Origin of the sequence: Microbacterium sp. PM5 (genome assembly GCF_003293595.1) — a bacterium.
Lineage (GTDB): Bacteria > Actinomycetota > Actinomycetes > Actinomycetales > Microbacteriaceae > Microbacterium.
Map to the genome: position 1 here is coordinate 1277705 of NZ_CP022162.1, position 112223 is coordinate 1389927.

General features: G+C 68.9%; 115 protein-coding genes and 1 tRNA gene (2 of these 116 running past the window's edge). 45 read left to right on the plus strand and 71 right to left on the minus strand.

The window, feature by feature from the left end; all coding sequences use genetic code 11:
- On the minus strand, positions 1-580 hold the 5' portion of the coding sequence (trpD, locus tag CEP17_RS06300) for an anthranilate phosphoribosyltransferase (protein WP_112931645.1). The gene continues 482 nt to the left of window position 1, outside the view; 580 of the gene's 1062 nt are visible here — the first part of the coding sequence; its start codon is at positions 578-580; its stop codon lies off the left edge, out of view.
- A gap of 121 nt (positions 581-701) precedes the next feature.
- Between trpD and CEP17_RS06305 the strand changes: the two genes are divergently transcribed.
- The 5 genes from CEP17_RS06305 (at position 702) to CEP17_RS06325 (ending at position 5612) form a co-directional block, all read left to right on the plus strand.
- The gene (locus CEP17_RS06305; RefSeq protein WP_005049205.1) at positions 702-1346 is read left to right on the plus strand and encodes a heme-copper oxidase subunit III; all 645 of its coding nucleotides are present in this window, start codon (positions 702-704) and stop codon (positions 1344-1346) included.
- A 21-nt stretch (positions 1347-1367) separates the two neighbouring features.
- Positions 1368-2171: a cytochrome c gene (locus CEP17_RS06310; protein ID WP_005049203.1), complete on the plus strand. Its 804-nt coding sequence runs from the start codon at positions 1368-1370 to the stop codon at positions 2169-2171.
- A gap of 46 nt (positions 2172-2217) precedes the next feature.
- Positions 2218-3297, plus strand: coding sequence for a ubiquinol-cytochrome c reductase iron-sulfur subunit (locus CEP17_RS06315; RefSeq protein ID WP_036287972.1), 1080 nt, complete (start codon positions 2218-2220; stop codon positions 3295-3297).
- On the plus strand, positions 3294-5120 hold the full coding sequence (locus tag CEP17_RS06320; RefSeq protein WP_039416124.1) for a cytochrome bc complex cytochrome b subunit: 1827 nt from the start codon (positions 3294-3296) through the stop codon (positions 5118-5120). The genes CEP17_RS06315 and CEP17_RS06320 overlap by 4 nt, the downstream gene beginning before the upstream one ends.
- Positions 5121-5204: 84 nt before the next feature.
- Complete coding sequence (locus CEP17_RS06325) at positions 5205-5612, plus strand: rhodanese-like domain-containing protein (RefSeq protein WP_005049195.1); 408 nt, start codon at positions 5205-5207, stop codon at positions 5610-5612.
- 35 nt (positions 5613-5647) lie between these two features.
- Here the strand turns inward: CEP17_RS06325 and CEP17_RS06330 are convergent, their stop codons facing one another.
- The 6 genes from CEP17_RS06330 to CEP17_RS06355 form a co-directional block, all read right to left on the minus strand.
- Positions 5648-6442: a serine/threonine-protein phosphatase gene (locus CEP17_RS06330; protein ID WP_112931646.1), complete on the minus strand. Its 795-nt coding sequence runs from the start codon at positions 6440-6442 to the stop codon at positions 5648-5650.
- A 20-nt stretch (positions 6443-6462) separates the two neighbouring features.
- Positions 6463-6897: a cytochrome c oxidase subunit 4 gene (locus CEP17_RS06335; RefSeq protein WP_005049192.1), complete on the minus strand. Its 435-nt coding sequence runs from the start codon at positions 6895-6897 to the stop codon at positions 6463-6465.
- The gene (ctaD, locus tag CEP17_RS06340) at positions 6898-8661 is read right to left on the minus strand and encodes a cytochrome c oxidase subunit I (protein WP_061681646.1); all 1764 of its coding nucleotides are present in this window, start codon (positions 8659-8661) and stop codon (positions 6898-6900) included.
- Positions 8661-9566, minus strand: a complete 906-nt coding sequence (coxB, locus tag CEP17_RS06345) for a cytochrome c oxidase subunit II (protein WP_039416190.1) — start codon at positions 9564-9566, stop codon at positions 8661-8663. The genes ctaD and coxB overlap by 1 nt, the downstream gene beginning before the upstream one ends.
- Positions 9567-9699: 133 nt before the next feature.
- Positions 9700-10071 (minus strand): iron-sulfur cluster insertion protein ErpA, encoded by a 372-nt coding sequence (erpA, locus tag CEP17_RS06350; protein ID WP_036287992.1) that lies wholly within the window; start codon positions 10069-10071, stop codon positions 9700-9702.
- Between the two features lie 123 nt (positions 10072-10194).
- A complete protein-coding gene (locus CEP17_RS06355; protein WP_112931647.1) occupies positions 10195-11583 on the minus strand; it encodes a dipeptidase in 1389 nt (462 codons plus the stop codon).
- Positions 11584-11660: 77 nt separating this feature from the next.
- On the opposite strand from CEP17_RS06355, the gene CEP17_RS06360 reads away from it, so the two are divergent.
- Positions 11661-12221 (plus strand): DUF3043 domain-containing protein, encoded by a 561-nt coding sequence (locus tag CEP17_RS06360; RefSeq protein ID WP_112931648.1) that lies wholly within the window; start codon positions 11661-11663, stop codon positions 12219-12221.
- Between the two features lie 13 nt (positions 12222-12234).
- A complete protein-coding gene (locus CEP17_RS06365) occupies positions 12235-13320 on the plus strand; it encodes a hypothetical protein (protein ID WP_112931649.1) in 1086 nt (361 codons plus the stop codon).
- On the opposite strand, the gene CEP17_RS06370 is transcribed toward CEP17_RS06365, so the two are convergent.
- Genes CEP17_RS06370 through dnaE form a run of 5 tightly spaced genes read right to left on the minus strand, consistent with a single transcriptional unit; the run spans position 13283 to position 20834 of the window.
- Complete coding sequence (locus tag CEP17_RS06370; protein ID WP_112931650.1) at positions 13283-14317, minus strand: quinone-dependent dihydroorotate dehydrogenase; 1035 nt, start codon at positions 14315-14317, stop codon at positions 13283-13285. The two genes, CEP17_RS06365 and CEP17_RS06370, sit on opposite strands and share 38 nt — an antisense overlap.
- Positions 14318-14369: 52 nt before the next feature.
- Positions 14370-14834, minus strand: coding sequence for a transcriptional regulator NrdR (gene nrdR / locus CEP17_RS06375; protein ID WP_036288013.1), 465 nt, complete (start codon positions 14832-14834; stop codon positions 14370-14372).
- A 3-nt stretch (positions 14835-14837) separates the two neighbouring features.
- The gene (hisD, locus tag CEP17_RS06380; RefSeq protein WP_112931651.1) at positions 14838-16154 is read right to left on the minus strand and encodes a histidinol dehydrogenase; all 1317 of its coding nucleotides are present in this window, start codon (positions 16152-16154) and stop codon (positions 14838-14840) included.
- A gap of 9 nt (positions 16155-16163) precedes the next feature.
- Positions 16164-17258, minus strand: coding sequence for a hypothetical protein (locus CEP17_RS06385; protein WP_112932886.1), 1095 nt, complete (start codon positions 17256-17258; stop codon positions 16164-16166).
- A gap of 57 nt (positions 17259-17315) precedes the next feature.
- A complete protein-coding gene (dnaE, locus tag CEP17_RS06390) occupies positions 17316-20834 on the minus strand; it encodes a DNA polymerase III subunit alpha (RefSeq protein ID WP_112931652.1) in 3519 nt (1172 codons plus the stop codon).
- Positions 20835-20939: 105 nt separating this feature from the next.
- Between dnaE and CEP17_RS06395 the strand changes: the two genes are divergently transcribed.
- A complete protein-coding gene (locus CEP17_RS06395) occupies positions 20940-21413 on the plus strand; it encodes an NUDIX domain-containing protein (protein ID WP_112931653.1) in 474 nt (157 codons plus the stop codon).
- A gap of 4 nt (positions 21414-21417) precedes the next feature.
- On the opposite strand, the gene CEP17_RS06400 is transcribed toward CEP17_RS06395, so the two are convergent.
- The 10 genes from CEP17_RS06400 to murC all read right to left on the minus strand — a co-directional run bounded on the left by CEP17_RS06400 (position 21418) and on the right by murC (position 30641).
- Positions 21418-23115 carry a long-chain-fatty-acid--CoA ligase gene (locus tag CEP17_RS06400; protein ID WP_112931654.1) on the minus strand — a complete coding sequence of 566 codons (1698 nt, stop codon included), beginning with the start codon at positions 23113-23115 and terminating at the stop codon, positions 21418-21420.
- Between the two features lie 49 nt (positions 23116-23164).
- A complete protein-coding gene (locus CEP17_RS06405) occupies positions 23165-24082 on the minus strand; it encodes an RluA family pseudouridine synthase (RefSeq protein WP_112931655.1) in 918 nt (305 codons plus the stop codon).
- Positions 24082-24711, minus strand: a complete 630-nt coding sequence (locus tag CEP17_RS06410; RefSeq protein WP_039416136.1) for a signal peptidase II — start codon at positions 24709-24711, stop codon at positions 24082-24084. The genes CEP17_RS06405 and CEP17_RS06410 overlap by 1 nt, the downstream gene beginning before the upstream one ends.
- 5 nt (positions 24712-24716) lie before the next feature.
- Positions 24717-25319, minus strand: coding sequence for a DivIVA domain-containing protein (locus CEP17_RS06415; protein ID WP_036318276.1), 603 nt, complete (start codon positions 25317-25319; stop codon positions 24717-24719).
- 108 nt (positions 25320-25427) lie between these two features.
- Positions 25428-25730 (minus strand): YggT family protein, encoded by a 303-nt coding sequence (locus CEP17_RS06420; RefSeq protein WP_112931656.1) that lies wholly within the window; start codon positions 25728-25730, stop codon positions 25428-25430.
- 2 nt (positions 25731-25732) lie between these two features.
- Complete coding sequence (sepF, locus tag CEP17_RS06425) at positions 25733-26200, minus strand: cell division protein SepF (RefSeq protein ID WP_036318274.1); 468 nt, start codon at positions 26198-26200, stop codon at positions 25733-25735.
- 32 nt (positions 26201-26232) lie between these two features.
- Entirely contained in the window at positions 26233-26922 is a 690-nt protein-coding gene (locus CEP17_RS06430) for a YggS family pyridoxal phosphate-dependent enzyme (RefSeq protein WP_112931657.1), read from the minus strand.
- A complete protein-coding gene (gene ftsZ, locus CEP17_RS06435; protein ID WP_036288033.1) occupies positions 26919-28064 on the minus strand; it encodes a cell division protein FtsZ in 1146 nt (381 codons plus the stop codon). Before ftsZ ends, CEP17_RS06430 begins: the two co-directional genes overlap by 4 nt.
- Positions 28065-28226: 162 nt before the next feature.
- Positions 28227-29231 (minus strand): FtsQ-type POTRA domain-containing protein, encoded by a 1005-nt coding sequence (locus CEP17_RS06440; protein WP_112931658.1) that lies wholly within the window; start codon positions 29229-29231, stop codon positions 28227-28229.
- Between the two features lie 3 nt (positions 29232-29234).
- Positions 29235-30641 carry a UDP-N-acetylmuramate--L-alanine ligase gene (murC, locus tag CEP17_RS06445; protein ID WP_112931659.1) on the minus strand — a complete coding sequence of 469 codons (1407 nt, stop codon included), beginning with the start codon at positions 30639-30641 and terminating at the stop codon, positions 29235-29237.
- A 128-nt stretch (positions 30642-30769) separates the two neighbouring features.
- On the opposite strand from murC, the gene CEP17_RS06450 reads away from it, so the two are divergent.
- Positions 30770-31672, plus strand: a complete 903-nt coding sequence (locus CEP17_RS06450; protein WP_112931660.1) for a hypothetical protein — start codon at positions 30770-30772, stop codon at positions 31670-31672.
- Positions 31669-32037 carry a GntR family transcriptional regulator gene (locus CEP17_RS06455; RefSeq protein ID WP_039416142.1) on the plus strand — a complete coding sequence of 123 codons (369 nt, stop codon included), beginning with the start codon at positions 31669-31671 and terminating at the stop codon, positions 32035-32037. Before CEP17_RS06450 ends, CEP17_RS06455 begins: the two co-directional genes overlap by 4 nt.
- 89 nt (positions 32038-32126) lie before the next feature.
- Here CEP17_RS06455 and CEP17_RS06460 read toward each other — a convergent pair whose 3' ends face one another.
- The 10 genes from CEP17_RS06460 to CEP17_RS06505 form a co-directional block, all read right to left on the minus strand.
- Positions 32127-33224, minus strand: coding sequence for a UDP-N-acetylglucosamine--N-acetylmuramyl-(pentapeptide) pyrophosphoryl-undecaprenol N-acetylglucosamine transferase (locus CEP17_RS06460; protein WP_112931661.1), 1098 nt, complete (start codon positions 33222-33224; stop codon positions 32127-32129).
- A 10-nt stretch (positions 33225-33234) separates the two neighbouring features.
- Entirely contained in the window at positions 33235-34497 is a 1263-nt protein-coding gene (gene ftsW, locus CEP17_RS06465) for a putative lipid II flippase FtsW (protein ID WP_039416144.1), read from the minus strand.
- Positions 34460-36061: a UDP-N-acetylmuramoyl-L-alanine--D-glutamate ligase gene (murD, locus tag CEP17_RS06470; RefSeq protein ID WP_112931662.1), complete on the minus strand. Its 1602-nt coding sequence runs from the start codon at positions 36059-36061 to the stop codon at positions 34460-34462. The genes ftsW and murD overlap by 38 nt, the downstream gene beginning before the upstream one ends.
- Complete coding sequence (mraY, locus tag CEP17_RS06475) at positions 36043-37152, minus strand: phospho-N-acetylmuramoyl-pentapeptide-transferase (protein ID WP_036315383.1); 1110 nt, start codon at positions 37150-37152, stop codon at positions 36043-36045. The genes murD and mraY overlap by 19 nt, the downstream gene beginning before the upstream one ends.
- Positions 37149-38561: a UDP-N-acetylmuramoyl-tripeptide--D-alanyl-D-alanine ligase gene (gene murF, locus CEP17_RS06480; protein WP_112931663.1), complete on the minus strand. Its 1413-nt coding sequence runs from the start codon at positions 38559-38561 to the stop codon at positions 37149-37151. Before murF ends, mraY begins: the two co-directional genes overlap by 4 nt.
- A gap of 40 nt (positions 38562-38601) precedes the next feature.
- Positions 38602-40413, minus strand: a complete 1812-nt coding sequence (locus CEP17_RS06485; protein WP_112931664.1) for a penicillin-binding protein 2 — start codon at positions 40411-40413, stop codon at positions 38602-38604.
- Positions 40414-40417: 4 nt separating this feature from the next.
- Positions 40418-41023 carry a hypothetical protein gene (locus CEP17_RS06490; protein WP_039416149.1) on the minus strand — a complete coding sequence of 202 codons (606 nt, stop codon included), beginning with the start codon at positions 41021-41023 and terminating at the stop codon, positions 40418-40420.
- Positions 41020-41979: a 16S rRNA (cytosine(1402)-N(4))-methyltransferase RsmH gene (gene rsmH, locus CEP17_RS06495; protein WP_036316620.1), complete on the minus strand. Its 960-nt coding sequence runs from the start codon at positions 41977-41979 to the stop codon at positions 41020-41022. The genes CEP17_RS06490 and rsmH overlap by 4 nt, the downstream gene beginning before the upstream one ends.
- 96 nt (positions 41980-42075) lie before the next feature.
- Positions 42076-42507 carry a division/cell wall cluster transcriptional repressor MraZ gene (gene mraZ / locus CEP17_RS06500; protein WP_112931665.1) on the minus strand — a complete coding sequence of 144 codons (432 nt, stop codon included), beginning with the start codon at positions 42505-42507 and terminating at the stop codon, positions 42076-42078.
- A gap of 214 nt (positions 42508-42721) precedes the next feature.
- Positions 42722-43099 (minus strand): DUF3040 domain-containing protein, encoded by a 378-nt coding sequence (locus tag CEP17_RS06505; RefSeq protein WP_036316616.1) that lies wholly within the window; start codon positions 43097-43099, stop codon positions 42722-42724.
- 79 nt (positions 43100-43178) lie between these two features.
- Between CEP17_RS06505 and CEP17_RS06510 the strand changes: the two genes are divergently transcribed.
- The gene (locus tag CEP17_RS06510; protein WP_112931666.1) at positions 43179-44267 is read left to right on the plus strand and encodes a polyprenyl synthetase family protein; all 1089 of its coding nucleotides are present in this window, start codon (positions 43179-43181) and stop codon (positions 44265-44267) included.
- Positions 44268-44285: 18 nt separating this feature from the next.
- On the opposite strand, the gene CEP17_RS06515 is transcribed toward CEP17_RS06510, so the two are convergent.
- On the minus strand, positions 44286-44633 hold the full coding sequence (locus CEP17_RS06515) for an Rv2175c family DNA-binding protein (RefSeq protein ID WP_005049107.1): 348 nt from the start codon (positions 44631-44633) through the stop codon (positions 44286-44288).
- Positions 44634-44799: 166 nt separating this feature from the next.
- On the opposite strand from CEP17_RS06515, the gene CEP17_RS06520 reads away from it, so the two are divergent.
- Together CEP17_RS06520 and pknB are read left to right on the plus strand one after the other, a co-directional pair.
- Positions 44800-45822 (plus strand): LysM peptidoglycan-binding domain-containing protein, encoded by a 1023-nt coding sequence (locus CEP17_RS06520; protein ID WP_112931667.1) that lies wholly within the window; start codon positions 44800-44802, stop codon positions 45820-45822.
- Between the two features lie 90 nt (positions 45823-45912).
- On the plus strand, positions 45913-47838 hold the full coding sequence (gene pknB, locus CEP17_RS06525) for a Stk1 family PASTA domain-containing Ser/Thr kinase (protein ID WP_112931668.1): 1926 nt from the start codon (positions 45913-45915) through the stop codon (positions 47836-47838).
- 29 nt (positions 47839-47867) lie between these two features.
- On the opposite strand, the gene CEP17_RS06530 is transcribed toward pknB, so the two are convergent.
- From CEP17_RS06530 to CEP17_RS06540, 3 genes are all read right to left on the minus strand, one after another.
- Complete coding sequence (locus CEP17_RS06530) at positions 47868-49205, minus strand: 3-deoxy-7-phosphoheptulonate synthase class II (protein WP_036286495.1); 1338 nt, start codon at positions 49203-49205, stop codon at positions 47868-47870.
- Between the two features lie 51 nt (positions 49206-49256).
- Positions 49257-49940, minus strand: a complete 684-nt coding sequence (locus CEP17_RS06535; protein ID WP_005049096.1) for a lysophospholipid acyltransferase family protein — start codon at positions 49938-49940, stop codon at positions 49257-49259.
- A 66-nt stretch (positions 49941-50006) separates the two neighbouring features.
- Positions 50007-50945, minus strand: coding sequence for an ROK family glucokinase (locus CEP17_RS06540; RefSeq protein ID WP_036286497.1), 939 nt, complete (start codon positions 50943-50945; stop codon positions 50007-50009).
- Between the two features lie 191 nt (positions 50946-51136).
- Here CEP17_RS06540 and CEP17_RS06545 point away from each other — a divergent pair, with 191 nt between their 5' ends.
- Positions 51137-52972: an AMP-dependent synthetase/ligase gene (locus tag CEP17_RS06545; protein ID WP_112931669.1), complete on the plus strand. Its 1836-nt coding sequence runs from the start codon at positions 51137-51139 to the stop codon at positions 52970-52972.
- A 60-nt stretch (positions 52973-53032) separates the two neighbouring features.
- Here CEP17_RS06545 and CEP17_RS06550 read toward each other — a convergent pair whose 3' ends face one another.
- Genes CEP17_RS06550 through CEP17_RS06560 form a run of 3 tightly spaced genes read right to left on the minus strand, consistent with a single transcriptional unit; the run spans position 53033 to position 58431 of the window.
- Positions 53033-53524 carry a peptide deformylase gene (locus CEP17_RS06550; protein WP_036286501.1) on the minus strand — a complete coding sequence of 164 codons (492 nt, stop codon included), beginning with the start codon at positions 53522-53524 and terminating at the stop codon, positions 53033-53035.
- Complete coding sequence (locus CEP17_RS06555) at positions 53524-54990, minus strand: MinD/ParA family protein (RefSeq protein ID WP_204359866.1); 1467 nt, start codon at positions 54988-54990, stop codon at positions 53524-53526. Before CEP17_RS06555 ends, CEP17_RS06550 begins: the two co-directional genes overlap by 1 nt.
- 33 nt (positions 54991-55023) lie before the next feature.
- Entirely contained in the window at positions 55024-58431 is a 3408-nt protein-coding gene (locus CEP17_RS06560; RefSeq protein WP_112931671.1) for a pyruvate carboxylase, read from the minus strand.
- Between the two features lie 116 nt (positions 58432-58547).
- Between CEP17_RS06560 and CEP17_RS06565 the strand changes: the two genes are divergently transcribed.
- Complete coding sequence (locus tag CEP17_RS06565; RefSeq protein ID WP_036286515.1) at positions 58548-59354, plus strand: ParA family protein; 807 nt, start codon at positions 58548-58550, stop codon at positions 59352-59354.
- 90 nt (positions 59355-59444) lie between these two features.
- Here the strand turns inward: CEP17_RS06565 and CEP17_RS06570 are convergent, their stop codons facing one another.
- The 3 genes from CEP17_RS06570 to CEP17_RS06580 all read right to left on the minus strand — a co-directional run bounded on the left by CEP17_RS06570 (position 59445) and on the right by CEP17_RS06580 (position 61268).
- The gene (locus tag CEP17_RS06570) at positions 59445-59990 is read right to left on the minus strand and encodes a MerR family transcriptional regulator (RefSeq protein WP_036286573.1); all 546 of its coding nucleotides are present in this window, start codon (positions 59988-59990) and stop codon (positions 59445-59447) included.
- Positions 59991-60093: 103 nt separating this feature from the next.
- Positions 60094-60777 (minus strand): MerR family transcriptional regulator, encoded by a 684-nt coding sequence (locus CEP17_RS06575; RefSeq protein WP_112931672.1) that lies wholly within the window; start codon positions 60775-60777, stop codon positions 60094-60096.
- Positions 60774-61268, minus strand: coding sequence for an FHA domain-containing protein (locus CEP17_RS06580; protein ID WP_187289962.1), 495 nt, complete (start codon positions 61266-61268; stop codon positions 60774-60776). The genes CEP17_RS06575 and CEP17_RS06580 overlap by 4 nt, the downstream gene beginning before the upstream one ends.
- A 208-nt stretch (positions 61269-61476) precedes the next feature.
- On the opposite strand from CEP17_RS06580, the gene CEP17_RS06585 reads away from it, so the two are divergent.
- On the plus strand, positions 61477-61821 hold the full coding sequence (locus tag CEP17_RS06585) for a hypothetical protein (RefSeq protein WP_036286519.1): 345 nt from the start codon (positions 61477-61479) through the stop codon (positions 61819-61821).
- A gap of 21 nt (positions 61822-61842) precedes the next feature.
- On the opposite strand, the gene CEP17_RS06590 is transcribed toward CEP17_RS06585, so the two are convergent.
- Positions 61843-62241 (minus strand): hypothetical protein, encoded by a 399-nt coding sequence (locus CEP17_RS06590; protein ID WP_036320872.1) that lies wholly within the window; start codon positions 62239-62241, stop codon positions 61843-61845.
- A 101-nt stretch (positions 62242-62342) separates the two neighbouring features.
- Between CEP17_RS06590 and CEP17_RS06595 the strand changes: the two genes are divergently transcribed.
- Both CEP17_RS06595 and lpdA read left to right on the plus strand, forming a co-directional pair.
- On the plus strand, positions 62343-62921 hold the full coding sequence (locus CEP17_RS06595; protein WP_112931673.1) for a copper resistance CopC family protein: 579 nt from the start codon (positions 62343-62345) through the stop codon (positions 62919-62921).
- 9 nt (positions 62922-62930) lie between these two features.
- Positions 62931-64331 carry a dihydrolipoyl dehydrogenase gene (gene lpdA, locus CEP17_RS06600; protein ID WP_036286532.1) on the plus strand — a complete coding sequence of 467 codons (1401 nt, stop codon included), beginning with the start codon at positions 62931-62933 and terminating at the stop codon, positions 64329-64331.
- A 101-nt stretch (positions 64332-64432) separates the two neighbouring features.
- On the opposite strand, the gene CEP17_RS06605 is transcribed toward lpdA, so the two are convergent.
- Genes CEP17_RS06605 through CEP17_RS06620 form a run of 4 tightly spaced genes read right to left on the minus strand, consistent with a single transcriptional unit; the run spans position 64433 to position 67861 of the window.
- A complete protein-coding gene (locus tag CEP17_RS06605) occupies positions 64433-65077 on the minus strand; it encodes a CYTH domain-containing protein (RefSeq protein ID WP_036319989.1) in 645 nt (214 codons plus the stop codon).
- Positions 65074-65301, minus strand: coding sequence for a hypothetical protein (locus CEP17_RS06610; RefSeq protein WP_039416402.1), 228 nt, complete (start codon positions 65299-65301; stop codon positions 65074-65076). The genes CEP17_RS06605 and CEP17_RS06610 overlap by 4 nt, the downstream gene beginning before the upstream one ends.
- Before the next feature lie 54 nt (positions 65302-65355).
- On the minus strand, positions 65356-66885 hold the full coding sequence (locus CEP17_RS06615; RefSeq protein ID WP_112931674.1) for a CoA-acylating methylmalonate-semialdehyde dehydrogenase: 1530 nt from the start codon (positions 66883-66885) through the stop codon (positions 65356-65358).
- A gap of 40 nt (positions 66886-66925) precedes the next feature.
- The gene (locus CEP17_RS06620; RefSeq protein ID WP_112931675.1) at positions 66926-67861 is read right to left on the minus strand and encodes an NAD(P)-binding domain-containing protein; all 936 of its coding nucleotides are present in this window, start codon (positions 67859-67861) and stop codon (positions 66926-66928) included.
- A 200-nt stretch (positions 67862-68061) separates the two neighbouring features.
- Between CEP17_RS06620 and CEP17_RS06625 the strand changes: the two genes are divergently transcribed.
- Both CEP17_RS06625 and CEP17_RS06630 read left to right on the plus strand, forming a co-directional pair.
- Positions 68062-68913, plus strand: a complete 852-nt coding sequence (locus tag CEP17_RS06625) for a LysR family transcriptional regulator (RefSeq protein ID WP_112932887.1) — start codon at positions 68062-68064, stop codon at positions 68911-68913.
- Positions 68910-69641 (plus strand): glutamine amidotransferase, encoded by a 732-nt coding sequence (locus CEP17_RS06630; protein WP_112931676.1) that lies wholly within the window; start codon positions 68910-68912, stop codon positions 69639-69641. Before CEP17_RS06625 ends, CEP17_RS06630 begins: the two co-directional genes overlap by 4 nt.
- A gap of 59 nt (positions 69642-69700) precedes the next feature.
- Here CEP17_RS06630 and CEP17_RS06635 read toward each other — a convergent pair whose 3' ends face one another.
- From CEP17_RS06635 to adhE, 5 genes are all read right to left on the minus strand, one after another.
- Positions 69701-72223: a glycogen/starch/alpha-glucan phosphorylase gene (locus tag CEP17_RS06635; protein ID WP_239498602.1), complete on the minus strand. Its 2523-nt coding sequence runs from the start codon at positions 72221-72223 to the stop codon at positions 69701-69703.
- Between the two features lie 64 nt (positions 72224-72287).
- A complete protein-coding gene (locus tag CEP17_RS06640; RefSeq protein WP_112931678.1) occupies positions 72288-73316 on the minus strand; it encodes a YihY/virulence factor BrkB family protein in 1029 nt (342 codons plus the stop codon).
- Positions 73317-73376: 60 nt separating this feature from the next.
- Positions 73377-73856, minus strand: a complete 480-nt coding sequence (locus CEP17_RS06645; protein ID WP_112931679.1) for an A24 family peptidase — start codon at positions 73854-73856, stop codon at positions 73377-73379.
- Positions 73849-74145: a DUF1905 domain-containing protein gene (locus tag CEP17_RS06650; RefSeq protein WP_112931680.1), complete on the minus strand. Its 297-nt coding sequence runs from the start codon at positions 74143-74145 to the stop codon at positions 73849-73851. Before CEP17_RS06650 ends, CEP17_RS06645 begins: the two co-directional genes overlap by 8 nt.
- A 124-nt stretch (positions 74146-74269) precedes the next feature.
- The gene (adhE, locus tag CEP17_RS06655; protein ID WP_112931681.1) at positions 74270-76990 is read right to left on the minus strand and encodes a bifunctional acetaldehyde-CoA/alcohol dehydrogenase; all 2721 of its coding nucleotides are present in this window, start codon (positions 76988-76990) and stop codon (positions 74270-74272) included.
- A 144-nt stretch (positions 76991-77134) separates the two neighbouring features.
- Between adhE and CEP17_RS06660 the strand changes: the two genes are divergently transcribed.
- The gene (locus tag CEP17_RS06660) at positions 77135-78340 is read left to right on the plus strand and encodes a lipase family protein (RefSeq protein ID WP_112931682.1); all 1206 of its coding nucleotides are present in this window, start codon (positions 77135-77137) and stop codon (positions 78338-78340) included.
- A gap of 34 nt (positions 78341-78374) precedes the next feature.
- Here CEP17_RS06660 and CEP17_RS06665 read toward each other — a convergent pair whose 3' ends face one another.
- The gene (locus tag CEP17_RS06665) at positions 78375-79253 is read right to left on the minus strand and encodes a hypothetical protein (protein WP_112931683.1); all 879 of its coding nucleotides are present in this window, start codon (positions 79251-79253) and stop codon (positions 78375-78377) included.
- Between the two features lie 94 nt (positions 79254-79347).
- Between CEP17_RS06665 and nrdI the strand changes: the two genes are divergently transcribed.
- The 3 genes from nrdI (at position 79348) to CEP17_RS06680 (ending at position 81635) form a co-directional block, all read left to right on the plus strand.
- The gene (nrdI, locus tag CEP17_RS06670; RefSeq protein ID WP_039416393.1) at positions 79348-79788 is read left to right on the plus strand and encodes a class Ib ribonucleoside-diphosphate reductase assembly flavoprotein NrdI; all 441 of its coding nucleotides are present in this window, start codon (positions 79348-79350) and stop codon (positions 79786-79788) included.
- Positions 79789-79869: 81 nt separating this feature from the next.
- Entirely contained in the window at positions 79870-81219 is a 1350-nt protein-coding gene (locus CEP17_RS06675) for an NAD(P)/FAD-dependent oxidoreductase (RefSeq protein WP_112931684.1), read from the plus strand.
- Between the two features lie 23 nt (positions 81220-81242).
- Positions 81243-81635 (plus strand): HsmA family protein, encoded by a 393-nt coding sequence (locus tag CEP17_RS06680; protein WP_112931685.1) that lies wholly within the window; start codon positions 81243-81245, stop codon positions 81633-81635.
- Here the strand turns inward: CEP17_RS06680 and CEP17_RS06685 are convergent.
- The 6 genes from CEP17_RS06685 to msrB form a co-directional block, all read right to left on the minus strand.
- Positions 81616-82812: a cation:proton antiporter gene (locus tag CEP17_RS06685; protein WP_112931686.1), complete on the minus strand. Its 1197-nt coding sequence runs from the start codon at positions 82810-82812 to the stop codon at positions 81616-81618. The genes CEP17_RS06680 and CEP17_RS06685 overlap by 20 nt on opposite strands.
- A gap of 4 nt (positions 82813-82816) precedes the next feature.
- A complete protein-coding gene (locus CEP17_RS06690; protein ID WP_112931687.1) occupies positions 82817-83206 on the minus strand; it encodes a hypothetical protein in 390 nt (129 codons plus the stop codon).
- A 45-nt stretch (positions 83207-83251) separates the two neighbouring features.
- A complete protein-coding gene (locus CEP17_RS06695) occupies positions 83252-83674 on the minus strand; it encodes a hypothetical protein (RefSeq protein ID WP_036321705.1) in 423 nt (140 codons plus the stop codon).
- A 131-nt stretch (positions 83675-83805) separates the two neighbouring features.
- On the minus strand, positions 83806-84270 hold the full coding sequence (locus CEP17_RS06700; protein WP_036321690.1) for a hypothetical protein: 465 nt from the start codon (positions 84268-84270) through the stop codon (positions 83806-83808).
- A 63-nt stretch (positions 84271-84333) separates the two neighbouring features.
- Positions 84334-84882, minus strand: a complete 549-nt coding sequence (gene msrA, locus CEP17_RS06705; RefSeq protein WP_112931688.1) for a peptide-methionine (S)-S-oxide reductase MsrA — start codon at positions 84880-84882, stop codon at positions 84334-84336.
- Positions 84879-85367, minus strand: a complete 489-nt coding sequence (gene msrB / locus CEP17_RS06710; protein WP_112931689.1) for a peptide-methionine (R)-S-oxide reductase MsrB — start codon at positions 85365-85367, stop codon at positions 84879-84881. Before msrB ends, msrA begins: the two co-directional genes overlap by 4 nt.
- Positions 85368-85589: 222 nt before the next feature.
- Between msrB and CEP17_RS06715 the strand changes: the two genes are divergently transcribed.
- From CEP17_RS06715 to CEP17_RS06735, 5 genes are all read left to right on the plus strand, one after another.
- The gene (locus CEP17_RS06715) at positions 85590-86558 is read left to right on the plus strand and encodes an intradiol ring-cleavage dioxygenase (RefSeq protein ID WP_112931690.1); all 969 of its coding nucleotides are present in this window, start codon (positions 85590-85592) and stop codon (positions 86556-86558) included.
- A gap of 28 nt (positions 86559-86586) precedes the next feature.
- On the plus strand, positions 86587-86850 hold the full coding sequence (locus CEP17_RS06720; protein ID WP_112931691.1) for a twin-arginine translocase TatA/TatE family subunit: 264 nt from the start codon (positions 86587-86589) through the stop codon (positions 86848-86850).
- Complete coding sequence (gene tatC, locus CEP17_RS06725) at positions 86847-87644, plus strand: twin-arginine translocase subunit TatC (RefSeq protein ID WP_343234082.1); 798 nt, start codon at positions 86847-86849, stop codon at positions 87642-87644. The genes CEP17_RS06720 and tatC overlap by 4 nt, the downstream gene beginning before the upstream one ends.
- On the plus strand, positions 87632-88219 hold the full coding sequence (locus tag CEP17_RS06730; RefSeq protein WP_204359867.1) for a hypothetical protein: 588 nt from the start codon (positions 87632-87634) through the stop codon (positions 88217-88219). Before tatC ends, CEP17_RS06730 begins: the two co-directional genes overlap by 13 nt.
- Before the next feature lie 93 nt (positions 88220-88312).
- Positions 88313-88921 (plus strand): HD domain-containing protein, encoded by a 609-nt coding sequence (locus CEP17_RS06735; protein ID WP_112931692.1) that lies wholly within the window; start codon positions 88313-88315, stop codon positions 88919-88921.
- A 31-nt stretch (positions 88922-88952) separates the two neighbouring features.
- Here the strand turns inward: CEP17_RS06735 and CEP17_RS06740 are convergent, their stop codons facing one another.
- Complete coding sequence (locus CEP17_RS06740) at positions 88953-89435, minus strand: GNAT family N-acetyltransferase (RefSeq protein WP_112931693.1); 483 nt, start codon at positions 89433-89435, stop codon at positions 88953-88955.
- 91 nt (positions 89436-89526) lie between these two features.
- Positions 89527-90363, minus strand: a complete 837-nt coding sequence (locus tag CEP17_RS06745; protein WP_112931694.1) for an NAD(P)H-binding protein — start codon at positions 90361-90363, stop codon at positions 89527-89529.
- Positions 90364-90461: 98 nt separating this feature from the next.
- On the opposite strand from CEP17_RS06745, the gene CEP17_RS06750 reads away from it, so the two are divergent.
- The gene (locus CEP17_RS06750; protein WP_204359868.1) at positions 90462-91172 is read left to right on the plus strand and encodes a TetR/AcrR family transcriptional regulator; all 711 of its coding nucleotides are present in this window, start codon (positions 90462-90464) and stop codon (positions 91170-91172) included.
- Here the strand turns inward: CEP17_RS06750 and CEP17_RS06755 are convergent.
- Both CEP17_RS06755 and CEP17_RS06760 read right to left on the minus strand, forming a co-directional pair.
- Complete coding sequence (locus tag CEP17_RS06755; protein ID WP_112931695.1) at positions 91161-92096, minus strand: NAD(P)-dependent oxidoreductase; 936 nt, start codon at positions 92094-92096, stop codon at positions 91161-91163. The two genes, CEP17_RS06750 and CEP17_RS06755, sit on opposite strands and share 12 nt — an antisense overlap.
- On the minus strand, positions 92093-92641 hold the full coding sequence (locus CEP17_RS06760) for a MarR family transcriptional regulator (protein ID WP_112931696.1): 549 nt from the start codon (positions 92639-92641) through the stop codon (positions 92093-92095). The genes CEP17_RS06755 and CEP17_RS06760 overlap by 4 nt, the downstream gene beginning before the upstream one ends.
- A gap of 81 nt (positions 92642-92722) precedes the next feature.
- On the opposite strand from CEP17_RS06760, the gene CEP17_RS06765 reads away from it, so the two are divergent.
- Together CEP17_RS06765 and CEP17_RS06770 are read left to right on the plus strand one after the other, a co-directional pair.
- Positions 92723-93301: an NADPH-dependent F420 reductase gene (locus CEP17_RS06765; RefSeq protein ID WP_112931697.1), complete on the plus strand. Its 579-nt coding sequence runs from the start codon at positions 92723-92725 to the stop codon at positions 93299-93301.
- Positions 93302-93332: 31 nt separating this feature from the next.
- A complete protein-coding gene (locus CEP17_RS06770; protein ID WP_112931698.1) occupies positions 93333-94226 on the plus strand; it encodes a VOC family protein in 894 nt (297 codons plus the stop codon).
- A 28-nt stretch (positions 94227-94254) separates the two neighbouring features.
- Here the strand turns inward: CEP17_RS06770 and CEP17_RS06775 are convergent, their stop codons facing one another.
- From CEP17_RS06775 to CEP17_RS06785, 3 genes are all read right to left on the minus strand, one after another.
- On the minus strand, positions 94255-96063 hold the full coding sequence (locus tag CEP17_RS06775) for an alpha/beta fold hydrolase (RefSeq protein ID WP_112931699.1): 1809 nt from the start codon (positions 96061-96063) through the stop codon (positions 94255-94257).
- Positions 96060-96659, minus strand: coding sequence for a TetR/AcrR family transcriptional regulator (locus CEP17_RS06780; protein ID WP_112931700.1), 600 nt, complete (start codon positions 96657-96659; stop codon positions 96060-96062). Before CEP17_RS06780 ends, CEP17_RS06775 begins: the two co-directional genes overlap by 4 nt.
- Positions 96660-96774: 115 nt before the next feature.
- Positions 96775-97548 (minus strand): dienelactone hydrolase family protein, encoded by a 774-nt coding sequence (locus tag CEP17_RS06785; RefSeq protein ID WP_112931701.1) that lies wholly within the window; start codon positions 97546-97548, stop codon positions 96775-96777.
- Positions 97549-97805: 257 nt separating this feature from the next.
- Here CEP17_RS06785 and CEP17_RS06790 point away from each other — a divergent pair, with 257 nt between their 5' ends.
- Together CEP17_RS06790 and CEP17_RS06795 are read left to right on the plus strand one after the other, a co-directional pair.
- Positions 97806-98324, plus strand: a complete 519-nt coding sequence (locus CEP17_RS06790) for an XRE family transcriptional regulator (protein ID WP_112931702.1) — start codon at positions 97806-97808, stop codon at positions 98322-98324.
- Positions 98325-98343: 19 nt separating this feature from the next.
- A complete protein-coding gene (locus tag CEP17_RS06795; protein WP_112931703.1) occupies positions 98344-98832 on the plus strand; it encodes a YbaK/EbsC family protein in 489 nt (162 codons plus the stop codon).
- Positions 98833-98882: 50 nt separating this feature from the next.
- Here CEP17_RS06795 and CEP17_RS06800 read toward each other — a convergent pair whose 3' ends face one another.
- Entirely contained in the window at positions 98883-99551 is a 669-nt protein-coding gene (locus CEP17_RS06800; protein ID WP_112931704.1) for a FadR/GntR family transcriptional regulator, read from the minus strand.
- Positions 99552-99716: 165 nt separating this feature from the next.
- Here CEP17_RS06800 and CEP17_RS06805 point away from each other — a divergent pair, with 165 nt between their 5' ends.
- Genes CEP17_RS06805 through CEP17_RS06810 form a run of 3 tightly spaced genes read left to right on the plus strand, consistent with a single transcriptional unit; the run spans position 99717 to position 102465 of the window.
- Complete coding sequence (locus tag CEP17_RS06805; RefSeq protein WP_204359869.1) at positions 99717-101465, plus strand: 2-isopropylmalate synthase; 1749 nt, start codon at positions 99717-99719, stop codon at positions 101463-101465.
- Between the two features lie 23 nt (positions 101466-101488).
- Complete coding sequence (locus CEP17_RS15090) at positions 101489-101626, plus strand: hypothetical protein (protein WP_162722412.1); 138 nt, start codon at positions 101489-101491, stop codon at positions 101624-101626.
- Complete coding sequence (locus CEP17_RS06810) at positions 101623-102465, plus strand: NAD(P)-dependent oxidoreductase (protein ID WP_112931705.1); 843 nt, start codon at positions 101623-101625, stop codon at positions 102463-102465. Before CEP17_RS15090 ends, CEP17_RS06810 begins: the two co-directional genes overlap by 4 nt.
- Before the next feature lie 257 nt (positions 102466-102722).
- On the opposite strand, the gene CEP17_RS06815 is transcribed toward CEP17_RS06810, so the two are convergent.
- Positions 102723-103403 (minus strand): TetR/AcrR family transcriptional regulator, encoded by a 681-nt coding sequence (locus CEP17_RS06815; protein ID WP_162722413.1) that lies wholly within the window; start codon positions 103401-103403, stop codon positions 102723-102725.
- A 55-nt stretch (positions 103404-103458) separates the two neighbouring features.
- Here CEP17_RS06815 and CEP17_RS06820 point away from each other — a divergent pair, with 55 nt between their 5' ends.
- Together CEP17_RS06820 and CEP17_RS06825 are read left to right on the plus strand one after the other, a co-directional pair.
- On the plus strand, positions 103459-104238 hold the full coding sequence (locus CEP17_RS06820; protein WP_204359870.1) for an SDR family oxidoreductase: 780 nt from the start codon (positions 103459-103461) through the stop codon (positions 104236-104238).
- A gap of 59 nt (positions 104239-104297) precedes the next feature.
- Positions 104298-104696, plus strand: coding sequence for an ester cyclase (locus CEP17_RS06825; protein ID WP_112931706.1), 399 nt, complete (start codon positions 104298-104300; stop codon positions 104694-104696).
- Positions 104697-104723: 27 nt separating this feature from the next.
- Here CEP17_RS06825 and CEP17_RS06830 read toward each other — a convergent pair whose 3' ends face one another.
- Positions 104724-105302, minus strand: a complete 579-nt coding sequence (locus tag CEP17_RS06830) for an XRE family transcriptional regulator (RefSeq protein ID WP_239498603.1) — start codon at positions 105300-105302, stop codon at positions 104724-104726.
- Between the two features lie 78 nt (positions 105303-105380).
- Here CEP17_RS06830 and CEP17_RS06835 point away from each other — a divergent pair, with 78 nt between their 5' ends.
- Both CEP17_RS06835 and CEP17_RS06840 read left to right on the plus strand, forming a co-directional pair.
- A complete protein-coding gene (locus CEP17_RS06835; protein WP_112931708.1) occupies positions 105381-106772 on the plus strand; it encodes an MFS transporter in 1392 nt (463 codons plus the stop codon).
- The gene (locus CEP17_RS06840; RefSeq protein WP_112931709.1) at positions 106769-107185 is read left to right on the plus strand and encodes an organic hydroperoxide resistance protein; all 417 of its coding nucleotides are present in this window, start codon (positions 106769-106771) and stop codon (positions 107183-107185) included. The genes CEP17_RS06835 and CEP17_RS06840 overlap by 4 nt, the downstream gene beginning before the upstream one ends.
- 246 nt (positions 107186-107431) lie before the next feature.
- Here the strand turns inward: CEP17_RS06840 and CEP17_RS06845 are convergent.
- A tRNA-Pro gene (locus tag CEP17_RS06845) sits at positions 107432-107505 on the minus strand.
- 92 nt (positions 107506-107597) lie between these two features.
- On the opposite strand from CEP17_RS06845, the gene CEP17_RS06850 reads away from it, so the two are divergent.
- Positions 107598-108176 carry a GNAT family N-acetyltransferase gene (locus CEP17_RS06850; RefSeq protein WP_112931710.1) on the plus strand — a complete coding sequence of 193 codons (579 nt, stop codon included), beginning with the start codon at positions 107598-107600 and terminating at the stop codon, positions 108174-108176.
- Between the two features lie 46 nt (positions 108177-108222).
- Positions 108223-108615, plus strand: a complete 393-nt coding sequence (locus CEP17_RS06855) for an RNA-binding S4 domain-containing protein (protein ID WP_039416363.1) — start codon at positions 108223-108225, stop codon at positions 108613-108615.
- A gap of 13 nt (positions 108616-108628) precedes the next feature.
- On the opposite strand, the gene CEP17_RS06860 is transcribed toward CEP17_RS06855, so the two are convergent.
- Complete coding sequence (locus CEP17_RS06860; RefSeq protein WP_112931711.1) at positions 108629-109522, minus strand: NUDIX domain-containing protein; 894 nt, start codon at positions 109520-109522, stop codon at positions 108629-108631.
- A 166-nt stretch (positions 109523-109688) separates the two neighbouring features.
- On the opposite strand from CEP17_RS06860, the gene CEP17_RS06865 reads away from it, so the two are divergent.
- Together CEP17_RS06865 and CEP17_RS06870 are read left to right on the plus strand one after the other, a co-directional pair.
- A complete protein-coding gene (locus CEP17_RS06865) occupies positions 109689-111518 on the plus strand; it encodes a ribonucleoside triphosphate reductase (protein WP_112931712.1) in 1830 nt (609 codons plus the stop codon).
- Positions 111488-112223, plus strand: the 5' portion of a protein-coding gene (locus CEP17_RS06870) for an anaerobic ribonucleoside-triphosphate reductase activating protein (RefSeq protein ID WP_112931713.1). It continues 5 nt past the right edge of the window; only the first 736 of its 741 coding nucleotides appear in the window; the start codon lies at positions 111488-111490; the stop codon falls past the right edge of the window. The genes CEP17_RS06865 and CEP17_RS06870 overlap by 31 nt, the downstream gene beginning before the upstream one ends.

The window sequence follows — 112223 nt, forward strand, 5'->3', positions numbered from 1 at the left end:
TGGCTTCTGCGCGAGCAGGATTGCAGAGCGGCCCGAGGAAGTTGAAGACGGTGGGCACACCCAGTTCCGCTCGCGTCGGCCCCGCATGACGGAAGCCCGGATGGAACGCGGACGCGAAGGCGAAGGTGATGCCGGCCTCGGCGAGCACCTCGGCGACCCGCTCCGGCGGCAGCGCCAGATCGATGCCGAGCGCACCGAGCACGTCGGAGGATCCTGAGGCGGAGCTGGCGGCGCGGTTGCCGTGCTTGACGACCGGGATTCCGGTCGCCGCGGCCACGATCGCCGACATCGTCGAGATATTGACGGTGCCGAAGCGGTCTCCCCCGGTGCCGACGATGTCGAGCACATCGGCGGACACGGGCAGCGGCAGCGCGGCCTCGAGGATCGCGTCGCGGAAGCCCACGATCTCGTCGACGGTCTCGCCTTTCGCGCGCAGTGCGAGGAGGAATCCGCCGAGCTGCGACGGCGTTGCCGTGCCCCGCATCACCTGCCGCATGGCCCAGGTCGACTCGGACACGCTGAGGTCGCGCCGCTCGAGCACCGCAGTGAGGATTTCGGGCCAGGAATAGAGCTCCGCCATGAGCCCCGATCCTATCGGCACTCTGCCAGCCAACTCCCGGCGCGCCCGAAGGGCCCTCCAATCCCCCCGAAAGTCGAACGCACCTTCAGTGATGCGAAAACCGGCTGTGAAATCAGCCATAATGGGGAGCGTGACGACCACTCCAGCGACCTATTCCCAAGCCTTGCGTTCCGTCAAGCGGCCGGATCCGGTCGCCGTCGGCACCATCGTGTGGCTCGGCAGCGAGGTCATGTTCTTCGCGGGTCTCTTCGCGATCTACTTCACGCTGCGCAACGCCTCCCCCGACCTGTGGGCTGCCAGCACCGGCGACCTGAACGTGCCGTTCGCGGCCGTGAACACCGGCATCCTGGTGCTCTCCTCGTTCACCGCCCAGGCCGGTGTGTTCGCCGCCGAGCGCTTCCAGCCGTATCGTCGCGGCTCCATCTGGCAGTTCCGTCAGTGGGGAATGGTGGAGTGGTTCTTCCTCACGTTCGTGATGGGCGCCGTCTTCGTCTCCGGCCAGGTGTGGGAGTACGCGACGCTCGTCGCAGAGGGCATGCCGATCAGCGCGAGCTCGTACGCGTCGGCCTTCTACATCACCACCGGTTTCCACGCGCTGCACGTGACGGGCGGCCTCCTGGCCTTCCTTCTCGTGATCGGCCGCGCCTACGCCGTCAAGAACTTCGGACGCAAGGAGATGACGTCCGCGATCGTCGTCTCGTACTACTGGCACTTCGTCGACGTGGTGTGGATCGTCCTGTTCTTCGTCATCTACGTCGTCAAGTAAGAAGCGGAGCTGAGTTCCTCCATGGCAACCAAGACCACCCGGCAGAAGACCGGTCGTCGCAGCAAGTGGGCTGCCGCCGCGCTCATCGGCATCGGCCTTCTCGTCACCGGCGGCGTCTACGCCGGCGCGTCGGCGGCAATGGCCGCGACGGAGCCCGCGTCCGCGTCGTCCACCACGCTCACCGTCGAAGACGGCAAGAAGCTCTTCCAGGCCAACTGCGCCACGTGCCACGGCCTCAACATGGAGGGCACCGCTGACGGGCCCTCGCTCTACGGGGTCGGAGAGCTGGCCGTCGAGTTCCAGATGTCGACGGGACGCATGCCACTGCAGATGCAGGGGCCGCAGGCACCTCAGAAGCCGGTGCAGTTCACCGAGGACCAGATCCGTGCGATCGCGGCCTGGGCACAGTCGGTCGCGCCCGGCCCGACCTACCCGGATGCGCGCATCCTCGACGGCAAGGGCGATGTCGCCAACGGCGCCGAGCTCTTCCGCGTCAACTGCGCCATGTGCCACAACGTCGCCGCCGCCGGTGGTGCACTCACCGAGGGCAAGTACGCCCCGGCACTGACCAAGACCAGCCCGCTGCACATCTACGCGGCGATGGTCACCGGCCCGCAGAACATGCCGGTCTTCAACAACATGACCATCACTCCGGACGAGAAGCGCGACATCATCTCGTCGCTGATGTACCTGCAGGAGAACGAGTCCGCCGGCGGTTTCAACCTCGGCTCGCTCGGCCCGGTCTCGGAGGGTCTGTTCATCTGGATCTTCGGCATCGGCGCGCTCATCGGCATCACCGTGTGGATCACGGCGAAGTCGAACTGATCGGGCACACGTGGACAACGGCACTGACGTAGGGAACGGACGAGACATGGCACACGAGGAAGACGCACTCGAGCACGAGAGGGCTTCATGGAAGCCCTCCCCCGGGCTCGCCGTCGCCGTCCCCGACCCCGTGCAGAACCCGGGCCTCCCGCCCCACCGGGAGCGCATCACCGACAAGGACCCGGCGGCCATGCAGCGCGCCGTTCGCACGGTCTACACGCTGTTCTACCTCTCCCTCGCGGGCAGCATCTGGGCCGTCGCCGCCTACATGCTCTTCCCGATCGAGAGCGGTCAGATCGTCGACATCCGCCACAACAACCTGTTCATCGGGTTGGGCATCGCGCTCGCGCTCCTCGCAATCGGCATCGGTGCGATCCACTGGTCCAAGGCCGTGATGAGCGACAAGGAGCACATCGAGCCGCGTCACGCCACGCGCGGACGCGACGTGACGCGAGAGGGCGCCGTCGCCGTCTTCCGCGAGGCGAACGAGGAGTCCGGGTTCGGACGCCGCACCGCCATCCGCGGATCGCTGATCGCCGCTCTTGTCGCCTCGGTGCTTCCCGGCATCACCCTGTTCCGCGGTCTGGCGCCCGAGTCCAGCCCCGAGAACCCGATCGCCGGCGACCCGGTCGCCCTCCTCAGCCACACGATGTGGAAGAAGGGTGAGCGTCTCGCGCACGACCCCACCGGCGAGCCGATCCGTGCCGCCGACCTCACTCTGGGCTCCGCGGTGCACGTGATCCCCCAGTCTCTCGCCGAGCTCAGCCACAGCGATGGCTACCTCGAGGAGAAGGCGAAGGCGATCGTCCTGCTGATGAGGATGCTGCCCGAGCAGATCGTCGAAGCCGAAGACCGCAAGAGCTGGTCGTACAACGGCATCGTGGCGTACTCGAAGGTCTGCACGCACGTCGGCTGCCCGGTCGCGCTGTACGAGCAGCAGACCCACCACCTGCTCTGCCCCTGCCACCAGTCGCAGTTCGACGTGACCCACGGTGCCGCGGTGATCTTCGGACCGGCCGCTCGTCCGCTGCCGCAGCTGCCGATCACCGTTGACTCCGAGGGGTACCTCATCGCGCAGAGCGACTTCACCGAACCCGTCGGCCCGAGCTTCTGGGAGCGCCATTGAGCACCGCGACTGTCACCGAGACAGGCCCTGACACCACGCCTCAGACCTCCCGCGACGAGAAGCCGCTGGGCGGCCGCTTCGTCGCCGGCGCGGCGAACTACCTCGACGAGCGCACCAGCATCTCCGGTCTGGTCAAGGAGCTCGGTCGCAAGATCTTCCCGGACCACTGGTCCTTCATGCTCGGCGAGATCGCGCTGTGGAGTTTCGTCGTCGTCCTGCTGTCGGGAACGTTCCTGACGTTCTTCTTCCAGGCATCCATGGTCGAAACGCACTACGACGGGGCGTTCGTCCCGCTGCGCGGCGTCGAGATGTCTGCGGCTCTCGACTCGGCGCTGCGCCTGTCGTTCGACATCCGCGGCGGCCTGCTGGTGCGTCAGATCCACCACTGGGCTGCGCTGGTGTTCGTTGCCGGCATCGGCGTGCACATGCTCCGCGTGTTCTTCACGGGTGCGTTCCGCAAGCCGCGCGAGCTCAACTGGGTGATCGGCTTCATCCTCTTCATCCTCGCCATGGCCGAAGGCTTCACCGGCTACTCGCTGCCGGACGACCTGCTCTCGGGCAATGGCCTGCGCATCATCGACGGCATGGTCAAGGGCATTCCGGTGATCGGAACGTGGACCTCCTTCCTGCTGTTCGGCGGCGAGTTCCCGGGGACTCAGATCGTCGGGCGCCTCTACACGCTGCACATCCTGCTGCTGCCGGCCATCCTGGTGGCGCTGCTCGCCGTGCACCTCATGCTCATGATCGTGAACAAGCACACCCAGTTCGCCGGTCCCGGCCGCACGAACAGCAATGTCGTGGGCTTCCCCATGGTCCCGGTCTACATGTCGAAGATGGGCGGCTTCTTCTTCATCACGTTCGGCGTGATCGTCCTGATCGCCTCCCTGTTCACGATCAACCCGATCTGGAACTACGGTCCGTACGACCCGTCGCCGGTCTCGGCCGGTACGCAGCCCGACTGGTACATCGGGTTCGCCGACGGCGCGCTGCGTCTCGTGCCGCCGCACCTCGAGTTCGTTCTGTGGGACCGCACGTGGTCGTTCAACATCCTCATCCCGCTGACGGCTCTGGGCCTGTTCATCGTGATCGTGATGCTGTACCCGTTCATCGAGGCCTGGATCACGGGCGACAAGCGCGAGCACCACATCGCCCAGCGTCCGCGCAACGCCGCGACGCGCACCGCGATCGGTGCCGCCGGTGTGACGTTCTACGCGGTGCTGTGGGCCGCGGCATCCTCGGACATCATCGCCACCCACTTCTGGCTCACGATGGAAGGCGTCATCCACACGCTGCAGGCGCTGTTGTTCGTCGGACCGGTTCTCGCGTACTTCATCACGAAGCGTCTGTGCATCGCGCTCCAGAAGAAGGACCGCGAGATCGCGCTGCACGGCTACGAGTCCGGCCGCATCGTCCGCCTTCCGGGCGGGGAGTACATCGAGGTCCACCAGCCGGTCGACCAGTACGAGATCGTCAAGCTCGTCGACTTCGAGACGAACCAGCCGCTCGTGGTGCGTCCGAACGATCAGGGTCGCATCCCCTGGCACGAGAACTTCCGCGCCTCGCTGTCGCGCTGGTTCTTCGAGGACCGCCTCGCTCCGGTCACTCAGGCGGAGCTCGAGGAAGCGCGTGCCCACCAGCATCACACGCTGGATCACATCGCCGCTGAGGAGGATGCCGAGATCCAGGGCATGCACGAGCGGGCGGGAGTCGGCGACGCGCCGCACCACCCGATCGACGATGGTCGCCAGAGCGAGACCGCCGTCCGCCCGTCGAATGTGATCGTCCCGGATGGCGACACGAAGGACGCGAAAGACAAGGACTGACACCCGCTCAGGCTGGCAGTCAAGCGGCGAGGAGTGACCGTCCCGGTCCTCCTCGCCGCTTCGTCGTTCGCGTAGCGTCGAGCCATGACTGACGCCCTCTCCTACTTCACCGGCAAACTCGCACACGAGACCGACGCCTCGGACGTCTACGCGGCTCAGCGCGACGGACAAGCCTTCGTACTCGTCGACGTGCGCGGCGCCGACGCCTGGGCCCAGGGCCATCCGGTGGGCGCCGTCCACATTCCCTACCGCGAGATCGCTGAGCGGGCTCCGACGGAGATCCCCCTGACGACGCCGGTGGTCGTGTACTGCTGGAGCCCCGGCTGCAATGCCGGCGCGAAGGGCGCCGTCGAGTTCGCTCGCCTGGGCTACTCCGTGAAGGAGATGATAGGAGGATACGAGTACTGGGTGCGCGAAGGGCTGCCCACCGAGAACGCTCAGGGTGCGCTCCCCCGCGTGTTCGACCCTCAGGTCATGTATGTGCGCCCGTGATCACTCCGCCTGCGCGGCAGCGTGACACCGGGGCTTCAGCCGGCGATCGGTTGCGCGTCTTCGCTGAAGCGCTCGGTGGCCGCTCCCGCGAAGACAACCCCACCGGCCGACGGAACCCCCGCGGCGACGTCTGCGACGACGGCGGTCACATTGTCGCGTGAGCCGGCCTGCAGGGCCGCCGCGACGATGATCTCCGCGGCATCCTGTTGCCCGTCGACGTCTCGCAGGATCTCACCGATCGCGTCGTCCGGCAGGTAGTCGCTGACACCGTCGCTGCACAGCAGCCAGCGGTCCCCGGCCACCGGCGTGTGCGCGGTCACGCTGACCGTATCGGACGGCTCGCCGCGAAGCGAGGCGGTGATGATGTTGCGGCGCGGATGCGTCATCGCGTCGGATTCCGTCACCAGCCCCTGATCGACGAGCACCTGGACGAACGAGTCGTCACGGGTCTGACGCAGCAGTCGTCCCGAACGAAGAAGATAGCCTCGAGAGTCTCCCGTGTGCGCAAGAAGCACGGTCCCGCCATCACCGAACCAGATTCCCGTGAACGTGGTCGCCATACCCGCCAGCGAGGGATCCCGCCGCACGTGTGCGCCCAGATCCCAGTTGGCCACCCGCAGCCGAGTGGTCAGCTCTGCGGCATCGCCCGCTCGCCACCCTCCTGCGACCAGCCGATGGACGAGAGCCGCCGATGCGAGATCGCCGGCCGGGCCGCCGCCGACACCGTCCGCGACGCCCGCGCCCCACGATGCGATGAACGCCGCATCCTGATTGACATCGCGAAACGGGCCGACGTCGCTGGAGACGCCGGCCCGAATCGAATGAGCCATCACCGCAGAACCGGCACCGCTCAGCGCGCGAAGTACCCGCGGTAGTACTCGAAGACCCACCCGACGATGGCGACGACGAACACGCCGAGGCCGATCGGCAGCAGGAAGGTGCCGACTGCGAGACCCAGGATGCCGAGAGCCGCGGAGAACGCGAGCACCAGCGGCCACCACGACCACGGGCTGAACTCGCCCATCTCGGGATCGCCGTCATCGATGTCGGCCGTCAGGGAGTCCTCCGGCAGCTCGCCGCCCTGGGCGCGGTGCACGCGGTCGACGTAGAAGCCGATCATCGCGGCCATGAACACCGTGAACAGCAGCGCGACGCTGCCGACCCACTCGATCGCGTGGAACCACTGCCGGTCGGAGTGCTCGATGATGTTCCACCCCGTGTACAGGGCGAAGCAGAGGAAGAAGAACCCGGACAGGATCCACCAGAGGTTGACGTTGGTCTTCACTTACTTGACCTTCCCCTCGGCCGTGTCCATGACGGGAGCATCGGGAGCGTCCTTCGCCGGACCGACACCGACCGGGAGCGCTGCTTCGGGGTGGTTGAGGTCGAAGGCAGGGCGCTCACTGCGAATGCGCGGAATCGAGGTGAAGTTGTGACGCGGGGGCGGGCAGCTGGTGGCCCACTCGAGCGATCCGCCGTAGCCCCAGGGGTCGTTGACCGTGACCCGCGGCGCCTTGCGCGAGGTGATCCAGACGTTCAGGAAGAACGGGATCATCGAGGCACCCAGGATCATCGCTCCGATCGTGGACACCTGGTTCTGCCAGGTCCAGCCGTCCGCGGCCGAGTAGTCGGCGTAGCGGCGCACCATGCCGTCGACGCCCAGCCAGTGCTGGATGAGGAAGGTCATGTGGAAACCGATGAACAGCATCCAGAAATGGACCATGCCGAGTCGCTCGTTCAGCATGCGCCCCGTCCACTTGGGCCACCAGAAATAGAACCCGGCGAACATCGCGAACACGACCGTGCCGAACACCACGTAGTGGAAGTGGGCGACGACGAAGTACGAGTCGGAGAGGTGGAAGTCCAGCGGCGGGGAGGCGAGGATGACACCGGTCAGACCACCGAAGACGAACGAGACGAGGAAGCCGAGCGAGAACACCATCGGCGTCTCGAAGGTCACCGAGCCGCGCCAGAGGGTTCCGATCCAGTTGAAGATCTTCACGCCCGTCGGCACCGCGATGAGCATGGTCATGAGCGCGAAGAACGGTAGCAGCACCGAGCCGGTGACGTACATGTGGTGAGCCCACACCGAAACCGACAGCGCGGCGATGGCGATCGTGGCGTAGACCAGGGTCTTGTACCCGAAGATCGGCTTACGGCTGAACACCGGGAAGATCTCCGAGACGATGCCGAAGAACGGCAGCGCGATGATGTAGACCTCGGGGTGGCCGAAGAACCAGAACAGGTGCTGCCACAGCAGAACGCCACCGTTCGCCGGGTCGTAGATGTGGGCACCGAGCACGCGGTCGGCTGCCGCCGCAAGGATCGCCGCGGCGAGCACGGGGAACGCCATCAGAATGAGGATGCTCGTGACGAGGGTGTTCCACGAGAAGATCGGCAGACGCCACATCGTCATACCGGGCGCGCGCATGGTGATGATCGTGGTGATGAAGTTCACCGCGCCGAGGATGGTGCCGAAGCCAGACATGCCGAGTCCCAGCATCCAGAGGTTGCCACCGGCGCCGGGCGAGAACGACGCTCCCGCCAGGGGCTGATAGGCGAACCAACCGAACGCGGCCGCGCCCTGAGGAGTCAGGAAGCCGGCGACCGCGATCACCGATCCGAAGATGAACAGCCACAGCGCGAACGCGTTCAGACGCGGGAACGCGACGTCCGGCGCGCCGATCTGCAACGGAAGGATCGCGTTGGCGAAGCCGGCGAACAGCGGCGTCGCGAACATCAGCAGCATGATCGTGCCGTGCATCGTGAAGAGCTGGTTGTACTGCTCCTTCGTCGGAAGGATCTGCATTCCCGGCTCGAACAGCTCGGCGCGAATGATCAGCGCCATGACGCCGCCGAGCAGGAAGAAGATCACCGACGCGATGAGGTACATGTACCCGATCGTCTTGTGGTCCGTGGAGGTGATCCACTTGACGATGATGTTGCCCTTCTGTCCCACGCGCGTCGAGCTCATGAGAGCCGCCTGACGCGGGGGCAGCGTGGTCGGGCGCGCGGAAGTCTCGCCCTGGAGAGGAAGCGTGGTCGCCATCAGTGTTGTCCCTCAGATTCGACGGGGGCTCCCGTGCCCGGGAAGTTCTGCAGCCGGTCGTAGGCCTTGTTGATGTCACCGGTCTGACCGGCGGCGCGCAGGCCTGCGAGGTACTGCTGGTACTCGGCCGGCTCGACGACCTTGACCTTGAAGAGCATCATCGAGTGGTACTGGCCGCAGAGCTCGGCGCACTTGCCGTCGTATTCACCCACGCGTGTCGGGATGAACGACCAGTAGTTGTCCTTCCCGATGTACATGTCCTTCTTGTAGAGGAAGTCGACGATCCAGAAGGAGTGGATGACATCGCGGGAGGTCAGCTTGATCTTGACCTTCTCGTTGACCGGCAGAACAAGCGTCGGCAGGTCGCTTGTGATGTTTCCCTGGGCGTCGGTCTGGGCCTGAACACCCATGGTCCAGACGGCGTTGTCGCCGGCCTGGCAGTCGGCCTGGTCGTCGTTGTACTGGAAGTCCCAAGCCCACTGCTTGCCGATCGCCGTCACACAGACGTCGGGGTTGTCGTACTGGGTCTCGAGCACCGCCTGATCGCGCGCCGTGAAGGCGAAGAAACCGAGCACCAGGATCAACGGGACAACCGTGTAGAAGATCTCGACGGGCATGTTGTAACGAAGCTGCACCGGCAGGCCGCGCTGGCCGCGACGACGACGGTAGGCGATGGCAGCCCAGCCCATGAGCGCCCACGTGATCACACCGACGGCGAGCAGGACGATCCAGGAGTTGACCCAGAGACCCGACACCATCTCGGTGTGGTTGGTAGCCTGCGTGCCGTCGTCGGTGAAGCCCGGCAAGAAGCCGTTCAGCTCGGTGGGAGTGCATCCCGCGAGGGTGATCGCCGAGGCGATCCCGATCGGGATGACGGCGAGCCGGAGTCGGCGTTTGACGCGCACGGTGCACCTTTCGGGGTCATGAAGGTCGAACACCGTTCAGTCTAAGGCAAGCTCCCACCCGATTCAGGCCATCCGCCCAGGATGTCTGCCACTATCGGAGGGGTTTTTCCCGCCTGATCAGCGACGCCCCGTCTCAGTGGAAGCTGTCGCCGCACGCGCAGCTGCCCGCGGCGTTCGGGTTGTCGATCGTGAAGCCCTGCTCGGAGATCGTGTCCTTGAAGTCGATCGTCGCGCCATCCAGGTACGGCACCGACATGTCGTCGACGATGACCTCGACGCCGTCGAAGTCCACGGCCTGATCGCCGTCGAGGAAGCGCTCGTCGAAGTACAGCTGGTAGATCAGGCCCGAGCACCCACCGGGCTGCACCGCGACCCGGAGGCGCAGGTCGTCGCGCCCCTCCTGCTGGAGCAGGTTCTTCACCTTCTCGGCCGCAGCGTCCGTGAGGAGAACGCCGTGCGCAGCCGTGGTGGCCTCGACGGGGGTGTTGGTGGCGATGTCGGTCATGGCACTCTCCGGAACCTCGTTGCGATCGAAGCCGTTATCAGACGGCGGGTCGTGCTCGATTCTACGCGGCAGCGGGCGCCCCGGGCCGATGACGCCCGCGCGCCGACACAGCGGCGAGCCGTGTCACCCGCGATCGAGCTCCTCGAGCAGCAGAGCTTCGGACACGAGTGCGCGGCGGAACGTGTCCAGGTGGAGCGACTCGTTCGGGCTGTGCGCCCGCGCATGCGGATCCTCCACGCCGGTCACCAGGATCTGCGCCCCCGGGAACTCGCGCACGAGATCCGCGATGAATGGGATCGATCCTCCGACGCCGATGTCGACCGGTTCGACGCCGTATCCCTCGCGCAGCGCGTCGCGCGCCGACGTCACCGCGGCCCCGGTGGTGTCGACCAGGAACGCATCGCCGCAGTCGACATCGCGGAAAGTCAGCTCCGCGCCGAACGGGGCGTGTGCGCGAAGGTGGGCCTCCAGCGCGGCGTAGGCCTCGCGGGCGGGCTGGCCGGGGGCCACCCGCATGCTGATCACGACGGAGACCTCGGGAGAGAGCGTGTTCGAGGCGTTCTTCACGCTTGGCGCATCGATGCCGGTGACGGTGATGGAGGGCTTGTTCCAGATGCGGCTGAGGATCGAGCCGCGTCCGATCGGGCTCACACCCTCGGGGAGCCCGGCCTCATCACGCAGGGTCTCCTCGGAGTAGTCGGGAGTCGATGCCTCGCGCTCGGTGAGCCCGGCGACGCAGACCGCACCATCGTCGTCCCACATCGTGGCGAGCAGCTTCACGGTCGCCAGCATCGCATCGGGCACGGCACCGCCGAACATGCCGGAGTGGGAGGCGTGCTCCAGTGTGCGCACGGTCATCGTGAAGCGTGCGTTGCCACGCAGCGACACCGTGAGGGCCGGAGTTGTCGCATCCCAGTTGCCGGAATCGGCGACGACGATGACGTCCGCGCGCAGCGCGTCGGCGTTGTCGCTGAGAAACTGCGCGAAGGATGCCGAACCGGCTTCCTCTTCACCCTCGATGAAGAGGTTCACACCGAGGTCGACGTCGCCGCCGCACGCGTGGACGAGAGCGCGGAGGGCGCCGATGTGCGCCATGATCCCGGCCTTGTCGTCGGCGGCTCCGCGTCCGTAGAGGCGTCCACCGCGCACCGTCGGCTCGAAGGGCGGCGTCTCCCAGAGCGACTCGTCACCGACGGGCTGAACGTCGTGGTGGGCGTACAGCAGAATCGTCGGACGCCCGTTGCGCGCTGCGCGCGTGGCGAGCACCGCGGGCATCCCCTCCGCTCCCGTCTCGGGCACGATCGCGGTCTTCACCTCGACGCGCTCGAAGATGCCGAGCTGCTCGAGAAGCTCAGCCACCGTATCGGCGCTGCGTGCGACCTCGGCCCGATCGAAGCCGGGGAACGCCACCGACGGAATGCGCACGAGTCGCCCCAGATCGGCGAGGGCGGCGGGGACGGCCGCTTCGGCGGCATCGCGGACGGCGGTACGACGGGACAGCTCCGAGCTCATGCGGGTAATCTTAGAGCGCAGCTGCCGCGCGTTCCCGCGCGTGCGCACCACCCGTGATGACAACGAGGATCCACACCGTGGCCAAGAACCCCGCCGCTCCCGACGCCGACGCCACCGTCCCGACCGGACCCGGCAAGCACCGTCCGACGCCGTCGCGAGCCGAGCAGGAGGCCGCCCGCAAGCGTCCTCTCGTCGCCGACACGAAGGAGGCGCGGGCCCGCGCGAAAGCCGAGCTGGCCTCGCAGCGCGAGCGTGCCCGCATCGGCATGGCGAACGGCGAGGAGAAGTACCTGCCGGTTCGCGACCGTGGCCCGCAGCGCCGGTTCGTCCGCGACGTCGTCGACGGTGGGTGGCACCCGGGCGAGCTGCTCATGCCGCTCATGCTGATCGTGATCCTGCTGAGCCTCATTCCGAACACCGCCATCGTCTACTACGGGTTCGCCGCACTCTGGCTCTACATCCTCGTGGTCGTCGTCGACATGGTCATCACGAGCGTGCGGGTGAAGAAGCTCGCGCGCGAGAAGTTCGCGGACCGCACGGAGAAGGGCCTCGGCTGGTACGCCGGCATGCGCACGATCCAGATGCGTTTCATGAGGCTGCCCAAGCCGCAGGTCAAGCGCGGCGGCCGACCCGTCTGAGGTCATCGTTCCGATGGGCGGCGCCGATGCCGCGGACACCGACGGCGCGACGACGAGTCGGAGGCCGACGGAGCAGTCCACTCCTCGCGCCGCGCACCAGTGGCGGATCTGGTTCGTCGTCGTGCCCGCACTCATGGGCGTCGTGCTCTGCGCCGCGGGCGCACTGCTCGTCACTCCGACGAGCGACGGCGGATTCCCGGCCTACCTCTGCGTCATCATCGGCGGCTGGGCAATCGGTTTCGCCCTCGTCAATGCGCTGAGCGCCTGGCCAGAGCGGTGGCAGTGGGGAGGGCACGTCGCACTCGCCCTCGGGGCCATCGCGCTGCTGGCATCGACCACTCCCCTCATCCGGGCCCTCGGATCGCTGCCGGAACCGTGGCCTCGCTCACTTTCCGTCGTCGCGCTCGGCATCCCACCGGCCGGTGGATGGGTGCTGATCACCCTCCTCGGTCGGATCTCCGGACGGTTCGACCGCGCCGCTGAGCGACGCGCGGCGGCCCTGGCGGAGCCCACGTGGAGCGGGGCGGATCGTCGTCCCGAAGTCACGGTGAACGCCGCGCGCTTCACGACAGCGGCGCTGACGGCTCTCGCCGTCGGAGCGGTGGTCGTCGTCGGCGCGCTCAGCGCGGTGGTCGTGATCGTCACCGAACGCTGGCTCCTCCGCCTGCCCCCGCTCATGATCGTCGTCGCTTTGGGCCTCTTCGTCGGGATGCCGGTGTACGCGGCGATCTGGGGAGTCGTCAACAGTCGGCGCCTCCCCGTGACGCTTCGGTGGCACACCGGAGCGCTCGTCGTGGATGCCGAAGACCGCTGGACCGTTCCGTACCCGATGATCCAGAGCGTGATCTGGCGCTCGCAAGGCGATACTGCGCGTTTCGAGGTGCACACCGCGACCCGCAGCGAGACATTCCTCGTGGGCATGGTGCGCCAGCAGAACGGTAAAGCTTCGCAGCTGCCGCCGCTCATGCACCGGATGCGACGGGTACTCGAGGAGGCTGGACTGCGCCCCCACGAGCGGCGCGGCACTCTGCGCTACACGCGGAGCGCGCCAACGAACACGGTCAGCGGGTCCGGCGCGCCGCCACCAGCCCTCGGTTGATCTGACGCGCCCAGAGGGGCCCGCGGTAGATGAAGCCGGTGTATCCCTGCACGAGAGTGGCCCCGGCATCCAGCCGCTGCTGCACGTCGTCGGCGTCTTCCACGCCTCCGGCGGAGATGACGCAGAACCCCTCAGGCACGACCGCGCGCACGATCTTCAACACCTCCAGCGCCCGACCGCGCAGCGGGGCACCGGAGAGGCCGCCCGCCCCCATCGCCGCAACCGCGGAGGCGTCCGCCGTGAGGCCTTCGCGTGAGATCGTCGTATTGGTCGCGACGAGCCCGGCCAGGCCGAGGTCGACCGCCAGGCGCGCCACCGCCTCGACCTCGTCGTCCGGGAGGTCGGGGGCGATCTTCACGAGCAGGGGGGTGGCGCCTGCGGCATCCCGAACCGCCTCCAGGAGGGGGCGCAACGTCTCTACGGCCTGCAGTCCGCGCAGCCCGGGAGTGTTGGGCGAGGAGACGTTGACGACGAGGTAGTCCGCCACCGGAGCGACCAGCTTCGTGCTGGTGACGTAGTCGGCCGTGGCGTGCTCGACATCGACGATGCGACTCTTGCCGATGTTCGCACCGAGCACGGCGCGGCGGGCTCGACGGCGCGATCGGCTGAGCCTGCGGGCAGCCGCCGAGGCGCCCGCGTTGTTGAAGCCCATGCGATTGATCAGGCCTCTGTCGGCGATGAGGCGGAACAGCCGTGGACGCGGGTTTCCCTCCTGCGGCACCGCCGTCACGGTGCCCACTTCGACATGACCGAAGCCGAGCGCGAACAGGCCCTCACTCATCACGGCGTTCTTGTCGAAGCCGGCGGCGACACCGAACGGCGAGTCGAAGTCGATCCCGAGGGCGCGCGTGCGCAGGGACGGGTCCGGCGCCGTCAGCGCCCGCACGATCGGACGCAGCGGCCAGATGCCGAATGCACGGATGACGGGGATGACGAGGTGGTGGGCCCGCTCGGGGTCCATGTGCGCGAAGACGGTGCGGAAGATGAAGGCGTACATCGGATCTCAGCCTAGGGCGCGCCCAGGGTCGTCCCGCGCGCGACGGCCGTGACTACTCCGTCGCCTCCGCCGCGTGGTCGGCACGCAGCTGCGCGATCGACGCCTCGAAGTCCTCCAGCGAGTCGAAAGCCTGGTACACGCTGGCGAAGCGCAGATAGGCCACCTCGTCGAGGTCGCGCAGCGGGCCGAGGATGGTCAGACCGATCTCGTTCGTGTCGATCTGCGACGCGCCGGTCTGGCGCACCGCCTCCTCCACCGCTTGAGCGAGCATCGCCAGATCGCCTTCGGTCACCGGGCGCCCCTGGCAGGCTTTGCGAACGCCGGACATCACCTTCTCGCGACTGAACGGCTCGATGACGCCGGAGCGCTTGATGACGTTGAGACTGGCGGTCTCGACGGTCGTGAACCGGCCTCCGCACTGCGGGCATTGGCGGCGACGGCGGATGCTGAGACCGTCATCGCTGGTACGGGAATCGATCACGCGCGAATCGGCGTGACGGCAGAACGGGCAATGCACGCGTCACTCCCCCGCCGAAAGGTCCGCGAACCGCGCAGTGACCGCTTCGCCGTGCGCCGGCAGCGCCTCGGCGACCGCCAGCGCGACGATGTCGTCGTGGGCCGCCCGCAGCGCTTCGCGGTCGTACACGATGACCTGCTGCGGACGCAGAAACGTCGCCGCCGACAGGCCCGCCGCGTACCGCGGCTGCCCGCCCGTCGGGAGCACGTGGTTGCTCCCGGCCAGGTAGTCCCCGAGACTCACGGGCGAGTACGCACCGACGAACACCGCACCGGCATTGACGAAGTCCTCCGGACGAGGGTCGCGCAGGTGCAGTTCGAGATGCTCCGGTGCGTACGCGTTGCTGAAGGCCGTGGCTGCCGCGAGATCATCGACCAGGACGACCGCCGACTGCGGACCGTTGAGCGCTTCGGTCGCGCGGGCCGCGTTGCGGGTGCGTGAGACCCGCTCCACGACCTCAGCACGCACACGATCCGCCAACTCCTGCGACCAGGTGACGAGCACCGCCGATGCCTGCTCATCGTGCTCGGCCTGACTGATGAGATCGACGGCGACCAGTGCAGCATCGGCGTGCTCATCGGCGACGATCAGGATCTCCGTCGCGCCGGCTTCGGAATCCGTTCCGACGAGCCCGCCGACAGCGCGCTTGGCCGCTGCGACGAAGTTGTTGCCAGGGCCGGTGACGACGTCGACGGGCTCCAGGCCGATGCTGTCCACGCCGTACGCGTAGGCGCCGACCGCGCCGGCCCCGCCCATCGCGTAGACCTCCGTCACACCGAGAAGTCGCGCGGCGGCGAGGATGTCGGGATGCACCCTGCCGCCGGCATCGGCTTGGGGCGGCGACGCGAGCGCGACCTCGCCGACGCCGGCGACCTGAGCGGGAACGACGTTCATGACGACGCTCGACGGATACACCGCCTTGCCGCCGGGCACGTAGACACCCGCGCGGCGAACGGGCTGCCAGCGCTGTTCGACGCGGCCGCCGGGGACGATCTCGGTCATCGCCGCAGCGGGAACCTGGGCGGCAGAGGCCAGCCGCACGCGGCGGATCATCTCCTCGATCGCTCGCCGTACCCCCGGGTCGAGACGCTCGAGCGCGTCGTCGAGGTGCGCGGCGGGCACGCGAATGGCGTGATCCTCGACGCGATCGAAGCGCGCCGCCTGCTCCCGCAACGCCGCTTCTCCGCGCAGGCGCACGTCGTCGACGATCTCGAACGCCGCCTGAAGGGCTTCGGCCCGGGCGGCTTGAGCACGGGGCACAGCAGCAATCCACTGCGCGGTCGTCAATTCGCGACCGCGCACATCAATGGTGCGGAGCATCGTTCCAGGCTACCCGCGTGTGACGCCGGAGACGTCCGTGAGGTAGCCGATGCGGCCGTCTTCGTGACGGACGACGAAGCGATCGCCACGATCCTCGATGACCAATGCCCATGCCGTCGGTCCGATGCGGAACAGCGGTGTGCCGTGTTCATCGACGACGTCGCGCTCGACGGGAACGAGGGCCCAGAAGGCCTGCGACGGGCTGGGGGCGAGCACCGTCTCGTCCAAGACGGTGGTCTCCGACGTCGGCTCCGCGACGGGTGCGGCGCCATCGCTCTGGGCCCCGTCAGCGTGGGCGTCGGTCAGCGGCGTCGCGACGGGGGCCGAGTACGGCGCCCGCTGCGTCGCAGGACGGGCTACGACGGGGCGAGCGGGGCTCGCATACCGGTGGGCGGGCACCTCCGAGCGATGCTGGAAGTCCTCGCCGATGGTCGGCAGAAGCGGAGCGAAGACGGTGAGCACGACACCGGCCAGCATGAGGATGAACTCCACCCAGACGACCCAGGTCGCGAGGAAGACGCTTCCTCCGCCCACCGAGACGAACGAGCTCCAGAGGATGCCGAGCCAGATGATCGACGAGACCGAGAAGGCGACCGAGGCGAACTGATCGATTCCGAGCGAGCCGACGCGGCGGATGCCCTGCGGCGAGAGTCGACGCAGGCCGATCAGGAACACGGCGACTGTCGGCACGCCGATCGTGAGCAGCCAGTCGATACCCGTCCAGACCGACGTCCCCCAACCGCGGTTGCCGTAGCTGTAGATCGGGAAGAACGAGACGACGAATGCGACGAGCCAGACCGCGCCGAGCGAGACCTCGCGAATCGAGAACGGGCCCACCCCGTACTGCGCGGGAGCGGACTCATCGACGCCGTCCGGTCCGTCGGTCATCGCCTCGAACGCCTCGGCGAAGGTGACGGTCGAGACGTCCGGCGCGGAGGTCGCGGCGGGCTCATCGACCTCGGCAGTGCCGGCGGCGGCATCCGAAACCGGAGTCTCGTCGGCGGCATGCTCTTGACCGCTCGATGACTCTGCGGCAACGACGACGTCGTGCTCCTCGCCGGTGCTCTCATCGGCGCTGTCGGGGGTGGGCTTCTCGTCGGTCACGTCACGCATCCTTCCGGAACAGAACTCGACTGGGATCCTACCTGGCCGATCACAGGCTCAGCCCAGACACTGCGGACCGAGCAGGCCTTTCAACTCGCCGTAGAGGTCGACGGTGACACGCACCTGGGCCGGCACTTCGAACACCTTCGCGACACCGCTCTTATGCAGCTTGAGGGTGACCTCTGTGTCGCCGGGGTGACGGGAGAACACCTGAGCCAACTGCGTGACCGTCGACTCCGTGGCGCGATGCTCGGGCATGAGGAGCACCAAGGAGCCGGTGGCATCGACCGAACCGAGGTCGGGCGAGAACGCCGACTGCCCGTGCAGGTTCAGCCCGTCATCGCGCCGGGAGACACGACCGCGCACCACCAGGATGCTGTCGGCGACGAGCATCGACTGGAACTCCGTGTAGGTCTTGCCCATGAACATCACGGTCACTTCTCCGTCGAAGTCTTCGACCGTGATCATGCCGTAGGGGTTGCCGCTCTGTTTTGCCACGCGGTGCTGCACGCTCGTGACGAGGCCGGCCACCGTGACGATGTCGCCGTCGTTGACGTCATCCGAGGCCAGGAGGTCGTGGATGGACGTGGACGCGTGTTTGGCCAAGGGGATCTCGAGCCCGGCCAGCGGGTGATCGGACACGTACAACCCGAGCATCTCCCGCTCGAAGGCGAGCTTGTCCTTCTTGGTCCACTCCGGCCGGGGCGGCACCTTCGGAGGCACCGCTTCCTCTGCCGCGTCGTAGAGGGAGTCGAAATCGAAGCCGATCGCGCCTTGAGCCTCGTTGCGCTTGCGGTCCACCGCCGCCTCGACCGCGTCTTCGTGCACCTCCAGGAGGGCCCGCCGAGTGTCGCCCATAGAGTCGAACGCGCCGGCCTTGATGAGCGACTCGACGGTGCGTTTGTTGGCGACGTGCATCGGCACCGTATCGAGGAAGTGGTGGAAGCTGGAGAATCCCTCGTCGCCGCGGGCCTCGACGATGCCGTCGACGACGTTCGCCCCGACGTTGCGGACGGCGCCCAGCCCGAAGCGGATATCTTCGCCCACGGCCGCGAAGTAGCGGATCGACTCGCTGACATCGGGCGGGAGCACCCGGATACCCATTCGCCGACACTCGTTGAGGTACACGGCCATCTTGTCCTTGGAGTCTCCGACGCTCGTGAGCAGCGCCGCCATGTACTCGGCGGGATAGTGGGCCTTCAGGTACGCCGTCCAGTAGGAGACCAGACCGTAGGCGGCGGAGTGGGCCTTGTTGAAGGCGTAGTCGGAGAAGGGCAGCAGGATGTCCCAGAGCGCCTGAACGGCACCTTCGCCATAACCGCGTTCCTTCATGCCTCCGGAGAAGCCCTCGTACTGCTTGTCGAGCTCGGACTTCTTCTTCTTCCCCATCGCGCGACGCAGGATGTCGGCCTGTCCGAGGGAGAACCCGGCGACCTTCTGCGCGATCGCCATGACCTGCTCCTGATAGATGATCAGGCCGTAGGTGGTGTCGAGGATGTCGCGCAGCGGCTCTTCGAGCTCGGGATGGATGGGAGTGATCGGCTGCTGACCGTTCTTGCGCAGCGCGTAGTTGGTGTGCGAGTTCGCGCCCATCGGGCCGGGACGGTAGAGGGCGATGACGGCGGAGATGTCCTCGAAGTTGTCCGGTTTCATCAACCGCAGCAGGGCACGCATGGGACCACCGTCGAGCTGGAAGACACCGAGGGTGTCTCCTCGCGTGAGCAGGTCGTACGCCGCGCGATCGTCGAGCGTCAGGTGCTCCAGGTCGAGTTCCTCCCCACGGTTCATCCGGATGTTGTCGAGCGCGTCCGAGATGATCGTGAGGTTGCGAAGCCCGAGGAAGTCCATCTTGATGAGGCCGAGCGCCTCGCACGACGGATAGTCGAACTGGGTGACGATCTGGCCGTCCTGCTCGCGGCGCATGATCGGGATGATGTCCAACAGCGGCTCGCTGGACATGATCACGCCGGCAGCATGCACGCCCCACTGCCTCTTCAGGCCTTCCAGGCCCAGCGCGCGGTCGAAAACGGTCTTGGCGTCGGGGTCGGTCTCGATGAGCGAGCGGAACTCGCTCGCTTCCTTGAAGCGCGGATGAGCGGTGTCGAACATGCCCGACAGCGGCATGTCCTTGCCCATCACAGCGGGCGGCATCGCCTTGGTCAGACGCTCCCCCATGCTGAACGGGAAGCCGAGCACGCGACCGGCATCCTTGAGCGCCTGCTTCGACTTGATCGTGCCGTAGGTCACGATCTGCGCGACCCGCTCGGACCCGTACTTTTCGGTGACGTAGTCGATCACCTCGCCACGGCGACGGTCATCGAAGTCGACGTCGAAGTCGGGCATGGACACGCGGTCGGGATTGAGGAAGCGCTCGAAGATGAGACCGTGCTCGAGCGGGTCGAGGTCGGTGATGCGCATGGCGTACGCCACCATCGAGCCGGCTCCCGATCCGCGCCCCGGACCGACACGGATGCCGTTGTCCTTCGCCCAGTTGATGAAGTCGGCGACGACGAGGAAGTACCCCGGAAAGCCCATCTGCAGGATGATGCCGGTCTCGTACTCGGCCTGCGTGCGGACCTTGTCGGGGATGCCTCCCGGGTAGCGGTAGTGCAGGCCCGCCTCGACCTCTTTGATCAGCCAGCTGTCCTCGGTCTCGCCCTGGGGCACCGGGAAACGCGGCATGTAGTTCGCCGAGGTGTTGAACTCCACCTCGCACCGCTCCGCGATGAGCAACGTGTTGTCGCAGGCCTCGGGGTGGTCGCGGAAGAGCTGGCGCATCTCCGCAGCGGTCTTGATGTAGTAGCCGTCGCCATCGAACTTGAACCGGTTGGGATCGTCGAGCGTGGACCCGGACTGCACACACAGGAGCGCCTCGTGGGCGTCGGCCTCGTGCTGGTGGGTGTAATGCGAGTCGTTGGTGGCAACGAGCGGAATGTCGAGATCCTTCGCGAGGCGGATCAGATCGGTCATCACTCGTCGCTCGATCGACAGACCGTGGTCCATGATCTCGGCGAAGTAGTTCTCCTTGCCGAAGATGTCCTGGAACTCTGCAGCGGCCGCACGAGCGGCGTCGTACTGCCCCAGCCGCAGACGCGTCTGCACCTCTCCCGACGGGCAGCCGGTCGTCGCGATGAGACCCCTCCCATAGGTTTGCAGAAGCTCCCGGTCCATTCGTGGCTTGAAGTAGTACCCCTCCATGCTCGACAGCGAGCTCAGCCGGAAGAGGTTGTGCATCCCCTCCGTGCTCTGGCTCCACATCGTCATGTGGGTGTACGCGCCCGATCCCGAGACGTCATCGCTCTTCTGATCGGGCGAGCCCCAGGCGACCCGCGACTTGTCGCTGCGGTGCGTGCCCGGCGTCACGTAGGCCTCCAGGCCGATGATGGGCTTGACGCCGGCGGCCTTCGCCGCGTTGTAGAACTCGAACGCCGCGAAGGTGTTGCCGTGGTCGGTGACGGCGATCGCCGGCATCCCGTACTCGGCCGCGGCCTGGGTCATCGCCCCGATCTTGGCTGCTCCGTCGAGCATCGAGTACTCGCTGTGCACGTGCAGATGAACGAAGGAGTCGGTTGCCACACATCGAGTCTACGAAGACCTCTGACATCCTCGGGCGGACGCCCCGTCGGCGGCGTCGAGCCCGCCTCACCCTCAGCCTGAGGGTGAGGCGCTTAGGCTGAGGCCATGGCCACTCCAGAGTTCGTCCTGTCGCTGCGCGAGAAGATCGGCACCGCGCCGCTTCCGCTCGTCGGGGTCACCGCCGTCGTGTTCAAGGACGAGAAGGTGCTCCTCGGCAGGCGTGCCGACAACGGGGCCTGGCAGTGCGTGTCCGGCATCGTCGATCCGGGTGAAGAGCCCGCCGACGCGGCCGTGCGCGAGTGCCGGGAGGAAGCGGGCATCGACGTGCGCGCCGTGCGGCTCGCTCTCATCCAGCAGCTGCCTCGGACGACATACGCCAACGGCGACCAGGTCGACTACCTCGACCTGGTCTTTCGCTGCGACTGGGTGGCGGGCAACCCGTTCCCCGCCGACGGCGAACTGGCCGAGGTGGGCTGGTACGGACTCGGGGAGCTGACCGAGCTCGCTCAGTCCGACGTGCGCAAGATCGCGTTGGCCATCGCCGAGGACGATCCGGCCTCCTTCTCCGGCGGCCGCTGACGCGTCATCGTCCGCGGGTGGCGAGGATGTCCGCGCGCACCTGACGGCGGATGACTTTGCCGACCAGCGAGCGCGGCATCGCCGGCACGCGCACGACCGATCGTGGAACCTTGTACGCCGCCAGATGGATCCGTGCGAACGAGCGCAGCTCCTCGGCATCGAAGACCGCTCCGTCGCGCATCACCACGGCCGCCGTCACCGTCTCCGATCCGTCCGAGCGCGGGATGCCGACGACAGCCGCATCCGCGACGTCGGGATGCAGCAGCAGCGCGTTCTCGACCTCACTCGGACTGATGTTGAACCCGCCGCTGATGATCAGCTCCTTGAGGCGGTCCACGACGGTCACGAAGCCTTCGGCATCCACCGTCACGATGTCGCCGGTGCGCAGCCATCCGCCCGCCAGCAGCGTGCTTGCGGTCTCTTCCGGTCGGTTCCAGTAACCCTGGAAGACCTGCGGTCCGCGCACGAGAAGCTCGCCCTCGGTGCCGTCGACGACGTCACGGGTCGGATCCGCGGGGTCCACCACGCGGATCTCGGTGCTGGGGAACGGCACACCGACCGTACCCGGCCTGCGCAGCGGCCCCATCGGATTGCCGACGCTGATCGGCGACGACTCGGTCATGCCGTAGCCCTCGACGATGATGCCGTGGGTCGCCTCCTCCCACCGCAGCACGGTCGACGGCGGCAGCGCCATGGCACCGGAGATCGCATTGCGCAGGCTCGAGAGGTCGATGCCCGCGCGCACGGCGGCCCGTGCCAGGGCGTCGTAGATGGGCGGTACGGCGGCGAGGAAGGTCGGCGGCGTACGGCGTATCGCGTCGAGGGTGAGGGTGACGTCGAACGTCGGAAACAGCACGATGCGGGCTCCGAGCGACAGTGCCGTGGTCAGGCAGAGCGTCAGTCCGTAGGCGTGGAAGAGCGGGAGGACGGCGTAGAAGACCTCGCGTCCGGGTACCAGATCGGGCACCCAGGCGGCCGACTGCGCCGCGTTCGAGCGGAGGTTGCGGTGCGTGAGCATGGCCGCTTTGGGCGTACCCGTGGTGCCGCTCGTCAGCTGCAGCGCGGCGAGATCGTCGAGGTGGGGACGGGGCGTGCGTCTGCGCACCGGGCGATGCGACGCCACCCGTGACCACGAGAGAACGTCCTTCGCGTCGGGTGTCACCGTCAGCGCCGCCCGCGACGCACGCGCCTTCGCGAGCGGAAGGCGCAGCGCGGCCCGCATGCGGGCCGGCATCGCGTCGGTCATTCGCACCGCGATGACGTGGCGGGGACGGATGTCGGAGGGAAACTCCGCGATGGTGTCGGCGACGGCATCCCACACGATCGCCACCCGGGCGTGATGCACCTCGAACTGATGTCGAAGCTCCGGTGCCGTGTATCTCGGATTGTGCTCGACGACGATCGCACCGAGCCGCAGCACGGCATAGAAGGCGACGACATGCTGCGGGCAGTTCGGGAGGATCAGCGCGACGCGGTCGCCGGGCGCGACGCCCAGGCGTCTCAAGCCCTCGGCTGCCCTGGCGACCCGGTCCCCGAGCTCGCGATACGTGGTGACGGCGCCGAAGAATTCGAGAGCGGGTCGACGAGGGTGGCGCCGTACGGACTCGTCGAGCATGTCGACCAGGGTCTGCGTGACCGGTTCGATCTCGGCGGGCACCCCGGGCGCGTAGGACGTGAGCCACGGGCGGTCGATGAGCGGCATGCTTCCAGGCTAGGCACCCTCATGTACGTCCGCCGGCATGGCTCTCGGGTCAGGTCCGGAGCACCTCGAGCGCGTGTGCGAGATCGGCCGGATAGTCGCTCGTGAACGTGACCCACGCGGTCGTGGTCGGGTGCGCGAACGAGAGTTCGTGCGCGTGCAACCATTGCCGGGTCAGCCCCAGACGTGCCGACAGGGTCGGATCGGCACCGTACAGCGGGTCGCCCACGCACGGGTGACGATGGGCGGCCATGTGGACGCGGATCTGGTGGGTGCGTCCGGTCTCCAGATGGATCTCGAGGAGGGATGCCGAGGGGAACGCCTCGAGCGTTTCGTAGTGGGTGACCGAGTCCTTGCCGTCAGGCGTGACGGCGAACTTCCACGAATGCGAGGGGTGGCGTCCGATGGGAGCATCGATCGTTCCGGCCAACGGATCGGGATGCCCCTGCACGACCGCGTGGTAGATCTTCTCGACCTCGCGCTCCTTGAATGCCCGCTTGAGTGCGGTGTACGCACGCTCCGATTTTGCGACGACCATGAGGCCGCTGGTACCGACATCCAGTCGATGGACGACGCCCTGGCGCTCGGCTGCTCCCGTGGTGGCGATGCGGAAGCCGGCGGCGGCCAGCGCGCCGAGCACCGTCGGGCCTTCCCATCCGAGCGACGGGTGCGCGGCGACGCCCGCGGGCTTGTCGACGACCACGATGTCGTCGTCGTCGTAGACGATGGCGAGGTCCGGAACGGCGACCGGCACGATCTCCGGTTCGCGCCGCTCCTCCCACTCCACCTCGAGCCAGCCGGCTGCACGCAGGCGGTCGGACTTTCCCAGCGCACGGCCGTCCATCCGCACGCCGCCGGCTTCGGCGACCTCCGCGGCGAACGAGCGCGAGAACCCCAGCATCTTGGCCAGAGCGGCATCCACACGGGCACCGTCGAGGCCGTCGGGCACGGGGAGGACGCGGGACGGCATCAGGACTCGCGCGTCGTGGTCGTCGTGTCGTCCTCGCCGGGCGCAGCCGAGGCCGTCACGGTGGATTCGCCGGCTGACCCGCGCTCGCGGCTGCCGTCGAGGCGAACGCCGATCAGCACCAGCAGGGCGACGCCGATCATCATCGTCACGATGAACATGTCGGCGACGTTGTAGATCGCCGGATTCATGCCCAGCCACATCCAGGGCGTGTTGATGAAGTCGACGACGTGGCCGACCAGGAAGCCGGGGTCGCGGAAGAGCCGGTCGCTGAGGTTTCCGAGGATTCCGCCGAGGAGCAGACCCAGCACGATCGCCCACACGCGCGCACGCACACGCGTCGCGGTCAGAACGACGATGACGACCGCGGCGACCGTCATGACGATCGTGAAGATCCACGTCTGCCCTTCGAGGAGGGAGAACGCGGCGCCGGGGTTGCGTGTCAGATAGAACTGGAGCGCGTCGCCCCAGACCTGCACGGGCTGCTGGAACGGCAGGGTGGTGAGGGCAAGATACTTGGCGAACTGGTCAGCGGCCAGCACCAGCGCCGCGAGAATCGCGACGATGGCACCGGCCGCTGCCCTGTTCAGGCTCCGACGGGGAGCACTGCGCTCTGGGGTGTGGTCCGCCACCGGGCTCAGGAAGCCGACACCGAGGAGGCACCCGAGGTCGCGCCCGCGACGTCGAGGTCGCGGAGCTTCTCCTCGATGAACCCACGCAGCTGCGAACGGTAGTCGCGCTCGAACTGGCGGAGCTCGCTGATGCGTCCCTCGAGCGTCACGCGCTCGCTCTCGAGACGAGCCATCTCGTCGCGTCCCTTGGCCTCGGCCTCGGCGAGGATCGAGGCGGCCTTGGCCTGTGCCTCGGAGATGAGCTTGTCGCGCTGCGCCTGTCCTTCGGCCACGTGCTCGTCGTGCAGACGCTGTGCCAGCTCGATGATGCCGGCGGAAGCGGCCACGCCGCCGGCGGCGGGAGCCTCGACAGCGGGGGCGGGGACGGACTCGACGACGGCCGGGGCGGCCTCCTCGACGACGGCCGCCTCGACGACCTCGGCGGGAGCAGACTCACCGGACTCGTACGCAGCGAGCTTGGCCTTCAGCTCTTCGTTCTCGGCGATCGTCTTGCGCCACTCGACGACGATCTCGTCGAGGAAGTCGTCGACCTCATCCGGGTCGAAACCCTCCTTGAACCGCACGTGCTGGAACTGCTTCGTGACGACGTCTTCCGGGGTCAAAGCCATGGTGTTTCCTCTTTCGGGGCTCACGACGCGGGCCGATTCGGTCGGCCCGCCACCGGCGAGCCGTACTGACCAAGCATAGTCGCGGCTGGTGGGACGTGCGACGGGGGGCTAGAGGCGCTCGATGACGCGGACGATCGTCAGAACAACGAAACAGGCCAACATCGTGATCGGAAAGCCCAGGTCGAGCGCGATGGGGCCGATCCGCAACGGAGGAATCAGCCGGCGGAAGAAGCGCAGCGGCGGATCGGTGAGGGTGAAGACGGCCTCGGCGAAGACGAGGCCGAATCCCCGCGGACGCCACTGACGATTGAACATCGGGATGTACTCGAGAACGAGTCTCGCCAGCAGCACGAGGATGTAGAGCAGGAGAAGGACGTCGACGACGAATGCCGCCAGGCGCACGAACTCCACGACTACTGGCTGAAGGGCGCGGACTCGGGGTCGGCCTGAGCCACCGTGCCGTCACCGGAGATCGCGACGTTCTCGGGCGAGAGGAGGAAGACCTTGCTCGTCACGCGCTCGATGCGACCGTACAGCCCCAACGACAGGCCGCTCGCGAAGTCGATGAGACGCCGGGCATCGGCGTCGCTCATCTGCGAGAGGTTGATGATGACCGGGATGCCATCGCGGAAGTTCTCCGCGATGATCTGCGCGTCGCGGTACTGCTTGGGGTGCACCGTGAGGATCTCGCTGACGGTGCCCGCGGTCGGCTGACGCACGACGGTGGGACGGTGGAGCGGGGTCACAGGGGCCGCCTTCTCGATCGGGCGCTCGCTCGAGCGCTCACGGCGTGCAGGCGTCTCGGCAGCGGGCTCTTCGTAGACCTCTTCCTCATCGGCGAGGCCCAGGTACACCATGGTCTTCTTGAGCGGGTTCGACATCGCATTCCTCCGTTTGCTCGTCTGTTCTGAGGCTAGCCGCGGTCAGGGCGCGGTCCCGTGATTGCGGTGCCGATCCGCAGGTGTGTCGCGCCGGCGGCGATCGCCTCGGCGAAATCCCCGGACATGCCCGCCGACATCCACGTGGCATCCGGAACGACCCGTCGCACCGTCGCCGCGGCCGCGGCGAGGCGCTCGAACGCCTCCGCAGGCGCCTGCGCGAGCGGGGCGACGGCCATGACACCACGAAGTCGCAGCGACGCGCACCGTGCAGCGATGTGCGTCGCCAGAGCCTCGACGTCGTCGGGCGCCGCTCCCCCGCGCGCGGGGTCGTCCGTGAGATTGACCTGGAGGAAGACGTCGAGCGGACTGCCCTCGGGATCGGCGGCATGCAGGGCGTCGGCGACGCGATCGCGGTCGACGGAATGCACGCAGTCGGATGCCGCGCGCACCGCCTTCGCCTTCTTGCTCTGCAGCTGTCCGATGAAGTGCCATCGCACGTCGTGGACTCTGCCGGCGGTCTCGGCCCGCTTGGCGCTCAACTCCTGCTGCCGACTCTCCCCCACGTCGTGCACGCCGAGCGCGGCGAGATCGTCGATCAGCCGCGCGGGGTGGAACTTGGTGACGACGATGCGCGTCAGCTCACCGGGGTCGCGGCCGACCGCCCTGGCCGCATCCGCGATGCGGGCGTCCAGGGCGGCGAGTCGTTCGGCCAGTGCGGTCACTTCAGGAAGTCGGGAATGTCCAGGTCGTCGTCGCCGTACACCGAGTCGTAGGACTCCGCCACGGGGGCCGACACGGTGACAGCCTGCTTGTCCTCGACCGCCGCACCCTCTCGTGCGGCCTCTTCGGCCGGCACGGCCGGCACCAGGGGCGCCGCCGGGCGCGCCGCGGTGATGGGCTCGATGCGCGCCTGCGGCTCTCCACCGTCGAAGCCCGCGGCGATCACCGTGACCCGCACCTCATCGCCCAGCGTGTCGTCGATGACGGTGCCGAAGATGATGTTGGCCTCGGGGTGCGCAGCCTCCTTGACGAGCTGCGCGGCGTCATTGATCTCGAAGATGCCCAGGTTGGATCCACCCTGGATCGACAGCAGGACGCCGTGCGCGCCTTCGATGGACGCTTCCAGCAGCGGGGACTCGACCGCGAGCTCGGCGGCCTTGATAGCGCGGTCCGCGCCGCGGGCCGAGCCGATGCCCATGAGGGCGGAGCCGGCGCCCTGCATGACGCTCTTGACGTCGGCGAAGTCGAGGTTGATCAGACCCGGCGTGGTGATCAGATCGGTGATGCCCTGCACACCCGCGAGCAGAACCTGGTCGGCGGTCGCGAAGGCCTCGATCATCGAAATGCCGCGGTCGCTGATCTCGAGCAGTCGGTCGTTGGGCACGACGATGAGAGTGTCGACCTCTTCCTTGAGCTTCGCGACACCCGCCTCGGCCTGGCTCTGCCGACGGCGTCCCTCGAAGCTGAACGGCTTGGTGACGACACCGATGGTCAGCGCGCCGATCGACTTCGCGATGCGCGCGACGACGGGGGCGCCTCCGGTACCCGTGCCACCGCCCTCTCCCGCGGTGACGAAGACCATGTCGGCGCCCGCAAGGGCCTCCTCGATCTCCTCCGCGTGATCCTCGGCAGCCCGACGGCCCACCTCGGGATCGGCGCCGGCGCCGAGTCCGCGCGTCAGCTCGCGGCCCACGTCCAGCTTGACGTCGGCGTCGCTCATCAGCAGAGCCTGGGCGTCGGTGTTCACCGCGATGAACTCGACACCCCGCAGCCCGAGCTCGATCATCCGATTGACGGCGTTCACGCCGCCGCCACCCACACCCACGACTTTGATCACCGCGAGGTAGTTCTGGTTCTGGCTCATGCCGGCCTCCATTGTGTCCCGAACCCTGACTGCTAAACCTTGAACCTCTAGTTGAGGTTTAAAGAATTGCTCAGTATGCAATTCCTTGATTGAAGGTATGCGGCAGCCCTCCCGCCGACCGAGAGGCTCGGGGCGTGTCGCGCAGAAAACCCGTGTCGAGCGCTACCGGACGACGATCGCGCTCGGCGACGACACGTCATAGCTGCGGGCTCCGGGGCGCGCCGCCATGATCGCCGCGAGGTTCTTGGCCTTCAGCGCGGAATCGTCGGCATTGCCCCAGACCACCGCGGTCCCCCCGGAGCCAAGGGTCAGGGTGACATCGTTCGCAGAGGTCGCCGAGATCGCGGTGACCTGCGCACGGATGTCGTCGGGGAGGGCCCGGAAGACGGTTCCGACCGCGGCGAAGGCGGGCGAGGAGAGTCCGCCGGTCACGGTGAGCACAGGGTGGCCCGCGGCCGGCTGCGGCGCGGTCGACAGGGCGACACCCGCGGCATCCACCAGGGTGAAGCCGGCGGCCGTCTGAATGGATCCGATCGGGGTGCGCTCGACGATGCGCACCACGAGCTCGTGCGGTGGGCGGGCCTCGAGTGCGTAGGACTCCACGAGCGGGAACTTCACGAGGGCGGCTTTGACGGCGGAGGAGTCGACCAACGGCAGCGGAGTCCCCATCTGCCCTTCCAGCGCGGTCTCGACGGACGCCGGGTCCAGCGTGGACGTGCCGACGACGGTGATCTGCTGCACCGCGAAGAGCGGGCTGTACGCGACGCCGAGCGTGCCCAGCACGAGTAGCAGCAGTGCCGAGCCCGCGACGATCCAGGTCATCCGCCGTCGCCGCTGACGCGCGGTGAAACGCCGCACCTCCGCGCGCAACGCGCGTCGTCGCGCACGCGCCGCCGCCCACACCTCGCGCACGCCGACGGGCGCCGCCTCCTCCCCGATCGGGGAGTCCGTCGGCTCGTCGAGGCGCCGTGGCGACGACGACACCCACAGCGGCGTCAACGGGGCGGTGAGCTGGTCGTCACGCTCCGCGACCTTCTCCTCGACAGCGACATCCGCTCGGCGGGGCGGACCCACGTGGCGCACCGGCGGCTCGACGCCACGATCCTGCGCCGACTCACGGTCGGGCGCCGCCTGATCCGGCGCCGGGAGGGGCGTCGGCCGCCGCATGGACTATGCCTCCACCGTCGGCGTCGACAGCGCCTCGAGCACCTGCGGGATGATCTGGTACACGTTGCCGCACCCGAGCGTGATGACGTAATCGCCCTCCCGCGCGACGGCCGCGGTGTACTCGGCCGCCGCCTGCCAATCGGCCACGTAATGCACCTTGGAGGGGTCGCGGAAGGCTCCGCTGACCAGCTCACCGGTGACGCCGGGCACGGGGTCTTCGCGCGCACCGTAGACGTCGAGCATGACGGTGTGATCTGCGTACGACTCCAGCACGTCGGCGAACTCGCGGTACATCTCCTGCGTTCGCGAGTACGTGTGCGGCTGCTGGATCGCGATGATGCGACCGTCGCCGACGACGCTGCGCGCCGCGACGAGCGCGGCGGCCACCTCGGTGGGATGGTGCGCGTAGTCGTCGTAGACGCTCACCCCGCGCTCGACGCCGTGGAGCTCGAAGCGCCGTACCGTGCCCCCGAACTCCTCCACCGCACGCAGGGCCGGCTCGAGGGCGTAACCGAGCGTGAGCAGCACCGCCACGGCCCCCGCCGCATTGACCGCGTTGTGGGCTCCCGGAACCGCGAGCCGCCCGGTCACGGTCTCGCCGTCATGCGTGAGCGCGAAGGAGACGGGGCCTTCGGTCACGATGTCGCTCAGACGCACATCGGCGTCGGCGTCCTCGCCGAACGTCACGATCCGCTGATGGCGAAGCGTCGCCGCGACACGCCGCGCCCCGGCGTCGTCGGCGGAGATGACGACAGCCTCTCGAGCGGCGTCGCCGAAGCGGACGAAACCGTCGTAGAAGGCGTCGCGCGACTCCCAGTGGTCGAGGTGGTCGGGGTCGACGTTGGTGATCAATGCGACTGACGTGTCGTACAGCAGGAACGTGCCGTCGGACTCGTCGGCTTCGATGACGAACAGCTCATCTCCGCCCGTGCCGCTGGAGACACCGAGATCGGCGATGACGCCTCCGTTCACGAACGTCGGCGCCGTTCCGAGTGCACGCAGCGCCGTCACGAGCATGCCGGTGGACGTGGTCTTGCCGTGAGCGCCCGCGACGCTCACGAGCCTGCGCCCTCCGATCAGCCAGAACAGCGCCTGGGAGCGGTGGATCACGGGCAGCCCGCGCTCCTTCGCGAGCACGTACTCCGGGTTCTGCGGCCAGATGGCGCCGGTGTGGATCACGGCGTCGACATCGTCGGGGAGATTGGCCGCATCGTGCCCGACATGCACCGTGGCGCCCCGCGCAGCGAGAGCGCGCAGGGCGGCGCTGTCGGCACGGTCGGAGCCCGAGACGCGGATGCCCCGATCGAGGAACATGCCGGCCAGCCCCGACATGCCCGATCCACCGATCCCGATGAAGTGGGCGGCGGTGATGTCGTCGGGGATGGGCAGGCTCAGGTCGGGTCGAATCATGGCTCGTCAAGTCTAGGTCGACGCCGCCTGAGCGGATGCTGCGGCGCGCGGCGCACGAACGCGCCGCCGCCACCGCTATCCAGCTTTTGTTATGACACATTTGGTACGGACGGTGGTACAATTCGAACATGACCGACCCGAATCACCTGAACATCGTGCTCGGGACTCTCGTCGGCGCCATCACGGTGTCCGGCGCGATCGGCGCGTTGAACGCCTGGCGTGGGCGTTCCGTGGGAGAGCGCGCCCTGGCACGCTTCGCGGACCGCGCGGCGCTACCGGTGCCGGCGGCCTCGGCGGCCGCTCTGGAGGCGTACATGCGACGCCGAAAGCTGGTGGACTATCTTGCGCTGTCCGCTGCCGGCGCCGTCGGCGGACTGCTTCTGCTCACCCCGCTCGGGTTGACCACGTTCTCCCCACTCGGCATCCTCATCCCGGCGATGTACGTGACCATGCTCGTCGTCTCCTGCTGGTCGACGCTGCACGAACGCCTCTTCGCTCCGGCGCAGGGTTCGATCCGGATCGCGCGATCGCGTGGAACCACCGTCGGCGACTACCTCGCCGGGCTCCCCCGCGCGCTCACCTGGATCCTCCTGGGAGTCGCGCTGACGTGCGGTGTAGGGGTGGCCTGGAGCCTCGCCGCAGGCAGCGTCGCCCGTATCGATCTGGCTGCGGTCGCGCTCGTGGTCACCGCGGTCGCCCTCGCAACATGCGTCGTTCTCCCGCGCCTCGAGGCCGCGATTGTCCGCCGCCCGCAACCGGCCGGTTCCGAACTCGAACTGGCCTGGGACGATGCGCTCCGCGTCGCGGCACTCAACGGGTGCCGTCAAGGTGCGGCTGCGCTCTGCATCGCCGCGGCGCTGATCGCCGGCGTCGCCGTGTTCTCGGGGCCCGACGACGATCCCGGGTGGACCGCGAGCGTGTTCGTGATACTCGTGCTGCCTCTCACGTACCTCTACCCCACGCAGGGCGCAGCCGTTCCCCGACGACTCCATCCGGACGGCATCCACGTGACCGCGAGGAGCATCGCATGATCGTCATCGACCCGGCATCCGCAGTCCCTCCGTTCGAGCAGCTGCGGCGACAGCTCATCGACGACGTCTCGACCGGCGCACTCGCACCGGGCACCCGTCTGCCGACCGTGCGCCGACTGGCCGAGGATCTCGGCCTCGCGCCCGGCACCGTCGCTCGCGCGTATCGCGAGCTCGAATCGGCCGGCATCATCGAGACGCGAGGGCGCAACGGCACCTTCGTCTCACCTCAGGGCGACGCCGCGATGCGCGAGGCGCAGCGGGCGGCGACGAGCTTCGCCGAGCAGGTCCGCATGCTGCGCGTCGATCCCGAGCAGGCGCTCGCGCTCGTTCAGGCGGCGTTGCGCAGCGCGCCCACCGCTTCCTGACCACTCATCCGTCCGCACGTGTCGCGAAGGGGCACGCTGAGCGACCGCACGCGACCGACGAACCCGGTCATCGGCTCGGCCGTCCGCGCTCAGCGCGCCAGCGCCCGGTCGAGCATCGCCATCACGGATGCGGTGCCGGTACGCGCCGCAGCGGTTCGCGCCTGCGCGGCGGCACGCATCGCCGACAGCGCCGTCGCGTCGTGCAGCAGCGGGACGATCTGCTCCCGCACGCGGTCGGGCGTGAAGGCAGCATCCTCGATCAGCTGCGCGGCGCCGGCGGCCACGGCGCCGCGCGCGTTGAGCGCCTGCTCGCCGTTGCCGACGGCGTACGGCACGTAGACCGCGGGGATGCCGAGGGCCGACACCTCGCTCACGGTGGCCGCACCCGAGCGCGAGACCACGAGATCCGCGACCGCGAGCGCGAGGTCCATTCGATCGAGGTAGGCGACGATGCGGTAGTCAGGGTGTCCCGGGTCGACGATCGGGTCGCGCTCCCCCGCCGCGTGCAGCAGCTGCCACCCGGCGTCGACGACCGCAGGCCACGCGTCGGCGAACGTCTCGTTCAGTCGCCGCGCTCCCAGCGATCCGCCGAAGACGAGAAGCACGGGGCGCGCCGGATCGAGACCGAAGAATCGTGCCGCGTCGTCTCGCGTCGATGCGCGGTCGAGGTCGACGATCTCTGCGCGGAGCGGCATGCCGACCGTCTCGGCACCGCGCAGCGGGGTGTCGGGGAAGGCGACGCCGACGCCCGCCGCGCGCCGGGCGCCCAAGATGTTCGCCAGTCCAGGGCGCGCGTTGGCCTCGTGCACGACGTACGGCACGCCTTCGCGGCGGGCGGCGACATACGCGGGAGCCGAGGCGTAGCCGCCGAAACCGGCGACCACATCGACCCGGCGGTCTCGGATGTGCCGCCGCACCTGCCCGACGGCGCGATGCCACGCCAGCGGGAACCGGAGCGCGGCGAGGTTCGGCCGTCGCGGAAAGGGGACCTTGTCGACGATCAGCAGCTCGTATCCGCGTTCGGGCACGAGACGGGCTTCGAGCCCTTCGCGCGTGCCGAGGACGAGCACGGATGCCGCGGCATCCCTCTCCCGCAACCCGTCGGCGACGGCGAGCAGCGGATTCACGTGCCCGGCGGTGCCGCCGCCGGCGAGGAGATAGGTCGTCGAGGAAGCCGGCGTCGTCACCCGAGAGAGCCTACCGGCGGCGGGGCAGCGGCTCAGCGGCGATCGCGGTCGAGGCGGGACCGACGGGGATCGTCCGCGCGAAGGACAGCAGCACACCGCAGGCGAACAGGACCGACAGCAGCGAGGTACCGCCCTGTGACATGAACGGCAGCGGCACCCCCAGCACCGGCAGCAGACGCAGGACGACACCGATGTTGACGAGGGCCTGTCCGACGATCCAGACGATGATGCCGCCCGTGACGATGCGGATGAAGGGGTCGCGGGTCTTACGGATGATCTGGAAGGCGGCGATCGCGAACACCGTGAACAGCAGGAGCACCACGGCGCAGCCGACGAGTCCGAGCTCCTCACCGAGGATCGCGAAGATGTAGTCGTTCGACCGGGCCGGCAGCCAGCCGTACTTCTCCCGGGAGTTTCCGAGCCCGAGTCCGAACAGTCCCCCGTTGGCGAGGGCCCACACCCCGTGCACCGCCTGATAGCAGTCACCGACGGCCGCGTTGTAGCAGTCCATCGAGTCGAAGTTGACGAAGCTGCTCATGATGCGCGCCATGCGGTTCGAGTTGGTCACCGCGAAGAACACGGCGGAGACCACCACGACGATCAGCGGGATGATGAAGATGCGCAGCTTCACACCGGAGAAGAACAGGCAGCCCAGCAGGATCGCCATGAGGATCATTCCCGTGCCCAGGTCCTCGCTGCCGACCGCGACCAGTCCGATGACGAGACCGCCGACGGGAACGACCGGGATGAACACGTGGGCCCAGGACCCCAGCAGCGTCTGCTTGCGAAACAGCACGTAGCCGAGCCAGAGCGCGAGGGCGAGCTTGAGGAACTCGGAGGGCTGCGCCTGAATGCCGCCGATCTGGATCCAGTTCTGGTTGCCGTCGTTGGCCACGCCAAGGCCCGGGACGAACACGAGCATCTGGAAGCAGGTGGCCGCGATCAGAGCGGGCCAGGCGATCCGCTTCCAGAACGTGACGGGCAGCCTGCTCGCGATGAACATGAGCGGGATGCCGATGACGGCGAAGATCGCCTGCTTCATGACGACCTCGAACGGGCTCTGACCGGCGGCCATGGCCGAGGCCATCGTCGCGGACAGAACCATCATCAGTCCGAACCCCGTCAGCAGCAGAGCGGTCGAGGCGACGAGCAGGAACTCGCTGGACACCGGCGCGAACACGCGTCCCAGGGAGACGCGTGCGGCGAAGCCCGACGTCGCGGCGTCGTCGGGCCCGTCAGCGGCGGGACGGGTCGGCGGGGTCGTCGTGGTCATCGGCTCCCCCTCCGTCTGTCGCGCCGGTCTCGTTCGGTGTCTGCGGGGCGGACGAGGAGGTCCATTCCCGCACGGCCATCGCGAAGCGGCGACCGCGGTCGGCGTACGAGTCGAATTGATCGAAGGATGCCGCGGCGGGGGCGAGGAGAACCACGTCACCGTCACGGGCGATCCGTGCCGCCGCAGCGACCACGTCTGCCATGACGTCTTCAGTCTGAGCGTGGTCGACTTCGATGACGGGAATGGCCGGCGCGTGTCGCGCGAACGCCTCCGTGATCGGCGCACGTTCGACGCCGATGACGATGACCGCCTTGACACTCGGACCACGTGCGGCGACGAGATCGCCGATGTCCACGCCCTTCATATCGCCGCCGACGACCCAGACCGCTCCTGGGAAAGCCGCCAGCGATGACGCGGCCGCGTGCGGGTTGGTCGCCTTGGAGTCGTCGATCCACGTGATGCCGCCTGCGGTGGCGACGACCTCGATGCGGTGGGCATCGAGCCGGAAGCTGCGCAGGGCCTCCGCGATGCGCGCGGGCGGCACATCCAGCGCGCGGGCCAGCGCGGACGCGGCGAGGATGTTCGCGACGATGTGTGGAGCGATCAGACCCTGAGCGGCGAGCTCGTCGAGCGTCGTGATCTCCAGCGCGCTGGTGCGTCGATCCTCCAGGAAGGCGCGGTCGACGACGATCCCGTCGACGATGCCGAGATCGCTCGGACCTGGAACCCCGAGATCGAAGCCGATCGCGCGACACCCGTCGACGACATCGGCCTCTTCGACCATGATGCGGGTCGCGACGTCGGACTTGTTGTAGACACAGGCGACGCGCGTGTGCTGGTACACGACCGCCTTCGCATCGCGGTACGCGGCGAATGAGCCGTGCCACTGCAGGTGGTCATCGGCGAGGTTCAGGCACACGCTCGCGAAAGGCGACACCGGCTCCGATCCCTCCTGCAGTGAGAGGTACCACAGCTGATGACTGGAGACCTCGACGACGAGCACGTCGAACCCGCTCGGGTCACGCACGGCGTCCAGGATCGGTACGCCGATGTTGCCGCACGGCGCGGCACGCAGTCCGCCGGCGACGAGCATCGTCGCGGTGAGCTGGGTCGTCGTCGTCTTGCCGTTGGTACCGGTGATCAGCACCCAGTCCGCGGGCGTGCCGTCCGGGCGCAGGACCTTGTCGCGAACGCGCCAGGCGAGCTCGATGTCTCCCCACAGGGCCGTGCCCCGCTCGCGTGTCCAGGCGATGACCGGATGGTGGGGCGCGAAGCCGGGCGAGGCGACGACCACTTCGGGGTCGAAGTCGACGAGCTCGGCCGGAACGGAACTGAGCGCACCCACGTGCAGGCGCGCTCCGATCACGGGCAGCAGCCGTGCGTACTCCTCGCTCGCCGACTCGCTGAGCACGAGGACCTCCGCGCCGAGCTCCGCGAGGGTGTCGGCGACGGAGAACCCGGTCATCGACAAACCGAGGACGGCGACGCGCAGTCCGCGCCAGGGCGCATTCCAGCTGCGCAGGGCGTCGAGGTCGCGGGTGCCCGTCACAGCGCCGACAGCCATTCGACGTAGAACAGGGCGACGCCGGTCACCGCGAGCATGCCGGCGATGATCCACATGCGCACGACGATCGTGATCTCGGGCCAGCCGCGCATCTCGAGGTGGTGGTGGAACGGGCTCATCAAGAAGAGACGCTTGCCGCCGGTGGCCTTGAAGTAGATGCGCTGCAGGATCACCGACCCCGGCCCGATGATGAAGACGCCGGCGATGATGACGGAGAGCAGCTCGGCGCGCGCGAGGATCGCCATTGCGGCGATCACACCTCCGATGGCCATCGAACCGACGTCTCCCATGAAGATCTTCGCCTTGGGCGCGTTCCACCAGAGGAAGCCCACGAGGGCACCCACGAAGGATGCCGCGATGATCGTGAGGTCCATCGGGTCGGGCGTGGCATAGCAGCCGCCGACGTAGGCGTTCACGAGCGCCTCACTCGCACAGCGCTGCTGGAACTGCCAGAAGGTCACGAGACTCAGCGCGGAAACGGTGAAGATGCCGGATCCGGTCGCGAGGCCGTCGAGTCCGTCGGTGAGATTGGTCGAATTCGACCACGCGACAGAGATGAACGTGATCCAGATCAGATACACGATCCAGCCGACGACCGCCCCCAGGGCGAAGAACGACAGCATGGGGATGTCGCGGAAGAAGGAGACGTACGGAGACGCCGGCGTCTCCCCCCGTGCGTCGGGGAAGTTCAGCGCCATGATGCCGAAGGGCACCGCGACGAGCACCTGGCCGACGATCTTGCGCCACCCCGACAGACCGAGGCTGCGCTGCTGGCGCACCTTCATGAAGTCGTCGATGAAACCGACGATGCCGAATCCGACCATCATCCAGATCACGAGCAGGCCCGAAATCGACGGCGGCGCTCCTCCGGTCAGCGTGCCGACGACGTAGCCGACGATCGAGCCCACGATGAAGACGATCCCGCCCATCGTGGGTGTTCCGCGCTTCGTCTGATGGCTGGGGTTGTGCGCGTTCTCGGGGGTGCGGATGACCTGACCCCAGCCGAGCTTCTCGAACAGCCGGATGAACAGCGGCGTGAGAAAGAGGGTGAACGCGAGCGAGATCGTCGCAGCCGCCAGCAGTGATCTCACGAGAACGATTCTCCCAGACGATCGCCGAGGTGCCGCAGGCCCGCGGAGTTGGACGACTTCACGAGCACCCGGTCGCCGTCGCGGAGCTCACCGCGAAGATAGTCGAAAGCCTCGTCCGCCGTCTCGAAGAAGACCGCTTCGCCGTCCCACGAGCCCTCGCCGATGGCGGCGAGGTACAGACGGCGGGCGTCGCGTCCGACCACGACGATGCGCTCGATGCGCAGGCGCACCGCGAGCAGACCGACACGGTCGTGCTCTTCGCCGGCGAGGTCACCGAGCTCACTCATCGCGCCCAGCACGGCGACCTTGCGCTCGCCCGGGCCGGCGATCTGCGCGAGCGTGCGCAGAGCCGCGGCCATCGAGTCGGGACTCGCGTTGTACGCGTCGTTGATGATGCGGACCCGGTCCGAGCCCATCGGCTGCATCCGCCAGCGCTCGGCGATCTCGAGCGTCTCCAATCGCGCGATCGCCGCGTCGGGGGCGACCCCGAGCTCGCGCGCCGCGGCCAGCGCGGCCAGCGCGTTCATGACGTGGTGCTCGCCGAGTACGCGCAGTCGCAACGGCCATCGTCCCTCAGGTGTCACGACGGTGCAGGTCGTGCCCGCGGCGGTGACCTCGACGTCCTCCGCGCGCACCTCCGCTGCGGATCCTCGCCCGAACCACCGCACGTCCACACCTCGGGATGCCGCGACGTCGGCCATCGTGACGACACGCGCGTCATCGCGGTTGAGGACGGCGACTCCACCGGGGCGCACCGCCTGGACGAGCTCGGTCTTCGCCTTCAGCGTCGCCTCGACTCCGCCGAAGCCTCCCGCGTGGGCCAAGCCCACCATCAGGACGACGCCGACGTCGGGCGTGACGAGTCCGGCGAGCTTCGCGATCTCGCCGGGGCCCGACGCGCCGAACTCGCTGACCAGGAAGCGGGTGTCCGCGCCGACACGGAGCATCGTCAACGGTGCGCCGACCTCGTTGTTGAACGAGCCGCGCGGAGCGATGGTCTCGCCCTCGCCCTCGAGGATGCGGGCGAGCATGTTCTTCGTCGTGGTCTTGCCGTTCGACCCCGTGATGCCGACGATCCTGAGCCGACCGTGCTCGCGCACGGCGGCGACGACCGCGCGCGCCAGGTGCGACAGGGCCGCCACGGCGTCTGCGACGACGATCTGACTGACCGGCGCGTCGACGAGCCGCTCGACGATCGCGAGGACGGCTCCGGAGGCGACGGCACCGGCGACGAAGTTGTGGCCGTCGGTGACTTCTCCGGGCTTGGCCACGAAGATGTCACCGACGCGGATCTCGCGGGAGTCGGTGTCGACGTTGCCGTCGACCACCGTGTCGGGGGTGTCATCGGCGGCCAGGTGCAGGGTGCCCGCCACAGCGGCGGCGACCTCGGCGAGCGTCATCCGGATCATAGGCTTTGTTCCTCACGCGCGGTGGCGCGTCACGGTGTCGTCATTGTGTCACGGGCAGCAGCGGGGTGTCCGAGCCCGAGGGCATCACCCGGTAGTGCGTCAGCACCTGGGTCATGGCCTTCTTGAAGACCGAGCGGTTGGCCGAAGACATCGTGTTGGTCTTCGGCTCGTTGAAAAGGGTCAACACAACGTACTGCGGATCATCGGCGGGTGCGTAACCGGCCAGCGAGGTCATGAAGAGGTTGTCCTTGTAGCCGCCGTGCCCGTCCGGCACCTGTGCCGTTCCCGTCTTGACGGCCAGCCGGTAGCCGGGGATCTTGATGTCGTCGGCAAGCGTGCCCTGGGCGTAGACGTTCTCGAGCATCTGGGAGACTTCGGCGGCGGTCTGCGGCTTGATCACCTGCACCGGTGCCGGCAGGTCGGGGGTGACGACCGTCCCGTCGGGCTTCGTGCAGGACTCCACCAGCTGTGCCGGCATGCGCACCCCGCCGTTGGCGATGGTCTGGAACAGGCTCGTGACCTGCGTCGGCGTGACGGTGAAGGCCTGCCCGAAGGTGGTCGTGTAGAAGGTCTGGTTGTCCCAGGTCGACGCGTCCCGGATCTCTCCCGTGGGCTCGCCCGACCAGTTCAGGGCCGTGCCATCGCCCACGCCGAAACGCTTCAGGTAGTCGTAGCGCGTTTCGGCGGGCACCTGCGCGCCGAACTGCGACATGGCGACGTTCGAGGACTGCACGAGACCGCCGGTGAGGGTCAGATTCTCCGCGGGGTGGCTCTCGGAGTCGTTGATGACCGCGCCGTTGGGGAACTGGATGCGATCGGGCGTCTCGACCGTGGAGGTCGGCGTGAGACCGCCCTGCTCGATGACGGTGGCGGCCGTCACGGGCTTGAACGTCGATCCCGGCTCGTAGGAGACGCGAAGCAGGCGCGAGCCACGGTTGTCGGGATCGGAGGCGCCGGGATCGTTGGGGTCGACCGTGTTGGTCTCGGCGAGGGCGCGGATCTTGCCGGTCTTCGCCTCCATGACGATGATGCCACCCCAGTCGGCCTGGTAGCGCGCCGTCTCCTCGGAGATCAGCTGCTGCATGAACCACTGCAGATCGCTGTCGATCGTGAGCTTGAGCGTGCCGCCGTTGACGGCCGGCTTCTCGACCTCGGTGCCGGGGATGATCACGCCGTCGGCACCGCGCTGGTAGGTCAGCGAGCCGTCCGTTGCCTGGAGGCACGAGTTCTGCAGAGACTCCAGTCCCTCCAGCGGGTCGCCGTCGGAGCCGACGAAGCCGATGAGGTTGCCGGCGACCGCCCCGTCGGGGTAGGTCCGGGCGGGGTGGAGGGGGAAGGTGAGGAACGGGAGCTTCAGCGCCGCGAGCGCGCGGTACTCCTCGGTGGAGACGTACCGCTTCACATACGCGAAACGCGACGCCGAGTTCTCGGCCAGCGCGTCGGACACGATCTTCTCGACGTCGGCGGTCGACTGGCCCGTGATCGCGGCGATCTTGGGGGCCACGTCGGTCCACGGAGTCATGATGTTCTTGCCGTCGGCATCCGTCATCGCGTTGCCGCTGGCATCGGTCTGCACGGCTCCCTGCGCCGCGAGCATGGGGTCGATCTGCACGTCGTAGAGCGTCGTGCTGCTGGCGAGGACGACGCCGTTGTCGTCGACGATCTCGCCGCGCGCTCCGTAGAGCGTGGTCTTGGCCCCGGTCGCGAACTGCTCGGAATCGTCGACGTGCTCGCGCGCATTGACCACCTGGATGTCCACCAGACGCACGACGAAGGCGGACAGCACCACCAGGACGACGGCGAGGGCGACGACGGTGCGGCGCCGCGGGCTGCGAGTTGCTCGTGTCGTCATGGATTCAGTGTGTGGCGGGGACGGGCAGACCGTCGGCGATGGCGGGGGGTGTCGGCGTATCAGGGATGGCCTTGTCGACCACGGAGCTGCCGCCGGTCGCGCCGAGGCTCGCCGCGGGGTCTCCGACGAGCGGACGCCCGCTGACGAGGGCGTTGCCGACGGCGGCCTTGCTCAGCGCGTTCACCGCGCTCGCACCGGTCAGGCCGGCGGCCGTGCCGATGACGGCGTTGTCGCTGAGCCGCAGATAGGTCGGCGCCTGGCCGGTGACCATGCCCATCGCCTCCGCATTCGCGGCGAGGTACTGCGGCGAGCTCAGGCCGGCGATGCTGTCCTGCAGCATCTGCTTCTGCCAGTCGAGACTGCGCTGCTGATCGCTGAGCGTCGACAGCTCGTAGGAGGACTGCGTCGTCAGGATCGACAGCCCCATCTGCGCGCCGCCGATCAGGAGCGCACCGCTGACCGCGACGATGCCGTAGACGAGCCGAGGACGCCGTCGCGGCGCGGGCTGCTCGACCGCGTGTAGGCGTCGCGCCGGCTCCCCGGGGGTGCGCAGCGGAAGGGGCGCAGCCCCCACGAACGGATCGAGGTTGCTCTCTGCCGGCACGCTCATGCCGCCTCCCGGATGCGTTCGGCCGCGCGCAGACGCACGGGTGCGGCCCGCGGGTTGCGCGCCTTCTCTTCTTCGGAGGCCAGCTCGGCGCCCTTGACCACGAGCCGGAATCGCGGAGCATGCTCGGGAAGCTCGACGGGCAGTCCCGCCGGTGCCGTGGATGCCGCGGCATCCGCGAACACGCGCTTGACGAGACGATCCTCGAGCGACTGGTAGCTCATGACGACGATGCGTCCGCCCACGTTCAACAGGTCCATGCTCGGCGGGAGGGCACGCTCCAGCACCGACAGTTCGGCGTTCACCTCGATGCGCAGAGCCTGGAAGACACGCTTGGCGGGGTGCCCTCGTCCCTCGCGCTGCACGGCGACCGGCGTCGCCGCGACGAGGATGTCGACCAGCTGCCCGGACCGCTCGATCGGAGCCTCGGCGCGCGCGGAGATGATGGCCCGTGCGTAGCGTCCGGCGAGCTTCTCTTCGCCGTAGCGCTCGAAGATGCGGCGAAGATCGCCTTCGCCGTAGGTCGCGACGATCTCCGCTGCCGTCGTGCCGGCTGTCTGGTCCATGCGCATGTCCAACGGCGCATCCTGTGCGTACGCGAACCCGCGATCGGCCTCGTCGAGCTGCAGCGAGGAGACACCGAGGTCGAAGAGGATGCCGTCGACGCGATCGACGCCGGCGGAGCGCACGGCCGATGCGATCCCGTCGTAGACGGTGTGCACCAGCGTGACGCGCTCGCCGAACCGCGCCAGCCGCTGCCCCGCGATGCGGAGGGCGTCGGTGTCGCGATCGAGCCCGATCAGGCGGATGTCGCCGAATCGCTCCAGCAGGGCCTCGGAGTGACCGCCCATGCCCTCGGTCGCGTCGACGAGAACGGCGCCCGGATGCGCGAGGGCCGGCGAGAGCAACTCGACGCAGCGCTCGAGCAGAACCGGGGTGTGGATGTCGGAGGTGCTCATGATGAGGGGGTGTGGGCCGGAGCCGTGATCCCCATCCGCCTGACCTGACACCGGGGAAGTGCGTCAGGGCGTGCGGCTGGGAGTCACGGCCACGGCTCAGAACAGACCCGGGATCACCTCCTGCTCCATGTCCGAGTAGCTGTCTTCGTTGTTGTCTGCGTAGGCGTTCCAGGCCTGCGCATCCCAGATCTCCGCGTGGGCCCCGACGCCCGTGACCACGAGTTCGCGGTCGAGGTTGGCGTAGGCACGCAGGTGCGTCGGGATCGTGATGCGGCTCTGACTGTCGGGCTTCTCGTCGCTGGCGCCCGAGAGGAACATGCGCTGGAAGTCGCGCGCCTGCTTGTTGGTGAGGGGCGCCTCGCGGATCTTCTCGTAGACCCGCTCGAACTCCTTCGTGCTGAACACGTAGAGGCAACGCTCCTGACCTCGCGTCACGACGACCCCGTCACCCAGGTCGGTCCGGAACTTCGCCGGAAGGATGAGGCGGCCCTTGTCGTCGAGCTTGGGGGTGTAGGTGCCCAGCAGCATCGGCCACTCCCCCTTCCTCCGGCCCGATCAAGGTGCGCACCACTTTACTCCACTTTCCTCCACCTGACTATGGTTTCGTGGGCGCAACGCTCCCCTGGGCTCCCCCGCTGCGAATCGACGGGAGCGCCCGGCGCCGCGCAGCGCCGTCGCCGGTCACAAAAAAAGAGCACCGACCTCGTGGTCGGTGCTCTTCGCGTCGTGCGCGGCGCTGCGGTCAGGATCCGTCTTGGCGGCGGTCCCAACGGTCGTTCATGCGGTCCATGAAGGATGAGGATCCGGTGCGGGACGGCTTGCGCTGCCCCTTGTGCTCCGGCGAGGTCTTGAGCGCAGCGAGTCCCTTGGCGGGGGTGGCGGCGAGCACGACGCCGGCCACCATGACAAGGAAGGCGATCACGCCGATGGCGATGATGCCCGTGGACACACCCGCGATCAAGCCTCCGAGACCCACGAGCACGAGGATGGTGCCGTAGACGATGTTGCGATAGCTGAGGGTGCGGCCGTCTCGGGACGCGCTCACGACGTCTGCGTCCTTGTTCATGAGATGGCGCTCCATCTCATCGAGCAGACGCTGCTCCTGCTCTGACAGCGGCATGCTGCCCCCTCCTCGCCGTTTCGGACCGGCATCTCGTGCGGTCGATTCTACGCGTGCGGTCGAGAACTAGGCTAGGCCCGTGCACGCTTCCGCCGACCCGATCGAGGCCATTTCCCAGCGACTGGCAAGGTTCGTGACAGCGCAGCGCCTCGCGTGGGCGGACGCCGGCCCCGAAGCGCAGGTCTTCCTGGATGCCGCGACGCGCACCCTGGCCGGGGGAAAGCGTCTACGAGCGCGGTTCTGCGTCACGGGATGGCTGGCCGTGGCGGGCGTCGACACCGACGTCAAAGAGGTCCCCGACACCGTGCTCGATGCGGCCGCCGCACTGGAGGTCTTCCACGCCGCGGCGCTCGTCCACGACGACATCATCGACAACTCCGACACGCGGCGCGGACAGCCCGCCGCACACCGTGCTCTCGAGGCGGCGCACGCGGGGTCCGGCTGGGTGGGCGACGGTTCGGCGTTCGGGCGGTCGGCGGCGATCCTGCTCGGCGATCTCCTCGTCGCCTGGAGCGACGACCTGCTCGAGCAGGGACTGGCGCGTGCGCCGCACGCGGCATCCGCGCGGGAGGTCTACGCCCTGATGCGCCGGGAGGTCACCATCGGCCAGTTCCTCGACATCGCCGAGGAGGCGGCGTTCACGACGGCCCCCGACGAGGAACACGCCGAGCGCGCCCTCCGCGTCGCGTCACTGAAGTCCGCGCGCTACAGCATCCAGCACCCCCTCCTGCTGGGTGCGGCGCTCGCCGGAGCCGACGCCACGCAGTCGGCGGCTCTGGCCGCCTTCGGTCATCCGCTGGGACTGGCGTTCCAGCTGAGGGACGATGTTCTCGGCGTCTTCGGCGACACTGCCGTCACCGGTAAGCCCTCCGGCGACGACCTCCGCGAAGGCAAGCGCACGCTGCTCATCGCCTACACCCGCGAGGCGCTCGCCCCCGACGACCGTGCCGCGCTCGACGCCCTCATCGGCGATCCCGCCCTCACTGCCGAGCAGATCGCCCAGATCCAGCAGAGCATCATCGACACCGACGCGCTGGCGCGCGTCGAATCGGCGATCAGCGCCTACGCGGGCGAAGCGGAGCACGCCCTGCAGAGTGCACGACTGTCGTCGTCGGCGCTGGACCAGCTGAGAGAACTCGCCGACGCATCCATCAGCCGTACGGCGTGAGGCGGGTCGTGCTCGGTGTCAGGCCAGCGTCTGCGCGACGCGGCGGACCTCGCTCTTGCGCCCCTGACGGAGGGCCGAGATGGGCGCCTGGCCGATGGAGTCCTCCTCGCTGAGCAGCCAATCGATGGCCTCGTCGTCGGTGAACCCGGCGTCCTGAAGCACGATGATCGTGCCGCGCAGCGACGACAGCGGATGCCCGTCGACGATGAAGATCTCCGGCACGGCGAACGCGCCGCCGCGACGTGAGCCGATCAGGTGCTTGTCGTCGAGCAGCCGGCGCACGCGACCGAGCGGTTCATCGAGAACCTCGACGAGGTCGGGAAGAGTGAGCCAGCGGGTGGACGCGGGGACGATGTCGTCGGTCACCCTTCCACTATCGCATCTCGAGGCCGCAGCGTTGACGAGATCGAGACTGTCGAAGCAGAAGTCACTTCTGTCGCAGAAGTCACTTCTTATAGCACCCGTTGACATGAATTTACTTCCATGACACGGTGTCGTCGGTAGGAAACGGGTGCGAACAAGGAGAAGACCGTTGTCACGACTCGACCACCGCCCGAGCGCGGCGCGCGCGGCCACCACCGGTGTGATCGGCACGATCGGCACATTGGCGTTGACCCTGAGCGTCGCGCCGGCCTCGGCGGCGACGGCCGATCCGCGTCCGGCCGCCCGCGATCAGACGCGCATCGGCGCGCCGACGCCCCTCACGACCGCCCGGCAGGCGGTCGCACCGGCTACCTACACCGTGGAGAGCGGCGACACGCTGTGGGATATCTCCCGACGGGTCGGAATCGAGCTGTCCGCACTGCGTGCGGCGAACGGGCTCGAGGCCACCACGGTGATCCATCCCGGGCAAGTGCTGGTTCTTCCCGGCGGGATCGCCCCGGCCGCGGAGTCTTCGGCTCCGGTCGCGACGGCCGATACGTCGACCGGCGCGACCGCGACCTACGGAGTGAACGCGGGTGACACCCTGTGGGCCATCGCCGACGCGCACGGCGTGAGCCTCGATGCCCTGTTGCAGGCCAACGGGCTGGGGCGGGATGCCATCATCTACCCCGGCCAGACCCTCGCGATCCCCGGGCCGGCCGCCGTGCTCCAGGCCACCCCCGCCGCGGTCGAAACACCCCTGCCCGCAACGGCGCCGGCCACCGATCTCGACGCGGAGCAGACCGCGAATGCGCGGACGATCATCCGGGTCGGGCGCGAACTGGGCGTCCCCGATCGCGGCATCGCGATCGCTCTGGCCACGGCGATGGTCGAGTCGTGGATCCGCAATCTGGACTGGGGTGACCGCGACTCGCTCGGGCTGTTCCAGCAACGCCCGAGCACCGGATGGGGCACTCCCGATCAGGTGCGCGACCCTGTGCGCTCGACCACCGCGTTCTTCGAAGGCGTCTCGGGCCCGGACGGCCTCATCACGCGCGGACTGTTGGACGTGCCCGGATGGGAGTCGATGGACTTCGGCGCCGCCGCCCAGTCCGTGCAGGTCTCGGCGTATCCGGAGCGCTACGGGCCGTGGGAGCAGACCGCCTACGCGTGGCTCGCGGCACTCGACTGAGAGCGAGTGCGTCGTGGCATTGCCTGCGCACATGCCGTGAGGGGTGAGCCGCTCCCGGGCCCGAGCGCTCCGGCTCCCTAGAATCGCAGGGTGAGCACGAGCCAGCAGACCGACCCGCTGATCGGCCGCCTGGTCGACGGGCGGTATCGCGTCCGCGCTCGCATTGCGCGCGGCGGGATGGCAACCGTGTACGTCGCGACCGATCTGCGCCTCGAGCGCCGCGTCGCCCTGAAGGTGATGCACAGCCATCTCTCCGATGACACGGTCTTCCAGAGCCGCTTCATCCAGGAGGCGCGCGCGGCGGCGCGCCTTGCCGACCCCCACGTGGTCAACGTCTTCGACCAGGGCCAGGACGGCGAGATGGCGTACCTGGTGATGGAGTACCTCCCCGGCATCACCATGCGCGAGCTGTTGCGAGAGCAGAAGCGCCTCAGCATCCCTCAGACGATCACGATCATGGATGCCGTCCTGTCCGGCCTCGCGGCCGCGCACCGCGCGGGCATCGTCCACCGCGACGTGAAGCCCGAGAACGTCCTGCTCGCTGAGGACGGGCGGATCAAGATCGGCGACTTCGGCCTCGCGCGCGCGACCAGTGCGAACACGGCCACCGGACAGATGCTCCTGGGAACGATCGCGTACCTCGCGCCCGAGCTCGTCACCCGCGGAACCGCCGACGCCCGCAGTGACATCTACGCCCTCGGCATCATGCTCTACGAGATGCTCGTCGGCGAGCAGCCCTATAAGGGCGAGCAGCCGATGCAGATCGCCTATCAGCACGCGACCGACTCCGTCCCGCGCCCGAGCGCGCGCAACCCCGGCGTCCCGGAGCAGTTCGACGAACTCGTGATGTGGGCGACCGAGCGCAATCCCGACGAACGTCCGGTCGACGCGCGCGCGATGCTCGACCGCCTGCGCGAGATCGAGAAGGAACTCGGCGTCTACCCTCACGTGGTCCGAACGCCGACCGCCGGCGTGGTCGCGGTCGATGACGGAGTCGACTCGGGCGAGCTCACCAAGGTGATGCCGGGGACCTTCACGGCCCCGACGGTCACCGAGACGGTGGACAACTCCACGCGACTGCGACTGCGCAGCCGCCGCCGAGCGCGACGCGGCGGATGGCTGGTCGTGCTCGTGCTGCTGCTCGCCGTGCTCGCGGGCGGCACGGGTTGGTGGTTCGGATCCGGACCCGGTTCGCAGGTCGGCGTTCCCGACGTGGCGGGGAGCACTCTGGACGCCGCGACGGCCACCCTCGCTGCTGAGGGGCTGACCGCAACGCCGGCGCAGGATCACAGCCGCGACGTGCCCGTCGATCTCGTCATCCGCACCGACCCCGGCGCCGGCTCCCGCGTCGACAAGAACAGCGCCGTGATCGTCGTGGTCTCGCTGGGCCCGGCATCCCACGACATCCCCGCCCTGGCGGGACAGAGCGTGGATGCGGCCACCGCCGCGCTCGACACCTTCTACATCACCCCGTCGGGAGATCCGACCCAGATCTTCACCGATTCCGCCGCAGGCACCGTGGTGAGCGCATCGATCACCCCGCCCGGCGGCGGCGCCGCGGTGGACTGCTCGAAGGGCTGCACGGCACTGGAGGGCTCGAGCGTCGCTTTCGAGACCTCTGCGGGGCCGGTGCCCGACGTCTCGGGCCAAACGGTCGACGCCGCCACGTCGGCGCTGAAGGCCGTGGGGCTGGGCGCGACGACGACGCAGGCCTACGACGACGAGGTCGCCGAGGGCCGTGTGATCCGGATCGCGGACAAGGACGGCGGCGCGCCGTTCCGACCGGGCGACACCGTCACCCTGGTCGTCTCGAAGGGACCGCAGCCGATCGCCGTCCCCGACGTCACCGGCAAGACGGTCGCGCAGGCCATGGACCAGCTGAAGCAGGCGGGATTCGAACCGGGCACCGCCCTCCCCGAGATCGTGTGGGGAATCTTCACCGTGTCGAGCACGAGCCCCGCCGCCGGCACCATGCAGCTCCCCGGGACCAAGATCACGGTCCGCTCCACCGGCTGAGCCGGACGCGCACGCCGCGCGGGCGCGGATCAGCGCTTCTCGAGCTCCTCGGCGACGAGGAAGGCGAGCTCGAGGCTCTGCATGTGGTTCAGGCGCGGGTCGCACAGGCTCTCGTAGCGCGTCGCGAGAGTGGCCTCGTCGATGTGCTCCGACCCGCCGAGGCACTCGGTGACGTCGTCACCCGTGAGCTCGACGTGGATGCCGCCCGGGAACGTTCCGACCGCACGGTGTGCCTCGAAGAAGCCGCGCACCTCGTCGACGACATCGTCGAAGCGACGCGTCTTGTAGCCGGTCGGGGTCGTGATGCCGTTGCCGTGCATGGGGTCGGTGACCCACAGCGGTGTCGCACCGGAATCGCGGACGGCCTCGAGCAGCGGCGGAAGGGCATCGCGGATCTTGCCGGCACCCATGCGCGTGATGAAGGTCAGCCGGCCCGGCTCGCGCTCGGGATCGAGCTTGTCGATGAGCTCGAGCGCCGTCTGCGGTGACGTCGACGGGCCGAGCTTCACGCCGATGGGGTTGCGGATCTTCGAGAAGTAGTCGACGTGGGCGCCGTCCAGCTCGCGCGTGCGCTCACCGATCCACAGGAAGTGCGCCGAGGTGTTGTACGGCGTGCTGGTGCGCGAGTCGATGCGGGTCATGGGGCGCTCGTAGTCCATCAGCAGACCCTCGTGCCCCGTGTAGAACTCGACGCGGCGCAGCTCGTCGAAGTCGGCGCCCGCCGCCTCCATGAACTTGATCGCTCGGTCGATCTCGGTTGCGAGACGCTCGTACTGCTGGTTGGCCGGGTTCTGCGCGAAGCCCTTGTTCCAGCTGTGCACCTCACGAAGGTCGGCGAATCCGCCCTGCGTGAACGCGCGGATGAGGTTGATGGTCGATGCCGCCGTGTGGTACCCCTTCAGCAGGCGCTGCGGGTCTGCGGTGCGGGAGGCTTCGGTGAAGTCATAGCCGTTCACGATGTCGCCCCGGTACGCGGGCAGGGTGACGTCGCCACGGGTCTCCGTGTCGCTCGAGCGGGGCTTGGCGAACTGGCCGGCCATCCGCCCCATCTTCACGACGGGCATCGAGGCACCGTAGGTCAGAACGACGGCCATCTGCAGCACCGTCTTGATGCGGTTGCGGATCTGCTCCGCGGTCGCGCCGGCGAAGGTCTCGGCGCAGTCACCGCCCTGCAGAAGGAACGCCTGGCCGGATGCCGCGCGCGCGAGGCGGTCGCGGAGGTTGTCGACCTCGCCGGCGAAGACCAGCGGCGGCAGTGTGGCCAGCTCCGCCGACACCGCGGCGACGGCATCCAGGTCGGTCCAAGAGGGCTGCTGCTTGATCGGGAGCGTGCGCCAGTGATCGAGATCGGCGTGCAGGGTGGGCATCCGCTCAGTCTAGTGGCGACCCGGACGGCGCGGATGCCGCATGACGACGGCTCACGCGCGCGCTGCGCGCTCCTTCACCGTGGACGCGTAGACGTCGTCGTACTGCTGCTCCCCCAGCCGCTGCAGCGCCACCATGATCTCATCGGTGACGGAGCGCAGGACGTACCGATCGGATTCCATGCCCTGGAATCGTGAGAAGTCGAGCGGTTCTCCGATCACCATGCCCACCCGGCCGACGCGCGGGATGGTGCGGCCGATCGGCATGACGGCGTCGGTGTCGACCATGACGACGGGGATGACCGGCACCCGTGCTTCCAGCGCCATGCGCGCGAGCCCGGTGCGTCCGCGGTAGAGCTTGCCGTCCGGGCTGCGGGTGCCCTCCGGGTAGATGCCCAGCAGGTCGCCCCGACCGAGCACCTGCAGTCCGGTGTTCAGCGATGCCTCCGACGCCTTGCCTCCGGTGCGATCGACGGGAATCTGGCCCGTCGCCTTCATGAACATCCGCGTCGCCCAGCCTTTGAGTCCCGTGCCGGTGAAGTAGTCGCTCTTGGCGAGGAAGCTCATCGGCCGGTCGATCATGAGGGGCAGGAAGATCGAATCGCTGACGGAGAGATGGTTGCTCGCGAGGATGGCGGCTCCCGACGACGGGACGTTCGTCCGCCCGACGATCCAAGGTCGGAAGATCGCTTTGACGATCGGCCCGATCACGATGTACTTCATGACCCAGTAGAACATCAGGCGGGACTCACCTCTCTGTGACGTCTGTCCGTGTCCACGATGCGACGAGGATATCCCGACGGCTCACTGGCTGCGCAGCCCGGCGAGATCGGCGACGCCCACCATCCCCGCATCGTTGCCGAGTGTCGCCGTGACGAAGCGCGCGGTCGGTCGATTGCCGAAGCCGGGCAGAGAGGTCTCGTACGCCAGCCGCGTGGGCTCCAGCAGAACCTCGCCGAGGTCGGCGACGCCGCCGCCGATGACGTAGAGGTCGGGGTCGAGAACCGCCTGAAAGGCTCCGCAGGCCTCTCCGAGCGCGGTGGCCACGCGGCGCACGGCCTCGACGGCACCAGCGTCGTCCTCGGCGAGGAGGCGCGCCAGGTCGGGCCCGTGGACGATGCCGTCCGCATCGCGGTGCGCGGCCAGACGCTCGCCGATGCCCCCGGCCTCGGCGATGTCACCCAGCTCGCGCTGCAGGGCGCGCCCCGACGCGTACTGCTCGAGACAGCCGTTCTGTCCGCAGCCGCACGGGCGACCACCGCGGACGAACCGCAGGTGACCGAGCTCCGCCGCGCTGCCGTTGGCACCGATGAGGAGACGTCCGTCGTTGATGACGGCGCCGCCCACGCCCGTGCCGAGGGTCACCATCACCATGTCGGTGGATCCCTGACCCGCTCCGAAGCGATACTCGCCCCACCCCGCGGCGTTCGCGTCGTTCTCCAGCGTGACGGGACGGCCGATGCGTGCTTCGAACTGCGCACGCAACGGCTCGTCGTGCCAGTCGATGTTGGGCGAGAGCAGCATCACCGACCGACTGCGGTCGATGTAGCCCGCCGCAGCGACACCGACCGCCGCGACCTCGTGACGCGAGGCCAGCTCGTGCACCATCGCGGCGACGGCGTCGGCGAGCTCGCCGGTGTCCACCGGCGTGGCGACGCGGGCGCGCTCGATGATCGCACCCGTGTCGTCGACGACACCTCCGGCGATCTTCGTCCCCCCGATGTCGATGCCGACGTTGAGCACGGCGCTCCCTTCCGGCCGGCCCGGGCGGCACGGCATCCGAGAGTCTAGTGTGGACAGGACAGACCCACGGTCGGGGCAGGCCGTGCTTTTCGGGCGACGCTGTCTTCTGTGGGACTGAGTTCCACCAGGAGTTAGACTCGATTCCAGCCGTCGATCGCCGACGCCACCCGGTACCGAAGGAGTTGCCGCCCATGAGCGCCGTACAGTTCGAAGTCCCCGCCGTCGTTCCCGCCGAACCGCAGGCCAACATCGCCGATCTGCTCGTCGAACGCGTCAAGGCGACACCGTCCCTGGCCCTGTTCGCCGTCCCCGATGGTGACGGCTGGCGAGACATCACCGCCGCCGAGTTCGAACGAGAGGTGATCGCGCTCGCGAAGGGCTTCGCCGCCGCGGGCATCGCCCCGGGCGACAAGGTGGGCTTCATCGCCCGCACCACGTATGAGTGGACGCTCGTGGACTTCGCCCTCTTCTTCGCCGGCGCCGTCATGGTGCCCATCTACGAGACGAGCTCGGCGGCGCAGATCAGCTGGATCCTGTCCGACTCGGGCGCCGTCGCGGTGCTCGGCGAATCGGCCGAGCACGCGGCCCGCATCGCGGAGATCCGTTCCGAGGTGCCGCTCGTCCGCGACGTCTGGTCGATGGAGGCCGGCGACCTCGACACGCTCCGCGCGGGCGGCGGCACCGTCGAAGATGCCGAGATCGAGCGTCGTCGTCGCATCGCCGTCGGCTCGGACATCGCCACACTCATCTACACCTCGGGATCCACGGGACGCCCCAAGGGCTGTGTCCTGACCCACAGCAACTTCGTCGAACTCTCTCGCAACGCCGCCAAGGCGTTGGCCGAGGTCATGAACACCCCTGGCGGCGCATCGACACTGCTGTTCATCACGACCGCGCACGTCTTCGCCCGCTTCATCTCGATCCTCGACGTGCACGCCGGCGTGAAGACCGGGCATCAGCCCGACACCAAGCAGCTGCTGCCGGCCCTCGGCTCCTTCAAGCCCACCTTCCTGCTGGCCGTACCCCGCGTCTTCGAGAAGGTCTACAACTCTGCGGAGCAGAAGGCGGAGGCCGGCGGCAAGGGAAAGATCTTCCGCGCCGCGGCCCACACGGCGATCGAGCACTCCCGACTGCTCCAGGAAGGCAAGAAGATCCCGCTGGGCACGAAGGTGAAGTTCGCCCTGTTCGACAAGCTCGTCTACGGCAAGCTCCGCGAAGCCATGGGTGGACGCGTCACCTATGCCGTCTCGGGGTCCGCCCCCCTGGGCCCCCGTCTCGGCCACTTCTTCCACAGCCTCGGCGTGACCATCCTCGAAGGCTACGGACTCACCGAGACGACGGCGCCGGCCACCGTCAACCTCGCGACGAAGTCCAAGATCGGCACGGTGGGGCCGGTGCTCCCCGGCGTCGGCGTGCGTCTGGCCGACGACGGCGAGGTCGAGGTGCGGGGCGTCAACGTCTTCAAGGAGTACTGGCGCAACCCCGATGCCACGGCCGCCGCGTTCGACGACGGCTGGTTCAAGACCGGTGACATCGGCGCGTTCGACACCGACGGCTTCCTCACGATCACCGGACGCAAGAAGGAGATCATCGTCACCGCCGGCGGCAAGAACGTCGCTCCCGCGGCACTGGAGGACCCGATTCGAGCGAACCCGATCGTCGGTCAGGTGGTCGTCGTGGGCGACCAGAAGCCGTTCATCTCGGCGCTGATCACCCTCGACCCCGAGATGCTCCCGGCCTGGCTGGCGAACAACGGCCTCCCGGCGGACATGTCACTCTCGGATGCCGCGAAGAACCCGCAGGTGCGCGCCGAGGTGCAGCGTGCGGTGGACATCGCGAACAAGAACGTTTCGCGTGCCGAGTCCATCCGCAAGTTCACGATCCTCGACAGCGAATGGACCGAGGCGAGCGGACATCTCACGCCCAAGATGAGCATCAAGCGCAATGTCATCCTGAACGACTTCGCGAACGAGATCGAGGAGATCTACACCGTGCCGGTGACGACGACCAACGTGTCGCTGGGCTGATCTCGAGACGCGACGGCGGGGCGGCCCGGATGGACCGCCCCGCCGTCGCATCTCCCGAGGTCAGAACCAGGAGGACTCGCGGATGCGACGCATCGCGATCTTGCGCTCATCGGGGCTGAGCCGCGAGATGTAGAGCATGCCGTCGAGGTGGTCGGTCTCATGCTGCAGCGCCTGCGCCATGAGTCCCTCCCCCTCGAGCACGAGTTCGTCGCCGTCGAGATCGATGCCGACCACGCGAGCCCAGGGATAGCGCAGCGTCTCGTGCCAGAGATCGGGCACCGACAGGCATCCCTCACCGACCAGCGCCGGCTCACCCGACACCTCGGTCAGCACCGGGTTCAACACGTACCCGATGTCTCCGTCGATGTTGTAGCTGAAGGCGCGGAGACCGACACCGATCTGCGGCGCCGCCACTCCCGCACGGCCGGGCAATTCGACCGTGTCGAGCAGGTCCTGCACGAGCGACCGGATGCCGTCGTCGATCACGTCGATGGACGCGCTGGGAGCGCGCAGGACGGGGTCTCCGAACAGGCGGATCGGGCGGACGGCCATCAGGCGGCGACCCGCTGACGCAGGCTTTCGACGACGATGGCGGCCAGCTCGCGCGCAGCCTCGCGCGTCTCGGGCTGCAAGTCACGGAAGACGATCGCGCTGCCCGATGCGATGTGCGCGTCGTAGGGCACGCGGACCACGTGCCCGACCCGTGTCTGGAAGTGGGACTGGAGCTCACCCGCCCGCACGAGTGCAGCGCCTGGACGTGCCGTGTTCAGCACGACCACGGCGGAGCGCACGAGATCGGCGTAGCCGTTGCTCTCCAGCCAGGTCAGCGTCTCCGAGGCCAGGCGCGCCTCGTCCACGCTCAGCCCTGCGACGACGATGAGCTGATCGGCGCGCGCGAGGGTCGCCCCCATGACGGAATGGACGATGCCGGTGCCGGTGTCGGTGAGCACGAGCGAGTAGAAGTGCGCGGCGACATCGGCGACCGCGTCGTAGTCGCTGTCGTTGAAGGCCTCGGACACATGCGGATCGGTGTCGGAAGCGATGATGTCGAGCCGAGTGTGATCGCGGGCGACGATCTCGGAGATGTCGTTGAACCCCTGGACGTCGGCGTGGGCTCGCACCAGATCGCGAACCGTCTTGCCGCTCGAGCGCCCGATGCGCTCGGCGAGGGTGCCGCGGTCGGGGTTCGCGTCGACGGCGATCACCCGGTCCTCACGGGCATCGGCGAGCGCCATGCCCAGCAGCGTCGTGATCGTGGTCTTTCCGACACCGCCCTTTCGCGAGAGCACGGGGACGAACTTCGCTCCTCCGTGCAACGGTGCCGCAATGCGCCGGTCGAGAGCCTTGCGCGCACGCGCGCGCTTGCTGTCGCCGAGGTTGATCCGACGTCCCGACAGCGTGTAGACGAGGTGCTGCCACGCACCGTCGGGCTCCGGGCGCACCGCGTGGGCGGGATCCAGCAGCCGATCCGGCGTCAGCAGATCGGAGCTCTCCCGCCCCGCCTCGAAGTCGCCCAGTCGGCGCGACTGCAGGGTGATCTCGGACGTGCGCGGCCGCAGGCGCTCGTGCTGAGCGGCATCCGCGGTCGCAAGGGAAGCCGACGTGAGCGCGATCGCCGCCGCATCGGGCGCCGACGCATCAACCGCCTCCTCGACCTCCTCGGCGACTGCCGATGCGGCGACGGCGTCCACCTCCTCGACGACACCCTCATGGATCTCGACCTCGTCATCGAGCACGACGTCGTCGTCGAAGTCGTCATCGTCGACCGCTACGGGCAAGGCGACGTCGATCTGCGCGGTGGCTCCCTCGACGATGCCGATCCCGGTCGTCTCGGCGCCGGTCACGCTCTCCAGCACGCCGTTGTCGGCGTCCTCGCTCGCATTCTCGTTGCGGTCAGGCACGGCTACACACTCCAGTTCCGGGCCGGCGCCGTCGGGCTCCGGCCGATTCGGGTCGTCCTCGGGACGGCGCAGCCGCGGCGTCACCGCCGGGCCGCGGGGCGGGGTCCCGACCCCCATGGCTCGCGGGACGACTCACGCCCCCGCTCCAGGCTACTCGGAGGGTCGGACCACCAGCAAAAGATCGCCGGCCTCCACCGCGGCCGCCGCGCCGATGACGAGACGCTCGACGATGCCGTCCATCGGCGCCGTGATGGCTGCCTCCATCTTCATCGCCTCGATGGATGCCACCGGCTGACCCGCCGAGACGCGATCGCCCACCGCGGCCTTCGGGGTGACGACACCCGAGAACGGGGCGGCCACGTGGCCCGCTACGGTCGCATCGGCCTTCTCCGACTGACGCACCTCGACCGCGACGGCGTGGTCGCGCACGAAGACGGGACGCAGCTGACCGTTCAACGTCGTCATCACGGTGCGCATGCCGCGCTCGTCGGCGTCGCCGATCGCTTCCAACCCCACGTACAGCTGGACGCCGCGCTCGATCTCGACGACGTGCTCGGTTCCGGGCGCGAGGCCGTACAGATAGTCCGCGGTGTCGAGGACGCTGAGATCGCCGTAGGTGTCGCGGGTCTCCCGGAAGGCCGCCGTGGGGGCGGGAAACAGCAGGGAGTTCAGTGTGGCGCGCCGGGTCGCACTGTCGGCTTCGAGGTTCGCGGCATCGGCGTCGGAGATCTCGGTGATCCCGCCGCGGATCTCGCGACCACGCAGCACCTTGGTGCGAAACGGCTCCGGCCAGCCGCCCGGAAGCTCACCCAGCTCCCCCGCCATGAAGGCGACGACGGAGTCGGGGATGTCATAGGTATCGGGGTTCTCGGCGAAGTCGGCGGGGTCTGCGCGCACCGCGGCGAGGTGCAGGGCAAGATCGCCGACGACCTTCGAGGAGGGGGTCACCTTCGGGACGCGCCCGAGGATCGCGTCCGCGGCGGCGTACATGTCCTCGATCAGCTCGAAGTCCTCCGACAGGCCGAGAGCGATCGCCTGCTGGCGGAGGTTCGACAGCTGACCGCCGGGGATCTCATGCCGATAGACGCGTCCCGTCGGCCCGGGAAGACCCGACTCGAACGGGCGGTAGAGGCGGCGCATCGCCTCCCAGTACGGTTCGAGTTCCGAGACGGCACCGAGGTCGAGTCCGGTGTCGCGCTCGGTGTGCGCGAGGGCGGCGACGAGCGCGGACAGCGAGGGCTGGCTGGTCGTTCCCGCCATCGGCGCCGCAGCGGCATCCACGGCGTCGGCGCCCGCGGCGGCGGCGGCCAACAGCGTCGCGAGCTGACCACCGGCGGTGTCGTGCGTATGGACGTGGACCGGGACGTCGAAGCGGTCCCGCAGAGCCCGCACCAGACGCGCAGCGGCGCCGGGGCGCAGTAGCCCCGCCATGTCCTTGACGGCGAGCACGTGCGCCCCGGCATCCACGATCTGCTCCGCCACGCGCAGGTAGTAGTCGAGGGTGTACAGATCCTCGGTCGGCGACAGGAGATCACCGGTGTAGCAGAGGGCGACTTCCGCCAGCGTGGTGCCGGTGTGCAGTACGGCGTCGATGGCAGGCCGCATCTGGGAGACGTCGTTGAGGGCATCGAAGATGCGGAAGATGTCGACGCCCGATGCCGCGGCCTCCGAGACGAAGGCATCGGTGACGCGCGTCGGATACGGCGTGTACCCCACCGTGTTACGCCCCCTCAAGAGCATCTGGATCGCCACGTTCGGCACCGCGGCCCGGAGGGCGTCCAGCCGCTCCCAGGGGTCTTCGCCGAGGAAGCGGAGCGCCACGTCGTAGGTGGCGCCGCCCCAGGCCTCGACCGAGAGCAGCTGAGGGGTGAGCCGGGCGACGTAGGGCGCGACCGTCACCAGGTCCCGTGTGCGCACGCGCGTGGCCAGCAGAGACTGATGTGCGTCTCGGAACGTCGTCTCGGTGACGGCGAGCGGCGTCTGAGCGCGCAGCTGCGCCGCGAACCCGGCCGGGCCCTGGCTGAGAAGGCGCTGTCGCGAACCGGCAGGAGGAGGCGTGGACAGATCGACGGACGGGAGCTTCGCGCGCGGGTCGGTGACGGCGGGGATCTCTCCGTGCGGACGGTTGACGGTCGTCTCGGCCAGCCACGCCACGATCTTCGATCCGCGGTCCTTCGACCCGCGACCGCGCAGCAGCTCGGGGCGCTCGTCGATGAACGACGTGCTGACGTCACCGGCCACGAAGGCGGGATCGTCTAGCACCGCCTGCAGGAAGGGGATGTTGGTCGAGACCCCGCGGATGCGGAACTCGGCGAGGGCTCGACGCGATCGCACGACCGCGGCGCCGAAGTCCCGTCCGCGGCACGTGAGCTTGGCCAGCAGCGAGTCGAAGTGCGCACTGACCTGGGAACCCGCGGCCGTCGTCCCCCCGTCGAGGCGGATGCCGGCGCCGCCCGGCGAACGGTAGGTGGTGATCTTGCCCGTGTCGGGGCGGAACCCCTGGGTCGGGTCCTCGGTCGTGATGCGGCACTGCAGCGCCGCCCCGCGCAGGCGGATCTGGTCCTGGCGCAGGCCGAGCTCGGCGAGCGTCTCGCCGGCAGCGATGCGCATCTGCGATTGCACGAGGTCGACGTCGGTGACCTCCTCGGTCACGGTGTGCTCGACCTGGATGCGCGGGTTCATCTCGATGAAGACGGCCTCGCCGGCGCGGGGACCGGCCGTCTCGAGGAGGAACTCCACCGTTCCGGCGTTCTCGTAGCCGATCGACCGGGCGAACGCGATCGCGTGGGCGTGCAATGCCGAGGCGATGGTGGGGTCGAGGTTGGGCGCCGGCGCGATCTCGACGACTTTCTGATGACGTCGCTGCACCGAGCAGTCCCGCTCGAACAGGTGCACGGTCTCGCCGGTCTTGTCGGCGAGGATCTGCACCTCGACGTGACGCGGCCGCTGCACGGCCTGTTCCAGGAAGACGCGGGCATCGCCGAACGCGGCATCGGCCTCGCGCATCGCCTCCGCGATCGCCGGGGCCAGCTGCGGCGCGGCTTCGACCCGGCGCATTCCCCGCCCACCGCCGCCGGCGACCGCCTTCACGAAGATCGGGAAGCCGATCTCGTCCGCGCGCGCGACGAGCGCGTCGACGTCGTCCGACGCGGGCGTCGAGCGCAGCACCGGCACCCCGGCCGCGATCGCATGCTCTTTGGCGGTCACCTTGTTGCCCGCCATCTCGAGGGCGCGCGACGGCGGGCCGATGAAGACGATGCCGCTGCGCGCGGCGGCCGCGGCCAGCTCGGGGTTCTCGGAGAGGAAGCCGTAGCCGGGGTAGATGGCGTCGGCGCCCGCCTGCTCGGCCACGCGGATGATCTCATCGACGTCGAGGTACGCACGGACGGGTTGGCCGATGGTGCCGATCTGGTACGCTTCGTCGGCCTTGAGCCGGTGCAGCGAGTACCGGTCCTCGTAGGGGTAGACCGCCACCGTCCGCGCACCCAGTTCGAAGGCGGCACGAAAGGCCCGGATCGCGATCTCTCCGCGGTTGGCCACCAGGATCTTGCGGAACATGCGGACCTCTTCTCCAAGCGGCTCCCGCGCGCCGAGGGAGCAGATTCCCCGACGAGCCCACTTTTCACGAGGGCCTGAGTGTCCTCACAGCCTAGGGGACGGTAACGTAGAGCCTCGTGCACGTACTCTCCGTCTCCTCGCTCAAGGGGGGTGTCGGCAAGACCACCGTGACTCTCGGCCTCGCCTCCGCGGCGTTCGCCCGAGGGGTGCGGACTCTCGTCGTCGACCTCGACCCGCAATCTGACGTGTCGACGGGCATGGACATCCAGGTGGCCGGCCGGCTGAACGTGGCCGACGTGCTCGCCAATCCCAAGGAGAAGGTGGTCCGCCAGGCCATCACCGCCAGCGGCTGGGCCAAGGTGCACCCGGGCACGATCGACGTCATGATCGGCAGCCCGTCGGCGATCAACTTCGACGGCCCGCACCCGAGCGTGCGCGACGTGTGGAAGCTCGAAGAGGCTCTCGCCACCATCGAGGCCGACTACGACCTCGTCCTCATCGACTGCGCCCCCTCGCTCAACGCACTGACGCGTACCGCATGGGCGGCTTCGGACCGGGTCATCGTGGTCACCGAACCGGGACTGTTCTCGGTCGCCGCCGCCGACCGCGCGTTGCGGGCGATCGAGGAGATCCGCCGTGGCCTGTCTCCCCGACTGCAGCCGCTCGGGATCGTCGTGAATCGCGTGCGCCCGCAGTCGATCGAGCACCAGTTCCGCATCAAGGAGCTGCGCGACATGTTCGGCCCGCTCGTCCTGTCGCCACAGCTTCCCGAGCGCACGTCGCTGCAGCAGGCGCAGGGGGCGGCGAAGCCGCTGCACATCTGGCCGGGCGACTCGGCTCAGGAGCTGGCCGGCGACTTCGACGCACTGCTGGACCGCGTCATGCGCACCGGTCGGATCACCGCGGGCGAGCAGCGGGCCTGACCTTTTCCGTCACACAGCGGTCGGTCGTCGATCGGGCGCCGAAGACGCGAGTCGACAAGCAGCGCGTTGGACTGCGGCGCCGTTGCCTTCTCAGGCGGACTTGACGGCGCGACGAGCGGCGAGTTCGTCGACGGGGTCCGGAGCCTGCGGATCGAAGTCGAGCAAGGTCGATTCGACCTCGTGCAGCACTTTGCCGACGGCGATACCGAACACGCCCTGTCCTCGACTGACGAGGTCGATGACTTCGTCGTTCGAGGTGCAGAGATAGACGGACGCGCCGTCGCTCATCAGCGTGGTGCCGGCGAGATCGCGGATGCCGGCGGCACGAAGCTGCTCGACCGCCGTGCGGATCTGCTGCAGGGAGATGCCGGTATCGAGAAGCCGCTTCACCAGTTTGAGCACGAGGATGTCGCGGAAGCCGTAGAGACGCTGCGATCCCGAACCGCTGGCGCCGCGGACGGTGGGCTGGACGAGTTCGGTACGCGCCCAGTAGTCGAGCTGACGATAGGTGATGCCGGCTGCGCGTGCAGCGACGGCGCCGCGGTACCCGACCTCGTCATCCATCTGCGGCAGACCGTCCGTGAACAGCAGCTCGGTGGCGAAGCGGACCTCATCAGGCGCATCGTGCGCGGTCATGCTCGCCTCCATGTGGACAGTGCGTCGTTTCCTCCACGGTAGATCAGCCGAGTGCCTGCGGCAACGACATCCGCATCCCGACGCTCGGCGTGTCGCGCCGCCGTCACGGCGCGATGCGGTCCAGCGCCGCGTGCGCGAACGCCGCGCGCACTTCGTCCAGGCGACGAAGCAGCTCGGGAGCGAGCTCGCCCGCACGTGCACGCGACACGGCGTCCGAGCGGCGCAACAGGGGCGTCAGCGCGCTCTCGACGAGCGCGACCTCACGCTCCGCCGCCTGCCGGACGCCCCGCACGTGGCGGGGCTGGATGCCGTGCCCGTCGAGGGCCACGAGCGCACGAAGCACACTCAGCGTCTTGTCGTCGTAGCTCTCGGCTGCCGCGATGAGCCCGGCGCGTACGGCATCGTTCAGCAGCGCCGCCGACGCTCCTGCCGTCTGCAGCAGTTCCTCGCGGCGATAGCGGCGCGGGGCGGTGACGATCGACGCCGTCGCCGGCGGCGCGACGATGCCGCCGTGCTGTTCGTCGAGATACTCGCGAATTCGCGCAAGGGGCATGTAGTGGTCGCGCTGAAGCGTGAGCGCGGTGCGCAGTCGCTCGACGTCGAGAGGCGAGAACTTGCGATACCCCGACTCGGTTCGCAGCGGCGTGACGATGCCCTGCACTTCGAGGTAGCGCAGCTTGCTCGCGCTGAGATCGGAGAACTCCGGCGTCAGGCGTGCGAGCACCTGACCAATGCTGAGATAACCCGAGGACGACGCACGTCCACGGGGTGAGACAGCCGGGCTCACCCGCTCGTCACCTGACCGCGGTCGACCGGCGACGCGAAGAAGTTGAGGCGGAACTTGCCGATGCGCACCTCGGAGCCGTCGACGAGCACGGCGCGGTCCACCCGTTCACCGTTGACATAGCTGCCGTTCAGGGAGCGCTGGTCGACGAGCTCGAAGACGGCGCCGGTGCGGGTGATCTCCGCGTGACGACGAGAGACGGTGACATCGTCGAAGAAGATGTCGGCCTCGGGATGGCGCCCGACCGTGGTGACATCGGTGTCGAGCAGATAGCGTGCGCCCGCCGTGGGACCGGAGCGGACGAGCAGCAGCGCAGCGCGAGACGGAAGCGCATCGATGGCCTCCCGCTCGACGTCCGTCAGGTCCGTTCCGAACGGCACGAAGGAGAGGTCGGAATCGTGACCGAAAGTCTGGGTGGTGTCGGCAGAGCCGGCACTCCCGGCGTCACGTCGGATACCGCTGACACCAGCGTCTCGAGCGTTCTCTTCCACCATGGCCTCCTTCCTCTTCACCCTAACGGATCGACCCGGGCTGCGAACCCCCGCCGGGGAACCGGGTTTCGCGCCGCGCCAGCCCCGATCCCGCCGAGCGGTGCGACTCAGCGGCGTGTGTCGATGTGTGACGCCGTCCGCGCGGACGGCCTTCGCCCCGACGTAGCCTGATCGCACCGCCACCACGGGCGGCATCCACGAGAGGAACCCCGTGTCCGCAGCGCAGAACCGCCTCACGCCCGCACCGGTGCGTCAGGACGCCATCTGCATGTGCGCGACGGGCCGCGGTTGCTCTTCCTTCGCGGCCGGCCACGCCGTCCACCTGATCCAGTCGCGGCTGGTGTCGGCAACGCCCGGAGAATGGGTCGACGCGATCGCGGTCGCCTCAGCGGCCGACGGCACGCTCACGATCGTCACCCTCGAGGGGCGCGAGATCGAACTGTGGAACGGCGCCGGGGCCGCGGCGTCCGTGCAACGGGGTACGCCGGTCGCGTTCCACCCGCGCTATCACGCGCTCCACGCCGGAGGACGGCTCTTCAACGTGCTCGCGGTCTGAGTCGAGAGGGACGGGTGCCGCTCAGGCGGCCGCCATCATCGCGTCTTTGACCGCCATGCACGCATCCATACAGGCCCGGCACGCGTCCGCGCACATGGCGCACACGGGGCTGTCATCAGCGTGCATCATGCACATGTCCATGCACGTCTGACACATCGCGATGCAGGCGTCGAGCATCGCCATCATCGACGCCGGCGCCATGCCCGGCATCCGCAGCATGGCACGCATCATGGTGTTGCACATGTCGGCGCAGTTCATGCACGACGGGGCACAGTCCATCATCTGCATCGAGCACACCGTGCAGGCCTGCTCACAGGCGGCACAGGCGTCCATGCAGGCCTGCATGACCGCGGCATCCATCGCGGGCATCTCGGCCATCGACATCTCGCCGGCCATCGCTTCCATCATCCTGGCGTCCATCTCCCACCGTCCTTCCGGTCACGGCGAGCGCGACGCTCGCCTGCCGCCATGCTAGGACTCCGACCCGGCGCACAACAGGCGCGGATAGGGTCGAGGACGTGATGTCACACAGAGTTCATACGTTCCGTTCGGTCCTCGTCGGCCTCGTCGCACTCCTGCTCGGCGGACTCTCCGTCGCCGTGGCCTCCCCCGCGTGGGCGCACGATGAGCTGATCGGCGCCGACCCGGGCGTGAACGCCGAGGTCGGCACGCTGCCCGCCCAGATCACCATGACGTTCAGCGGCGTGCTGATGGACGAGCCCGGCGCGACGCAGGTCGTGGTGACGGATGCCGCGGGAGCCTCGCTCACCGACGGCGATCCGACGCTGGACGGCACGCATCTGACGCAGGGGCTCGCCGGCAGCGCGTCCGGCCCGGTGACCGTGACGTGGCGCGTGGTCTCCAGCGACGGCCACCCGGTCTCGGGGCAGTACACGTTCACCGTGGCGGGCGGCTCGTCGCAGACGGCCGCTCCCGCCGAAACGACGACCACACAGACACTCACCGCGACGCCGACATCGAACGGCGATGGCGGTGTCCCGGTGTTCGTCTGGGTGCTGCTCGGCCTGGTGCTCGCCGCCGCCCTCGGCGCCCTCGTGGCGGTGCTTCTGCGGAAGTCCCGAGCCACCCCCGAGGACTAGGCTGAGAGCATGCCTCATTTCAACGTCGTCGTCCTCGGTGCCGGCCCTGGTGGCTATGTCGCGGCGGTCCGCGCCGCCCAGCTCGGCCAGTCCGTCGCCATCATCGAAGAGAAGTACTGGGGCGGTGTCTGCCTCAACGTCGGCTGCATCCCCTCCAAGGCGCTTCTGAAGAACGCCGAGATCGCCCACACCCTGAAGCACAAGGCCGACTTCTTCGGCATCACGGGTGAGTTCAGCCTCGACTTCGGCACGGCGTGGGACCGGTCGCGCGTCGTCGCCGACGGCCGCGTCAAGGGCATCCACTACCTGATGAAGAAGAACAAGGTCACCGAGTTCGAGGGCCGGGGCACCTTCACCGGCCCCAAGGCGATCTCGGTCGCCAAGAGCGACGGCTCCACCGAAGAGGTCACGTTCGACAACGTCATCATCGCGACCGGCTCGACGGTGCGCCTGCTCCCGGGCGTGACGCTGAGCGAGAACGTCGTGACGTACGAGGAGCAGATCCTCACGCGTGATCTGCCGAACTCGATCGTCATCGTCGGCGCCGGCGCCATCGGCATGGAGTTCGCCTACGTCATGACGAACTACGGCGTGAAGGTGACGATCATCGAGTTCCTCGACCGGGCCCTCCCCAACGAGGACGCGGACGTCTCGAAGGAGATCGCGAAGCAGTACAAGAACCTCGGCGTCGACATCCTCGTCTCGACCAAGGTGGAGTCGGTCGTCGACTCCGGCGACAAGGTCACGGTGACCTACACCGACAACAAGAGCGGCGCGCAGGGCTCGATCGAAGCCGACAAGGTGCTCATGTCGATCGGCTTCGCTCCCCGGGTCGAGGGCTTCGGCCTGGAGAACACCGGCGTGAAGCTCACCGAGCGCGGCGCCATCGAGATCGACGACTTCATGCGTACCAACGTCGAGGGCATCTACGCCATCGGTGACGTCACGGCCAAGCTGCAGCTCGCCCACGTCGCCGAGGCGCAGGGCGTCGTCGCCGCCGAGACGATCGGTGGCGCAGAGACCATGGCGCTCGGCGACTACCGCATGATGCCGCGTGCGACCTTCTGCTCGCCGCAGGTGGCGTCGTTCGGCTACACCGAGGCGCAGTACAAGGAGACCGGACGCGAGTACAAGGTCGCGACCTTCCCCTTCATGGCCAACGGCAAAGCGCACGGCCTCGGCGAGCCGGTCGGCTTCGTCAAGCTCATCGCGGATGCCGAGCACCTCGAGCTCGTCGGCGGCCACCTCATCGGCCCCGACGTGTCGGAGCTGCTGCCGGAGCTCACCCTCGCCCAGAAGTGGGACCTGACCGCTCTGGAGCTGGCGCGCAACGTGCACACCCACCCGACGCTGTCCGAGGCTCTGCAGGAGGCCTTCCACGGTCTCGCGGGACACATGATCAACCTCTGAGCTCCGTGAGCTCTGGAGTACGCTGACTCCTACGACTGACGCCGCCCCAACCGAAGCCGGGGGCGGCGTCAGTGGTTTCGCGGCATCCGAGCGAGCCGCGATCAGAGGCCGAGCGTGCGAGCGAGCTTGGAATCGGATGCCGCGGGGCGTCCGCCCACCGCCGCGACGGCAGCGGTGACCGCATCGAAGAGCGCAGTGCGGGTGGCGCCGACGGGCGCCGCGGGTCCGAGCTCGAACTCCCACTCGCGCCATGTCGTCTGCACACCGCGGGTCTCGTCGGTCGCGACCACGTGGTCGTCGACGAATTCCGCGACGAGCGCGCCCGCCTCATCGCGGAGGGCGTAGGCATGGCGATCGTTGACGATGCGGGCGATGGGTGCCAGGGCGCCGGAGGCGATCTCTGCCACGGCGGCGGCGACGGCATCCGGGACGCTCACTTCGCCCGCGGACGCGCCACCCTTCGCTCCATCGAGCGGCCAATGCGTCTCCAGCCGCCCGCCGTCAGCGGTCTTGGGTCCCTTGATGTGCCATCCCTCGTCCGGTCCGCCGGTGCGACGGCGCACCGCGTAGCCGGAGCGTCCCAGGGCGAAGCCCGGCACATCCAGATACCGGGCATCGAGGTCGCGACGCGCAGGCCCCTCGACGACGGCGACACCCGGCAGACCCGACAGGTCGGGAAGCGGGGTGTCGCCGTGGACGTCGAAGGTCAGCTCGATCTCGAGCGCGCGTGCCGGCTCCGGCGTCACTCGTCCCGGCCGTCGGGGTCGGGATCGATATCGTCCTCCGCCTCCACGAAGTGGAACTCAGCGGATGTCGGGCCATCGCCCTCGCCCGTGTTCTCCGCCGCGCCCGCGCGCTCGTAGACGATCTGGGTCTCGCTGTAGGGCAGGATCAACCGGTCCTGGCTCTCGTCGTCCAGGGGAAGGACCTGCCCGTCCAGCGGGCCTCCGTGCAGTCGTGCGATCGCCATGGTGTACCTCCGACGATGAAGCGGAATGTGGAACTCCAGCCTAGCCCGGCGCGTTCAGTGGGTCGGGAAGCCGAGGCTGATCTGGCTTTCGCTGGGGTCGGGCCACCGCGTCGTGACGACCTTGCGGCGCGTGTAGAAGTTGAACGCCTCCGGCCCGTACATGTGCGTGTCGCCGAACAGCGAGTCCTTCCAGCCGCCGAACGAGAACGCGCCGATGGGCACCGGAATCGGCACGTTGACGCCGACCATGCCGACCTCGATGTCGTACTCGAACTGGCGCGCGGTCTTGCCGTCGCGCGTGAAGACGGCGGTGCCGTTCGCGTAGCGGTTGGCGTTGATCAGCGCGACCGCGTCGTCGTAGGTGGCGACACGCACCACCGACAGCACGGGTCCGAAGATCTCCTCGTCGTAGACGCGCATGCCCGGCGTGACGCCGTCGACGAGCGAGGGACCGATGAAGAACCCGCCCCCGTCCACGGTGACCTCGCGGCCGTCGACCACGACGCGGGCTCCCTCGTCCGCGGCCCCCGCGACGAAGCCGGTCACGCGATCGAGCGCGTCGCGGGTGATCAGCGGACCCATGTCGGTGGCGGGATCGGTGCCGTCGCCGACGACCAGTCCGCCGATGCGCTCGGCGACCTTGCCGATGAGCGCGTCGGCGACCTCGCCCACCGCGACGACGACCGAAACGGCCATGCAGCGTTCCCCCGCCGAGCCGTACGCCGCCGACACCGCCGCATCCGCAGCGGCGTCCAGATCGGCATCCGGCATGACGATCATGTGGTTCTTCGCTCCGCCCAGCGCCTGAACGCGCTTGCCGTTCTCGGCCGCCCGCGCGTAGATGTACTTCGCGATCGGCGTCGATCCCACGAACGACACCGCCCGCACGACCGGATCGTCCAGCAGCGCATCGACGGCCTCTTTGTCGCCGTGGACGACGTTGAGGATGCCGTCGGGAAGCCCCGCCTCGGCGAAGGCCTCGGCCAGCCAGACGGCCGCCGACGGGTCGCGTTCGCTGGGCTTGAGGATCACGGCGTTGCCCGCGGCGATGGCGGTGGTCACCATCCACAGCGGCACCATCGCGGGGAAGTTGAACGGAGTGATGCAGGCGACCACGCCGACGGGCTGACGAACCTGGTGGACGTCCACGCCCGAGGCGACCTGCTCGGAGTAGTCGCCCTTGAGGTGGTGCATCAGACTCGTGCAGAACTCGACGTTCTCGAGCCCTCGAGCGACTTCGCCGAGGGCGTCGTCGACGGTCTTGCCGTGCTCGGCCGTGATGATGCGCGCAAGCTCCTCGGCGCGGGAGGCGACGATCTCACGGAGGCGGAACATCACCTGCTGGCGCTTGCCGAGACCGGTGTCGCGCCAGCCGCGCTGAGCGGCCTGCGCGCGGCGGGCGACGTCATGGACGAACGCGGCCGAGGCCAGGGCGACCTCTGCGCTCTGGCGGCCCGTGGCGGGGTTGAAGACGGGACCGGTGCGCCCTGTCGGGCCGACGCGTTCGCCCGCGACGACGTGCGGGATCACCGCGAGCGAGCCGATGGGCTCGTCGGTGGTGGCAGATGCGGATGCGGTGGTCATGAAGTGCCCTCTCGATCGGGGTGTGCGGGAGATATCGGGGTCAGGCCGCGGAGACGCCGTCACGCGACGGGTCGTAGCCGCGGAGGGTGCCGTCCGGCGAGGCGAAGCGCGCGACCAACGTGCAGTCCTTGCCGCCCAGCCCTTCGGCGATGAGGTCGTCGAGCTGGCGGAGCGCAAGACGCGCCGCCGGCAGGTGCACACCGGTGTCGTCTCCGGCTTGAACGGCCAGTCCGCAGTCCTTGCGCGCGAGTTCCACCGAGAAGGTCGCGTCGAAGTTCTTGTTGGCCGCCGAGGTCTCCACGATGCCCGGCACCGGATACCAGGTGCGCAGGGCCCACGAGTCGGCGGACGAGACGCGCGCGACGTCCCAGAACACCTGCGGATCCAGACCGAGCTGCTCCGCCAGCTGCGAGCCCTCCGACACGGCCATGACGGAGATGAAGAGCATCATGTTGTTGACGAGCTTCGCGGCGATGCCGGCGCCGGCCTCCCCGCAGGCGATCACGTTGCCCGCCATCGGCGCCACGACCTCCCGCGCCCGCTCCACGTCGGCGGCGCGTCCGCCGAGCATGAACGTCAGCGTGTGGGCCTCCGCGCCCGCGGTGCCGCCGGAGATCGGTGCGTCCACGAACGAGAGCCCGTGCCGTTGCGCTTCGGCGTGGCACCAGCGCGAGGTCTCGACGTCGACGGTGGAGGTGTCGAGCAGCAGGGTCGACGGCGCCGCATGCGCGAGGATGCCGTCTGCTCCCCCGTACACACCGCGGACGTGCTCGGGCTTGGGCAGCGAGGTGATCGCGGCATCCGCACCGTCGAGCGCCGCGGCGACCGAGGGGAAGATCTGCACTCCCCTCTCGGCGGCGGCCGCCGCGGCGACGGGGTTGAGGTCGACACCACGCACGACATGGCCGGCGGCGACGAGGTGCGCCGACATGGGCGCGCCCATGTGGCCCAGTCCGATGAAGGCGATCGTGGACATGAGACTCCCTTCGACGCCGGCGACGTTCGTCGTCGCGGGCGGTGACGGCTGTCGTCCTCGACGCCGCTCGTGGCCAGCGTAGGCACCCGAAGACCGTTGATCAATGCACACGCGAGCAACAAACTTGCACTACCGGTGTGCACTGGTGCACACTCGTCGGCATGCCCGCCGCCGCCCCGGATCCCCCTCTGGACGCACTCATGACGTTCCTGGCGGTCGCGCGCCTGGGTCGCTACACGGCGGCCGCCGACGTGCTGGGGGTGAATCACTCCACGGTGTCTCGCCGCATCACCACACTCGAGTCCGCCATGGGCGGACGCGTGCTCGTACGGACGACCGGAGGATGGGAGGTCACCGAGCTCGGCCACCGCGCGGTGACCATTGCCGAGCGCATCGAGGCATCGCTGCGAGAGCTCGTCGACGGCGAGAACGCCGACGCGGTTCACGGCATGGTGCGAATCTCCGCCCCGGACGCCTTCACGTCGGTCTTCCTCGCTCCGGCGATGACAGCCCTGCGCCGGGAACACCCGCAGCTCGCGGTCGAGCTGCTGTCGGCGACGCAGCGCGTGCGCCAGAACCGCTCCGGCGTCGACCTGGAGATCGTCGTCGGACGCCCCCAGGTGCTGCGGGCCTATGCGACACCGGTCTGCGCGTACGCACTGCGTCTGTACGCGACACCCGACTATCTCCGAGAGGCGGGGACCCCCGACTCGATCGCTCAGCTGGCCGCACACCCGCTCGTGTACTACGTGGAGAGCTCCCTGCAGGTCGATGAGCTCGACCGCGCACTGCAGGAGTTGCCGGACTCGCCCGCCTCGGTCCGTTCGACCAGCGTCTTCGCGCACGTCGAGGCGACGGCCGCGGGAGCGGGCATCGGCATCCTGCCCGACTTTCTTGGCGATGCCGACCCGCGCCTGACCCGGGTGCTCGACGGCGCCTACGCGCATCCCCTCGCCTACTGGGCCGTCGCCCGCGACGAGGGTCCGCGCAACCCCACTGTCGCCGCCACCCTCGATGCGCTGCTCGCCCATATCGAGGCGGTGCGAGGATGAAGCCGTTCCTGTTGCTCGCGACCCGGGCCGAGGATGTGCCCGCCGACGAGGAGTACGCCCTCTTCCTCCGCTTCACCGGGCTGACACCGGATGAGCTGGTCCGCGTGCGGATGGAGGCGGGGCCTCTCGGACCGGTGGATCTGGACGCCTACTCGGGCGTCTTCGTGGGCGGCGGGCCCTTCAACGCGTCGGACCCGATCGCGAAGAAGTCATCCGCGCAGCGCCGCGTCGAGGCGGAGATCGCCGCCCTTCTCGACCAGGTGGTGGCGCGCGACTTCCCCTTCTTCGGCGCCTGTTACGGTGTGGGAACTCTCGGTGCACATCAGGGCGCGATCATCGACGGCACCTACCGGGAGCCCATCAGCGTCATCGAGGTCGAGAAGACGGGCGCCGGGCGCGACGACCCGCTGCTGGCCGGGCTGCCCGACCGCTTCGCGGCCTTCGTCGGCCACAAGGAGGCGATCTCGACGCTGCCGGCGACGGCGACGCTGCTGGTTCGCGGCGAGGCGTGTCCCGTGCAGATGTTCCGCGTGGGGAGCAACGTGTACGCCACGCAGTTCCACCCGGAGTGCGACCTCGAGGGCATCAGCACGCGCATCCGGGCGTACGCCGGCTACGGGTACTTCGGAGCGGACGAGCTGGATCTCACGCTCGCGGCGGTGCGCCGACGGCCGGTCATGCACACGGGCGGCATTTTGCGTGCGTTCGTCGAACGCTACGCCCGCTGAACCGAGCCTCGACTCGCCGCTGGGCTCCGCGCTCAACGACCGGGAAGGGACCCCTCCCGTCAGAGCAGGGGCGGCGTGTGCCAGATGCGCTCGATGTAGTCGCGCATCGAGCGGTCGGATGAGAAGAAGCCGGAGCGTGCGACGTTCAGGATCGCCGACCGCGTCCACGCGTCCTGATCGACATAGGCGGCATCCACCTGGTCCTGCGCCGCGACGTATGACGAGTAGTCGGCCAGCACCATGAAGCGGTCGTCGTAGAGCAGGTTCGACACGATCGGCTCGAAGACGCTGCGATCGCCGCCCGAGAACGCGCCGGAGGCGATGAGATCCATCGCGCGGCGGAGGTTCTCGTCGCCCTGGTAGAAGTCGGCGGGCTTGTAGCCCCGGGCCCACAGCGCCTCGACCTCGGGCTCGCTCATGCCGAAGAGGAAGAAGTTGTCATCGCCGACGAGCTGACGGATCTCGACGTTCGCGCCGTCGTCGGTTCCGATCGTCAGCGCGCCGTTGAGGGCGAACTTCATGTTGCCCGTGCCCGAGGCCTCCTTGCCTGCGAGTGAGATCTGCTCCGACAGGTCGGCGGCCGGGATCAGGCGCTCGGCGAGTGTGACGTTGTAGTTCGGCGGGAACAACACCTTCAGACGCCCCTCGACGCGCGGATCGGCGTTGACCACTTCTCCGACGGCGTTGATGAGGTGGATGATGCGCTTGGCCATGGCATAGCCGGGCGCCGCCTTCGCCCCGAAGATGACGGTGCGCGGCAGGATGTCGGATGCCGCGACACGGCCCGACACGATGCTCTCGTACTGCGTGACGACGTGAAGAAGCTTGAGCATCTGCCGCTTGTACTCGTGCAGACGCTTGACCATCACGTCGAGCATGTGGCCGTCGCTGATCTCGAGGCCGTCCCGCGCGCGCAGCACATCGCCGAGGCGGCGCTTGTTCGCCGATTTGACCTCGGCGAACGCCTCGCGGAAGCGGGGATCCTCGGCGTACGCCTCGAGTTCGCGCAGACGCTCGAGGTCGGTGAGCCACCCCGTGCCGATCGCCTCCGTGATCAACTCGGACAGCCCGGGGTTGGCGAGACGCACGAAGCGGCGGGGCGTGATGCCGTTCGTGACGTTCGTGAACTTGCCCGGGAAGAAGTCGTTGAAGTCCGGCAGCACCTTGTCGCGCAGCAACTGCGAGTGCAGTTCGGCGACGCCGTTGACCTTCGCACCGGCGACCGTGGCGAGGTACGCCATCCGGACGCTGCGCTCGGGGAACTCGCCGATGATCGACATGTTGCGGATGCGCATCTCGTCATCGCCGTAGCGTTCGCGCACCGCCTCGAGGAACTCTTCGTTGATGCGGTAGATGATCTCCAGGTGGCGCGGCAGAAGCCGCCCGAGAAGGTCGACCGACCACACCTCCAGCGCCTCCGGCAGCAGCGTGTGGCACGTGTAGGCGAAACACTGCTGGGTGATCGCCCACGCGGCATCCCACTCGAGTTTGCGCTCGTCGACGAGCACACGCATCAGTTCGGGGACGCCGATCACCGGGTGGGTGTCGTTGAGCTGGAAGATCACACGGTCGGGGAGCTTGTCGATGTCGAAGTCCGCCGGGAGGGTGTGCTCCAGGAAGTCGCCGATGGATGCCGCGACGAAGAAGTACTGCTGCTGCAGGCGCAACTCCTTGCCCTGGGGCGTGGAGTCCTCGGGGTAGAGCACCTTGGAGATGTTCTCGGCGAAGGTCTGGGCACGGACGGCTTCCTCATAGTCGCCGGAGTTGAAGACACGGAGATCGAACGAGTCGGTCGCCTTCGCGCTCCACAGCCGCAGCGTGTTGACACGACCGTTGAGGTAGCCGGGCACCATGTAGTTGTACGGTACGGCGAGCACGTCCCACCCCGGCACCCAGCGGGACCGGGTCACACCGGCGTCGTCGTACGTCTCGGTGTGACCGCCGAAGGAGATCCGGCGTGCCGCTTCGGGATGCGGGAACTCCCACGGTGAGCCGAGCGTCAGCCAGGCGTCGGGCTGCTCGACCTGCTGGCCGTCGACGAACGTCTGGCGGAAGATGCCGTACTCGTAGCGGATGCCGTAGCCGATGTTGGGCACACCCATCGTCGCGAGCGAATCGATGAAGCAGGCCGCGAGGCGGCCCAGACCGCCGTTGCCGAGCCCGGGTTCGACCTCCTGGGCGCGCAGGTCGTCGATGTCGATGCCGCACGCCGCCATCGCCTCGGTTGCGATCTCGGTGAGGCCGCTCGCGAGCAGGTTGTTGTCGAGCTGACGGCCCAGCAGATACTCGGCGGAGAGGTAGCACACGCCCTTGGCCTGAACCACGCGCTGTCGGCGGAGGTCTTCGAGCCACCGGGCCATGAGGTAGTCGCGCACGGTCATCGCGAACGCGAAGTAACGGTCGTTCGGGCTGGAGGCCGACAACGCGACGCCCCGCTCGTAGTTGAGGTTGCGCAGGAACTGTCGGACGAATCCGTCCACGGAGCTCGCAGGCCCGGTGACCGGCGCCAGCGCCAGCGGATGGGTTGCGTGGAGCGGATGGGGCGCGGGGGTGGGACCGGTCACAGCTTCGGGTTCTGACACAGATCACACGCTAACGTGCACCCCCGCCGGATGCACATCGACGGGGGTCATCTTCACGAGGCCCTTACCTGGTCGTTACATCCACCCGCGACGAGGCGGCGGAGCGCTCGCGCTCGCCGCGTTCGGCGCGGCGCGCCGCTTCGAGCTCGGCCGTGGCGAGCGCGACGGCGTTCTCCGCCGTCCGCACCCGACGCTGGAGGAAGGTCGCCGACCCGTAGCGCGCACGCACGCGGTCGTCCTGCTCCTCCGCGACGGTGAAGATGTACGACGTGGAGATCAGGATCACCTGAGCCGACAGGTTGACCCAGAGCAGCAGTGCGATGAGCGCTGCGAACGAGGCCAGCAGCGGGTTCGACGTGGCTCCGCCGACGAAGAGCCCCGACAGCTGCTGCAGCACCGTGAGCCCGACGGCGCCGATCAGGGCCCCCGTCCACAGCGCCGTAGCCGACGCCCGCACCCCCGACAGCACCCGGAACAGCACCGCGACGACGACGGCATCCAAGACGAAGGTGACGAGAATGGCCAGCCAGCGGGTGCCCCACGCGATGGCCGGGTCTTCACGGGCCAGACCCAGCCACTGGGCGACCACGTCGAGTCCGGCGGTGCCGATCATGGTGACGGCGGCGGAGGCCAGCAGCGCGGCGCCGACGCCGATGGCCAGCGCGAGGTTGCGCAGCAGGACGAGCCATGCGGGAACGTCGTCGGTGAGTTTGTCGCACACGATGCGCATCGCCGTCCGCAGCGAGCCGATCGCACCGATCGCGGCGCCGACGAGACCCACCAGCGAGAGCGCGCCGGCGATGGACAGGCCGACCGGGAGCGAGATCTCGTCGACCTTCACGAGGCCGTTCTCGCCGACGAGGCCCGGCACAGCCCGGTCGACGGCCGCCACCAGCGCCCGCCACGCATCCGTGTCGCCGGACAGCCACAGGGCGGCGATCGAGAATCCGAGCAACACCGCCGCGAAGAGGCTGAACAGCGTGCGATAGGTGACGCTGTCGGCGAGCATCGGCCCCCGCCGTTCGCTGTAGCGCAGGAACGCCCGCACCGGCGTGAGCGTCAGGGCGCGCGCGATGATGCGGGACAGATCCATGCCGCCCAGGATATGCACCTCACGCACGACGCGCAGGGCCTTGACAGCGGCCGCCGCGCGTCACACCAGGTCGGCCAGCACTCCGATCCACGTCCCGACGACGAGGAACGGCCCGAAGGGGATGCGGGTCGACCTGGTCGCCCGTCGCGCGGCCAGCAGGACGATGGCGACGACGCCCGCGGCAAGGAAAGCGGCGACGACCCCGAGCAGCACGGCAGACCATCCGACCCAGCCGAGAAGCACGCCGACGAGCGCGGCCAGCTTGACGTCGCCGCCGCCGATCGCCCCGCGCCCCGCCACGCGCAGCAGCACGAAGAAGACGAACAGCGCCGCGCCGGCACCGAGCGCGCGCACCAGCGCGGCCCGTGGGGTGCCGAACGCACAGGATGCCGCGAGAAGCGCGATCGTCACGATCAGCGCAGGAAGAACGATCCTGTTCGGCAGGCGGTGCGTGCGCACGTCGACGACGGTGAGAACCACGCCGGCCACGGCGGCGACGAGGTAAGCCGACGCGGCGAGGATCGTGGCCGGATCAGCCATCGAGAACCTCCAGCGCCACCCGTACGGTGCCTGCGGAACCGATGCCCTCGGCCTCGCGAACCGATCGCTTCAGCGGCAACACGTAGCGTGCGCGCTGCGCATCGGGGAAGACGGACGTGCGCCACTGCGAGCCGCCGATGACGGCCGCGACGCGGACGGCACCGAATCCGCGCGGCGGCCGCGGGAGGTCGCGGATGTCGGCACTGAGCTCGCCCGGCAGCTCGACGAAGTACCAGTCCTCGCGCCGGGCGGCCCAGCGAAAGATCTCCCCGTCGAACTCGAAGCGCACGCGGTCATCGTAGCGACCTCGTGCGCGCCGCCGTCGACAGTGTGCACAGCCTCGAGGACGCCCGGCAGGCACGGAGAAGGGGGCCGGGTATGCTCCCCCGGCCCCCTTCGTTCCGCAGCGTCGGTCAGGCGCTGGCCTTGGCCTTCTTGGCCGTCGCCTTGGCGGGCGCCGTGCGCACGGTTCCCGTCACGGCCTCGCTCTCGGCGTGGGCGACCTTGCGGGCCGCGCGGACCTCCTCGAAGGAGGTGCCGTAGTAGGCGGCCTCCATGAGGGTCTTCATGTCCTCGATCATCGGCATCCGCGGGTTCGCCGGAGCGCACTGGTCGCGGTACGCGGCCAGGGCGAGCTCCTGCAGGCCCGAGATGAAGGTGGTCTCGTCGACGCCCTGCTGCTGGAACGACCGCTCGATGCCGACCCGGTCGCGCAGCTCCTCGACGGCGCGGGCGTAGCTTTCCACACCCTCCTCCGGGGTGGAAGCCGGAAGGCCGAGGTGCTTGGCGATCTCCTGGAACCGCTCGGGCGCGATGTAGCGCTCGTACTTCGGCCAGCTGGTCAGCTTGGTCGGGACGGTGCCGTTGTAGCGGATCACGTGGGGCAGGTAGACCGCGTTCGTGCGGCCGTGCACCAGGTGATAGGTCGCGCCGGTCACGTGCGCCATGGCGTGGACGATCCCGAGGAACGCGTTTCCGAAGGCCATACCCGAGATGGATGCCGCGTTGTGCATCTTCTCGCGGGCCTTGATGTCCTCGGCATCCGTCGAGTTCGGCTGCGCCTTGGTGCTGCGCTCGATGTTCTCGAAGATGAGTTTGATCGCGTGCAGGCACAGGCCGTCGGTGTAGTCGTTCGCGTACACCGACACGAAGGCCTCGGTGGCGTGCGTCAGCGCGTCGAAGCCCGCATCGGCGACCAGGAAACCGGGCAGCACCTTGGTGAGCACGGGGTCGATGATCGCGACCGACGGGGTCAGCGCGTAGTCGGCGAGCGGGTACTTCATGCCCGTCTCGTCGTCGGTGATGACGGCGAACGGGGTCATCTCGCTGCCGGTACCCGAGGTGGTCGGGATGCAGACGAGCTTCGCCTTCTTGCCGAGCTCGGGGAACTTGAACGCGCGCTTGCGCACGTCGAAGAACTTCTCGCACATGTCGGAGAACTCCACCTCGGGGTTCTCGTACAGCAGCCACATCACCTTGGACGCGTCCATCGGCGATCCGCCGCCGAGGGCGATGATCGTGTCGGGCTGGAACTGACGCATGAGGTCGGCGCCGGCGCGCACCTCGGAGACCTTCGGCTCCGGCTTGACGGTGTTGATCAGCTGCACCTGCACGCGGTTGTCACGCCGGTTCAGCACATCCATGATCTTGTCGACGTAGCCGAGCTTGGTCATGGTCTCGTCGGTGACGATGGTCACGCGCTCGACGCCGCGCATGTCGGCGAGGTAGCGGACGGCGTTCGGCTCGAAGTAGGTCTTCGCAGGGATCTTGAACCACTGCAGGTTGTTGTTGCGACGCCCGATGCGCTTGACGTTCAAGAGGTTCACCGCCGAGACGTTGTTGGAGACCGAGTTGTGTCCGTAGGAGCCGCAGCCGAGGGTCAGCGACGGCATGAACGCGTTGTAGATGTCACCGATACCGCCGAGGGCCGACGGGCTGTTCTCGATGATGCGGACGGCCTTGACGACGGCGCCGAACTGAGCGATGACGTCCTGGTCGTTGGAGTGGATCGCACCCGAGTGGCCGAGACCGTCGAAGTCGACCATCTGGCGCGCGAGGTCGATGCCCTCCGCCGGCGTCTTCGCGCGCAGCACGGCGAGCACCGGCGCGAGCTTCTCGCGCGTGAGAGGCTCCTGCGGGCCGACGCTGCCGACCTCGGCGAGGATGATCGACGTGTTCTCCGGAACGGTGAAGCCCGCGTGCTCCGCGATCCACTGCGGCGACTGGCCGACGACGGTCGGGTTCAGCTTGGCGCCGGCACAGTTCTCGCTGTCGGCCGTGACGCCGAAGATGAACTCCTCGAGCAGGCGCTTCTCGGCGGGCGTCGCCATGTAGGCGTGCAGACGCGCGAACTCGGCGAGGGCCTCTGCCGCGATCGGCTCGTCGAGGATGACGGCCTGCTCGCTGGCGCACACCATGCCCATGTCGAAGGACTTCGACAGGACGATGTCGTTGACGGCGCGGCCCACCTTGGCGGTGCGTTCGATGAAGGCCGGGACGTTGCCGGCGCCGACGCCGAGGGCGGGCTTGCCGCACGAGTAGGCGGCACGGACCATCGCGTTGCCACCGGTGGCGAGGATGAGGGCGACGCCCGGGTGGTTCATCAGCTCGCCGGACGCCTCCATCGAGGGCTCTTCGATCCACTGGATGCAGTTCTCCGGAGCGCCCGCGGCGATCGCCGCGTCGCGGACGATCTTCGCCGCGGCGACGGAACACTTCTGGGCCGCCGGGTGGAAGCCGAACACGATCGGGTTGCGGGTCTTCAGTGCGATGAGCGACTTGAAGATGGCTGTCGAGGTCGGGTTGGTGACGGGGGTCAGGGCGCAGATGACGCCGACCGGGTCGGCGATCTCGGTGATGCCGGTGATCTCGTCGTGCGAGATGACGCCGACCGTCTTCTGATTGATGATCGAGTTCGTCACGTGCTCGCAGGCGAACATGTTCTTCACGGCCTTGTCCTCGAACAGGCCGCGGCCGGTCTCTTCGACCGCCATGAGCGCGAGTTCGCCATGGAAGTGCAGGGCCGCGACGCTCGCCTTGCGGACGATGTGGTCGACCTGTTCCTGCGTGAAGGATGCGTACTCTGCGAGCGCGGCTTGTGCGCCTTCGACCAGAGCATCGATCGAGGTGGACATTGTGGGTTCTCCTACCCGGCGCGGACACGGTGTCCGCGTCATCGCTTTCCGGGTCCGAGGGCTCTCGGGCCTGTTCTGACCCCAGTATGACACTTGTGGTCTGACCACACAAGACCCGCGTGATTCCGGCGGTAGGCTCCGGCCATGAATAACGATGCGAGGCGGGGGCGCCGTCGGCATCCGCTCGTGCGCGCCGCACTCCTCGTCACTCTGATCATCGTCATCGCGACCGTTGCGGTCGTCGGTGCGCGGCTGATCGGAGACGACGCGGAACGGCGTGACGAGGCCGCCTTCTACGCGCAGCCCGCGGATGCTGCGGCCGGTGATCCCGGGACGCTCATCCGCTCGGCCGAGCTGGTCGGGGTTCCGTTCGAGGCGCGGGCGTGGCGCGTGATGTACCGGACGACGGACGTGCAGGGCCAGGCGGTCGTGTCGACGGGGATCGTGGTGGCGCCGCGCTCTGCCGCGCCGCGAGAGGGGCGGACGGTGCTCGCCTGGGCTCACCCGACCACGGGAGCGGCCGAGGACTGCGCACCATCGCGTTCGTTCGACCCCTATGCCCTCATCGAGGGGATGCGGTTCCTTCTGGATCGCGGCTACGTGATCGCCGCCACCGACTACGTCGGGATGGGCACGGCCGGCCCCGATTCGTACCTCGTCGGCGACACGGGCGGCAACGCCGTTCTCGATGCCGTGCGGGCTGCGCAGCACCTCGAAGACACCCGCGCGTCCGAGCGCGTGGTTCTGTGGGGTCACTCACAAGGCGGCCAGGCGGCTCTCTTCGCCGCACAACGTGCGCCTGCCTACGCGCCCGACCTCACCATCGCAGGGGTGGCGGTGGCCGCTCCGGCAGCCGATCTGACAGCGCTGCTCAGCGACCACATCAACGACATCTCGGGAGTCACGATCGGCTCGTATGCGTTCACGGCGTATGCGCAGGTCTATGCCGACCGCGGGGCCACACTCGACGGCATCCTGACTCCGGCCGCGTACGCCGTGCTCCCCGAGATGAATCAGCTGTGCCTGCTGAGCGACATGACGCAGTTGCATCACATCGCCCAACCCGTCGTCGGCCACTTCGTCACCGCCGATCCGGCGAAGGTGCAACCCTGGGCGAGCATCCTCGCGGAGAACTCCGCGGGCGGCACAGGATTCTCCGCGCCCCTGTTCGTGGCGCAGGGCCTGAAAGACACTCTGGTCCTCCCCGCGGCGACGGAGCAGTTCGTTGCCCACGAGAAGCAGCTCGGCGTGGACGTCGACTTCCACCCGATCAGCGATGCCGACCACGGCACGGTCGCCTATCTGGCCCTTCCTGCGCTGATGGCGTGGCTGGACAGTCACCGGCTGTGACGGCGCCGGCCATGAGCCGAGAAACGACGGAGGGTCAGGGGGCGAAGCCGCAGGCCGAGGCGACGAAATCGTACAGGCGGGAGCGCTGCTCGTCGCTGGCGACAAGGGTGAGGGTGCCGCTGTCGATCGGGTCGCTCAGCACCGACACCGCAGCGTCGAAGCGGGTGCCGACCTTGTCTTCGGCGATCGCATGCATGTCGCAGCGGGCGGGCACGGCATCGATGCGAAGCGTGACGCTCTCCCCCGCCGCCACGACCTGGGCCGGTTGCCACAGCCATCCGCCGGCGGCCGGCTGCAGCAGCGTGGTGCTCTTGACGGTGTCGAGCCGCACGGACGTGGCGCCATGGTTGGCGATGCGCACGGCGAGCTCCGCCACCGCGGCACCGTCGCGGGTCACGGTGGCGACGTCGACGAGATCGACGGCGGCGGTCGCCGCGAACCGGCTCGCAAAACACCCCTGCTGCACGGCGCGCGCGACGAAGCCGAAGGGGTCGTCGACGGCGTAGTCGTCGGATGCCGCGCCACGGTCGGTCTGGAAGACCAGATGCGCCGTGCCCGCGGCATCCGTCGGGCTTGCGCACGCGGGCGACATCAGGTCGGCGGTGACCGAGCGGGCACGGCGCGGCGGCACCGGCAGCGCGCCGGCCCATTGCAGCACGGACGCCCAGTGCGGGTCGGCGTACGTCAGAGCGGTGAGCGTCACCGCATCGGCGCCGTCGTTGTGCACGACGACCGACATCTTGCCGCGCGCGATGTCCAGCCTGTTCTGCTGCACCGAGACGCTGATGTGCGCGGGGGCGGGCAGGGCGGACGATGGGGCGACGCACCCGCTGAAGGCCACGGCGAGGGCGAAGAGGACAAGAACGCCGGCCAGCACCCGCCCCGGACGGCTCGAGCAGGCCTCCTCGATCATGGCGGCCAGTGTACTGACCGCGCCGCGGACACCAACCGGGTTTGTCACGCCGATGCGGCCAGCGCGCGTGACGACATCCGATCAGACTGGCGACATGCGGAAGATCCCCGTGTACTACTACTCCTCGTCGTCGAACCTGACCGGGCGGTTCGCTGAGGCTCTCGCGCGGATCGACGGCCGGCGCGTACTCAATCTGGCCCGCTCCGATGTCCGTCGCGGCGAGCCCAGCGGCCCCTGGGTGCTGCTGACGCCGTCGTACAAGGCCGGCAATGCGGATGAGGTGACCCTGCCCGCCGGGGTGCGCGCGTTCCTGCGCTCGCCGATGACGCGACGGCGCATGGTGGGCATCATCGGCTCGGGCAACCGCAACTTCGGGGACTACTACCAGGCGGCGGCGCGCCAGCTCTCGCACACGTCGGGACGGCCGGTGCTCTTCGAGTTCGAGCTGTCGGGTACCCGCGAGGACGTGGAACGATGCGCGGCGATCCTCGCCACCCTCGACGAAGCCCTCGACGAGGTGCGCGGCGCGAGCTGAGCGCGGCGCGCTGAGCGCGGCACGCTAACGTCGGCACAGACCGCATCGAGGACGACGCGGTCATCGACGAAGGAGAGCGCTGTGGCGGAATCACTCGACACCATCGTGGTCGGCGCCGGTGTCGCCGGGCTCACGGCGGCACGACTGCTGACGGATGCCGGTCATCGCACGGTCGTCATCGAGGCTCGGGACCGGATCGGCGGACGCGTCTGGACCGACCGCTCCGGCGGGTGGGTCACCGACCGCGGCGCCTCGTGGGTCCACGGCATCACCGACAGCCCCGTCGCCGCGGCGGCGAGCGCGTTCGGCATGCGGATGGTGGAGTTCACGGTCGGCGGCTATCAGCCCGACAGCCGCCCGATGGCGCACTACTCCCCTGAGGGCGCGCGGTTGAGCCCGGCGGAGGCTGCGGCGTATGTGGCGGATATCCACGCTGTGGATGCCGCGCTCATCGACGTGATCGCGGCATCCGGACCTCTCGCCACCTACCGCGATGTGACCGAGACCGCGCTCGGGGCTCAGGGGTGGCCGCCGGAACGTACCCAGCGCGTGCGGGAGTACCTGGAGCATCGCAGCGAGGAACAGTACGGCGCCGCCATCGCGGACCTTGCGGCCCACGGTCTCGACGACGATCAGATCGACGGCGACGAGGTCGTCTTCCCCGACGGCTACGACCGCCTCGCTGAGGGGCTCGCGACCGACCTGGACATCCGGCTCTCGCACGTCGTCTCGCACGTGCGCTGGGGGGCCGATGGCGTGGCGGTCACGAGCGATCGGGGCGTCTTCACGGCGCGGCAGGCGGTCGTGACGGTGCCGGTCGGTGTGCTGCAGTCCGACGGATTCGCGATCGAGCCCGCGTTGCCGAACCCGGTCGCGGCGGCGCTGGCGCGACTGCGCATGAACGCCTTCGAGAAGGTCTTCCTGCGATTCTCGGAGCGGTTCTGGGACGCCGGCGTCTATGCGATTCGCCAGCAGGGCCCGGCGGGGCGCTGGTGGCACTCGTGGTACGACCTGACCGCATTGCACGACGAGCCGACCCTGCTCACCTTCGCTGCGGGTCCCGCCGCCGTCGCGACCCGCAGCTGGACCGACGCCGAGGTCGTCGCCTCGGTGATGGCGCCCCTGCGCCGCCTGTTCGGCGAGGACATTGCCGACCCCGTGGCCGTGCAGCGCACCGCGTGGCAGGACGACCCGTTCGCACGCGGCTCGTACGCCTTCATGCTGCCGGGGTCGACGACGGCGGATCATGACGCCCTCGCCACGCCGATCGGTGAGGTGCTCAACATCGCGGGCGAGGCCACGTGGACGGACGATCCGGCTACCGTCACCGCCGCCCTCTGCTCGGGTCACCGGGCGGCGCAGAACGTCCTCGGAGCTCCCGTTCCGATCGAGCGAATCTGGGACAGATCTCCCAACCTTCAGCAAGCCTGAAGGATGTGGCGTAGAGTGACGACATGCTCCCTCTCGCCATCGTCATCATCACGGCCGCCCTCGTCTTCTACAGCATCGGCGTCTGGGCCGAACGCATTCAGCGCACCCTCCGCTGGTGGCACGCGGGCATGTTCGCCCTCGGCCTCGCCGCCGACACCACCGGCACCCTGCTCATGACGCAGATCGCGGCCGACCGGCGCGCGGACGGCGTCGCCGAGACGGCCGCGGGAACCCTCATGGCCTGGACCGGCACCGCCGCGATCGTCCTCATGGCGATCCACCTGATCTGGGCGATCATCGTGCTGGTGCGGGGCCGCGAGAACGAGAAGCGCGCGTTCCACCGCTTCAGCATCGTCGTCTGGGCGATCTGGCTGATCCCCTACGTCGCGGGCGCGGTCAGCGCGATGGCGGGCTGACGCTCGACGCGGCATCCGTGCCGTCGGCGGCATCCGCACCCTCGGCACGAACCGCCGTGCGCCGGGAGGCGACCGCGGTGGATGCCGCCAGCGCCGTGATCGTCACGATCGCCCCGAGCACGAGCGCCGCCTGCTCCCCCGCGGTGAGCGCTCCCGTCTCGGCTCCGATCGTGGCGGCGGCGATCGGGACGCCGAGTTGGGCGGCGGCGATCACGGCCCACAGCGGACGCTGCCGCAGCAGCACCCCGGACAGGTGCGCGAGGAGCGCGCCCGCCCCGAGCAGCACTCCTAGCCAGAGGTACGCGGGCGCGTCGACGAGGCTGCCGAGCGAGAGCGACGCGCCGAGCCACACGAAGTAGAGGGGCGAGAGGAAGCCCTCCGTCACCGCGAACAGCTGTCGGGCGAGTCGCCGCGGCTCCCCGGCGCTGGCGACCGCCAGACCCCCGGCGAAACCGGCGAGCAGCACGGAGACGTGCGAGACGGTGGCGAGGGCGCCGAGTGCGCAGACCAGGATGAGGCTGACGCGCAGCTCGATCGCGAGCTCGTGCGTCTTGCTGGTCTCGCGCAGGCGCTTCCACCGGTCGCCGCGCGCGCCCCACCGCAGCCCCAGCGCCAGCAGCAGCGCCACGGCGGCGATGCCGAGCGCGCCGAGGGCCGCGACCGGTGCACGCTCCGGGTCCATCGCGAGGGGCAGGGCGACGATGCAGGCCGTGTCGGCGATCGCGACCTGCGCGATGGTCGCCAGCAGCGGCGCACCTCCGAGACGCGTCTGCTGGACGGCGGGCAGCACGAGCGCGGCGGAGGACGACGCCATGACCACGGCGTAGACGGCGGCGTGCCCCGTGTCGAACAGCGTCGCGAGTCCCCAGCCGGCGAAGGCGGCGACCACGCCGACCACGACGGCCTGCAGCGCGCCCCGGCCGAGCGCCGGGCGCAGGCGCGCGTCGCGAAGCGGCACGTGGGTGCCCGCGACGAACATCGTGAGACCGAAGCCGAGCGTCGCGAGGAAGCTGAACGTGCGGTCGGTGGGGTCGACCAGGTGCAGCCCGGAGACGCCGATCACCATGCCCGCGACGAGCTCGCCGATCACGACCGGCACGCGCCACCGACTGCCGGCGGACAGCAGCGGACCGAGCAGCGCGACCGCACCCACCAGCGCGAGCGTCTGCAGGTTCATGCGTTCACGCTGCGGCGGCGTCCGGCCCGACGATGCGGCACGGGATCTCCGTGTTCTCGTCGAGGTACCAGCTGGCACAGACGCGGTGATAGCCGTCGGCGATCTGCGCGGGCAGCGCGCGCGTGAGGTCGCCGTGGACGATGAGCACGGGCGACAGCGGCTTGCCCGCGCGCACCTTGCGGAGGTCATCGGCGACGTGCGGGTTGTCGATCGGAAGCAGCGGCAGGTTCGCCGCCCGCAGGATGTCCTTCGCCTTCTTCACCACCGTCGCCCGCGTGCGCAGGGCCGCGACGAGAGAACGGGCCCGCTCGGGATCGGCGACGAGGCGGAGGTAGTCCTCCGCCGCGGGGAAGTCATGCTCGTCGGGGTCGTTCTTCCAGATGGGGTCGGCCATGAGGACATTGTGCTCCGCGGCGGGGCCGGCGCCCGGCGCGACGCGTCACGAGTCCTGCGTGGCCGCCCCGTCCCGCTGCAGCGCGAAGTCGCCGAGGGCGGCGGAGGTGGGCAGATCGACCCACAGCCGGAGGCTGCCGGGGCGCGCTCCGGCCCCGTTGATGATCGCCGCGCCGCCGATTCGACGCAGGAGCGGAGCGATGGACGCGGCGACCTCGCGCGGGAGCGAGCCGACACCGCGGCCGTTGGAGGTCACGGCCACCGTGGTCGTGTCGTGCCGGGTCGAGGCGACGTGGCGCATCACGTAGGTGCGCCGCTCCTCACCGCGACGCTCACGGTCGTTGACGAGGAAATGTGTCTTCTCGAGAGCGACCCGCCGCGTCTCGAGCCCGCGCAGATCGGGGAGATCGTCGTGCCGGCTGACACGACCGGTCACGACATGGAGCACTTCTTCCCACCACGCTGGCATGGCACCTTCCTTTCGGGTCGGTATGCCATCACCGCAGTGGAGCATGTGTCCACCGTCTCACACCGGACTGTGGGAGTGCTGACCGCCTCAGTCCCGGGTCGATCGGACCGTCGGCACCGTCGTGTTCGGCATCATCCGGCAGCGGGCACGGCGCGCTCGAAGCTGACCGACGCGGCGAGGGCCACGACGGCGGCGGCGCGCTCGCGCTCTCCCTCGGCCGTCTTCTCGTCGCGCAGGGCGGCCGCGTCGCGGCGCTCGACGGCGCGGTCGCTGATCTCCGCGAGCCGGTCGGCAAGCACCGTTCCGAGACCGTCGCGCAGCTCTTCGAGGTTGGTGTTCGCGATCTCCAGGCGGCGATCGGACACCGTCAGCTCGACCACGGGGTATCCGTTGCGGATCAGCATCTCGCGCGTCTCGTCGCTCAGCAGATCGGCGATCTCCTCGCGCTGCGGCCGACGGGTGAACACCGCCTCGACGGTGTAGCGGGCCGGGGCGTCCGCTGTCATCAATGCGGACGGCAGCGAGCCCGCCAGCACCGATCCGAGGCCGAGGGCGGCGCTGTGGGACGGGCTCTTCGTCGTGCTCTGTGTACTCATGACCTGACGGTACGCCCCGAAGATGTGCGCCTCACAGCTTCGGGGCGTACTCCCGCGCGTCGCTCACGCGTCGGCGCGGGACGGAAGGACCCAGCCGGCGCGCGGGAAGTGGCACGTGTAGCCGTTGGGATAGCGCAGCAGGTAGTCCTGGTGCTCGGGCTCCGCCTCCCAGAACGCGCCCAGGGGCTCGATCGTCGTGACGGCCGGGGCCGGCCACAGCCCGGACGCGTCGACGTCGGCGATCGTGTCACGGGCGACGCGCTCCTGCTCGGGCGTGACGGGGAAGATGGCCGAGCGGTAGCTCGTACCGATGTCGTTGCCCTGGCGGTTCAGCGTCGACGGGTCGTGGATCTGGAAGAAGAACGCCAGGATGTCGCGATACGTCGTCACACCCGGATCGAAGACGATCTCGACCGCTTCGGCGTGGCCCGGGTGATGCCGGTAGGTCGCGTGGTCCTTCTGGCCGCCCGTGTACCCGACGCGGGTGCTGATCACACCGGGCTGGCGGCGGATCAGATCCTCCATCCCCCAGAAGCAGCCACCCGCGAGGATCGCGGTCTCGGTGCCGGCCGGCTGGGTGATGGCTCCGGTGTCGCTCGGTCCGCTGGTCATGCTGCATCCTCCTGGGTGGTCGTCGGGTCGGTGGTGGGGGCGGTGGGGAATCGGTCGAGATACTCACCGTAACCCTGGTCGGCGAGCTCATCGACGGGCACGAAGCGCAGCGATGCCGAGTTCATGCAGTAGCGCAGGCCGCCCTCGGCGCGGGGGCCGTCGTCGAAGACGTGGCCGAGGTGGCTGTCGGCACCGGAGGAGCGCACCTCGGTGCGCGTCATCCAGAGCGTGCGGTCGGTCGTGGTGACCACGGCATCCGGATCGATCGGGCGGGTGAAGCTCGGCCATCCCGTGCCGCTGTCGAACTTGTCCGTCGATGCGAACAGGGGCTGGCCCGAGACGACATCGACGTAGATGCCGTCGTCGTGCAGGTTCCAGTACGCGTTTCGGAACGGCGGCTCGGTGCCCTCGTCCTGCGTCACGGCGTACTGCTGGTCGGTGAGGCGGCTGAGCGCCTCGGGAGTCTTGCGGTAGTCCTTCGACATGGTGTCTCCTCTGCGAATACCGCTGGCTGCGGCATCACTCGTTGCAACAGAGGATGCGCCCGATTTGGTCCCGTGAGGCTGGGCGGCGGCTGTGAGTTCTGGAGAGGCCGACCAAGGGACGCCCTGAAGCTCCCATAGGAAACCCAAAGAATCGATGAGGGGTGCGCTTAGGCGTTGCTTCCACACTCGGAACATCTCGACCGCACTCCTGAGGAGAACGACATGAACCGCATCCCCGAACCCGACCAGACGCCCGACGGTCCGGCCTTCGAAGGTCGCCTGCTGGACCGCCCCGACGACGAGGTGGTCGACCAAGGCGCCGGCTTCGACATGCGCACTCTCGTCAGCCGCCGCAACGTCCTCGCGCTGGTCGGCCTCGGCGCCGGGGCCGCCACCCTGGCGGCCTGCAGCGCGCAGAGCGCGGCCAGCCCGACGACATCCACCGCGACGACGACTGCGAGCACGACGCCCTCGAGCTCGCCCTCCCCCTCAGCCACGTCGTCGGCGACCTACGCCACGGCGGAGATCAACCAGGAGACGAACGGCCCCTACCCTGCCGACGGAACCGGCGGGGTGAACGTGCTGAGCGAGTCGGGCATCGTGCGCGGCGACATCCGCTCCAGTCTTGACGGCGGCGCCACGGCAGAGGGAGTGCCGCTCACGTTCACGTTCACGCTCAGCGACCTCGCGAACGGCAACGCGCCCTACGCCGGCGCGGCGATCTACGTCTGGCACTGCGATGCGCAGGGCCTGTACTCGATGTATTCGGACGCCATCGTCGACGAAACCTACCTCCGCGGCATCCAGGTCGCCGACGCGAGCGGCCAGGTCACCTTCTCCACCATCGTGCCCGGCTGCTACCGCGGCCGGTGGACGCACATCCACTTCGAGGTCTACCCGGATGCCGCCTCGGCGACGAACGTGGAGAACCAGATCGCGACGTCACAGGTGGCCTTCCCCCAGGAGATGCTCGACGCGGTGTATGCGCTGAGCAGCTATCCGGGATCGTCGGCGAACCTCGCCGATATCGGCAGCCTGGACAACGACAACGTGTTCTCCGACGGCTACGAGCTCGAGATGGGCACCTTCTCCGGCGACACCGGTTCGGGGTACGTCGGATCGCTCTCGGTCGCTATCGACGCGAGCACCCAGGCCACGGTCTCGTCGCCCGGTGGCGGCAGCCGCCCGTGACCTCTCACCCCACCGAAGGAAAGAAATCATGCTGCAGAATCTGACGGGCTGGCACGCCCTCATCATCCTTGCCGTCGTCGTCCTCCTCTTCGGAGCCGCAAAACTGCCCGCCCTCGCCCGCAGCATCGGGCAGTCGGTGCGCATTCTGAAGAATGAGACCGCGGCAGAGGCCGGCACGGTGCCCGCCGCGCCGACGGACGTCGCCGCCGCAGAGCCGCACACCCTCTTATCCGCACCCGCCGCGCCGACCGCGCCGGTGCCCGCGCGCGCAATGCCGGAGCGCGCGTCGTGACCGCCGCCACCGCCGCGCGCGGCGCGATGCCGCTCGCGGCTCACGCCCGCGAAGCCCGCACGCGTTCGACCCGCGCGGCGGTGGCTCTGGCGATCGGCATCGCGGCGGGCTTCCTGCTCTCCGAGCAGATCCTCGCCATCCTGCGCGCCCCCATCGAGCAGATCGCCCAGTCACGCGACGCGAGCCTCAACTACGACAGCATCACGGGCGCGTTCGACCTCAGGGTGAAGATCGCACTGTTCTCGGGCATCGTTCTGTCGAGCCCGGTGTGGCTGTTCGAACTGTTCGCGTACGTCTCCCCCGGGCTCACGCGGCGCGAGCGCCGGTACACGTTCTCCTCTGCCGCGTGCGCCATCGTGCTGTTCGCGGCGGGGAGCGCGTTCGGCGTGCTGCTGTTCCCGCACATGGTGGAGGTTCTCGCCGGTTTCGCCTCCGACCAGGACAGTTCGATCCTCAATGCCGGGTACTACGTCGACTTCGTCCTCAAGCTGGTCGTCGCCTTCGGAGTGGCGTTCGTCCTTCCGGTTCTGCTCGTCCTGCTCAACACTCTCGGTGCCCTGTCGGCGCGCACCATCCGTCGTCAGTGGCGCATCGCCGTCGTCACCATCGCCGTGTTCAGTGCGGTGGTCACCCCCGCCGCCGACGTGCTGTCGATGTTCCTGGTCGCCGCTCCCATGTCGATGCTGTACGGCGCGGCGGTGCTGGTCACATCGATCGCCGATCGCCGCAGGGCCGGGCGAGCGATCACCCCGTCACGCCCCCGCCGCGAAGGAGCCCTCGCATGTTCGGGCTGACGTTTGAGAAGCTCCTCGTCGTCCTCCTCATCGCCACGGTGCTGCTCGGCCCGACGCGACTGCCGGCGTATACGCGCCGGTTCGCCGCGTTCGTGCGCGCCCTGCGCTCGCACGTAGACGCGGCGAGCGCCCGCATCGAGACGGAGACGGGTGTCAGCGCGGCGCAGTGGCGCGCCCTCGATCCGCGCCAGTACGACCCGAGGACGATCATCCGCGAGGCGCTGGAGGTCTCACCCACGCCCGGCGATGCCGCCGTCTCGGCTCCGAGTTCCGCCGAGCGCCCTGTGAGCGGGCCTCCGACCGAACTCGAGCTCCCGGCGCCAGCGCTCGCCGTGCAGCTCTCGGACGAAGAGCTCCTCCGCATCAGGCCCGGCCAGCGCTACCTCGTCATCGGCGGATCGGCGCACCCGGTGCGCGTCGCCATCGACGAGCTTCCCGACGGTCATCCGGCGCGCCTCGCCGCCCAGCCGCTGCGCGAGCCCGATGAGGCCATCACGGCGTCGGCATCAGAATCGGGCTCGGCTACCGCGCACGCGGCGTCGCAGGCCCCGGTCCTCTCGACCTCCGACACCTGACGACGTTCGGCGGTGCGGAGTCTGGCAGGAATACGACGAGGCTCGGCGGGCGGCAGCATCCGCCCTGCGCGTCGGTGTCGGGAGACTGGATCAATGCACCTCACCGATTTCCGCGCACCCGACACGTTGGCTGCGCGCGGAGCACTCGAACTCGCCCGCCAGTACCAGTCGCCTGCGATCACGGCGCACGCGCTGCGGTCCTGGATCTGGGCCGAGGCGTTCGCGCGCATCGACGGTCTCGGCGAGGTGGACCACGAGCTTCTCTACGTCGCCGCCGTGCTTCACGACATCGGCACGGTGACCGCGTTCGACAACCACACGATCTCGTACGAGCACGCCGGCGGTCACGTCGGTGTCGCCCTCACCGCCGGGGCGGGGTGGCCGGCGGAACGACGCGAACGTGTGCTCGAGGTGATCGTGCGCCACAACTGGCCGCGGGTCGATCCGGCGATGGATGCCGAGGGCTATCTCTTGGAGGTCGCGACCGGTCTCGACATCTCGGGCGCACGCCCCGAGGCGCTTCCCGAGGCGTTCCGACGCGAGGTGCTCTCGGTCTACCCGCGCGGCACGCTGGCCGCGGAGTTCGGGGCGTGCGTGATCGATCAGGCCGCGCGCAAACCCGACACCGCGGCACGACGACTCGTCGACGGTGGCGTCATCGAAAAGCTCGCGGACAATCCACTGGAGCGACTGCCGGTCTGACCACAGGCCCGCGCCAGAGGGTGCGGATCGGTCAGCGCGGGACGAGCAGGTCGCGGCCGAAGCAGACCGACAGCTCCGACCCGGCATACGACCCGAACAGCGGGATGGGCGCGTAGCCCTCGCGCTGGTAGAAACGGATCGCATCGGGCTGCGCCGTACCGGTCTCCAGCACGAGACGTCGGGCACCGAGGAGACGAGCTTGCTCCTCCAACTCGCGAAGCACCGCGCTGGCGACCCCGGAGCCACGAACCGACGGCGCCGCGTACATGCGCTTGATCTCCACGACGCCGGGGCCGAGGATGTCGTCGGGCAACGGGCGAAGTCCGCCACAGGCCACCGGCGCACCCTCCTGATCACGCGCCACGACGAAGACCGGCACGTCCGCGGCCGACGGCGTCGCACCCGGTTCGTGATCGTCGGAACCGTAGCGCGCGTCGAGCTCCTGGCGCTGGGCCCGTCGCAGGAGGTCGGCGTCGGGGTCGTCGAACGGAGTGAGCGCGAGAGCCCAGGGCATGGAGGCCTTTCGTCAGCCGCAGAGCGGCGGTCGCACGCTCCGAAGAACATTCTGGCCGATGGCGTCACCGCACGACGGCGAGCGGCTGGGCTCAGCGGAAGAGGTCCACATTGTCGCGGACCCAGGTGCGGAAGGATCGCGCAGGGCGACCGGTGATGCGCGTGTACTCGTCGGAGATGTCCGGCACCGCACCCACGGCTTCGCGCCAGTCCTTGATGATCTGACGGACCCACGGCTCCGGCACGTGCGGGGACAACATCGCAGCCGCTTCTTCTTCCGTCTGCTCGACGACGACCAGGTCCCGCCCGATCTCAGCGCCGATGACGGCGACCTGCTCGCGCAGGCTGAGCCGCGCGGGGCCGGAGAGCACGGGGGCGCCACCGATCAAGGCGTCGGAGGTCAGCGCCGCGACGGCGACATCCGCGATATCCGCCTCGTGAATCGGCGCTTGCACCGCATCCGGGTAGGGAAAGGCGACCGCGCCGTCCGACGCGATGCCCCACCTCCAGCGCGCGGCGTTGCTTGCGAACCCGCCCGGACGCACGAAGGTGTAGTCGACGCCCGATTCGCGGATCGCTCGCTCGACGCCCAGGAACCTCGAGGCGTTGAAGTCACTGCTCGCGTCCGGAGACGTGACGGAGGAGGACGACAGCAGCACGACATGACGCACCCCCGACGCCGCGACCTCGAGAGCCACCGCCTCGGGGTCGTCGACATCCGCGTAGAGGAAGACCCGCTCCGCTCCCGACAGGGCAGCACCGAGCGAGCGCGGATCGTTCAGGTCGGCGGCCGCCACCGGCACCCCGGGCGGCACCACGAGCGCGTCGGGGCGACGGCTCGTCGCCCGCACATCGACCCCACGTTCGCGCAGGCCGGCGAGCACCGCTCCCCCGACCGCGCCGCTGGCACCGAAAACCACGACCGTCATGGCGACCTCTTCTCCTGATCGGCTCGCACATTGCGAACACTGTTCGCGAACAATGTTCGTCTAGAACAGCGATCGCGTCAAGTCGCTACTCTCAAGACATGTCCTCACGCGCGGAACCCACCTCCCGGCGGACCCGACCCGCGAAAGCCCCGTTGTCGCGGCGGTCGATCCTCGAGGCGACGATGGCACTCATCCGCGAACGCGGCGTCGAGGCGGTGTCGTTGCGCGACGTCGCGAAGGCCGTGGATACCGGAGCGGCATCGCTTTATGCGTACTTCGAGAATCGCGACGTGCTGCTCGAACACGCGCTCGACGACGCCTACGGCCGCGTGCCACTGGTGGCAGCCGTGGACGGAGACTGGCGGGCCGCCCTGGCCGCCACCATCACCAACACGATCGCCACGCTCGAGAGCTACCCCGGCTTGGGCGCGGTGGCGCTGGGGCCCATTCCCACCCATCCCGGGGCGCTGCGACTGGCCGAGCACGAACTCGCTCTGATGGAGATCGGCGGTGTGGAGCCCAAGACCGCCGCGTTGGCAGTCGACCTCATTGCGCAGTTCGCGGCAGCCACGGCAGTCGAGGGCACCGGGCGACGGCGCCTGATGCGCGCCGACCATCAGCGCACCGAGGCCACGTCGGCCTACGCGAACGCAGACACGCAGCAGTTCCCTCGCGCGTCGGCACTCGCGACCGCGTTGACAGACGCCGATGAGCGCTCACGACGCGACTTCGCGATCGAGGTCATCCTCGGCGGCCTGGTGCACGTGTCGTCCACCGGTCACCTTCGTCAGCGGCCGTCACAGCGCTGACGGCGGGATGACACGAGGAGCCGCTCCGGCGTCAGCGGGCGCGCGTCCGTCGGCGCGCGCCTCGAGAGCACCGATCACGCCGATCATGTCGAGCGCTCCCCGGCCCTCGACGACCGCGCTCTCGTAGAGCTCGCGGCTGGCCGTGATGAGCGGGTGGGCGGAGCCGGCCGCGTCCGCCGCCGCCTCGGCGAGCCGCGCGTTCTTGAGCACGTCGGCGATCGCCGCCTGCGCCGTCAGGTCGCCCTCGGTCAGTTTCTGCGCCTTACCCCGCGATACGACCGACGCCATGGGTCCGGCGTCGAGCACGTCGCGCAGAATGCTCGCGTCGACGCCGGCGCGTTCGGCGAAGTGGAAGGTCTCTGCCAGACCCGTGACCATCGTGATGAGAAAGGTGTTCACCGCCAGCTTCATCGACAGCGCCGCGGGGATCGCGCCGCATCGGAAGACCTGGCCGCACATGGCGGCGACGACCGGTTCGACGTGGGCGACGGCATCCGCCTCTCCCGCGAGCATCCCGACCAGCGTGCCCTCGATCGCCGGGCCCCGGGACCCCGAAACCGGCGCCTCGACATAGCGCCCGGCGGCGGACCGTACCTCGCGCGCGAGCTCCTGCGAGAACGCGGTCGTGAACGTCCCCATCTGCACGATCGTGCGGTCGGCGACGAGGTGCGCGAAGGCGTCCGTTCCCCGGCCGAGCACCGCGTCGACCGCCGCCTCGTCACGGAGCATCAGGACGACCGTCTCAGCCTCCGCGAACACGCCCGCAACGTCCGTGGCGACGCGCGCACCCCGGGCTGCGAGCTCGTCCGCGGGACCGGCCGATCGCGCCCACACGACGACGTCGTATCCCGCGCGCACGAGGTTGGTCGCCATCGGCACTCCCATGATGCCGAGACCGATGAAACCGATGCTGCGATCAGTCATCCGATTGCTCCGCCGCGCGGCGAGGTCGCGTTTTCCATCGCGGCGGGGTCGGCGGTACAGGTGATGCTGCCATCGGCGGTGACCGCGAGCCGCTTCTCGGGGTCGAGGGTGCTCAGGATGCCGAGCGACAGTGCCGCCAGCTGGTCGACGCCGTCATCGTCGAGGCCGTCGAGGACCATGCGCCTCACGGCATTCGCGTACAGCGCCGCACTGTCGAGGTAGACCGTCTCGCCGGCCGCGGTGAGCACCGCGTTGGTCGCACGGCCGTCCTGTTCGCAGGGCGCGCGCAGCACCAGGTCTTTGCGCTCCAGGCTCGTGACGACGCGCGAGAGGCGGGCGAGGGTCGCGTTGGTGCGCGAGGCGAGGGCGCTCAGGCGCAGGCGGTGGTCGTCGGCTTCGTAGAGCGCTTCGAGCAAAGTGAACTCGAAAGACGTGATGCCCGCGGGCGCCAGCTGCTTGTCGAGCGCGGTGGGCAGCAGCTCCAAAAGCGCGTGCAGGCGCGCCACGGCGACACGCTGGGCGTGGGTGAGTGCCGAGCCGGTCATGGAAGCAATCTACCGTATTAGTTGTATCTACAACGGATTGAGGCTATCGTTTTGCTTGTAGGTACAACCAAAGGAGACATCATGACGACGTTCAGCATCATCGGCACCGGCACCATGGCCAACGCGATCGGCGGCGTTCTCGCCGACGGCGGCAGCAGCGTCACGTACATCGCGAAGGACGAGGTCGGCACCGCCGAACTGTCGGGCGACGTGGTCGTGCTCGCCGTGCCCTACCCCGCCGTTGCGGGCATCATCGCCGCGTACGGCGACCGGTTCGACGGCAAGACCGTCGTCGACATCAGCAACCCGCTCGACTTCGAGACCTTCGATTCGCTGACCGTCCCGGTCGGCAGCTCGGCCGCGGCCGAGATCCAGGCGAAGCTCCCGAATGCCCACGTGCTCAAGGCGTTCAACACGACGTTCGCCGGCACCCTCGTCGGCAAGACCATCGGGGGCCTTCCCACCACCGTGCTCATCGCCGGCGATGACGCCACCGCCAAGCAGGCGCTCGCCGCCGCGGTCGAGGCCGGTGGCGTCACCGCGATCGACGCCGGCTCCCTGTCGCGCGCGCACGAGCTCGAGGCCATCGGCTTCTTGCAGCTCACCCTCGCCGCGAGCGAGAAGATCTCCTGGACCGGCGGCTTCGCCGTCGCCCGCTGACCGCATTCGAGACCCAGACGTGGAGATCCCCATGGACACGCTCAACCCCGCGACGACGATGGACGCCGTCACGCTCCGTGTCGGCGACCTCGAGACGATGTCGTCGTACTACGCAGGGGCGCTGGCACTCACTCCCCTCGAGGAGCGTACGCAGGGACGTGAGGTGCACCGCGTGCTGGGGCGCGGAACGGTACCGATGGTGAAACTGGTGCACACACCCGACCTGCCGGGTGTCGATCCCCGACAGGCGGGCCTGTACCACACCGCCTTTCTCTTCGACGATGAGGCGAGCCTGGCGGCGACCGTCTATCGCGCCGCACAGAACCCGACGAGCCGGTTCGCAGGATCGAGCGATCACTTCGTCAGCGAGGCGTTCTACTTCACCGACCCCGAGGGCAACGGCATCGAGCTGTACCGGGATCGCCCGCGCAGCCAGTGGAAGTACGACGACGGTGAGATCTTCATGACCACGCAGTACCTCGATCCGCGCGCGTATCTCCAACAGCACCTCACGCAGGAGGCCCTGGATGCCGCGGCGCAGCACGCCGGACGCGTCGGACACGTGCACCTTCAGGTCGGCGACGTCGCCGCGGCGCGGACGTTCTACGTCGACGCGCTGGGGTTCGAGTCGACCGCCACGGGGGTTCCCGGAGCCCTGTTCGCGTCGGCCGGCGGGTACCACCACCACATCGCCATGAACACGTGGCATTCCGCGGGCGCGGGCCCGCGCGCGGCGAGCCTGGGGCTCGGGGATGTCGCCGTCTCGGTGCCGGCGCGCGAAGACCTCGATGCGCTCGCGGAGCGGTTGTCCATCCGCGGCATCCCGTTCTCCGACGACGGTCGCGCCGTGCGCGTCAGCGATCCGTGGGGCACGCAGGTGACGGTCGCGGCGACCGCTGCGAGTGCAGATGACCTGCTGGGCTGAGGCCGTCGCGTGACGCCTCGACGCCACCTCAGCGCCGTGCCGCCAGCCGGACGGGCGTCGCGAGCAGGCCGGCGATACTCCCCTGATGGGTCAGTTGGGGGTGATGACCGGCCCCGGCAATCGTCACCAGCTCGACGTTCGGAAGAGATCGGAACTGAGCGACAGCATCCGCGGTGAGCGGGTCGTCGGTGCCCGTGATGATGCGCACCGGGCCACGAAACCGCGCGGCGGCATCCCGCACCTCGGCTCGCCACTGTGGCGATGTCGTGCGCGCCACGTGCTGGGCCACCGCCTTCGCGGTGCGATGCCGGAGGTCGCTGACGCTCGAAGCGAGAGCAGAGGCGCTCGACTCTGCGCCGGTGAGCCGGCGTGACAGCCGCACGGGACTGGCACGGCGCAAGAAGGCCGTCACGAGGGGACGCAGTCGCACCGCCCCACCCGCGCGCGACTGGAGGAAGAACGGCGCCACCAGCGTCAGCGATCGCACCCGCTCCGGAAAGCGGTCCGCCGCGACGACGGCTGCCGCCGCCCCGAGGGAATGTCCGATGAGATCGATCGGCGCCTCCCCGATGACCGCGGGCAGCCACCGGTCCCAGTCGTCGATGCCCGTTCCGCCGCTCAGCCCGAGCCCGGGCAGGTCGACGACGCGTGCGCCACTGCCGACCGCCAACGGGGCCCACGTGTCGGCGTTCACCGGCAGGCCGGGAAAGATCAAGCGGTCGGCGTCCGACGGACCGATCTCCAGCGTCCGCACGCCGCCCCTCTCCACGACCCTCCGGCGATCCGCTGGCGCTGCGCCGAAGCGATGCGCCACCAGATGGTCGGCCCACCGCTCGAGCGACACCCGGACATCGGGCATCTCGAGGTGGTGGCGGTGTGCGAACTCGACGGCCGACCCGGTCGGATAGCGATCGGACGACATGAAGCTCAGCGTCTCGGGATCCGCCTTCGTGATCCACGACGGCAACCGCGAGATGACGCCGACGGGCACGCGCAGGCGCGGAACCTTCGCGCCGATGTGACGGCCGACGTGGGCCAGCAGATCGGCGAGCGGCGGCGTGGCGTCGTCAAGGATCCAGTAGGCACGACCCTCGGCATCCGGATCGACCGCAGCGGCCGCCATGAAGGCCGCCAGATAGTCGACGGTGACGACGGGCAGAAAGGTGGTCTCGTTCCCCGGCAGCGCCGTCGCTGTGCCGTTCCAGAGCTGTTCGATGGTGGCCGCGAGGCCGATGTGCTGGTCCGACTCCCCCGTCACGCTGTCACCGATGACGCTCGAGGGGTTGACGATCGTCCAGGCAATGCCGTGCTCGTTCGCGCGGGCCTGGAACACGGCGTCGGATTCCACTTTCGACGCTTCGTAGGCGCCGAGCTTTCGGTACATCGCGGCGCGGTGCTCGTCGGGCCACGGGATCGTCGCGGGATCTTGACCGCCGACGCGGTACCCCGAGATGTGGACGACTCGCTGCAGCCGGGGCAGGGCGGCCGCGAACTCGATGACCCGCGTGACGATCCCGACGTTCGCGCTGCGGGCCTCGTTCGGCGACATCCCGAAGCGGTACACCCCCGCGCAGTTGTGGATCTCGGTCACGGTCGACACGGCCGAGGGGCCACCCCGGACGATCTCCGGCGCCTCGACGTCGACGATGATCGTCTGGATGCCGCGCGTCAGGCCGCGACCTCGCAGCCACCGTTCGACGCGCTCTGCGGACTCGGCACTGCGGACCGCTGCCGTCACCTCGGCACCCGCGCGGGCGAGGGCGAGGACCAGGTGGCGGCCGACAAGGCCGGATGCCCCGAAGACGAGCGCATGGCGGGACACATCGGACGCCGTCATTGTGCCCCTCCGACCTTCTGGCACCGGACGTCGATGAGCTCGGCGAGAACGTCGGCGGCCGACGTCAACGGCTGAGCGCTGCGCGTCGCGCGCGAGAGGATGACCGCCCCCTCGATGGTCGATACGACGACGGTCGCGAGCGACCGCGCAGGTGCCGCATCCAGACCCTCGGCTTCGAGCAGCGCGGCGGTTGGGGCGATCCAGGATTCGAAGGCGGCGGCGCACGCGTTCCGCAGTCGCTGGCTCTCGGCTCCCATCTCCAAAGTGACCACCGACACCGGGCAACCGAGCCGGTAGTCACTGTCACTCACGATCGCCGTCAGCGCCTCCACGGCGGCTCGCACCGCCGCCGCCGCGCCGCCGGCGGATGCCGCAGCCTCGGCGATCAGCTGGGCGAACTGAGTCGCGGCGAGATCGACCGCGGCCACCCCGAGCCCCTCCTTGCCGTCGGGAAAGTGGAAGTAGACCGAGCCCTTCGGGGCGCCGGCATGGTCGATCACCGCGTTCAACCCTGTGCCGCTGTAGCCGCTGGTCTGGATCAGTTCGAGCATCGACGCAGAGAGCCGCGATCTCGTCAGGTCACCTTTGGAAGTCATATGCTCATAATAGACCGGTCTACATATTTTGGCGAAATGTCACACTCCGACGGGTACGGGTACACCCGCAACGTCGATGGGGCCGACGGCGTCGGAGCAAGGCCAACCGGTGACCTCAGCCGAAGACCTCGCTCAGGAACGTCTTCATCGCCGCCCAGCTGCGACGCTCGGCGGTGGCGTCGAATAGGGCGCCCTGCTCGGGCGCATTCGCGTCGGGGAGGGTGAAGGCGTGCATCGCGTTGGCGTACGTGACGATCTGCCAGTCGATGTGGGGAGCCGTCCGCAGGTCGTTCTCGAACGCGAGCAGCGCCTCGTCGGGGGCGACCGGGTCGGCCGCCCCGTGCAGGACGAGCACCTTCGCCTCGATTCGCGCGGCCTCACCCTCGGGACCGGTGAGCAGGCCGCCGTGGAAGCTCACGACGGCGTCGACGGCGGCGCCGGTGCGGGCCAGTTCCATCACGGAGGTGCCCCCGAAGCAGTAGCCGATGGCCGCGGTGCGCGCCGGGTCGACGGACGGCTCGGCGAGCAGTCGATCGAACGCGACCGTGAGGCGTCGGCGCCACAGCGCGCGATCCCGATAGAAGCCACCGGCGACGGCCGCGGCATCCTGAGGGGCGGGTCGAACGTCCGCCCCGTAGACATCCGCAGCGAATGCCGAGTAGCCGAGCCGGGCCAGCATGTCGCAGCGCATGCGGACATAGTCGGTCACGCCGAGCCAATCGTGCACGACGAGAACGCCCGGGTAGGGGCCGTCCGCGGCGGGACGGGCGTGGTACCCGCGAAAAACGAGACCGTCCGCGGCGTAGTCGACGTCGCCGGAGATAATTCCGCCCGCGGGAAGCGCCTCACGGTCGAGGATCTCGGTGAGGTTCTGAGCGTAGGTGGTCATGCGGTGCTCCTCAATGTGGGAGGACAAGGGTGGCGGCGACGCGGACGGGACACGTGCCGGTCTGGGGGGAGCATCCCGGCATCGCCTGTTCGGACCGCGCGTAGGCGATGGTAACCCTCCTTGTTAGGGACGCAACATGTTCCGATCGGCACGTTGACCCGGCTCCGATGCCGCCAGGTGCACCGGCACGGCACCAGTAGCTGTCGCCAACACTCCGCTCTTGCTATCGTTCTGTTATCAGAACGGATGGGTGCGCGATGGACGATTCTCTCGCCGTGCGGCTTCGACGGGCGCGCGCGGAGCGTGGCTTGTCGCTGTCGGAGCTGGCGCGCCAGAGCGGGATAGGGAAGGGAACCGTTTCCGAGCTGGAGAACGGCTTGCGCGGCGCGCGATTGGACACGTTGTTCGCTCTGTCCACCGCGCTCGAGGTTCCGCTTGGCACGCTGATCCCCGATCGGGCGGGCGAGACGCCGGCTGCGGTGTCGGGCGCAGCGGTCTCCGCGATTCCCCTGGGAACGTGGGCCGGTGACGCGGGAACGATCGAGGCGTACCGGGCGACCATCTCACCGCAGCGACAGCGTTCCTCGGCTCACCATGCCGGCGTGGAAGAGACCCTCACTGTCATTCGCGGGCGAGTCCGCGCCGGCGTCGAGGGAGACGAACGCGACCTCGGCCCCGGCGAGAGCATCCGCTACCCCGGTGATCTGCCTCACACCTTCGCCGCTGTCGACGACGACGCCGAGGTGATCCTCCTCATGCACTATCCCCACCCGTAAAGCCAGAGAGGCGCACATCATGACCATCGAGCAGCCGTTGCCAGAGCGCAGTCAGATCGTGCAGCAGCACCTCGACGAGGCCGGACTTCCAGGCCGGGTGCGCGAGCTGCCGGATTCCACCCGCACCGCGGCGGATGCCGCATCTGCGTTGGACTGCGAGGTGGGGGCGATCGCGAGCAGCTTGCTCTTCCTCGCCGATGACGAACCGGTTCTGGTGATGACCAGCGGCCGGCATCGCGTCGACACCGACCTGCTCGCACGGCAGCTCGGCGCAGCATCGGTGACGATGACACCTGCCAAGCTCGTGCGCGAGATCACCGGGCAGGCGATCGGTGGTGTGTCCCCCGTCGGTCACCCCGCGCGGCTGCGGGCCGTGGTCGATGAAGCCCTTGAGGACTACGAGGTCATCTGGGCTGCGGGCGGAACGCCGCGCACTGTGTTCCCGCTCACCTTCGCCGACCTCGTCGCGATCACCGGCGGCACTCCTCTCCGCGTCGCCGACGACTGAGGCTGATCAGGCACTGCGGACGGAGCGGAGAAATGAGCGCCCGCCGCCGCTCACGCGAAGCCTGCCTTGAGGGCATCGAGATGGGCGCGGCTGGCGCGGGCTGCGGCATCCGGCATCCGGTCGGCGATCGCGTCCACGACGACCGCGTGCGCATCCTGATCGGCGCCCGCGTCGAGCACAGGGCGGATGCGGAGCATGTCGACCATCGCGCGCCGCACCCTCGGCACGAACCCGTCGAACAGCTCGATCAGCACCTCGTTGTGCGCCGCGATCACGATCGTGCGGTGCAGCGCCATGTCGGCATCCACATGCTCTTCGACACTCTGCCCGGGGGCCGTGCGCAATTCCAGCGCCCGTCGGATCGTCCGCAGATCAGACGGAGTCCGGCGGGTGGCGGCGAGGGTCGCGGCTTCGACCTCGATCGCGGTACGCGCCTCGATCACGGTGACGATGTCGGCGCGGCGCAGCACCTGCTCCCAGTCCTCGGGCGCCTCTAGCGCCGTCACGAATACACCCGACCCCTGGCGGGAATCGAGGATGCCGCGACCAGCGAGCTGGCGGATCGCCTCTCGCACAGTGGACCGCCCCACACCGAGCTGCGGCGCCAGCGTCGTCTCGCCCGGGAGCTTCGCGCCGAGCGCCCACTCCCCCGCGCGGATGCGCGCGAACAGCGCGTCGGCGGCTTGATCCGCCAGGGGGACGCGTCTGAGTTGAGCCATGTTATCTCCTCTACTTGTCTGAGGACTTGTGGTACAGTCTACCCGTGCTCACCGTCACTCGCCTTCTTCTTCGCCGCCACGGCGGGGCGTAGCCAGACCGGCTCCCCGCCGTGGAGCCGAACACTGCGCCGGTCTACCTCTCCAGACCCTGAAGGACTCCTTGACATGACCATCACGATCGCCCCTTCGTGGAATCGGCAGCGCCCCTCCGGCATGCCATCCCACCGCTACGCGGATGTCTACTCCCGCGTCGATGTGCCCCTCGGGGCTGACCGCCAATGGCCGAACCGCCGACTCACCGAGGCGCCGCTGTGGGTCCCGGTCGACCTTCGCGACGGCAACCAGGCGTTGGCTGAGCCGATGGACCCCGACCGCAAGCGCCGGTTCTTCGAACTGATGGTGCGGATGGGCTACACCGAGATCGAAGTCGGCTACCCCTCCGCGTCCCAGACCGATTACGACTTCGTCCGCCTCATCGCCGACACCGACATCGCCCCCGCCGACGTCACGATCGTCGTGTTCACCCCGGCGCGCCGCGATCTCATCGAACGCACCGTCGAGTCGATCCGCGGCATCCGCAACGAGATCGTGATCCACATGTACACCGCGACCGCCCCCACCTGGCGCAACGCCGTGCTCGGCAAGAACCGCGACGAACTGCGGGACCTGATCCTCGCCGGCGGAAGAGACGTGCTCGAGTTCGCGGGTGACCTGCCGAACGTGCGCTTCGAGTTCAGCCCCGAGGTGTTCAACCTCACCGAGCCGGACTACGTCATCGAGATCTGCGACGCGATGACGGAACTCTGGGATGCCAGGCCCGAGCGCCCCGTCATCCTGAACCTCCCCGCCACGGTCGAGATCGCCACCCCCAACGTGTACGCCGACCAGATCGAGTACATAAACAAGAACCTCGACCGCCGTGATGCGGTGATCCTGTCCGTTCATCCCCACAACGACCGCGGCACCGGCATCGCGTGCGCCGAACTCGCCATGCTTGCCGGCGCGCAGCGCATCGAAGGCTGCATCTTTGGCAACGGCGAGCGCACCGGCAACGTCGACCTCGCCACCCTCGCCCTGAACCTGCACGCGCAAGGCATCGACCCGATGGTCGACTTCTCCGACATCGACGAGGTCCGCCGCACCGTCGAATACTGCAACCGCATCGACATCCACCCCCGGCATCCCTACGTCGGCGATCTCGTTCACACCGCGTTCAGCGGGACGCATCAGGACGCGATCAAAAAAGGCTTCGCCGAGCATCGTTCCCGCGCTGCGGCTGAAGGCCGCAACGAGAGCGAGATCGCGTGGCGGGTCCCCTACCTGCCGATCGACCCCGCCGACATCGGCCGCAGCTACGACGCCGTCATCCGCGTGAACTCCCAGTCCGGCAAGGGCGGCATCGCGTACCTGCTGGAGACCGAGTACGACATCGAGCTGCCCCGGCGCCTCGAGATCAACCTGTCGCGCCACGTGCAGCAGCACACCGACACCACCGGCGACGAGGTCACCGCCGCCGACATCTGGAGCATCTTCACCTCCGCTTATCTGCCCAAGAACCGCGACGCCACCGTGCGTCTGGGCACGCTGCGCGTCGACGAGGCCACGGCCAGGACCGAGGCCACCGTCCACATCGACGGCGTCGAGCACCGCTCCACCCACGACGGTAAAGGCCCGGTCGAAGCCCTCGTCGACGCCCTCGAAGCCCAGGGGATCCCGGTGGAGATCCTCTCGCTCCACCAGAGCTCGATGCGGTCGGGAGCGGATGCGGAAGCCCTGACCCTCGTCGAACACCGCATGCCCGAGGGCGCCGCCTGGACCGCCGGACGCGATCGATCCACCCTCACCGCCACGCTCGATGCGGTCATCCGCGCCGCAAACGCCGTCGCGGCCGCACGAGAGGTGGTGGGACGGTGACGAACGTCGCGCATATCTCCACAATGACGAAGACTCCCCGCTCATCGACCGCCGCCTCCTCGCATCGAATCGCCGAGATCTCCGCCGAGCAGAACATGGAGGTCGGGGCCTTCGTCTTCGGCGCCGCGCACGCCCTCGTGTTCGAGAGGATGCCGTCATGAGAATCTTCGTCGCCGGGGCGTCCGGTGTGCTCGGCCGCGCCTTCGTCCGAAGGGCAGTAGCCGACGGTCACGAGGTCGTCGGCATGACCCGATCCGCCCGGGGCGCCGCCGCGATCATAGGGCTCGCCGCCGCGGCCGTGCGGGCGGATGCGTTCGACCGCGAAGCGGTCATGCGGGTCGTCGGCGCGGCTCGCCCCGATGCTGTTGTGCATCTGCTCACCGACCTCGCCTCAGGAGACTCAGCCAGCAACGCGCGCATCCGCACCGAGGGCACCCGGAACCTGATCGACGCAGCAAAGGCTGCGGGCGTGGATCGCGTGATCGCCGAGAGCATCTCCTGGGTGTACCCGCCGGGAACCAAGCCCGCCTCCGAGGCTGAGGCGCTCGACTCCTTCGCAACAGAACCGAGGCTCACCACGATCCGCGGTGTCACCGCGCTGGAAGACAGCGTCCGCGAGATGCCCGAGGGAGTCGTGCTGCGGTTCGGGCAGCTCTATGGCCCCGGAACCTGGTATGCGCCGGACGGGCTCCGCGCCGATGCGGCGCGCGCCGGCACGCTCCCTGCCACGCAGACGGTGACCTCGTTCGTTCATGTTGAGGATGCTGCGGAGGCGACGCTTCGAGCGCTGAGGTGGCCTGCGAGAACCTGGAACATCGTCGACGACGAGCCCGCCGCCGCCACTGAGTGGGTTCCCGTCTTCGCTTGCGCGGTCGGCGGTCCCCGCCCCGTGGTCGAGGCCGGTGGTGACATCGGCCGACCGGTCAGCAACGCCCGCGCCCGCGCGGAGGGCTGGGAGATGCTGTACCCGAGCTGGCGCGACGGGTTCTCTGCACGCTGAGATCGCCGTAGTGCCCGCGCAGATTCCCCTCGGGAGGGACGCTACGCCCCAGCCATCGCTCGATGGGAGCACGTCACCGGATGGCCGGCTCCGGCCCCTGCGATCCTGGACGGCGGCAGCAGGCACCGACCCGCAGTTCGTGGCCAGGCTGAACTCGCATTGGATGCCCTGCACCGCGGGCTCTTTCGCTGCTACCCGGTGTCGCTCATCGAGCCCGCTGTCGATGGGACACTTTCACCCCTCAGTGAGCTGCTCTCTCACCGCACTGTGAGCCCGATGGTCTGGAAGAGCATCCGTTCCAGAAGTGCGCCGCGTTCGGCCAGGAGATCGCCGGCCGCGACGCGGTCGGCGGAGCTCACGACGTCGACGGTCATCTTGAGGCCGTCGAAGGCGCCGACGAGCACGGTGGCGAGCGCATCAGGATCGATGGTCGGGTTCGGGTCGGCGACGAGTGCGGCGTCGCGGATGAGATCTGCGACGACGTCGATCCAGCGTTGCGTCATCGATGCGGCGAGGTCACGCGTGGATGCGACGCCGGACAGGCTCTGGGTGAGGCGAGAGATCACCCACGCGTCGGAGTCCTTATCGTGGAGGGAGAGCATCGCGGGCAAGAGCTGCCGGATGCGCGGCTCGCCGCCCGGAGTCTGGACGAGGATGCGCTCCACGTCGGCGAGCCACCGGCGGTGTCGTTCCTCGAGCACCGCGACGGCGAGGGCTTCCTTGCTGTCGAAGTGGAAGTACACCGATCCCTTTGACAAACCGCTCGCCTCGACGATGTCCACCATGCGGGCACGCTCGTAGCCGAGACGAGCGAAGACGCCCGCCGCCGCGTCGATGATCACGTCACGCGACGCCGCTCCCTGGGCCGTCGGCCCTGCGGGGCGTCCGACGCGGCGTGCGGGAACGATGTCGTCATCGCGGTGTGGACGTGTGGGCATCCTTCGAGTATAGTCGGCTTTTATTAGACCGACTGGTTTGTTTATTAGGAGCATCGTGCGCGCCATCGTCGCCGGAACCACCACCCTCATCACCGGAGCGTCCTCCGGAATCGGACGCGCGTTCGCTCAGCGACTCGCCGCCGCCGGCAGCGATCTCGTTCTGGTCGCGCGGCGCGCAGATGTCCTTGAAGAGGTCGCCCGCGACCTTCGCGCGCGTCACGGAGTGAACGTCCTGGTCCTCGCGCACGACCTGGACTCCCCGGATGCCGCCGAAACCCTTGTCGCACGCCTGCAGGCTGAGCGGGTCACAGTGGACGCACTGATCAACAACGCCGGTCTCGGCATCCACGGCGATCTCGGCAGCGCGCCGCTCGCGTCAGCGACCACGCAGATCGCGGTGAACGTGAACAGCCTGACTGCGCTGACCGCCCTCCTGCTCCCGCAGATGCTCGCACGCGGACGCGGCGCCATCGTCAACGTCGCGAGCACCGCCGGATTCCAGCCGGTGCCCCACATGGCTGTCTACTCCGCCTCGAAGGCATACGTCCTCACCTTCACCCGCGCCCTCTGGCGCGAGACCCGCGGCACCGGCGTCGACGTGCTTGCCCTCTGCCCCGGAGCGACCGACACCGCGTTCTTCGCCACCGCGGGCGACGCCGCATCCGTCGGCAGCCGCCGGAGTCCCGAACAGGTCGTCGACACCGCCCTGCGCGCCCTGCACCGCGGCAGACCCTCAGTCGTCGACGGCCGCGGAAACGCGTTCGTCTCCTGGCTCGCGCCGCGTCTGCCCGAACGGCTCGCCCTGAACATCGCGGAACGCTCCGTCCGCCCCTGAACGTCCGGGCACCCGGGCACCCGGCATCCCACCGCCCCAACGATCGAAGGAGATCGCCCATGCACATCCACGACTTCGCCCATGCCGCAGCAGCCGCCGTCAACGCGCACGACCCTGCCGCCGTGGTCGCGCTCTGGGCCGAGCCCGCCGCCTACGACTCACCCCTCACTGGACCCCAGTCCGGACTCGACGCGCTGCGCGCACGGGAGGAGGCTCTCTTCGCCGGGTTCAGCGACCTCACCGCGACTATCACCCCGCTCGGACAGGAAGTCGACACGGGCGCGATGCTCGTCCGCTTCGACGGCACCCATGACGGTGCGTACGGCGGCTTCCCTCCCACCGGCCGCACGATCGCCCTCGAGATGATCGCCGTCGTCACCTTCGCCGACGACGGCCGCGTCATCGGAGAACGCGTCTTCATCGACACCGCCGGCATCGCCGCTCAACTCGGCGGCTGACTTCACGTAGCGCGACGGCGCCGATGCTCAGCTAGGGCCAGCGTGGACGCGTTCACCTTGGGGGCCGAAGATGCTGAGGATCTCTGCTTCAATCTCCCCATCGCTGCCGAACCAATGTGGTAGGCGCGTGTCGAACTCGGCGACCTCCCCAGCTTTCAGCACGAGGTCGCGCTCCCCTACGATCAACCGCATCCGCCCGGTCAGAACATAGAGCCACTCCGCGCCCTCGTGCGTTTTCAGCCGAGGAACCGAGTGTCCGCGCGGGACCACGATCTTCCAAGCCTGCGGCATCCCGGGCTGATGAGCGAGTGGCACGACCGTGCGCCCGTTCACCCGCCGGGGACGCAACCGCACCCGGGGATCGCCGGTCTCCGGAGCACCCACCAGTTCATCCAACGGGACGCGATACACCTGCGCGAGCGGCAGCAGCACCTCCAGGCTGGCGCGACGCTGCCCGTTCTCCAGACGTGAGAGCGTGCTCGACGAGACGCCCGTCCGCTCCGAGACGTCCGCGAGCGTCAATCCCCGCGCCTCACGCAACGCCTGCAACCGCGATCCGACACGGTCCAGCACGGAGCGCACATCCGCTCCTTCGGTCGCCTCCACGGATACCATCGAACACGCTCGTCCCTGTTTCGGCAAGAAACGTTGCGGTCTCAGCACTCGTGAATCGAGGCTGTGTCCATGTCCACACCATCTCGAGCCGTCGCTGGGCTCGCTCTTGCCATACTCACGGCCTCGGTGGGCACGAGCGCCGCGAACGTCGCGCTGCCCGCGCTCGTCACGGCGTTCACCGCGACGCCGGGTCAGGTGCAGTGGGTTGTCGTCGCTTACCTACTGGCGGTCACTTCGATCAGCGTGACCGCCGGATCAGCAGGTGACCGGTGGGGCCGGCGCCGGGTGCTACTCGCGGGAATCTCCATCTTCACCGTGGGCGCCGTGGCTGGCGCTCTCGCCCCGTCGCTCGTGACGCTCGTCATCGCGCGCGGTGTCCAGGGAGTCGGAGCGGCCGTGATGACGGCGCTGCCGCTCGCCCTCGCGAGGGACCTCGTTGCCGACGGCCGCACCGGCCGCATCATGGGGCTCCTCGGCACGACGTCCGCGGTGGGCACGGCACTCGGACCGGCTCTCGGCGGCGCGCTTATCGGATGGGGCGGGTGGACATCGCCCTTCTGGATGATGGCCCTTCTCGGGGCGGCGGCACTGCCCCTCGCCCTGACGGTCCCCTCAGCGCGAACGATCACTCGTCCGCGCCACCGCTTCGACGCCACCGGAAACGTCCTCCTCGGCGCGGGCATCGCCGCGTACGCCCTCGCGCTCACCGCGCCGATGCCGAACTGGCCGACGGCACCGCTCCTGATCGGCGCCGCAGCCCTTCTGATCGGCTTCCTCGCCGTCGAGCGACGCGCCGACGCCCCCGTCCTGCCCCCAGCGATGCTGCGCCACCGGACCATCACGACCGGCATGATCACGAACGTCCTCGTCGCCACGGTCATGATGACCACGCTCGTCGTCGGGCCCTACGCCCTCCACGACGGACTGCAGCTATCACTCCCCCTCGTCGGGCTCGTCATGGCCGTCGGTCCCGTGATCTCTGCGATCAGCGGCGTCCTCGCCGGGCGACTCGTCGACCGCACCTCACCACCCGTCATGATCACCGTCAGCCTGATAGCCCTGACCGTCGGCGCCGCAGCCCTCGCCACGGTGCCCACCTGGTGGGGCGTGGCCGGCTACATCGGCGCCCTCTTCGTCCTCACGCCCGGCTATCAGCTCTTCCTCGCCGCCAACAACACCCACACCCTCAGCGCTACAGACCCCACGCAGCGCGGCGCCATCGCCGGCGCACTCGGGCTCTCCCGCAACCTCGGCCTCATCACCGGCGCCTCCGCCATGGGCGCCCTTTACGCCACGCTCGCCGCTGAGTCGGACACGGCAGCGAACGGCCCATTGGATGCCGCGCAGACCACCTTCTTCATCGCCGCACTGCTCGCCGCGATCGCGGCCGCCGCATCTCTGATTGCATCCCGCTCCCTCCAGCCCCGCGCCCAGACCGCCCCACGAAAGGAACAACCGTGAATATCCTTTACACCGCCGAGGCCACCGCTCACGGAGACGGCCGCTCCGGCCACGTCGATACCCCCGACGGCACCCTCGACATCGACATGCGCATCCCCGTCGAGATGGGAGGCCCTGGTGGAGCAGCCAACCCAGAGATCCTCTTCGCCGCCGGCTACGCGGCCTGCTTCCACGGCTCCCTCCAGCTCGCCGCACGCATGCGCAAGGTCTCCCTTCACGACACCAGCGTCACCGCCCGCGTCAGCATCGGAGCCGACACCGACGGCGCCTACCGACTCGCCGCCGCCCTCACCGCTGTGCTACCCGGCGTCCCCGCCGACCAGGCCCGCGAGCTCGTCGACGCCGCACACCAGATCTGCCCGTACTCCCACGCGACCCGAAACAACCTGGATGTCACGATCAAGGTCGCCTGAGCGGCGCCCCACAGGCGCACCCGCTCGGCAACGATACGAGGCGCCAGCAGGGAATGGGCGGGAGCCTCGCCTGTCGGCGCTTTTTGAAGAAGTCGACAACAGCTGTCACGGCAGCCGAGGTTAGTGGTCGCGATGCCGAGCCCGTCACGCCGGAAATGAGAAGAACCTCCCGCATCACTGCGGGAGGTTCTTCGTCGACCTCTATGAGGCTCACCTCGTCCAGTGGTCTGAACATCCTCAATCCGGTCGGGATGACAGGATTTGAACCTGCGACCCCTTGACCCCCAGTCAAGTGCGCTACCAAGCTGCGCCACATCCCGGTCTGCTGTCCGCTCGCGGACAACTCCCCTATCCTACCGGTTCCGCGGAGCGCTCGCGAACGCGTGTCGCAAGTCCGGAGTACGGTCTCGTCATGAGCCAGATCGAGATCCTGCCGACATCGGCCGATCGCTTCGCCGATGCGGAGCACGCCCTCACCGGAGGAGGCGACGGCGCCTCGTGCTGGTGCCAGTGGTGGATGCTGCGCAACAAGGACTTCCAGGCCGCCACCACCGATGAGCGTCGCGAGCTGCTGCGCGGAGACCTCGCGGCCACCCCGGCATCCGCGCTCATCGCCTACGTCGACGGCATCGCCGCCGGTTGGGTGAAAGTCTCACCGCGACCCGACCAGCCTCGGCTGGCCGCCACCCGCGCCTTCCAGCAGTCGCCCGAGCCGTTCGACGACGAATCCGTCTGGGCGATCACCTGCTTCGTCGTCCGCAAGGAGTTCCGCGGTCACGGGCTCGCCCGGCGCCTGCTCGACGCCGCTGTCGAGCACGCCCGCTCCCACGGCGCACGGGTCATCGAGGGCTACCCCGTCGACACCGACGCGGGAAAGACGTCGTCGAACGACCTCTACCATGGCGCGCTGTCGAGCTTCGAGGATGCCGGGTTCATCGAAGTCGCTCGTCCGGGCGCCCGGCGCCCGATCGTCTCCCTCACCGTGGCCTGATCGCCCGCTCACCACACCGAAGAATCCGACAGGGCAGAATCGAGGGATGAGCGAGCCGTCCGTCCGCATCGATGCGTGGCTCTGGGCGGTGCGCGTCTACAAGACCCGCTCCGCCGCGACCACGGCGTGCCGCGCCGGGCATGTGCGCGTCGGCGGCGAGAAAGCGAAAGCCGCCCAGGCGGTGCGCATCGGCGACGAGATCCGCGTGCGCATCGCCGGGTTCGACCGCATCCTCGTCGTCCGCCAGCTGCTCACCAAACGCGTCGGCGCACCGGTCGCCGCCCTCGCCGCGGAGGACCGCACACCGCCGCGCGAGCCGGTCGCCCAACTCGCCGTCCGTGACCGCGGCGCCGGCCGGCCCACCAAGCGCGAGCGCCGCGACATCGACCGCCTGCGCGGACGCGACGCTGTCACCGGCTACGCGACCGACGACGACTGACCGCCGAGCGATCTCAGTCGAGGTCGAGCCACGACGGCCCGTGCGCCACGGCACCGAGCGCACCCACACGCGCCCGCAGTTCCCGGTCACTCGTCACCACGACCACACTCCGGCCCGCAGCAGCAAGCGCGGCGACCTCCGCGACGATCGCGTCGTCACCCTCGGCGTCGGCGCGCACCACCGTGAGTCCCGGAACCTCCTCGACCGCCCGCGCCTGGCCCTCGACCACGACACGCAGCTCGGGGAACCACACGTCCGCGGCAAGCCCCAGCCGCCCGGCATCCATTCCCTGCATCGACAGTGCGCGCAGCCGTTCCAGCAGCCGCGCGGTCGCACCCGCCCGATCCTTCCACCAGCCGTCGGGCACTGATCCGACGACGTTCGCTGCGTCGACCACCACGACCGGGTGCACCTCGAGCAGCGACCGCAGCAGCGGCCACGACGCGGCGAAGCCCGGATGCAGCGGGAAGGAGTCGACGGCATCCACGGGCACCCACGCCAGCTCACGGCTCTCCGGATCGCTGATCACCGGCTCGAACGGCACGACGACATCCGCGACGACCGTCGCATACGTCCACACATCCACGTCGTAGACGCTGATCAGGCGCGGCTGCACGGCGGATGCCGGCACTCCCGCCTCTTCCGCCGACTCGCGCAACGCCCCCTCGCATGCGGACTCGTCCTGATGGCGCGCACCACCCGGCAACCCCCACGTGTCGCCGAAGTGGCTCCAGGCCACGCGGTGCTGCAAGAGCACGCCGCGCTGCGGATCGACGGCGAGCAGGCCCGCGGCACCGAAGCGCCCCCAGTAGCGCGTGCCATCGTCGGCCACGACCCACGCGTCACCCGGATCACGCGGCCCGTCGGGGCGGCGCGGCTCGCCGGGGGCGGGAGGCACGATCGTCACCCGCCCAGCCTGTCACACCGCTCGGGCAGGGACCGCCCTGTGGCGAAGTTTTTGCACGGCGCATGACTCCCCGACACGCCCACATCTGGACGCGACAGCGACTCACACCCCCACATATTGTGGTCAGACCAAGCTCGCCTCCCTAGATATCGAAGGCAGGATCATCATGACCTCCCCCCGTTCCGTCTCCGTCGCCGAGACCATCGACGAGTACCTCGCCCGCGCCGACTGGCGGGTCAACGCGAACGCGAACCAGGGGTACTCGCTGGGCGGCATGATCCTGAACGCGGCGGGAAAGCTCATCGCCAACTACTGGCTCGACGAGGTCTACGCACCCGAGGCGGGCACGGCGCACCGCGAGGGCGATCTCCACATCCACGACCTCGACGTCTTCGCCGGCTACTGCGCCGGGTGGTCGCTGCGGATGGTGCTCGAGCAGGGCTTCAACGGCGTGCCCGGGAAGATCGCCTCGGCACCTCCCCGCCACTTCTCCAGCGCCCTCGGCCAACTGGTCAACTTCCTCGGAACGCTGCAGAACGAGTGGGCCGGTGCGCAGGCGTTCAGCTCGTTCGACACGTATCTGGCCCCCTACGTGCGCATCGACGACCTGAGCTACAACGAGGTGCGCCAGGCGATGCAGGAGTTCATCTTCAACCTCAACGTGCCCTCCCGCTGGGGCACGCAGACACCGTTCACCAACCTGACCTTCGACTGGGTCTGCCCCGACGACCTCGCCGATCAGCATCCCCTCGTCGGCGGCCGGGTGCAGGCGTTCGCCTACGGCGACCTGTCCGAGGAGATGGCCGTCATCAACCGCGCCTTCATCGACGTGATGACCGAGGGCGACCAGGACGGCCGCGCCTTCACGTTCCCCATCCCGACCTACAACATCACGAAGGACTTCGACTGGCACGGCCCCAACACCGACGCCCTCTTCGGGATGACCGCCAAGTACGGCCTGCCCTACTTCCAGAATTTCGTGACCTCCGACCTCGACCCGCACATGATCCGCTCGATGTGCTGCCGGCTGCAACTCGACCTCACCGAGCTGCTCAAGCGCGGAAACGGACTGTTCGGCTCCGCCGAGCAGACCGGGTCGATCGGCGTCGTGACCATCAACTGCGCGCGCCTCGGGTTCGTGCACTCCGGCGACGAGGATGCCGCCATCGCCCGCCTCGACGAACTGCTCGAGATCGCCCGCGACAGCCTGGTCGCCAAGCGCGCCGTCATCGCCCGCCACCTCGACGGCGGCCTCTTCCCCTACACGCAGCGCTACCTCGGCACGCTCGACAACCACTTCTCCACGATCGGCGTCAACGGCCTCAACGAGTACGTCCGCAACTTCACGCGCGATGCCGACGACATCACCACCGCACGCGGCATGAGCCTGGCCACGCGCCTGCTCGACCACGTCCGCGCGCGCATGGTCGAGTTCCAAGAGCAGACCGGGCACATGTTCAACCTCGAGGCCACGCCCGCCGAAGGAACGACCTACCGGTTCGCGAAGGAAGACATCGCGCGCCTTCCCGGCATCCGCCATGCGGGCACCGCCGACAACCCCTACTACACGAACTCGTCGCAGCTGCCCGTCGGCTACACGAGCGACCCCTTCCTCGCCATGCAGATGCAGGAGGCGCTGCAGGCGAAGTACACCGGCGGAACGGTGCTGCACCTCTACATGGGAGAAGCGATGCCGTCGGCCGCGGCCTGCCGCGAACTCGTCCGCCGGTCGCTGTCGCGCTTCCGACTGCCGTACATCACGGTGACACCCACCTTCTCGATCTGTCCCCGTCACGGCTACCGGTCCGGCCACCACGAGCAGTGCCCCGACTGCGGGGCCGCGTGCGAGGTGTGGACGCGCGTGATGGGTTACTTCCGGCCGATCGCCAGCTTCAACATCGGGAAGAAGGGCGAAGCTGAGGAGCGGGAGTACTTCTCCGCTGCCCTTCCCGCCGAGGAGGCGACATGGTCCGCACCGCTGCAGCCTGCGAACTGAACATCGCGGGGGTCACGGCGTTCTCGACCGTGGACTGGCCCGACATGATGACCGCGACGGTCTTCCTGCAGGGCTGCCCGTGGAACTGCTTCTATTGCCACAACCCGGCGCTCATCGATCCGCGGGCGGAGGGCGCCGTCACGTGGGCCGACGTCACCGACCTGCTCTGCGAACGGATGGGACTGCTCGATGGCGTCGTCTTCTCCGGCGGCGAGCCCACCCTGCAGCACGCGCTGGTTCCGGCGATGCAGATGGTGCGCACGCTCGGTTTCCGGGTGGGCCTGCACACCGCGGGCGCCTACCCGGGGCTGCTGGCTCGTGCGCTGCCCTACGTCGATTGGGTGGGACTGGACATCAAAGCCGTGCCCGACGACTACGCCACCGTCACCGGCCGCGCCCCCAGCGGCGGACACGCCTGGCGCTCGCTCGAACTCGTGCTCGGCAACCGGCTGCTGCGCGCCGGATCGGATCACCCGCTCGACTACGAGGTGCGCACCACCGTGCACCCGGCGGCGATCGACGACGCGGGACTGCGCGAACTCGGATGCCGTCTCGCCGACGCGGGCGTCGACACGTGGGCCGTGCAGCGGTTCCGCGAGACGGGAGCTCGACAGCCACTGCCCCGCGTGAGCGCGACGGATGCCGAGGCTGCTCCCCTGTGCTTGGACGACCTGCCGGTGGAGCGGTTCCGCTCGCTGGTCATCC

Coding starts and splice junctions, on each gene's coding strand:
- CEP17_RS06535 (WP_005049096.1), bottom strand. CDS start 49,940: ATGTTCTACTGGGTCATGAAGTACATCGTGATCGGGCCGATCGTCAAA.
- CEP17_RS06455 (WP_039416142.1), top strand. CDS start 31,669: ATGATCGTCATCGACCCGGCATCCGCAGTCCCTCCGTTCGAGCAGCTG.
- ftsW (WP_039416144.1), bottom strand. CDS start 34,497: ATGACCACGACGACCCCGCCGACCCGTCCCGCCGCTGACGGGCCCGAC.
- CEP17_RS06305 (WP_005049205.1), top strand. CDS start 702: ATGGGGAGCGTGACGACCACTCCAGCGACCTATTCCCAAGCCTTGCGT.
- rsmH (WP_036316620.1), bottom strand. CDS start 41,979: ATGAGCACCTCCGACATCCACACCCCGGTTCTGCTCGAGCGCTGCGTC.
- CEP17_RS06715 (WP_112931690.1), top strand. CDS start 85,590: ATGAACCGCATCCCCGAACCCGACCAGACGCCCGACGGTCCGGCCTTC.
- CEP17_RS06330 (WP_112931646.1), bottom strand. CDS start 6,442: ATGGCTCATTCGATTCGGGCCGGCGTCTCCAGCGACGTCGGCCCGTTT.
- CEP17_RS06620 (WP_112931675.1), bottom strand. CDS start 67,861: ATGTCCACGATCGCCTTCATCGGACTGGGCCACATGGGCGCGCCCATG.
- CEP17_RS06730 (WP_204359867.1), top strand. CDS start 87,632: ATGTTCGGGCTGACGTTTGAGAAGCTCCTCGTCGTCCTCCTCATCGCC.
- CEP17_RS06625 (WP_112932887.1), top strand. CDS start 68,062: ATGACGTTCCTGGCGGTCGCGCGCCTGGGTCGCTACACGGCGGCCGCC.
- CEP17_RS06785 (WP_112931701.1), bottom strand. CDS start 97,548: ATGACCACCTACGCTCAGAACCTCACCGAGATCCTCGACCGTGAGGCG.
- CEP17_RS06780 (WP_112931700.1), bottom strand. CDS start 96,659: ATGACTTCCAAAGGTGACCTGACGAGATCGCGGCTCTCTGCGTCGATG.
- CEP17_RS06400 (WP_112931654.1), bottom strand. CDS start 23,115: ATGCCGCTCATCGACCGCCCGTGGCTCACGTCCTACGCGCCCGGGGTG.
- CEP17_RS06695 (WP_036321705.1), bottom strand. CDS start 83,674: ATGCCAGCGTGGTGGGAAGAAGTGCTCCATGTCGTGACCGGTCGTGTC.
- CEP17_RS06310 (WP_005049203.1), top strand. CDS start 1,368: ATGGCAACCAAGACCACCCGGCAGAAGACCGGTCGTCGCAGCAAGTGG.
- CEP17_RS06800 (WP_112931704.1), bottom strand. CDS start 99,551: ATGGCTCAACTCAGACGCGTCCCCCTGGCGGATCAAGCCGCCGACGCG.
- CEP17_RS06610 (WP_039416402.1), bottom strand. CDS start 65,301: ATGGCGATCGCACGACTGCACGGAGGCCCGCTGGACGGGCAGGTCCTT.
- CEP17_RS06485 (WP_112931664.1), bottom strand. CDS start 40,413: ATGACGACACGAGCAACTCGCAGCCCGCGGCGCCGCACCGTCGTCGCC.
- CEP17_RS06415 (WP_036318276.1), bottom strand. CDS start 25,319: ATGGCTTTGACCCCGGAAGACGTCGTCACGAAGCAGTTCCAGCACGTG.
- CEP17_RS06770 (WP_112931698.1), top strand. CDS start 93,333: ATGGACACGCTCAACCCCGCGACGACGATGGACGCCGTCACGCTCCGT.
- murC (WP_112931659.1), bottom strand. CDS start 30,641: ATGATTCGACCCGACCTGAGCCTGCCCATCCCCGACGACATCACCGCC.
- murF (WP_112931663.1), bottom strand. CDS start 38,561: ATGATCCGGATGACGCTCGCCGAGGTCGCCGCCGCTGTGGCGGGCACC.
- CEP17_RS06595 (WP_112931673.1), top strand. CDS start 62,343: ATGTCACACAGAGTTCATACGTTCCGTTCGGTCCTCGTCGGCCTCGTC.
- CEP17_RS06550 (WP_036286501.1), bottom strand. CDS start 53,524: ATGGCCGTCCGCCCGATCCGCCTGTTCGGAGACCCCGTCCTGCGCGCT.
- CEP17_RS06760 (WP_112931696.1), bottom strand. CDS start 92,641: ATGACCGGCTCGGCACTCACCCACGCCCAGCGTGTCGCCGTGGCGCGC.
- CEP17_RS06555 (WP_204359866.1), bottom strand. CDS start 54,990: ATGGGGGTCGGGACCCCGCCCCGCGGCCCGGCGGTGACGCCGCGGCTG.
- CEP17_RS06810 (WP_112931705.1), top strand. CDS start 101,623: ATGAGAATCTTCGTCGCCGGGGCGTCCGGTGTGCTCGGCCGCGCCTTC.
- CEP17_RS06560 (WP_112931671.1), bottom strand. CDS start 58,431: ATGTTCCGCAAGATCCTGGTGGCCAACCGCGGAGAGATCGCGATCCGG.
- CEP17_RS15090 (WP_162722412.1), top strand. CDS start 101,489: ATGACGAAGACTCCCCGCTCATCGACCGCCGCCTCCTCGCATCGAATC.
- nrdI (WP_039416393.1), top strand. CDS start 79,348: ATGCGGAAGATCCCCGTGTACTACTACTCCTCGTCGTCGAACCTGACC.
- CEP17_RS06685 (WP_112931686.1), bottom strand. CDS start 82,812: ATGAACCTGCAGACGCTCGCGCTGGTGGGTGCGGTCGCGCTGCTCGGT.
- CEP17_RS06615 (WP_112931674.1), bottom strand. CDS start 66,885: ATGACCACCGCATCCGCATCTGCCACCACCGACGAGCCCATCGGCTCG.
- CEP17_RS06700 (WP_036321690.1), bottom strand. CDS start 84,270: ATGAGTACACAGAGCACGACGAAGAGCCCGTCCCACAGCGCCGCCCTC.
- CEP17_RS06775 (WP_112931699.1), bottom strand. CDS start 96,063: ATGACGGCGTCCGATGTGTCCCGCCATGCGCTCGTCTTCGGGGCATCC.
- CEP17_RS06315 (WP_036287972.1), top strand. CDS start 2,218: ATGGCACACGAGGAAGACGCACTCGAGCACGAGAGGGCTTCATGGAAG.
- murD (WP_112931662.1), bottom strand. CDS start 36,061: ATGGCTGTCGGCGCTGTGACGGGCACCCGCGACCTCGACGCCCTGCGC.
- CEP17_RS06450 (WP_112931660.1), top strand. CDS start 30,770: ATGACCGACCCGAATCACCTGAACATCGTGCTCGGGACTCTCGTCGGC.
- CEP17_RS06750 (WP_204359868.1), top strand. CDS start 90,462: ATGTCCTCACGCGCGGAACCCACCTCCCGGCGGACCCGACCCGCGAAA.
- sepF (WP_036318274.1), bottom strand. CDS start 26,200: ATGTCGAACCCGCTCAAGAAGACCATGGTGTACCTGGGCCTCGCCGAT.
- lpdA (WP_036286532.1), top strand. CDS start 62,931: ATGCCTCATTTCAACGTCGTCGTCCTCGGTGCCGGCCCTGGTGGCTAT.
- CEP17_RS06680 (WP_112931685.1), top strand. CDS start 81,243: ATGCTCCCTCTCGCCATCGTCATCATCACGGCCGCCCTCGTCTTCTAC.
- CEP17_RS06580 (WP_187289962.1), bottom strand. CDS start 61,268: ATGGTGGAAGAGAACGCTCGAGACGCTGGTGTCAGCGGTATCCGACGT.
- CEP17_RS06395 (WP_112931653.1), top strand. CDS start 20,940: ATGGCCACTCCAGAGTTCGTCCTGTCGCTGCGCGAGAAGATCGGCACC.
- CEP17_RS06825 (WP_112931706.1), top strand. CDS start 104,298: ATGCACATCCACGACTTCGCCCATGCCGCAGCAGCCGCCGTCAACGCG.
- CEP17_RS06755 (WP_112931695.1), bottom strand. CDS start 92,096: ATGACTGATCGCAGCATCGGTTTCATCGGTCTCGGCATCATGGGAGTG.
- CEP17_RS06645 (WP_112931679.1), bottom strand. CDS start 73,856: ATGGCTGATCCGGCCACGATCCTCGCCGCGTCGGCTTACCTCGTCGCC.
- CEP17_RS06665 (WP_112931683.1), bottom strand. CDS start 79,253: ATGATCGAGGAGGCCTGCTCGAGCCGTCCGGGGCGGGTGCTGGCCGGC.
- CEP17_RS06720 (WP_112931691.1), top strand. CDS start 86,587: ATGCTGCAGAATCTGACGGGCTGGCACGCCCTCATCATCCTTGCCGTC.
- CEP17_RS06405 (WP_112931655.1), bottom strand. CDS start 24,082: ATGCCGTCCCGCGTCCTCCCCGTGCCCGACGGCCTCGACGGTGCCCGT.
- CEP17_RS06865 (WP_112931712.1), top strand. CDS start 109,689: ATGACCTCCCCCCGTTCCGTCTCCGTCGCCGAGACCATCGACGAGTAC.
- CEP17_RS06530 (WP_036286495.1), bottom strand. CDS start 49,205: ATGCCCACCCTGCACGCCGATCTCGATCACTGGCGCACGCTCCCGATC.
- CEP17_RS06855 (WP_039416363.1), top strand. CDS start 108,223: ATGAGCGAGCCGTCCGTCCGCATCGATGCGTGGCTCTGGGCGGTGCGC.
- CEP17_RS06745 (WP_112931694.1), bottom strand. CDS start 90,363: ATGACGGTCGTGGTTTTCGGTGCCAGCGGCGCGGTCGGGGGAGCGGTG.
- CEP17_RS06545 (WP_112931669.1), top strand. CDS start 51,137: ATGAGCGCCGTACAGTTCGAAGTCCCCGCCGTCGTTCCCGCCGAACCG.
- CEP17_RS06790 (WP_112931702.1), top strand. CDS start 97,806: ATGGACGATTCTCTCGCCGTGCGGCTTCGACGGGCGCGCGCGGAGCGT.
- CEP17_RS06490 (WP_039416149.1), bottom strand. CDS start 41,023: ATGAGCGTGCCGGCAGAGAGCAACCTCGATCCGTTCGTGGGGGCTGCG.
- CEP17_RS06370 (WP_112931650.1), bottom strand. CDS start 14,317: ATGTACGCCTTCATCTTCCGCACCGTCTTCGCGCACATGGACCCCGAG.
- mraZ (WP_112931665.1), bottom strand. CDS start 42,507: ATGCTGCTGGGCACCTACACCCCCAAGCTCGACGACAAGGGCCGCCTC.
- CEP17_RS06325 (WP_005049195.1), top strand. CDS start 5,205: ATGACTGACGCCCTCTCCTACTTCACCGGCAAACTCGCACACGAGACC.
- CEP17_RS06590 (WP_036320872.1), bottom strand. CDS start 62,241: ATGGACGCCAGGATGATGGAAGCGATGGCCGGCGAGATGTCGATGGCC.
- CEP17_RS06640 (WP_112931678.1), bottom strand. CDS start 73,316: ATGGATCTGTCCCGCATCATCGCGCGCGCCCTGACGCTCACGCCGGTG.
- CEP17_RS06795 (WP_112931703.1), top strand. CDS start 98,344: ATGACCATCGAGCAGCCGTTGCCAGAGCGCAGTCAGATCGTGCAGCAG.
- adhE (WP_112931681.1), bottom strand. CDS start 76,990: ATGTCCACCTCGATCGATGCTCTGGTCGAAGGCGCACAAGCCGCGCTC.
- erpA (WP_036287992.1), bottom strand. CDS start 10,071: ATGACCGACATCGCCACCAACACCCCCGTCGAGGCCACCACGGCTGCG.
- CEP17_RS06850 (WP_112931710.1), top strand. CDS start 107,598: ATGAGCCAGATCGAGATCCTGCCGACATCGGCCGATCGCTTCGCCGAT.
- CEP17_RS06815 (WP_162722413.1), bottom strand. CDS start 103,403: ATGCCCACACGTCCACACCGCGATGACGACATCGTTCCCGCACGCCGC.
- CEP17_RS06690 (WP_112931687.1), bottom strand. CDS start 83,206: ATGGCCGACCCCATCTGGAAGAACGACCCCGACGAGCATGACTTCCCC.
- CEP17_RS06660 (WP_112931682.1), top strand. CDS start 77,135: ATGAATAACGATGCGAGGCGGGGGCGCCGTCGGCATCCGCTCGTGCGC.
- CEP17_RS06805 (WP_204359869.1), top strand. CDS start 99,717: ATGACCATCACGATCGCCCCTTCGTGGAATCGGCAGCGCCCCTCCGGC.
- CEP17_RS06355 (WP_112931647.1), bottom strand. CDS start 11,583: ATGAGCTCGGAGCTGTCCCGTCGTACCGCCGTCCGCGATGCCGCCGAA.
- CEP17_RS06570 (WP_036286573.1), bottom strand. CDS start 59,990: ATGACCGCGCACGATGCGCCTGATGAGGTCCGCTTCGCCACCGAGCTG.
- CEP17_RS06630 (WP_112931676.1), top strand. CDS start 68,910: ATGAAGCCGTTCCTGTTGCTCGCGACCCGGGCCGAGGATGTGCCCGCC.
- ftsZ (WP_036288033.1), bottom strand. CDS start 28,064: ATGAGCCAGAACCAGAACTACCTCGCGGTGATCAAAGTCGTGGGTGTG.
- msrB (WP_112931689.1), bottom strand. CDS start 85,367: ATGTCGAAGGACTACCGCAAGACTCCCGAGGCGCTCAGCCGCCTCACC.
- msrA (WP_112931688.1), bottom strand. CDS start 84,882: ATGACCAGCGGACCGAGCGACACCGGAGCCATCACCCAGCCGGCCGGC.
- ctaD (WP_061681646.1), bottom strand. CDS start 8,661: ATGGCGACCACGCTTCCTCTCCAGGGCGAGACTTCCGCGCGCCCGACC.
- CEP17_RS06440 (WP_112931658.1), bottom strand. CDS start 29,231: ATGCGGCGGCCGACGCCCCTCCCGGCGCCGGATCAGGCGGCGCCCGAC.
- CEP17_RS06765 (WP_112931697.1), top strand. CDS start 92,723: ATGACGACGTTCAGCATCATCGGCACCGGCACCATGGCCAACGCGATC.
- CEP17_RS06835 (WP_112931708.1), top strand. CDS start 105,381: ATGTCCACACCATCTCGAGCCGTCGCTGGGCTCGCTCTTGCCATACTC.
- CEP17_RS06740 (WP_112931693.1), bottom strand. CDS start 89,435: ATGCCCTGGGCTCTCGCGCTCACTCCGTTCGACGACCCCGACGCCGAC.
- hisD (WP_112931651.1), bottom strand. CDS start 16,154: ATGCTCCGCACCATTGATGTGCGCGGTCGCGAATTGACGACCGCGCAG.
- CEP17_RS06505 (WP_036316616.1), bottom strand. CDS start 43,099: ATGCCGCTGTCAGAGCAGGAGCAGCGTCTGCTCGATGAGATGGAGCGC.
- CEP17_RS06735 (WP_112931692.1), top strand. CDS start 88,313: ATGCACCTCACCGATTTCCGCGCACCCGACACGTTGGCTGCGCGCGGA.
- CEP17_RS06365 (WP_112931649.1), top strand. CDS start 12,235: ATGGGCGGCGCCGATGCCGCGGACACCGACGGCGCGACGACGAGTCGG.